Consider the following 88,276-nt stretch of genomic DNA (forward strand, 5'->3'; position numbering starts at 1 on the left):
AAAAATACAAAGCAAGATATGCTTACTGGAAAAAATTATATTGGGAACAAATTGTCCGCTGAAGGAAAACAGAGTTTTAAGACTTTCAACCCCCAAAAGAATATCGCTAACAATTGTGAATTCAAGGAGGCTTCCAATGAAGAGATAGATGCTGCGGTTCGTTTGGCGACCCATGCATTTAAGGAGTACAAAAATGTTTCAGCCCTAAAAAAAGCACAGTTCTTAAATACGATAGCGGACGAGATTGAAGCCGTAGGACAATTACTTATAGATACCTATGTCTCTGAATCTGGATTGCCCGAAGGGCGTGCTGTTGGTGAGCAGGGGAGGACTATGGGACAATTAAGGGCCTTTGCGATTCTTTTGGAGGAAGGATCATGGGTTGATGCCAGCATAGATACGGCACAGCCAGACCGGTCACCATTGCCAAAAGCCGATATCAGAAAGATGTTACTTCCTTTAGGGCCCATAGCTGTTTTTGGATCCAGTAATTTTCCCTTGGCATTTTCAACCGCAGGAGGTGATACAGCTAGCGCCCTGGCAGCTGGGTGCCCGGTTATTGTAAAGAGCCATCCCATGCATGCCGGTACCGGAGAATTGGTAGCCTCCGCAATTCTGAAAGCCGCGGAGAAGACGGGTATGCCCAATGGGATATTTTCCAATTTAAACAGTTCGGGAATAGAGGTAGGTCAAGCTTTGGTGATGCATTCTGGAATAAAGGCAGTGGGCTTTACAGGGAGTATAAAAGGGGGGATGGCACTCTATAAATTGGCAGCCGAACGCAAAGAACCTATACCTGTGTTCGCAGAAATGGGGAGTATTAATCCCGTGATTGTCCTACCTAGTGCCCTAAAAGAGAAAGGGGATTACTGGGCAAAACAATATGCAGGGTCCATTACCTTGGGAGCCGGTCAGTTCTGCACTAATCCAGGATTAATTTTAGGGTTGGAGGGGGATGCCTTTAATTCATTTGTAGGTAATCTAGGCCAAGAATTGGAGAAAATAGAGCCAAGCTGTATGTTGCACCCGAATATTCATAAAGGATATAACGAATCCAAGCAGAGACTCTCAGACCAGGAAGGGACGGCTGTAGTTGGGTCTTACGATAATACACTGCCTCCAAACTATGCACAGCAAAAAGTGGTAACTGTAAGAGGGGACCAATTCTTGGCTAACCCCACCCTCCATCAAGAAGTATTTGGACCCTTTTCTGTGGTAGTAAAATGCAGGGACAAGTCAGAATTAAAAAACATTCTGGAGCACTTGGAAGGCCAGTTAACGGGAACCATTTTAGGAAACAAGGCAGAATTGGAGAGTTACCATGACATCGTGGAAGCCTTGACCAATAGGGTGGGAAGAATTATTTTTAACGGTGTTCCAACAGGCGTGGAAGTTTGTCCATCCATGCAACACGGGGGGCCATTTCCCGCGTCAACGGATAGCAGATTTACTTCTGTTGGGGTCTCCGCCATAAAAAGATGGTCCAGACCAGTTGCTTTTCAAGATTGGCCAAATGAATTGTTGCCCAAAGCTTTGCAAAACAATAACCCATTGAACCTAATGAGGCTTGTCAATGGAACGTATACCAACGATAAAATCTAACTGGTGCTATGAAATATTCTGGGGTCTTATTTGTCTGTCTTATCTTCTTACAACAGGGATTTGCACAAAATAAAAAGATTGATGCAACAACTTCCCTGCACCAAATTATAGATAACTATGAGAAACACGAAGGCTATGACAAAAAAGCCTACCCATTAGGCCTCTTTAACAAGGATTATTACAAGGCCGAGGCAGATTTTTCCAATAACCTCCTCTCTGGGTTATCGTCCCTTGCACTTGAGGACCTTAGCGATACTGATCAGATATCGTATAAACTGCTTGCTTTCGTATTGCAAGATCAAATCGACTTTTATAAATATGAAGGGTATTTAAACCCGCTGCTCTCGGATTCTGGGTTTCATAACAACTTAACCTATATGGTGAGACCTTTGACCAGTTATGAACAGGTAAGGGCATATCTTAGAAAGTTAAATGCGGTGCCCAATTATGTCGACCAGCATCTTGTAAATTTGCGGGAGGGCTTAAAAAGAGGAATTTCTCAACCAAAGATCATTTTTGAGGGGTACGAATCAACATACAACGATCACATTGTACAGAACTTTGAGGACAGTTACTATTATTCCCCATTCAAAAGCCTGCCTAAAGAGCTAACCCAAATACAAGTCGATTCTGTCTTAAAAGCAGCAAAAGAGGCGATTACAACCAATGTAACGCCCCAATTTTTGCGTATAAAAACGTTTTTCGAAAATGAATACCTGCCGAACACTAGAGAGGCCATAGGTGTTTCCGAAACCCCAAATGGCAAGGGGTATTATCAAAACAGAATTAACTATTATACCACGGATACGATATATTCAGCTGATGCTATTCACGAAATTGGATTAAGTGAAGTGGCGAGGATCAAGGCTCAAATGGAACAGATTATTGAGGAGCTGGATTTTAAAGGAAGCTTTGAGGATTTTTTCCAATTTCTAAGGACCGATCCCCAATTTTATGCAAAAACCCCCAAGGAGTTGTTGATGATTGCTAGGGATATTGCCAAAAGGGCCGATGCACAGCTCCCCAGATTTTTTAAAACCCTACCTCGTAAACCGTATGGTGTGGCCCCTGTACCCGATGCCATAGCCCCCAAATACACAGGCGGGCGTTATGTAGGAACATCCAAAAATAGCACCGATCCTGGTTACTATTGGGTAAACACCTACGATTTGCCCAGTAGAACCCTTTATACGTTGCCTTCTTTAACGGTACATGAAGCGGTTCCAGGGCACCACCTTCAAGGTGCTTTGAACTTGGAGTTGGGGGATAGTATTCCAAAATTCAGAAAAAATCTATACCTCTCTGCCTACGGGGAAGGCTGGGGCCTTTACAGTGAGTTTTTAGCGGAAGAAATGGGAATGTATACAACGCCCTATGAACATTTTGGAAAACTTACCTATGAAATGTGGCGCGCCTGCCGTTTGGTGGTCGATACCGGAATTCATGCGAAGGGATGGACCAGGGAACAAGTGGTAGATTTTATGTCATCGAATACAGCACTCTCCCTACACGAAATAAATACGGAAACCGATCGCTATATCTCATGGCCCGGACAGGCATTGTCCTACAAAATTGGGGAACTAAAAATTAGGGAGCTTCGTAAAAAAGCAGAAACTGCCTTGGGTTCTAAATTTGATATTAGGGATTTCCATGAGGTAGTACTAGGGCAAGGCACGGTAACCCTGTCTATTTTGGAACAACGAATAAATGAATATATAAAGAAACGAACCAATGAGTAGAAAGACCTTCTTTTGTATTGATGCCCATACGTGTGGTAATCCAGTACGTGTGGTTGCCGGGGGTGGTCCTAATTTGATCGGGAATAACATGAGCGAGAAAAGGCAACATTTCCTCAAGGAGTACGATTGGATTCGTCGAGGGTTGATGTTTGAGCCGAGGGGCCATGATATGATGAGCGGAAGCATTCTTTTTCCGCCCCATGATCCCAATAATGATTTCGCCATCCTGTTCATAGAAACATCCGGTTGTCTGCCCATGTGCGGTCATGGGACCATTGGAACCATTACCATAGCCATAGAAGAAGGGCTCGTGACCCCAAAAAATCCCGGGAAGGTCTTAATGGAAGCTCCTGCTGGGTTGGTGGAAATAGAATATCAACAAACAGGCAAAAAAGTAGATTGGGTAAAACTGGTCAATGTAAAGAGTTATTTGGCCGCTGAAAATTTGAACATAGCTTGTCCGGAATTGGGAGAACTTACCTTCGATGTCGCCTATGGCGGTAACTTTTATGCCATTGTGGATCCGCAAAAAAACTTTTCGGGAATTCATGATTTCACTGCCAATGAAATAATCCAATATTCACAGGTGATACGGGACGATATCAATAAGAAATATCCCGATAGATTTATACATCCAGAGAATGATACGATAAGGGATGTTTCCCATATACTCTGGACTGGGAATCCTTTAGACCCAACTTCTTCTGGCCGCAATGCTGTTTTTTATGGAGAAAAGGCCATTGATAGATCCCCATGTGGTACAGGAACCTCGGCCCGGATGGCCCAGTTGTTCGCAAAAGGAAAACTACAGGTGGGAGAACAATATATTCATGAGAGCTTCATTGGTTCAAAATTCATTGGCAAGGTGGAGTCGGTCACCACCTTGGATGGAAAAACAGCCATTGTTCCAAGTGTCCAAGGTTGGGCCTTTGTGTATGGTTACAACAATATTATCATTGATGGTGATGATCCCTATGCCCACGGATTTCAAGTCATTTGATCTTTAGGGGCACTAAGACTCACTACTTTTTGTTCGAAGAATTAAGAACTGATATTTGTCATAATTATTTTGGTCCTACCGTTATAGATTTGAATGAATGCCCAAAATTTGTTGGGGTATTGGTTCTGAATTAAAAGCTTCGGCACATTAACACATATGGATTTCATAGATTATTATAAGGTTTTGGGGTTGACCAAGGGGGCATCTGAGAAAGAGATCAAAAAAGCCTACAGAAAAATGGCCCGTAAGTACCACCCCGATCTTAATCCCAACGACAAGGAAGCGGAAAAAAAATTCAAACAGATCAATGAAGCCAATGAAGTACTTGGTGATGCAGAAAAGCGTAAGAAGTACGACCAATACGGCAAGGATTGGGAGCATGCCGATGCTTTTGAAAAGGCCAAAAAAGAGCGTTCCCGATCTTCTGCTTTTGGTGGGGGAGGCTATGAGGGCTATAGTTATAGTGGTGATCAATCCACCGATGATTTCTCAGACTTTTTTAATACCATGTTTGGTGGACGTAGCCAAAGATCACAGCGAAGGCAAGTGAAATTTAGGGGGCAAGACTACAATGCGGAGCTACAGCTTGGGCTAATGGATGCATATATAACCCATAAGCAAACGCTAACGATAAACAATAAGAACATCAGAATTACGATCCCGGCCGGGGTAGAGGATGGTCAGACCATTAAGATACAGGGACATGGGGGTCCAGGGGTACATGGCGGACCGAATGGAGATCTTTATATTACGTTTTCCATCGTGAACAATACAGCCTTTAAAAGAGAAGGCGAGAATTTATACAAGACAGAAGAAATTTCCTTGATAAAAGCTGTTTTAGGTGGTGAAATCACCATTAGCACTTTAACTGGTGTTGTGAAATTGAATGTAAAACCGAATACTCAAAACGGCACTAAGGTAAAATTGAAGGGCCAGGGATTTCCAAAGTATAAAAAGGATGGACAGTTTGGAGATCTATTCATTACCTATACCGTGAAAATACCAACATACTTAACACCTAGACAAAAAGAGTTGTTTGAGGAACTTGCGAAAACAAACCTATAACCTGTAAACGAAGATGATGAATACGTACTATATAACGATAAAGGATTTTTGTAGTAGTCATGAGATTGAGGAGTCTTTTGTTTTTACACTTAGTGAGTATGACTTGGTGACAGTGGAGATCCAGGAACAAGAACACTATATCCATCAGGAAGAACTGCCAAAACTTGAGAAAATGGTGAGGCTACATCAGGATCTCGGTATTAATCTGGAAGGTTTGGAGGCCATTCATCACCTTTTGGAAAAGGTAGAGCAGATGCAGTCGGAAGTCAACCTGCTAAAAAATAAACTAAGAAAATGGGAAGAATGAACAATCCATTAAATACCAGCATTATTGTCTAATGACCCTTCCGTCTTCCATTTCTAGGATCCGATCCGTTCTTTGCGCAAAATCAATATCGTGGGTAACAATTAATAACGACAATCCTTCATTTTCCTTTAATTCCTTTAAGATTTGAAATACATTTTCAGAATTGTGGCTATCCAGGTTTCCGGTGGGTTCGTCACCCATCAATATTGTGGGGTTGTTGATCAAAGCCCTTGCAATGGCCACACGTTGCTTTTCACCTCCTGATATCCGTGAAGCTTTATTGTTGGCCAAATGTTCAATGTGCAACATTTTTAGTTTTTCCATTGCATTGTGCTCTATTTCCTGAAATGATTTTTCTGCCAATTTTTTTGCTGGGAGCATCACATTTTCCAATACCGAAAATTCAGAAAGAAGGTAATGGAACTGAAAAACGAATCCTATATTTTTATTTCTAATTCTTGAAAGTTCGTCATTCTTTTTGCCTGTAATAAGTTCATTTTTGAAATATAGTTCTCCCTCATAATCGGTGTCCATGGTAGAAAGAATATACAGAAGAGTGGATTTTCCAGAACCAGATTTCCCCATAATGGAAACGAACTCTCCATTTTTTATCTGGAAAGAAATATCCTTTAAGACATGAAAAGGCACTGGTTTTTTGAAATGTTTGTTGATATGTTTAGCTTCTAAAACGAAATTCATATTTGGGTTTTAAGATCCTCTAATAATTCGTACCGGGTCTATCCTTTTTGCCTTATTTGCTGGTAAATACCCAGCAATAAATGTGGATATTAGGGCGAATACGATACCGATGACATAGTACCAAGCATTGAAATTAACAGGATATGTAGTAATGGTGGGCAAAGCCTCCGTTTCAAAAGGGACCTTATCTATTATGTTTGAAAGGATATACCCTACGATGAGACCACTAATACCACCTAGTATACCAATGATCATGGCCTGACTCATAAAGATGAGTTTTACGTCCCGCCCAGAAAATCCAGTGGCTTTTAATATTGCGATATCTTTCATTTTCTCGTAAATGAGCATGTTGAGAATATTATAGATTCCAAAACCGGCCACTATTAAAAGGGTAATGGAAACCGCATAGGTTATTAGGTTTCGGATGTTTGACCCAGTTTCGAACTGTGCATTGGCCTCGTTAATGTCCGTTGCCTTCACCTTAAATTGGCGTTCCATTGTAATTGCCATCGACTCCGCCTTTGAGATGTCATTAAGTTTTACATTGATATCGGTAATATAGTTTTCTGCTTCACCTAGTATGCGTTGTACCGTTTTTAAGTTGGCATAACTTTGCACGTTGTCCAGGTCGGCGATACCACTTTGATACAATCCCACAATTTTTAGCGGAAAGACATCGCCCGTAACAGTACTGATCTGCACCCTGTCCCCTGGGGAGAGAGACATTTTTTTTGCCAATCCAGCGCCTAAAAGAATACCGTTGTCATTGTTTTTTAACGCAATTGGCGTGCCTTGGATGATGTAATCCTGAATATTTGATAGTCGGACTTCTTCCATAATATCAATTCCAGTCAATTTCCCGCCCAATTCTATAGATCCTGATAAATAGAAAATTTGTGCCCCCAATTGAGGGGTGGCGCCCAGAACGTTTTTGTCCGCTTTTAAATACTGGATTATTGGCACGGCATTGTGGATCTTTTTTTGGGCTTGTTTGGGCTTGATGGAATGCACTACATTAAAAGTGTTGGCATAATCTTCATAAAGACCTATGGGTTGTTTTTCACTTGGTTCTATTTCATTGTAAATATGGATATGTGGGGTTTGATTGAGAATCAGATCGTCCAGCATACTATTTAGTCCCGTCATAAAACTTACCAATGTAATGTAGGCGCCTATTCCAAAAGTAACGCCAAGAGAAGCGGTAATGGTAGATTTCATCTTAGTGGTAAGATGTGTCTTTGCAATTCCTAAAATGACTTTCCAATTGGTCATTTTTCCGGTTTTAGTAATTCAGTGTCCTTGGTTATTCCCGATAAGATTTCCACCCGGTCCAAATTTTGTAAGCCAATGGAGACCGAAACATATCCTTCCGAGGTCCTTACTTTGTTTCCTTCAATAAGATACTCTTTGGGGATGGTAAGCGAATTTTCTTTTTCCGCAACAACAATATTTCCCTCCCCCGAAAGTCCTGGATACAACACCTTGGGAGGAGAAACAAATTCGGCTTCAATTTTAAAGGTTTGGGAGCGCTCCTCTTTCCTAGGGTAGATTTTACTGATTTTAGCTTCAAAAACATCGGATCCGTAGGCATCAAGAGTGATGAGGGCTCTTAATCCCAAGGCTATTTTAACAATATCCACTTCATCCACCAACATTTCAATTATAAAGACATCATCCTTGCCTATGGCGGCAATCGGTTCCATTGTACTGACCAGCTCCCCAGGATTTTTAAAGAGGGCATATACCTTCCCGTCGATTTTGCTGTCCACCGTAAAATCTTCCGTGTTTATCAAGGAAGTTCTATAGCTATTCTTAGCTTGTTCCAATTGGGTCTTCAGCTCATTTTTGGTTCGGTTGTATTTCGTCTGTAGCAGTTGTAATTGATTGGTTGAAAGTTCAAAATTTAATTTTTTGGTATCGTATTCCAATTTCGATCCTATCTTTTGTTTCCAAAGGTTTTCTTGTCTGAAAAAATTTATGGAATCGTTCCGGTAGCGCAAGCGTGCTGCATTCATTTCGTCCTGAATGTCCCTTAAAATTGCATAATTGCCCTGATATTTTTCCTGTGCCAATTTTACATTGAGACGGGCATTTTCTGTATTTAATTTCGGAGATGTATTGATAATCTGTAAAATGGGCGCTCCTTTTTTTACCAGATCCCCCTCTTCCACCAAGTTGATATCCAAGATGCCGTTAACCGCCGAATATACTTTGTAGAGACTATCGGGTTGTATGGTAACGGATGAATATACAGATTCTGTCATTTTGGTTTCCACAGGATGTACTATTTCTTGGTTTTTACCACAAGAGACCAAAAGCAGTAGACAGGGTATGGCTTTTTTGAATAGCATGGCAGGTTATTGATTTGGATTGGATTTAAGGACAATGAATTCGCTGATATTGGTCATATCAATGGCTCCAACCAATTCATTATTACGTGTGACGGGATAAAAAGTGCTTTTTTCATTCCTTATTTTTTCTAAAACAGTGGTGATTGCTTGTGTTATATCCACAGTTTTAATATCCTTATGCATAACATCCTTGATCAATATAGATGGATTATTGGCGTTTTTAATAATATCCTTATTGTGTAATACTCCGGCAATTTTATTGTTATCCATGACCACAAAGTCCTTTTCTGTGCTGGCCAATACCGCATTTATCGCTTCTTGGATGGTATCTTGAGGATGAAGCAGGGTAAGTTTCGTAAGCATGGCCTCCTCAACAATATGGCCTTCCAAAATAGATTGGTTTTTTACCATTTGGTTCTCTCCATAGGCCCCTACAAAAATGAACAAGGCTATCAATATTAAAAATGGATTGAAGAAAATCCCGAGCATGAAAAATAAAACAGCCAATACCTGTCCCAAGCCCGAGGCAATCTCCGTGGCCTTCACCCGGCCCAATTTAAACGCCAAGAGGGCTCGTAATACCCTTCCGCCATCCATGGGAAAGGCAGGGATCATATTAAAGAACACCAGCATAAGATTGGCTAAAAATAGAAATAAGAGTAGGCTTTGAAAACCGGAAGTATCTAAAAATTCCTCCAACCCGGAAGGGTCCATTCCAAGATAGTTTTCAAAGGGAATAAAGAACGATAATAGTATGGCAATCACCACATTTACTGCTGGACCGGCTAGTGCTACCAACAACTCCTGTCCAGGTTTTTCTGGTATTTTTTCTAAAAGAGCTACCCCTCCAATGGGCAATAACGTTATTTTTTTTGTACCCACCCCAAATCTTTTGGCTGTAAGCGCATGACCCAATTCATGGAGTACCACACATAAAAATAGAATTAGTATAATTAGTATATTCAATAGTGATGAATTCAGGTTTCCCCCTTTTTGGATGTCGAGGAATACTACCCAAATCAATAAAAAGGAAAAGGTCCAGTGTATCTCTATTTTTATTCCGGCAATTTTGCCAAGTTGCAGCACTCCTTTCATTTAATTTCTTTTTTGTGAAAGTAGAGACAACCTAATATTTTAGAAATGACAACCGTCATGTATATCTTCGATGGTTGGGGATACTTTTGCCCTAGCGATAGATTTATATTCCAAAAACAACATCTTACTATTTAGAATCATATGAAAAGAATATTCACCCTTACTATTAACCCCGCATTGGACAAGAGTACTTCGGTAGCAGGGGTGCTGCCCTTTAAAAAGCTGCGCTGCCAGGTCCCAAAATATGAGCCGGGAGGCGGAGGTATTAATGTATCCAGGGCAATTAAAAAATTAGGAGGATCTTCAGTGGCTATTTATCTTTCTGGCGGACCAACGGGGGAACATATGAAGGAGCTATTGACCAAAGAAGGGATAGCCCAAAAAACCCTGGTGATAGAAGAATGGACAAGAGAAAATTTGGCAGTGACGGATACAACAAACGAACAACAGTTTCGCTTTGGTATGCCCGGGCCGAAAGTGCAGGATACCGAATGGCAACAGGTCCTGAAAGATTTGCCCTTGCTTTTAAATGAAGGAGATTACCTAGTGGCTAGCGGCAGTCTCTCACCAAACATCCCGGTTGATTTTTATGCACGGGTGGCCAAAATTGCGCTTGAAAAGAAAGCTAAGATGATTTTGGATACTTCTGGTGAAGCTCTGGAGATAGGGGCCAAAGCTGGGGTCTTTTTGTTAAAGCCCAATTTAGGGGAACTCAGTTCCCTTTGTGGCGTATCACGTATTACCACACAGAACCTGGAAACCTTAGCCCTAAAATTCATAAAGGAGCACAACTGCACAGTACTGGTGGTCTCCATGGGGCCCAAAGGTGCCATGTTGGTGACATCCAAAGGGAGCGAACATATCCCAGCCCCAACCGTTCAACATGTCAGTAGTATTGGAGCAGGGGACAGCATGGTCGGTGGAATGGTACTGCGCTTGGCATCCGGTGATTCTCTTGGTGACATGGTCAGATATGGCGTGGCCTGTGGAACAGCAGCTACCATGACACCGGGTACACAATTGTGTCAAAAAGAAGATGTAGATAAGTTGTACCAGTGGTTGACACAACAAAAGACCTTTAATTAATCCCATATTTTCTAATAATCTATAAACTTGGAGCATAGAATTTTAGTATCTTTTATGCTGTTGGTGAAAATAAAAACCTAAATAATTTCAAACAGTTGATTACTAATGAGTAAAGCAATTTATATAGCCACTACTGGTCCCAATAGTGGTAAATCCATCATTTCCTTGGGCCTCATGCAAATGTTATTGGGCAAGGCTGCTAAAGTGGGCTATTTTAGGCCTATTATCGATGACTTTCTACCAGGACAAATGGATAATCATATAAAAACAATGATTACCTATTTTGATTTGGAATTAGAGTTCGAGGATGCATATGCCTATACCAGAAGTCAGATTATCCAGAAAAAAAATAAGGGGAAAGAAGATGAGATCATCAGTAAGATAATAGGAAAATATAAAGCTATTGAGGACAGGTTCGATTTTATGTTGGTTGAGGGGACTGATTTCTCTGGGGAAGACAATATCATAGAATGGGATATTAATGTATTAATGGCCAAAAACCTTGGGATTCCCACCATACTTCTTTCTAGCGGTGTAGGGAAAACACTTGAAGATTTAATTGGGAACATACAGATCGCCTATGATTCCTTTAAGGAAAAGGGAGTGGAGGTATTGTCCGTAGTGGCAAATAAGGTGGATCCGGACTATTTGGATGCGGTAAAAGAGGGCCTGATAGCAAATCTGCCTTCTGAGGTCTTGGTGAATGTAATACCATTAAATCCAGTCTTGGCTAATCCTACGATCAAAGAAATTGTGGAAGAATTGGATGGCAAGGTACTTTTTGGGGAAGCTTATTTAAACAACCAGGCAGGGTACTTCAGCGTTGGGGCCATGCAATTACGGAATTATTTGACTCATTTAAAAAACAATAGTTTGGTGATAACCCCTGGAGATAGGGCAGATATCATTCTTGGGGCCCTACAAGCTAACCTTTCCGCCAATTACCCCATGATATCGGGAATAGTGCTCACGGGCGGACTATTACCTGAAGAATCCATTATTAAACTGATCGAAGGGCTTTCCGAAATTGTCCCCATCATTTCCGTACAAGGAGGCACCTATTCCATTACCAATCGAATAGGGGACATTAGGCCGCGAATGTATGCCGAGAACTTACAGAAGATCACCACGTCCATTCACGCTTTTCAGAACTATGTTGAGGTAAATTCCCTGGAAGAAAGGTTAATTACCTTTAAGGCCTCGGGGATCACCCCTAGGATGTTCCAGTACAATCTGGTCAAAAGAGCCCAATCCATCAAAAAACATATCGTTTTGCCGGAAGGCATGGATGATCGCATTTTGATGGCAACAAAGGAATTGGTGGACACCAATACGGTGGACATTACTTTGTTGGGCGATCCGAAAGAAATAATAGATAAAATCGCAAGAATGGATTTGGGATTGGACCTAGAAAAAATTTCTATTGTCTTGCCAACCGAGTCCCCATATTTTGAGGATTATGCCAAAACGTTGTACGAATTGCGCAAACATAAGAACCTTAACTTGGCCATGGCCCGTGACCTGATGGAGGATCCTTCTTATTTTGGAACCATGATGGTCTATAAGGGACATGCAGACGGGATGGTTTCGGGAGCGGTGAATACCACCCAACATACCATTAGACCGGCATTGCAGTTTATCAAGACCAAACCGGGGATTTCTGTGGTATCCTCCGTCTTTTTTATGTGCTTGGAGGATAGGGTCACTGTTTTTGGCGATTGCGCCATCAACCCTAACCCAACGGCTGAAGAATTGGCCCAGATTACAATTTTATCTGCTGAGACAAGTTTGGCATTTGGGATAGAACCAAAAGTTGCCATGCTTTCTTATTCCTCCGGTGCCTCTGGAATAGGGGAGGATGTGGATAAGGTAAGGAAGGCTACAGATCTGGTAAAAAAAATGAACCCAGATTTAAAAATAGAGGGTCCCATACAGTACGATGCCGCCGTGGACAGTAAAGTTGGTAAGACCAAACTACCCGATTCTGAGGTTGCGGGCCAAGCAAGCGTGTTTATTTTCCCCGATTTAAATACTGGGAACAATACGTATAAGGCCGTGCAAAGAGAAACAGGAGCCTTGGCCATTGGCCCAGTTTTACAAGGGTTGAACAAGCCGGTAAATGATTTGAGCCGTGGTTGTACCGTTAATGATATTTTTAACACCGTAGTGATCACTGCCATCCAAGCGCAGGGCCTATAAGAAATTTAGTATATGAAAATATTGATATTGAATTCCGGAAGCTCTTCTATCAAATATCAATTGATAGATATGCCTTCAGAGGAAGTTTTATGTAAGGGGTTAGTAGAGAGGATAGGATCCGAAGAAGCTTTGTTTCAATATAAAACAGCAAAGGTAACCGTTGAGGAAACCTTACAAATAAAAACGCACAAACAAGGATTGCAACTTATAGCTGAATTGTTGGTTGATTCAAAAAAAGGCATTGTGGGTCAAGCCAACGAAATACAGGTTATTGGGCATAGGGTGGTCCACGGAGGCACCACATTTTCGGCCCCAACAATGGTGACCCCCTTTGTAAAAGATAAAATAAAAGATCTTTTTGCACTGGCACCATTGCACAATCCCCATAATTGGGAAGGATTGGATCTTGCCGAAGAAATTTTTCCACAAGCAAAACAAGTTGCCGTCTTTGACACGGCCTTTCATCAAACCTTACCATTAAAGGCCAAGAAGTATGCCATTCCCAATCATTTATTTGACGAGCATAAAATACAAGTGTATGGTTTTCATGGAATAAGTCATCAATATGTCTCCAGAACTACCATTAACCATCTGAATAAACCAAAATCCAAAATCATATGCATACACCTCGGAAATGGCTGTAGTATCACCGCTGTGGTAGATGGGGTAAGTGTGGATCATAGTTTGGGTTTTACTCCTGCAAACGGACTCATTATGGGATCCAGAAGTGGGGACATAGACCATTCCATTATATTTTATTTAGTGGAAACGCTAGGTTATGATCTAAAAGAGGTGAACCGTATGTTGCTCAAGGATAGCGGAATGAAGGGCCTTACCGGTTTCAACGATTTAAGGGACGTGCAGGCAGCCGCAGAAAAAGGTGATATTGCTTCCGATCTCGCCCTTGAAATGAACGCCTATAGGATCAAAAAATATATAGGGGCATATGCCACGGCAATGAACGGCTTGGATGCCATAGTTTTTACAGCAGGCGTTGGTGAAAATTCAAGTGAACTTAGAAAACGGGTATGTACAGGAATGGATTTCTTGGGCATTCTCATGGATGATGGGGCAAATGAAAAAAGAGAAGCAGGAATCCTTGAATTGCATACATCTGATTCCCCAGTAAAAATTTTGGTAGTGCCCACTAATGAGGAGCTCGAAATAGCCAAGCAATCCTTTAAATTGGTTTCCCTGATTACATAATAGGCCTTAATTCAGTAGTCTGTTATGCCTCTGACTTTAAGTAAATCCAACGATTTGATATGATTTTTATCATTTTAAAGACCTTCACTTTAAAATAGCTTTGGTTTTATAGGCAATGGTATGAAATTTTTTGTGCTACAGGTTTTTCAAATCGGAAAGACCTAGCCTTTTTATTGTCTTAATAATGGCAGTAAATAACATAGTATAAACTCAATTTTAACTTTTAGAACGTATGATGGATGGTTATATCGTGCAAAATGAACTTCTGAAGCTCACCGAGATGGAGTTTTTGTATAGAATGTTGGTAGCCGCAGGAATTGGTTTTGTTTTGGGATTGGAACGGGAGTTCTCCAAACATTCTGAAAAGGAAGAGATTTTTGCCGGTGTCCGAACGTTTACCATTGTTTCTCTTTTTGGTTTTATAGCTGCACTATTGAGTTTTGTGTTAAATGAATGGGTATTCGCCATAGGGTTCTTAGGTGTTGTGTTTCTGGTAGGGCTGGCCTATTGGATAGATGCCAATAAGGGGAAGACTGGGGGTACCACTGAATTTGCTACTATTTTCACCTATTTGCTGGGTGGGCTCACCCTATTGGGATTCTTAACGGAAAGCCTTGCATTTATGGTGATTGTTGTTGTCATTTTGTCCCTCAAGATTAAACTAAAAAACATTATTGGCCAGTTGACTCAAGAAGAGATATATGCCTTTGTCAGATTCGTCGTAATTGGTTTGTTGATTTTACCATTTTTACCCGATAAGGACTATGGGTTGTTCAATGTGATCAATCCCAGAGAAATAGGATGGGTTGTAGTATTGACCTCTGGTATTGGTTTTGTGGGTTATATCCTTATGAAATTTTTAGGGGCCGATAGGGGAATATTGTTTACAGGTATATTTGGTGGCATGGTATCCAGTACTGTGGTAACATGGACGTTTTCAAAGAAAAGTAAAGAAGCACCTTCCCTATCCAGTAACTATGCCATGGGTATTTTCGCAGCTGCTACGATAATGATCGTTCGGGTTGCTGTTCTTGTTTTTATTTTTAACAAAGGCTTATTGGAAGGATTGATGGTACCTTTATTGGTTTTATTGTTCACAGGACTTGGGGTTACTTTCTACTTTTACAATAAAAAAAAATCAAAAGAGCGCTTAACTGAATCTCTGCCTCTAGGTCAGCCTCTTAATATTAGGGATGCCCTTTTTTTTGGGGCTTTATATACAGGAATTTTAATTTTAGTAAGTTACGCCAGTAGTGAATATGGGGATAAGGGAATCTACATTTCAAGTGCTATAAGTGCCTTGACAGATATTGATGCGATTACTATTTCCGTATCTAAGTTGGGGGGTGAAACCCTTGCTATATTATCAGCGCAGATAGCCATTATTTTGGCTACATTATCCAATACCGTAGTAAAAATAGGCCTGGCCTTATGGAATGGTAGCCCTTTATTAAAAAAGTACATACTCCTTGGCTATGGTCTCATATTCATATCCGGCTTGGTAGGCTTCTTTATCTTGAACAGTTAATATAGTAACGACTAAATTATAAATAGTTTTAATTATGAATATAGGTCTAGTACTGTCCGGTGGCGGGGTTCGTGGAATTGCACATATAGGGGCTATCAAGGCTTTAGAAGAGATGGGAATACAACCGACCCACATAGCTGGTACAAGTGCCGGTGCCGTTGTAGGAGCGCTCTATGCCGAAGGCCACTCCTGCGAAGAAATCTTGAAATTTTTTAAAACTGTGGATCTTTTCTCTTTTAATACCTATGCTTTTAGAAAACCTGGTTTTGTAGACTCCGATAAATTGTTCGAAGTCTTTAAAAAATACATTCCGCATGATACTTTTGAAGGCCTTAAAAAAAGATTGTTTATTACTGGCACGGATATTTTGGAAGGAACAGCCAAAGTATTCCATGAGGGTCAACTAATCAAGGCAATTTTGGCTTCAGCTGCTTATCCTGGTGTTTTTACACCGGTAAATATCAGTGGCAGGTATTATGTAGATGGGGGTATTTTGAACAATTTCCCAATAGATGCAATTCAACAATATTGTGATTTGATCATTGGGGTATATGTGAACCCTTTTGAAAAATTGGAAATAGCTGATCTCAAACATTCTTATAATGTGATAGATAGGGCCCTTCATATTAAAATGAAGGAAGGACTACTATCAAAATTAGACGCTTGTGATTTGCTGATCAGTCCCAATACCCTGGTAAATTATGGAACATTTGCTTTCAAAAACGCGGATGTCATTTATGAGATGGGTTATACAGCCGCTAAGGAGGCTATACAATCAGAAAAAGGAATTCTACTCTTAAATAAGGACTAAGACTTTTCTTTTTGGTAATTATGTTATTGGAGCGTTTGGCTACAGTTTTATCCCAAATGAAAGGTCACCGGCATCACCCAATCCGGGAACAATATAGCCATAGTCATTTAGTTCATCATCAATGGTAGCGATCCATAAATGCGTATTTTCAGGAAAGATGTTTTTGGTAAAATCAACCCCTTGTTTGGAGCCAATTACCGATACAATATGTATTTCTTTTGGCTTGCCATGACCTTCCATGGCCTTGTACGTGTTTTCCAAGGTTTTGCCTGTGGCTAGCATGGGATCTATAATGACCAAGGTCTTGTCGGTTAGGGTAGGTGAGGCCAAATATTTTACAACCACCTCAAATACTTCGCCCCCGTTCAAATGTTTTCTATAGGCTGAGATAAATGCATTTTCAGCGGTATCAAAATAATTTTGTACACCTTGGTGCAAAGGGAGTCCGGCCCTTAAAACAGCACAAAGAACTAGATCATTGGTGGGCAGGGCCATCACTTTGGAACCTAAAGGGGTATTGATGGTTTTGTCGGAATAGACTAAGGTCTTGCTCATTTCGTATCCCAATATTTCCCCTATCCGCTCTATGTTCTTTCTAAACCTCATGGAATCCTTTTGTATTTCCTTATCCCTCAACTCTGCTATGAATTGATTTAGAATGGTATTGTTTTCCCCCAAGTTATGAATGGTCATGCTGTAAATTATTTAATTTAAAAGTATAATTTTTCAATCAAGTTTAAGAAAGGTAATGGTATTACATATTTTGGCTATCATTCTATCAATTTTATATAGTTCCTAAAAAGTTCTACCTGCCCCATATTTTCCAACTTTTTTAATAAACGGGAAATAACAACCCTAGAGGTATGGAGTTCATAGGCAATTTGCTGATGGGTGCTATTTATTGTGTTATCGTTGGTGACACGCGCCTTATCCTTTAGGTATTTTAAGAGCCTCTCGTCCATTTTTAGAAAAGCTATACTGTCTACCGTCTGGAACAAATCATTGAGCCTCTCATGATAGCTATGTAAGATAAATTTTCGCCAACTATGGTACTTGGCCATCCATTCTTCCATTTTATGCACAGGGACCATGATCAACTTGGTTTCTGTTTCTGAAATTGCCCTGATTTCACTTTTGGTCTGCCCCATGCAACAGGTCAAGGTCATGGCACATGTATCTCCTTGTTCCAAAAAATAGAGTAGAAGTTCATCTCCATTTTCATCCTCACGAAGTATTTTTACCACCCCGGAAACAAGGAGGGGCATGGATTTGATATAGTTGCCTATTTCCATTAGTTTGAATCCTTCCGGAATTTCCTTGTAAGTCCCCACTTGGTTGATTTCTTCCAGTAGGGCTTCCTCAAAAATATGTTGGTAGTTATCCTTAAGTTCTTTGATCATTTAAACTTCTAAATTAATTTCTTTAAAGGTGCAAAGATTTGGTTGATTATAAAACCCCTAAGGCAATTTCTATCATTTGTCGAAAAGAACTTTCCCTTTCCAAAGAAGATGTTCTTTCTCCTGTAACCAAGGAATCGGAAATGGTTAGGATGGCCAAGGCTTTTACATTGTATCTGGCGGCAACGGTATAAAGGCCTGAAGCTTCCATTTCGACACAAAGTACTCCAAATTCGGCCCATTGTTTGTAGGCATTGGGGTCATCTTCGTAGAATTCATCTGAAGAGAGTACATTTCCAGCCTTAATCGGTATATTGTTCTCTTTGGCGAAAGTGGCTGCTTTCATGAAAAGTTCAAAGTTTGCTGTAGGGGAATAATCGGCATTGATGAACCTGGAATTATTTATTCCTGAGGTTGTAGATGCTGCCATGGCCAGAACAATGTCCCTTATTTTCACATCTATCTGATAGGAACCTGCAGAGCCTACTCGGATCATATTCTTAACACCATAATCATTGATCAGTTCGTGGTAATAAATCATAGCCGAAGGAATTCCCATCCCACTGCCCTGCACCGATACCCTTTTGCCCTTATAAGTGCCGGTATATCCATACATACCCCTCACTTCATTATAGCAGAATGGATTTTCCAAAAAAGTTTCTGCAATCCATTTCGCCCTTAAAGGGTCCCCGGGGAGAAGAACTGTTTCTGCAATTTCTCCTATTTCGGCATCAATGTGTGTGCTCATACAACTTGTTTTAAACGCCTTTTGAGATATTTATACCCGAAGAGGTGCCAATTCTGGAGGCCCCTAGATCAATATATTTCAAGGCCATTTCTGTGTTCTTAATTCCTCCGGAGGCCTTAATTTTAATGCGATTGCCAACCTTCTTTTTCAATAGGGCAACATCGTCGTAGGTGGCCCCACCTGTTCCAAACCCGGTTGATGTCTTAACATAATCTGCCTTGCCCTGAATTATCAATTCACAGGCTTTCAATTTTTCTTCCTCGGTCAGATAACAGGTTTCAATGATCACCTTTAATATGGAGGAACCAATGGCCTCCTTAATTTTTGAGATCTCCTTTAATACCAATTCATATTTCTTGGATTTCAGCCATCCAATATTTAAGACCATATCAATTTCATTGGCTCCGTTGCTAATACAATCCTGGGCTTCACATATTTTGGCGGTGGTGCTCATGGCACCTAAAGGGAAACCAATAACGGCTGCAATGCTGATTGAAGCTTCCTGTAGTTCTTTTTTCACCAAGGGGACATGGCAGCCATTGACGCATACTCCAAAAAAATTAAATTGTTTGGCCTCTGCGCATAGATTAATGATATCCTGGTCCGTTGCTGTTGGTTTTAATAGGGTGTGGTCTATATAATTTTCGAGGCCCATGAATTATTGGATACTTTTTAAAAACAATTTTAGCTTGGCCAAGATAATTAATTCCGATTTGTTTTTTCCTGCAAAAGATGCTGCGATGGCTTCTGCTGTTTGCCAAATAAGGGTGATCATTTTTGGAGAGATACGTTCTTTATGCTCTTCAAAGAATTCTTTGAACTCATCAAAATAAATTTGACCGTCCCTTTCTTCATCCTGCAACCAATCAAATACTATTTCAATTTGATAGGCAGCATCTACTCCAAATTCATCTTCCACCTCATCTACATCAAGCCATTTATCATTTATTGCCTCTTTTAGTCTTTGTACTTCTACAGGTCTAATAGCATTATCAGCCATGGCAACTGCATAAAAAAGCTTTCCTAAATTTTGATACAGCTCGTTCCCTATTTTTTGCGAATTTAACATAATGGATAAAATTAAGATGTCTATAAAATTAAGGCTCCTATCTTCCTTTTTTTATGACAAATATCATTAGTGTCACTTGTAATGCGCGCATGTTGTTGTGCTCTAGATAATATTCCACCAAAGGATTTTCCTCCAGATATTATGGTAATAAGTGAGAATTTATAAGGTAAATACTGTCATTGGAGGTATGACGGTGGTCATTTTTAACAAAATTGAACCATGCTATATTTATAAATATCATAAAACAATTTTGCGGCAATATGAAATTGACCACTCAAATACAAAGCGGTATTTTAAAGTTCTTTGACCAAATCGGGGACCTTTCTTTTTTTTTGGGTCGATTTTTCAAAGAGTTTTTAAAACCCCCTTATGAATTCTCAGAATTGTTGCACCAATGTTACAATGTGGGGAATAGGTCTTTGCCTTTGGTTAGTATTACCGGATTCATCATTGGGCTGGTACTAACTTTACAGACCAGGCCTACCCTTGAGGAGTTCGGGGCCGTTTCCTGGATGCCCAATATGGTCGGTATTTCTATAGTTAGGGAAATTGGACCAGTGATCGTAGCTCTAATTTGTGCAGGTCGTGTTGCATCTGGGATGGGGGCGGAACTAGGGTCAATGAGGGTTACGGAACAAATAGATGCCATGGAGGTATCGGGCACAAATCCATTTAAATTTTTGGTGGTGACAAGGATCTTGGCCACCATGCTGATGCTCCCCCTTTTGGTCATCCTGGGAGATGCATTTGCCCTGTACGGATCCTTTCTAGTAGAAAACATTAAGGGGGAAGTTTCCTTTGCCCTATACTTTAACAAGGTATTTGAATCCTTGGGGTTCAGTGATCTTATACCTGCAGTGACCAAATCCTTTTTCTTCGGTTTGGCCATAGGTTTGGTAGGTTGTTACAAGGGGTATAATTGCAAGAAAGGAACGGTAGGCGTGGGAGTGGCGGCAAACACAGCGGTGGTCATGGCGTCTATGTTGATATTTATCATCGACTTCGTTGCCGTTTTCATTTCGGATATATTTTATGAACTCTAATGCCTATGGAGGATACTACTAATAGTTCAGATTTAAGGGATTTTAAAGAGAAGGTAATTGACATAAGGGACCTGAGGAAAAGTTTTGGGGACAATCATGTACTCAACGGATTTAATATGCGCCTCTTCAAGGGTGAAAACCTGGTTATTATGGGAAAATCTGGTTCTGGAAAATCGGTCTTGATCAAATGTTTGGTAGGGTTAGAGACGGCAGATAGCGGATCCATAAATATTATGGGGCACGAAGTGACAGAACTGAATAGGTTGTTGTTGGACAAGTTAAGGGCCGAAATAGGGTTTTTGTTTCAGGGGAGTGCCCTATACGATTCGATGACCGTTCGTGAGAATTTGGAATTCCCCCTGAGGCGACATAAAAAGAGGTTCGAGAAATCAATGGACACAAATGCCATTGTTATGGAAGCACTTGAGAATGTGGGATTGGCACATACATTAGAAATGATGCCCAGCGAACTTTCAGGTGGGATGAAACGAAGAATAGCCCTTGCAAGAACTTTGATCATTCGCCCCAAGATCATTTTGTATGATGAACCCACAAGTGGTTTGGACCCCATTACCTCAAAAGAAATTATTGAATTGATGCTTCGGATCCAAAAGAAATACGAAACCTCCTCCCTGATCATAACCCATGATGTGGATTGTGCTAGGGTGATTTCAGATCGAATGATCCTCTTAGTAGACGGCATAAATTATGCGGAAGGAAAATATAACGAACTATCGAAGGCACAAGATCCAAAAATAAAGGCCTTCTTTAAATAACTAAATCATGGTAAAATCAGCAGCACGGAATAATATTCGATTGGGCTTGTTTGTAATTGTTGGGACCATTCTATTGGTAGTGGCGTCCTATTTAATTGGGAACAATAAAAGTATGTTTAGTAAGACATTTTCCATTAGTGCAAAATTTAATAATGTAAACGGCTTGATTTTAGGAAATAATGTTCGGTTTTCGGGGATAGTTGTGGGAACGGTAAAGGATATTGAAATGGAAAGTGATACCCTAATTAGGGTCCGCATGGCCATTGAGGAGAAAATGCAGCAATATATCAAGAAGGATGCCATTGCCACCATAGGCTCAGACGGACTTGTGGGAAGTATGATCATCAATATTATTCCGGGCAAGAATAATGCGCCTTTGGTACAGGATAACGATGAAATATCTTCTTATAGTAGGATAGCAACTGAGGATATGTTGAGTACGTTGAATGTGACCAATGAAAATGCCGCTATGTTGACAGCAGATTTATTGAAAGTGTCACAATCCTTGACCAAAGGTAAAGGTACCATGGGACGCTTACTGAACGATACCGTAATGGCTTCAAATCTGGAAAAGATTATAATTAATCTAAAGTTGACCAGCGAGCAGGCCAATGTAGCCTTTGCCAAGCTTAATAAAATGGTGAATACGATCGACTTGGAGCGAAGTACTGCCGGAATATTACTCAGTGATACCATCTCCGGAAACCAGATGAGGCAGGTCATAGCCAATTTGCAATCAACTAGTTTAAAGATGGAGGAGATTACCAAAGAGGTTCAGGTCTTGGTCAAAAATGTAAAAGAAGGGGAGGGGGCCCTGGACTATCTGACCAAAGATACTTTATTGGTCCAAAAACTCGATGCTACACTGAACAACATAGAATCGGGTACAGAAAAGTTCGATAAAAACATGGAAGCCCTAAAGCACAACTTTTTGTTTAGAGGCTATTTTAAGAAATTGGAGAAGAAACAGCTCAAGGAAGAAAAAAGAGGTGGTGCTGAAAATTAAATAAGCTTAAATTTTAATAATATCAGTAGGGGTTTCCACCAAGATGGTCAATTTTCCACGGATTGCAATTGGTTGTTTCATGATATCGGGATTATGCCGAATCATTTTTATCCAATCGTCCTCAGAAAAATCATGATGTTCTTTAAAACGTGCCTTGTATATGGGATGGTCCTGGTTGACCATATCCTTAATCTCTAATTTTAAGCGGTCCGCAATCTCTGCGATCTGCGTTCCAGTTAGGGGTGTTTTTAAAATATCTATTTCATGAATTGGCAGCCCTTCTGCTTTAGCATAGGCCAATGTCTGTTTCGCCCTTGTAGATTTGGAACTGTAGTACAGGGTAATCTGTCGTTCTGAAGTGGCTATTTCTCCCATGATTATAGTATTAGGTGATCTTGATTCGTGTTTTATGTGTTTCCAAATGGTGCTTAAGCAGTTGTTTTAAACTTTCAAAATAGGCCAAGAGGGAGGCCTGATCTATTGTGGGTTGACTCACGCTAGGGATGGTCAATGGGTTTTCGTCTAAAAATCTGTACAATTCTGGGTAATTGGTTTCAATATTTGAAGTCAATTGGGTTATTTTAGTTAATAGGGACATAGAATTGGTCATAATCTTTGATTTTAAGGTTGCTGAGGTTCCATAATGGAATAAAATGCTTCGCTATCCATGATATACTCGGTTATGGTAAAGACTTCCTTTCTATTCTTTCTGAACCTTTTTACAAAATCTGTTATTTCTTGCTCCAAATGTTGGTGTTCCAGGGCAAACACCCTTGTGTCTTGTCGCTTGGGAGTTTCTATTAGATAACCTATTTGAATGATATGCTTTCCTACCTTCTCCAAAAGATCGTTGCAAGATTGCCCTAAGTTTAATAAATCGGCTTTAATCTCCTTTACCATGATCAAGTTCTCTGCCTTAGTGATCCAAATAAAGTATTTGTCTATAAGATGATGCAGAAAACGTAAGTCATCCTTATAAAAAAGCAGATCGGATTTCCAATGTTCAGATAAAACGTAAAGTTCTTCCCAATTTGTTCTGGTAGTCATGACCTTGTTTATTTTTTACATTGTTATTTTTCTTATTTCCAAGCTATTGTCCTCATTTCGAACGGCTATCAAGTTATCATTCAGCAATTTGGTCCTCAACCAAGGTGTTTTATATCTTTTGGAGGTCATTTGGATATTGGTGGGTTTGGCTAAATATTCTATAATTTTTCCAGAAGTATCCATTAAGACTTCATGGAATTTATAATCATAGATTTTTAGTTTGAATTCGTTTTCGCCCTTTAACACTTTTTCAAAAATGATTCCTGTTACGTGGCCACTATCATATTGTGCCACATTCAAGAATTGATAGTCAATCACCAGTTTCCCCGATGTATCTATAAAGCCGTAATAAGGAATTCCTTCTTCTACTTTTTTAACAAGACACCTTCCTTGATTGAACCTTGGGTATTTTACACCCATTATTCCAAATGTGGAGGGGTCTGCAGTACCGTCCCAAACCAGATCATTTCTAAAGTCAATGATAAGATCTCCTTTGGTATTGATAAATCCCCATTGTTCCCCTTTTTTAATGGCCGCCAGTCCCTCACTAAAAGGGGCTATGACTTCTATGCCTTTCATTACTTGGGCCATAGTAAAAAGCGGGATCAGGAATAGTATTACGAATAGAGATATTTTACTTTTCATGGCGTATTTATTTTAATTATACTACCAAAGTATTATATGTAAGGTTCTTATGAAATGATAATTGTCAGGTGCTTACCCTAGGTGGCGACTTACGTTTTTGAATCATATGACAATAATCATAGTAACCGAATCCCACAAAAATTAATTTTATAATAAGGTTGATTCTTGAGGTGCTATTGTATTGGTTTTTGTAAAATTAATAAGTCCTCTCATTAAAAAATCAATCTTAAGTATAGAATTTAACTAAACAGAGGTACCAAAAAATAATTCAATTATGACCATAAATGTGCAGTATGTAAAAATGCCGACCAGCGAGGCAACCACAGAATTTGTAACCAAAAAATTGGACAAGTTGGGAGATCGATATAATTGGGTAATCTCTGCCAAGGTCCATTTTAAATTGGAAAACGACCCATCGGAAAAAGGTAAAATTTGCGAAATTGAGTTGAGTGCCCCCGGTCCAAGATTATTTGCAAAATCGAATGAGGAGCATTTTGAAAAGGCGGCTGTTGCCACCATAAACGATTTAGAGCGACAACTGAAGAAGACTAATGAAAAGCGAAATAAAAAATTTTAAGAGTTAAAAATAAAACGTAATCCATGGAGGTTAGAACTAAAAAATAAGGTTTTTAATTCTAAGTCCTCACAATTATAAACAAGACCATGAAAAGAATATTGGTACCTGTCGATTTTTCCGTTTTTTCCGAATATGCCTTAGAGGTGGCCGCAAGACTAGCTAAGAGGCAAAAAGCGGAATTAGTGGTTTTTCATATGTTAGGAATTTCAGAATCCGTTTTTGTGGCCAATGAGGCTGCAGAAAAGGCAGAGGCCAAGTATTATTTGTCGATGGCCAAGGAACGGTTCGCCACATTTCTGGATAAGGAATATTTAAAGGGAGTTAAAATCACAGAAATTATACAAAATTATAAGGTCTTTAGTGAAATTAATGAGCTGTCCAAAGAAATTGAAATTGATCTGATTGTTATGGGATCACATGGTACCAAGGGCTTAAGTGATTTTTTTGTGGGATCCAATACTGAAAAAGTGGTACGAACCTCCACAGTCCCCGTTCTTGTCATTAAACAAAGAAGGCCCCAATTTAAGATTGAAAATGTTGTTTTTGCATGTGATTTCAAAATAGAAAATTTGTATGCCTTTATCAATGCGGTGAAGTTATTTACAGAATATGAGGCAAAAATAAACTTGGTTTATGTCAATAGACCAAATGAATACTTTATCACCAAGACGGAGCTGGATAAGAGGATATCCTACTTTATGTCGAAGGTGAGAGACCAAAATCTAGAAAACATAGAGGTCGCTTACGTCACGGATTATTCCATTGAACATGGCATTCTGGAGTATTGTAAAAAAATCCAGGCAGATCTTGTGGCTATCCCAACCCACGGCAGAAAGGGCTGGGCGCACTTTTTTGTTGGCAGCTTGGGAGAAAAAATGGCAAATCATGCCCACCTGCCGGTAATGACTTTTAAGATTTAATTTTTTTTAGGAGTAATTCTAGACCATATTCCGTTTAAAAATTCTTTAACACCTTCTCCAAACGTGGTCTTTTATGTCTGCTTATGGGTAATTCCCTGCCGTGAACTTCCACCATCTTACTATTGAAACGTTCAATTTTTTCTAAGTTGACGATATATGATTTGTGTATGCGAAGAAATTTACCATCGGGCAATTTATTTTCAAAAGCCTTCATTGTTGATAGTACAATGATATTGCCATGTTTGGTAATCAATTTTATATAATCTCCCAAGGCCTCTATCCACTCGATATCATCGATGAATACTTTTCTCTTTTTGAGATTGCTTTTTACAAAGAAGAATTCCTTGTCCTCTTCATCTCCGTGAATTAGTTTATAATTGGTTATAGCCCTTTCAACGGAAGTATTAAAACGATTACTGCTGATGGGTTTTTGTAAGTAGTCAGTTACGCCATACTCAAAGGCTTTAAAAGCGTACTCTATTTTCCCTGTGATAAGAATGATCTGGGGCTTTTTCTTTAAGGATTCCAAAAGATCAAACCCATTGATGATAGGCATTTCGATATCTAAGAAAATCAGATCGATTTCTAGTTCTTTAATCCCTTTGTTGGCTTCCATTGCATTGGCATATTCAGCTAAAAGGGTAAGGTGAGGGTGGTTTTTTATAAGCTTTGCCACTGCCAAACGTTGCATAGTGGAATCGTCGATGATGATACATTTTAATTGCATAGCATTGGATTTTAAAAGTATTTCCAATACTTACCCAAAATTGCAACAGTAGGTCTTAATTGGGGTACTTTATAAGAGAATATTGCTGTCGTTCACAAAAGACCTATGTAAGGGGAATTTTAATTTGTTGTTCATAGTTTAGGTAAATTTTGGTCGGATACCTTGCGTTGTTAATTAATTTTCAACTAAAATATACGAAATAAATGGCAGGTATAATGATACAGATCAGTTTAATACGAATAGTGGTATAAAAATAAATTTCGATGATATTATTGAACACAAAAGGCCATGAAGTAAGAAATCCTGGTCCTTTTTATTACCCTTTTACCACAGCCACAGGCCTTAGTTTGGCCACCTTTTTTGCAATTCCGGCATCAGATACCGTTTCAACAACGAGATTGACATCCTTGTATGCTATGGGCGCTTCCTCGGCAATTCCTTTGAAGGAACCGGCCTGCACGTAGATGCCCCTTTCTTTCAATTGCTCCTTCAATTGGGGTGCATTTACTTGTTTTTTTGACGCAGTCCTGGACAAGCGTCGCCCGGCACCGTGACAACAGGAACCAAACGTTAGGTCATGGCTTTTGGAGGTGCCTATTAGGATATAGGAACTTGTGCCCATACTGCCTGGAATAATGACCGGTTGTCCCAAGAGGTTATAGGATTCCGGTAGTTCGCTGAACCCTGGTCCAAAAGCCCTAGTGGCCCCTTTTCTATGTACAATTAAAGCATGAGGTTTGCCATCTACATTGTGCGTTTCTAATTTTGCCATATTGTGGGCTACATCATACATGAGTTTAAGTTGGCCATGGTCCTTTCCGAAAATGTTGGCCCATGCTTTTCTGGCCTCCCAAGTAATTACCTGTCTGTTGGCCCACGCATAATTGGCCGCGGCACACATGGCCTTATAGTAATTTTGACCTTCAAGAGAACTAAATGGGACACAGGTGAGCTCACGATCTGGAACACGTATACCATATTTCTCCATAGCGGTCATCATTATCTTTATATGGTCTGTGGCTATTTGGTGTCCAAGTCCTCTGGAGCCTGTATGGATCAGCACCACCAATTGCCCTTTTTTTAATCCAAAAGCTTCGGCCACTTCCGGTTCATATATTTCATCCACATAATCCACTTCCACAAAATGGTTACCTGATCCTATGGTGCCAAGCTGGTCCAAGCCCCTACTTTTTGCCCTTTCAGAAACTTTTGAGGGGTCCGCATCGGGTAGGTGTCCGTTGTTCTCAATAAATGCGAGATCTTTTATATTGCCATAGCCTTTATCAATAGCCCATTTGGCCCCTAGGGACAACACATCTTCCATCTCTTTATGGGTAAGATGAAGAAACCCTCCTTTACCCATTCCAGAAGGAATTTGGGCATACATTTCCTTGGATAGCGCTTCTATTTTGTCCTTCACTTCCTCTAACATTATGGTTGAGGTTAGTAAGCGAACCCCACAATTGATGTCATATCCTATTCCCCCTGGAGAAATGGCGCCGTCTGGATGTGAAGTCGCAGCAACCCCCCCAATAGGGAACCCATAACCTTCATGAACGTCTGGCATTACCCAAGAGGCTCCCTGAATGCCAGGTAAACTTGCTACATTGACCAATTGGACCAATGATCTGTCCCCTATGATGTCGTCCAATATGGGCTCATGGGCCAATACCCTTGCAGGAACCAACATATTTTTATGGAACGATTTAGGGATTTCCCACAGATAGTCCTCAATTTTACTCAGATGGTGTTTGCCGATTTTCATATGTCAAATATTATGAAGGTTTCCCATTTATTTTGTTGGTTCTTTATAAGATTCGCCTCGTGATAGGTAACTGCTTTTATTTCCTCGTCCAATTTATTTATGGCTTCTCCATAAATGGAGGCTTCTAAAAGGTTGGTTTCCATTTTTTTTATCTCTAATTGACAAAAAACCGCTTTTTCGTCATAGGAAACCGACAAGGCCTCAGAAAGGAAATCAATCAATAGGCAGGTACGATCTTTGGACTCAATTCTTATATCTACTTTCAAAGATCCATTGAACGGTTGGTTACAAAATCCCTCCTTCATTATTTCACTCATTCCAAGTAGCGCGGTTTCGAATACTTCCGTGAGGGTGTTGGCCTCCACTTTCATTCTGATATCCGCTGTATGCGGATGAAATTCGTATTTCATTTTTTGTCGGCCTTAATGACCACGAAAGATCCTTCTCCATATCCAGGTTTAGGCATTTGCACGGTTTCAATCTCTTCCAGGTCTCCAAAAAGGGTTTGGTTGTATTCCAAATTTTTAAAACGTCTGTCTTTTAATATTTTGGTTATCTGATCCACTGTGTAATACGTGGCATGTTTAAAAAAGGTACTGCGCTGCCTTTTTTGCTCATATTGTTGGGCTATACTTTGTTCCTTATCCAGAAAACCTATAATAATAGATCCTTTAGGTTTTAAAACCCTATAGGCCTCTTCCACGGCATCTTTAAAGTCTTCTAAATGACATATTGTGACAAAAAGGACAAAATCGAATTGCAAATCGCCGTAGGGTAATTTTTCTGCTAATCCGGGAATGATCTCAATGCCTTTTTTAATGGCTTTTTTTGCCATTTCCAATGAAGGTTCTATTCCTTCTTTTATGCCTAAGGGTTGGGCAAATCTCCCCGTTCCAACACCAACTTCTATCCCGCGTATGTTTTCGGGCAACTTGGCCATTTGTTCCTTTATAGCTTCCAATTCGGACAAGTATGCCTTTTCGTGTAAGGTATACCAGTTGTCGTAGGCTTCCACGTTATTGTCAAATACTGTAACATTTTTCATAACCATAAAATTTTATAATGAATAGATTGGGGCCATTTTTTAAGTTTCAATACCTGAACAACGCATTGAATGGTGCACCCTTAATTGGCATATCATCTGGGGCCATTAAAAACACGTTCCCTTTCTGTTTCAGGGTCTTCAATGCGGCCATATGGGATAAGGAGACATTCTGAGGCTCTTTGGTACTGTTGATATTGACGTGTTCACTGTCCTTGCTATACGTACCGTAAACGTCCATATCTTTCGGTAAGAACAGGGTATCAATTTTGCCGTTAACCGCGGCTGGGATGATATCCTCAGTAACATAGGATGTTTTAGAGGTATTGTAGAGTTCATTGAATTGTTTTAGTTTGGATTTTCTTTTGGTCTCAAAATAATCTGCAATCAACGCCCAAGAAGCCTGGTGCAATTCTTTTTTGTCCGTGAATTGGGAATCCCCTGGAATGTGTTTGTCATAAAGATTCTTATAGGAATTGGCTTCTTTGTACAATGGGAACAAGGAATCTACACAAGCAAGTACCAATGGACTGTTTTGACCATTGATCACCTTGTTGACACCCTTGTCCAATGCCCTGAAAAATGTAATGAGTTCCTTCTTTTCATCGTCCTTACCATCACCATGTCCATGAAATATACCTGCCCCATGTGGTGCCTGCCCACTTCTGAACTGCACAAGCTTTGGCCTAAAATCAAAGCCAACTGCCTTTTCCAACTGGTCAGGTGCAAAATCATCGATGTAAAGGTCTTTTAGGCCGTATTTGGAAGCTTCATATAGTTTAACGTAATCCTGACTTAATTCCAATAAATAGTAGAGCCCTTGGTCGGTGTATAATGGTAATAAGGGACTGAGATAAAAATGGTTCGCCACATGGATCTTTGTGTCAAAGGAAATGGGAAAGGTGTAATATTGAAGTCCATCCTCATTTAGAAATATGGCCAAACCATCTGACGGATTTCTCCAAAGTTCCAAGTTCGTTAAAAGGCTTTCCAAGGGAAGTAGGTATTCTTTAATTTCTTGGGGACTTAAAGTATAGGTTTCAAGTGTTTTATGAACCTGCTTAATGGCACTTTTTAATCTGGCCTGGGCAAGATGCTCATTTTGTTCCTTTCCTTTTTTATCCATGGGCAAATAGATAGATACGGAGTGTAAACCCCTTTTGTCCGATAAGATTTCAAATTCCTTATATAGAAGAGGATGATTGATTTGTGTACTCATAATTTCCAGTTTTAGCCTTAAAGTATGGATACCTATATTAAAATACTATGATGTATATCAGTCACTTATCTGAAATGGTAATAGTCACTTTTTGGATATGATGGAATGGGATGTTCCATGTGAACTTACCCAATTAAAGACAACTGATATTTGTCATTGTTTCCCCTTCCTTGTCAGAGTACTTTTAAAGGAAAGGTTTAAACAATTACTATGAAAATAATATTAATACCCACCGACTTTTCGTCTAATGCCATGAACGCCATCAATTATGCCGTAAAATTCTTCAAGTATCAACGCTGTGAAATGTATTTTATGCACGCCTATGCGGATGAGGTTTATGGTGAATCCAGTGATATGAATACCGCTGATTTTGGTGTTTATAAAGATAAAGTTGAGAAAAAGGTGGATGGGGCCTTAGAGAAATTATTGGAAGAGTTAAAGATCCTTTCGCCAAATCCAAGACACCAATATAAAACTTTGTCCGTATTCGGATCCCTTATTGATTCTGCCAATGATTTTGTGGAGGAAAAGAATATTGATATTGTGGTAATGGGTACCAAAGGGGAAACCAATGATCAGAAGCTCACTTTTGGATCACACACCTTACAAGTATTAAAATATGTGCAATGTCCGGTCTTGGCCATTCCCGCAAATTTTGAATACGTAAAACCTAAAAAAATACTGTTTCCAACGGATTATATGGTCCCCTATAAAAGGCGGGAATTAAAACTCTTATGTGACTTGGCTTGTTCCTACAGATCGGAGATTCATTTTCTATACCTATCAAAATTTGCAAAACTGGCACGTAGGCAGGAGGACAACAAAATGTTTTTGGAAGGATCCCTACAAGATCTGACCCTCATCTTTGAAATTGTGGATAGTGAAGACCGAACTGATACCATAAAGAAGTATATAGAAATAAATGATATTCAATTATTGGTCATGGTAAATTCCCGGCATTCTTTTTTGGAAAGTATGTTGTACCAATCTACCATTGATCAATTGGGATTGGCCATTCAAGTACCGTTTCTGGTCATGCAGAATTTGGTAAGATAATTCTAAAGTAAACTTATGAAACGTATCCTATTGCCTACAGATTTCTCAAAGAATGCATGGAACGCCATTTCCTATGCCTTATCCTTTTTTAAAAATGAGGAATGCACCTTTTACATTTTGCATACATACACCCCTTCCTTTTTCAGAGTAGATTATATGTTGGGAGGACCCTCATTCAGTGCCATACCCGATGCAGGGGTGGAGGCCTCAATAAAAGGATTGGAAAAAACACTTAAGGACATAAAAAAACAACATCCCAACCCCAAACACACCTTTGAGACCTTATCAGCCTTTAATATTTTAACGGATGAGATCAATGAGGCAGTGGAAAATAAGGGCATAGATTTAATCGTAATGGGCACCCAAGGTGCCACAGGAGCCAAGGATTTATTCATTGGCACAAATACCATACATGTACTGCGGAAGGTAAAAATACCAGTATTGGCCGTACCGGCAGCGTGTACATACAAAGAGATCCAAAAATTGGTTTTTGCTACAGATTATTGGACCGAGTATAAGAAAGAGGAATTGGACCCACTAACGCGTCTCGTTAAAATGCACAAGGCCAAACTTATAGTTTTACATGTATTGGAGGAAATGGGAATCTGGGAAAAACAGGAAGAGAACAAAAAAAATCTAATTAAATATTTAGGGGACACTCCACATTCTTTTGACCAAATTAAAAGCAAGCATGTGGCGGATGCCATCCAGGAATATGTAAAAAGCAACCAATTGGATCTTTTGGCCATGCAAAATAGGAAGCACTTTTTTTGGGAGCGTTTATTAACACGTCAAAATGTGGAGGCCATAGGTTTTCATATTAAAGTGCCATTTTTGGTACTTAGGGATACCGGTAAGTCAATTAAACAGTAACTCAGATGAAAAATATTCTAATTCCCACCGACTTTTCAGATAATGCATGGAATGCTATTTTCTTTGTCCTGAAGCTTTATAGGGATGTTGAATGTTCCTTTTATATACTTCATGTTTATGAAGTAAGTGCCTCCCAGATAAAGGGTGCCAGAGATTCCCGGAAAGCGGGTAAATTATATGAAACCATGGCACTGGAATCGGAAAACGGACTTACGGGCGTCATGGATTATCTGAACAAAAACCATAAAAACCCTAATCATATTCTTTATAGTATATCCAAGTCAGACTATCTTGTGGGAGCCATAGAGGAACTACTTTTTGAAAGGCCTTTTAAACTGATAGTCATGGGGACCAAAGGTGCCACAGGAGCCAAGGAGGTATTTATGGGCAGTAATACGGTACGTGTAATTAAATCGATAAGAAACTGTTCCATTTTAGCCGTTCCAGAAGAATTTAATTTTCAGCAATTGGACCATGTGGTGTTCCCAACGGATTTTACAAGATTCTTTTATAGATTCGAGTTATTGCCCTTATTGGAATTGGGAACTATATGGAATACCACCATAAATGTTTTTCATGTAGCCCAACAAGTGGTACTTACTGAGGAACAAAAATCGAATCAGAGAATTTTAAAGGAGCGACTGAAAGAACTGAAAGTGGAATTCTGTGAAAAAAACATCCAAACTACCGTTGCAGATACCATTGTACAGTTCTCTTTGGAAATAAAAGCAGACATGATAGTGCTCATTCATTACCAACATACTTTTTTGGAAAAAATGACACAAGAACCGGTGGTAAAAAAAGTAGGGTTTCATTCCAAAGTACCCTTATTGGTCTTGCCGGAACTGGCATAAAAAAATTGCAGGAAAATTGACAAAAAAAAACGAACCATGAAAAAGATATTGTTGCCCACCGACTTTTCAACAAATGCATTGAATGCTATAAATTATGCCCTTTATTTATTTGAAAATGAGGAATGTACTTTCTATATCCTTCATACTGTACAAATAGGACCATCTGGATATAGCAGCTCGTTCAATAAAGGACGGGATACCAGATTACAGAATATAACCATGGAAGAAGCAGAGCGTAACGCAACATCTTTAAAGGCTTCCTTGGAGGCAAAAAAGAAGAATCCCAAACATACAATTGAAACAATAATCAATACGGATACCTTATTGAATGCAATAGGTAAAAATGTTATCAATAAGGACATTGACTATATTTTTATGGGAACCAAAGGTGCTTCAGGCGTTAAATCGATATTTATGGGAAGCAACACGGTAAGTGTTATTAAAAACATAGATTTTTGTCCATTAATTGCTGTACCAGAGGAGTATTCTTTTAGTGTCCCTACGGAAATATTATTTTCAACAGATTTCAAGCATGAGTACAGTGAAATTGAATTGGAGCCATTAATCACCCTTGCAAAATTATGGAACTCTAAAATAGTGGTAGTACATTTTGGACTTACAGATGATTTGGGCGAGCCACAACTAAAGGCCAAGGAAATATTGAAGAATCGACTTGTTGATTTATCACATAGCATGGCCCAAGGCTATGCCGACATTTCTGTTGCTGATGCCATAAATGAATATATAGCCAAACACAGGGCAATTGGGATGGTTGCCATGATGAATAGGAAGCATGGTTTTTTTGAAAAGTTAACTCGTGAACCTATTATTAAAAGAGTAGCTTTTAGATCGGAGATACCCCTGTTTATTTATCCAAAATTGGAATAGCAAATAAACAGATGACCGAATTATGCAACCTCATAATTATCAGTTACATGATGATGAACATAAGGGTTTTGAGCGGTAGGATATTTACAGAACTTAATTGGGTATCCAATTCTCCATAATTCCTGTTTTACCTGTTGAAAAGTCAAAGGGTTTGCGTAAAGGAAGAATATAATTTGATTTTCCAAATCTATATCCAAGATCCTCACATTTAGGATTCTACTAAGATTCCGGGTAATAATTCTTTTATCCTCATCGCTTTTAAGATGATCCAATTGGGCAATCGCTTTCATAGTACTTGATTTAGGGTTAATCTCAAATTTATTCCATTATAATCTGGTATAAAATGATTTATATCATGTCAAGTAATTTTATGATCATTTAAGTTTAATTATATAATTAATCTGTTGGTAAGTTTAGAGAAAAAAATGGGAGCATTGTCGAAAAAAATAGAGGTTGTGCTTGCAATGGATATTGGAGGTACCTATACCAAAATTGGTTTAGTGGAGAAGGATGGCACCATTAGGGGCAAGCGTGTATTTAGTACTGGATCCAAACACTCCTTTCCAGGGTTTGTTCTGAACTTGGAAGAGGAGGTAGCCTTACTCTGTGCAAAAATGAAAGATAAGATCAAAATAGTCGCAATTGGTATTGGTGCGCCCAACGCCAATTGTTTTACTGGTCAGATGGAACATCCACCAAATTTTAAATGGGGAGATGTCGTTCCAATTTCAGAAACTATTTCCTCATTGTACAAATTACCAGTCGTCATTGCCAATGATGCCAATGCAGCCGCAGTAGGGGAACTTGTATATGGTATGGCAAAAGACATGAAGCATTTTGTAGTGCTGACGCTTGGTACAGGCCTTGGGAGCGGAATAGTGGTAGATGGTAAATTGGTAACCGGCGCCAATGGCATGGCAGGAGAGCTTGGCCATGTAAGCGTGGATCCAGAAGGCAGGAAATGTAATTGCGGACTGAAAGGGTGTTTGGAAACCTATGCTTCTGTCACAGGAATTAAAAGAACAGTATTTGAGCTATTGGCAGAGCTAAACGAGGAATCTACTTTAAGAAGCATTAGCTATGAATCCTTGACCGGAGAAATCATTTCCGAGCAGGCACTAAAGGGCGATGTAATTGCTTTAAAGGCCTTTGAAATTACAGGGAAACTACTTGGAAGCAAATTGGCAGACACAGTTGCACATCTAGATCCGGAAGCATTTATCTTATCGGGCGGATTGAGTAAAGCAGGTGATATATTATTGGGACCGGTGGTGAGAAATTTGGAAAAAAATCTATTTGCGGCCTATAGAGGGAAGGTCAAGGTATATCTATCCCCAACAGAGAGTTCCGATGCCATTCTTGGCCCTGCTGCCCTTGTATGGCAGGAAAGGAAGTAATGATTACTACACCAAAGGGCCTTGAACATTCTTCTGAAGATGATAATAATCATTTCTTGCGGGCATTTTTGCGTCTACTTTTAAGTCGACCATTAACATAAATGACCATGAAGAAGATTTTGATTCCCACCGATTTTTCTGAGAATGCCTGGAATGCTTTAACATTTGCGCTTGCCTTGTTCGCGAAAGAGAAATGTCATTTTCTTTTGCTCCATATAAATCCAATTGTGTATACCGGTGCTGAAAACGCCGTTATAATGCCCCACCACCTATTAAAAGAAACGGTATTAGAGAAAAGTAGGGAAAAGCTAAAATCTTGGACACAAAAAATTGAAAAGGCATCGACAAATAAAAACCATATTTTCGAAAGCTTGGCGGTCTATGATTTTTTTGTGGACGCCATTAAATTACAGTTGGAGGAATCAGAGGTCGACTTAATCGTTATGGGTACAAAAGGAGCCACTGGTTTAAAGAAAGTCACTATTGGCAGTAATACCGGCCATGTGATCACAAAAATTAAATGTCCTTTATTGGCGGTCCCAGAAAATGCGAAATTTAATGGCTTAAAAGAGATTATGTTTCCCACAGATTATCATACCGGGATTGATATTAATGTACTGGATGATCTGAAAGCGATAATGGCCCTCCACAATTCAAGTTTAAAAATCGTTCATATGGTATCCAAAGAAGAAGAAAAGCTGACCAAGGAACAAGATAGGAACAAAGATTTTTTGAAGGATTATTTTTCAAATTCAGACCAAAGTTTCCAAAAGATACTCGGGACTAGATTGGAAGAGGCCATTCAATCTCTTACCGAAAGTCAACAAATAGACATGATAGTGATGGTGGCTAAAAACCAAAATTTTATCCAACGCTTATTGTTCAGACCTACAGTGGAACAAATTAGCTATCACATCAGCACCCCTTTTCTTGTTCTTCATGAATAATTAAAGCCTTGCCCGATTTTAGGTGATGGCCACCTTTTAATAGAACTGATAAATATCATGGTTTTAAGAGCATATCACTGGTATTTTTAATACATCAAAATAAACCTGACATGAAAAAAGTACTGATCCCAACCGATTTTTCTGCTAATGCATATAACGCAATCAGTTATGCATTGAAACTATACAAAAATGAAGAAACTACCTTTTATTTGATGAACACCTATACGCCTGCGGTGTACCAATCTGAATATTTGCTTTTTAGTCCAGGTCAGATAGGTTTGGGAGATATTTATCAAGAGAATTCAGAAAAAAAATTAAATGAAGTTAAACGGTGTATCCTGGAGGAATTTAACAACCCCAAGCATACATTTATAATTCATTCCGCCTTCAACACTTTGGTATATGAGGTTGTGGAGACCGTGGAGAATGAAAAGATCGATGTAGTGGTAATGGGGACCCAAGGGGCTACTGGAGCCAAAGAAATTTTGTTGGGAACCAATACGGTACATGTAATTAAACAAGCTAAATGTCCAGTATTGGTAGTGCCTCCGAAGTATTCTTTTGTTGCTCCCAAAGAAATTCTTTTCCCAACGGATTATGAGATCGACTATAAGAAAACACCACTAGATCAACTTACCAACATTGCTAAGATCCATGAATCTAACATTGACATCTTACATGTGTCCTCCGGAAATGAATTAACGAACGATCAATTGGAAAACAAATCTAAATTGGGAGAGCTACTAGGGGAGATTCCACATCGTTTCCACGATGTAACCGATCAGGAAATCATCACAGCCATTAATAATTTCCAAACAGATCAGAAGATAAATTTACTGACCATGGTTCGAAATAAACATACTTTTTTGGAACGCTTGTTTATAGAACCCATCATAAAAAAAATAAGTTTTCATGTAACCATCCCATTTTTGGTGCTCCCGCATAATTCAAAAGTGTAAGCCCATGAAAAATATTCTAGTTCCAACAGACTTTTCCAATGACGCTTATAATGCTTTGTTTTATATCACACAACTTTTAAAAGATACCCACTGTACTTTTCATATTCTTAATTGTTATGATGAAAAATCAAAGGTCCTGACCAAAAAAGGGGGGGAGCTCAATGAAAAGGAATTACCCTATGCACTTAGGGTAGATTCAAAAGAAGGCCTCCTAAAAACCAAGCATAGGATTGTATTGGATACAGGGCATGAAAAACACTCTTTTGAATCCATTTCAAAAAAGGGTGATCTTATAAAAACAGTGGCCAAACTGGTAAAGGACCTTCAAATTGATTTGGTGGTCATGGGAAACAAGGGGATTACAGGTGCCAAGGATATCTTTATGGGCAGCAATACCACGAGGGTCATACATTCTGGATTAGCATGTCCGGTATTGACCATTCCCAAGGAAATCGATTTTAAAATCCCAAAGAATCTTGCCTTGGTAACGGATTATAAAAATTGCATAAGCGCTGAACAAATGGCCGCGATTATGGAAATAACTGGAATTTCAGGTGCTACAATTCGCGTTATGCATATTAATGAAAAAGAAAGCTTGGACAAATTTGAAACGTCCAATATGAATACGTTGACCAAATATTTGGAAAAAGTTGATCACAGCTTTCATTGGATGCCAAAATTTTCATCAAAAACAGAGGCCATACAGTTGTTTTTGGAGGAACTTGAAATAGATATGTTGGTTATGTTCCATTCTGAGCATAGCCTTATGGACAAAATATTTAGGGAACCAGTTATTAAAAAGATAACATTTGATATAGAACTCCCGTTCTTAGTGATCAACCTATCCAAGTGATATTCCATTTTGAAAAATAAGATAGACTGTACTATTTTGAGTTGAATTGCTTCTTGAAAATCTGCTTCAACTGACTTAAATCATTTGAGGATTTCGGCCGATTCCATAATTTACTTTTCTGCTATTGGGATGATAAATCCTCTGGAGCTTTATAATTATATAGATACTAATTATGAACACAAAAGAACGCAAAATAAACTATGTGGAATGGTTGAGTCCTGAAGAAATGCACGACATGTCCATTCAATGGTTTTCCGAATTGATGTTTATTAAAGATGAGCAATTGTTCCTAAATAATTTGATTAAATCCTATACCATTCAATTAACGGATAAAGGTGTTTTTGAGAAGAGCAAGGAGTTGGTGACTGCATTGCTTAACGCCGAAAAAGAAGTGGTTGGCCTATTGAAAAAAGTACAACAGCACAACAACCAGTTAGAGATTATGGTAGATGATGTGGATCAGTTAAAAATGGAAAAAGCATATAAAGCAACGCATAATGATTTATTGTTGGAGGTGAATGAATATGGCAATACCTATAGAAACATAAAGGAAAGATTGTTCAAACTTGTCTCCAAGGTTATGAAATTGGATAAGCAAAAAAGATTGCTGAATTAGTCTGATTATAGTAAATCGGAATCTTGAACCGATTTGCAAAGTAATGGGCACCCAAATGGGTTGCCCATTTTTTTTTGATTACGGAAAGAGGTACAACTTATAAACAATGGTCATATGTGTTAGTATTTATTTCGATTGAGACCAACTAAAATTATGAATATGAACATCTTGGGGGAGGTATAGAACTATCCAAGAAAAAAGGAGATATCGGGTTTGTAGAAATTTGGGGATAGGCGAAAAAGGGCAGTAACTCTTAAATTCCATTATAATGAATGCAACCTATGAAGAATGTATCAAAGCGTGTCAGCAATGTCTAATTGATTGTCAAAATTGTCTTACGGTCATGGCGGGCAGGGAAAGTATGAACGACTGTCCTTATTGTTGTATGCTTTGTATAGATGCGTGTTTATCTTGTTTAAAGTTCATGGTTGCTGATAGTAGTTTTGCAAAACAGTATTGCCAATTATGTGCAGAAGTATGCGAATGGTGTGCATCCCAGTGTGAAGAACATAAAAATAAGCACTGTAAACTATGTGCCGAAAGCTGCAGAAGATGTATGGAAGAATGTAAAAAAATAGCAGCTGCCTAAGGTGAAATTAATAAAGTTGCTTAGTTAAAGGTGGAGAAAAGATTATATGGCGGTTATTGGAAATATTATCAAAGGATTTATTGAGGTAAAAGATGCTCTGACACCAGAAGCAAACCCTGTCGAAGAACAACAACAGGTCTTGCGACAATTATTGGACAAGGCGAAAGATACAGAATTTGGTGCGTATTATGGATTTAAGGAACTTCTAGATTCGGACGATATAGAACATTCTTTTGCCAAAAGGGTTCCTTACTTTGATTATGATAGTATTCAAAATAATTGGTGGCATAAATTACATCAACAGAAAGAAAATATTACTTGGCCAGGTAACCCAACTTATTTTGCTCTCAGTTCTGGGACCACAGGCAAAGAAAGCAAACGCATTCCCGTTACAGATGAAATGGTAGACGCTATAAGGCAGGCGGGCATAAAACAAGTATTTGCGCTAAGCAATTTTGATCTTCCCCCAGATTTTTTCGAGAAGGAAATAATGATGTTGGGAAGTTCTACAGATCTTACAGAAAAAAATGATCATTTGGAGGGAGAAATTAGTGGCATAAGTGCCAGTAATATTCCTTCTTGGTTTCGTGGATATTACAAACCAGGGCAAGAAATTTCCAAAATGGAGGATTGGGATGAACGCGTACAAAAAATCGCGGAAAATGCCCCTAAATGGGATATAGGATCAATCAGCGGTATTCCTTCATGGATAGAGCTTATGTTACAGAAGGTCATAGAGTATCACGATTTAAAACATATTCACGAAATATGGCCCAATCTTCAGGTATACACCTCAGGGGGTGTTGCCTTTGGTCCTTATGAGAAAAGTTTTAATGCCCTGATGGGAAAACAGATTACCGTCATAGACACCTATTTGGCCTCAGAAGGGTTTATAGCCTTTCAGGCAAGGCCGGAAACTACTTCTATGAAATTGATTACCGATAACGGTATTTATTTTGAGTTTGTTCCCTTTCATCCAGAGTATATCAATCCCGATGGTTCCCTGACGTCAAATGCGCCTGTCTTAACCCTTTCAGAAGTAGAAGATGGCAAAGAGTATGTATTGCTCATAAGTACCGTTTCAGGGACTTGGAGGTATGTGATTGGGGATACCATAGAATTTACGGATATTGACAGGGCAGAAATAAAAATTACAGGAAGGACCAAATTTTTTTTAAATACGGTGGGGTCCCAATTATCCGTTAATAAAATGGACGATGCCATTAAAAATTTGGAAGATGAGTTCGGGATCAAGATTCCTGAATATACGCTTTGTGCCAAAAGAATTGAGGGAGAATTTTATCATTGTTGGTATTTGGGAACAGAAGACCAGGCGAATGGCCAAGACCTGGCAGACCGTTTAGATTCTTATTTAATGGAAGCCAACAAAAATTACAAGGTGGCCAGATCCAAGGCTTTGGGAGGTGTTAAAGTGACGGTGGTGCAGCCAAATGTATTTTATGAGTGGAACGCCCGAAACAAGAAAAAGGGTGGACAAGTAAAAATGGAAAGGGTCATGGGGGAGGAGAAGTTTAAGGATTGGGAAGCTTTTATCGAAGAAATAAGTACTACATAAAATCTATTAATTATAGATCCCTTTGTTCCACCATCAACATAATCTCCTCAGGGGACAAATAATATCTTTTTATTCTATTTCTGTAATTTTCTGTAATTTCTGCGTTATTGAGAATATAATTTTTGGTCTCCAAAATATATTCTTCCATTCCGTGGGCTACGGCAAAACAATCGGCTGCCCGCTCTGCCTCAATGATATAATTGGGAGAAAGAAGGTATTGGATCCCAAATGCCAACAAATTTAAGTTGCTCCTATTTCTATAATCAATAATATGGCCCAGTTCGTGCCCAAACCAGCCTATCAATATATTTGAGGGCATATCCTTGGTACTGTATTGCCTATCCGCAATTTTAAAATATTCACTGATAAGAATAACATACTCCCTGTTCTTTTTAGAGCGGAAAAAACTCCAAAAGGTGGGTCTTGCCTGCATAGTCGATTTCTTAATATTCTTTTTGAACTGAAAGGTGATCTTGGTATTGCTCAATTTAGGATAATGGGAGAGGGCTATGGTCGCCTCTTTCTCGATCGACTTTGGGATGATGTGCTGTGCGTTCAAATTATAGATGATCATGAATGTAATAATTAGTAAATAGCGCATTATTAGAATTGAAAAAAGGTGCTCAAAACAGACAATAAAGAATTTATGACACCTTGATTATAGATTACTTAATGAATATTAATTTAGTGATTTTCAGTATGATATCCATGTCCAATTATGGTTTAGGGCAAAGAAAACATCATTAGGGGCATTTTTTGGGACAAGGAAGAAAATGTTCCTTAGAACGCCTTGTCTTTTGAGAATTTGCACGATTCTATTGATGTGGATCGTGTCAATCTGATTATTATTCGAGCACGATTTAGGAACGTTAATTGACTAAATTACATACTATGTATAATAAAATGAATACCATCATGGGAACAATCGCCAAAGATGATCAACAGTTGACAATATACTTCAATTCGGAAAGTACAATAGGCAAACAAACACATGCCTATATCACCGCTTCTTCAAAAGAAATTAGAGCCATTGATATTTCCAAGGAAAACCTTACTGGCACGCAATGGGCAGAACTGGCCGATAAGTTGGGAGTAGACCTTTCGGATCTTATAAATACTGAACACCCAAAGTTTACGGATACCTACGGGGAGGAAGATGTAAAATTGGAGGAGCACGATTGGATAAAAATTCTACAAGGAGAACCGGCAGTGATTACCTGGCCCATTGTGATCAATGGAAACCAATTTTTGCTTATAAAAAATCCTTCAGACGTTGTGAAACATATTAATGATTAATTTAAGCGCAAAAAAAAACCAACCTTATCGGTTGGTTTTTTTTCTTGAAGATGAATTAACCTGTTATTGCCAAAGTATTTTGGTGGTCTTGATATTGTTTTGGGCTACAATTATATTTTTCTTTAAAAATCTTAGAAAAATAACTTCTACTGGTAAGTCCAACTGTATATACCACCTCAGAAATATTTAAATCTGTAGTTTTGATCAAGTGTTCTGCCGCTTCTACACGTACATTTCTGATAAAATCAGTCACGGTTCTTTCGTGCATTAATTTAAATCCTTCTTGTAATTTAGCCGGAGAAAGACCAGACTTATTACTTAAGTACTTTAAGGTATATTGAATTTCTGGATAGTTTTTTATAAACTCAGAAATTTCACGCACGTCTTCCATTTCTCTCTTGGTAAGTGTTCCACGGTTGCTTTCAAGGCTTTCCAAGTCATCGGAATGCTGTTGAATCTCCATTGCGAGTATCATGTGAACTATTCCTTCGATCAACAAGCTCCTTACAATACCTTTTTGTGTGATTGCTGAAAGTTGTTGAATTTTATCGGCTATCCTTAGGTTATATGATCCTGTATAAAGGAAATTGCCGTTTTCTTTTTTCGGGAAAAATGTTTCCGTCAAAGTAGCATTTAGTTTATGGTAAGAAAGAGATTTATCATCTGTACTTACAACTATGGTAGAAATTTTATAATGTATGTCCTTATTAAAATGAAATACATTATTCATTTTAGAATTGGTCGTTACAATCCCAGTTTGAAATTTCTCCAACTTGGTTTTTTCCCCTTCAACACCAAAACTATGCACCAAATGTCCTTTAGAACAGTAAGCGAAATAGATTGGACTTGAATTTAGGGTGCTGTTCACCAAAAGGATATCATTTTTAAAGACAATATCAAATTCAATATAAGAGATGCTCCCTTTAAAGGTAATACCACGAATTAAACCTTCTGCCTTTTCATTGTTCACCGTTAATATTTCCTCATCAGAATTGCGGGTGATGTCTCCTCCAAAATGATTTTGAAGGTCTAGGAACATATTATTAAGATTTGTTGTTTTTAAATTTATGACTTTCATGATAAAGTTTTTAAAGTTGACATTATACCCGACTAATCGGTTCAATTTCCTTATATCTGTTAAGGTGTTCAGGATGGACCTTTGTGTAGTTTTTTGCCTCATTGGTATAATTAAATACCAGGCAAGACTACCCTATTTGTCCAAATTAGAGTCAATAATGGAATGTTGATTTGTCATTCCCATAATAAAATTGTCTGGCATACCTTTAGAACCGACCTCTTTTTTGCGTACTTGGCCTACTCTGGCAAACTGTTGAAGATTATCTAGATACTTTTCCATAATTAGGTTATTTATTGTGTTAGAGACTATAATTTATTTGATAATGTCAAAATTGCGAAAAAAGGAGGCCTTGTCTCTTACACAATTTTTTATTTGTGTTACATAATTCTATTAGTAGATGGGGCAATACGGGAGGTAATATTAGGATAGAAAGCTAATGAAGTAGGACTTTATTCAATGTAAGTAACTGAAAATAAGATAATTAGAAATTTATGGGTGCTATTGCAAAAGAGGGGTAAGTTAGGATATCAACTAAATTGTGTAAAATTAATATTACACAATTTAATGCCCATAGGTGTTCCCTGGTCGTGAAAAAGGAAACAAAAAAAGAATTTAGAATATGTTTGGATTGTTTTACAATCTCAATAAAAAGTTTTCCTTATTAAGGTTGGAAGTGTTGTATTGCCAATTTATTTGAAGGACCCTTTCTATGGCATCTTTCAATTTTGTAAAACTATTGGGTTTATTAATATAAATATTGGCTCCCAAGACGAAGGTATCCTCAATATCTTTCTCAGTAGATGAAGTGGAGTAGATGGCGATGGACATGGAATCAAGAGCGCTGTTTTCCCTAATTTCCTTTAAACACTGTATCCCATTTTTCACAGGCATGTTTAAATCGAGAAAGACTACCTGGGGCAGAATTATATTTGGGAGGTTCAAATAATCCATTAGTTCCTGTCCATTGGTGAACAATGACAGTTTGGTTTGGATCTTTATTTCGTCGATGGCTTCTTTAAATAAGAATCTGTCATCTTCATCATCATCCGCTAAAGCAACATTAAGGGTTTGAAGGTTCATGGATGTTTAATTATAAATTGGGTTTTTGAATACTGTTAGTTCGGCGTTTTTGTATTATTTTCTGAAAAGTAGAAGGGGTGAGTCCCGTGGTTTTCTTAAACTGATAGGATAAATGTGCCACACTACTATAATTCAGTTGGTATGCTATTTCTGTTAATGTATAGTCCTTGTTTATGATTAAGCTCTTTGCGTGGTCTATTTTTTTCAAGATCACAAAATTCTCTATTGATGAATGGGTGACCTCAGAAAAAACATTCGACAAATAAACATACGAATAATTTAGTTTATCTGACAAATAGCTTGAAACTTTATAGTTTTTGGCTTCATCGTCATGAAGAATCATATTGGTGATGGTTTCCTTAATACGCTGTACCAAGGCACTCTTTTGATCATCAATAATTTCAATGCCGTAGGCGGCCAAGGAAGTAGATAATTTATTTATTTGTTGAGGATCTAGGGGGCGTTCAAATTCAATTTCACCCAGTCCATGTAAACGATAAGGTATGGATAGTTCTGCTAACTGTTCTTGTAGAACTATCTTACACATGGTATTAAAATCGTATTTTACATTTAATTTCATTGGCCTACCCTATGTTTACCCCGACTAAGAGATGGACCACTATAAAGAGCACATCTGTCTAAGTATTCAACATTTTCGCAAAGATGGTTCTTTTTTTCATAATTATTGCGATTCTGTGGAATTTTCAAACCCAAATAGTCAATGCTCTATAGGTTATTGAGAAATAAGGAAAGTAGATGTGCTGTGCTCTGCAATCTATTGATATGGAAAACAGGGTAAAATTACATTCTAAGGGTAAGAAACAATTGGAATGTATAATTAATTGTTTAATTGAGTCCAATCCCCTGGTTATACTATAAAGGTAAGAGGGGAGTTTATATAAAATAAAATCTGAGGTGGGACAAATATGTAAAAAGTGGCAATTAAGTTTTGTCGTTTTTTCTAGGGATTTCTTTGAAGAATTCTGCAGCTTCCAGATTAGCCGTTGGTCCGTATCCCATTAGAAAGGTTCCTTTATTACCTTCCTTGGTTTCTAGTACAAATAAAATAGATAGATCAGATGGATTGCTCATCCCTTCATACCGATGTTCTGCTACAATAAAGATGTCCTCTGGCGCATAACCAATTTTAGAATCTACATCTACTAATTGCCCATCATGGAACCTATAGCTGTGTGTATATCCTTTTTCTTGGTATTCTTCGATATAATTTTTCTCGTTTTTTGCAAATTCCGTCATCATCTGTTCTAAATTTTATAATTAAAAAATTGAAAAAGCGGACAACTCATTTTGCATGGAGTTGCCCGTTTTCTAGTTTTGGGGGGAACTTTGGCTTCGGGGGAATATTATGTTTTAATTATCGTCCGTGGCGTCATCTATTTCGTCTTCCACTTCTTCGGCACCCTCTTCGATTCCATCACCGACTTCTTCAATACCGTCTTCTATTTTTTCTCCTGCCGACTTGTCTTCTCTACAACTAGTAAATGAAAGAGAAGTAACTAAAAGAAACATGAGCATTAAAATTGATTTTTTCATATGTGTTGATTTAAGTGGTTAGATTTTTTTTCTACCTGTAATCAAGGAGATTACAAATAGTATAATAAAAATAAAAAATAGGATTTTTGCAATACCGGCTGCTCCCGCAGCTATACCTCCAAATCCGAAAACTGCTGCTATAATAGCAAGAATTACGAATGTTACTGTCCAACGTAGCATAATATTTGTTTTTAGTGATTAGTAAAATATTTTCTTGGGAAAATCTTTCTATCTCCCCGTTATTCAAAGATCAAAAACTCTGGGCGATAGTCCTGATCCTATCCGATTAAATTTTAGCTCATTAACCCTTTGTGATAGGCGAAGATTAAATTTATGAAGAGAAGCAGGGGTAGGGGGTACGACAATAAAATGAAGTGAAACTTTTGGAGTGATGGAACTTTTATGGATTGGGTATTCCATAAAAGTTTTGTTGGGGTAATACTAATAAGGAACTGGTAGCGTTGCATAAAAGACCGGATCCAGCATGCTCTTGAAATTAATGTTCCTATAATAAAACTCTTTGGCAATTGGGAATGCGGTAAAAGTGGATCTATTGTTCCTTTCTATTAAGGTATCCAAGTCAGAATTCGTGAGTTTATGATCTAACCAATCTGCCTTATGCTCCATGGGAATAATCAAAGGGGCGTTTGGACTTAAATTATGAATATCTTGGGAGATCCCATTTATTCCTTTCCCAACCAAAATGCTAGTGGTTAAAAATCCATCATATAACGAAGTATATAAACCACCAATCATAAAAGGTTTGTTTTTTGGAAGATGAACATAATAAGGATATAGTTCGCCCTTGTGTAAATGTGTGACAAAATACCCAGTCACAACAATTAAGCATCTTTTGTGGCCATTTCCATTCAGCGGTAAAGTGGTGTTGCTTAATTTATCTATTGGGGTGTTAAGTGTATTTTCAATTTGTTGAAAGGTTTCCCAATCGCCGGTATAATTATTTGGCAACATACCCCAAATAGCGAAATTTACCTGGTTCTGATTATCTTCAGTGATAACCGATAAAAGTTCCTCATCCAATCCGTTAATAACGGGACTAGGTAAATGAAGTCTTGGATATTTTAGGGTAACGCCAAATTCATTTTCTATATCATTTCGTGTTGCAGTATTTGATACCTTATAATACATAGAGAATAAATTAGTTAGAAATAGAATTCATTGTGTTGGTTTAACAACCTTATTCACCAGTGGGATTTAATCCACATCTGCCAAAACCTTGGCTGTTTCTAAATTGGAAAGTATGATATTTTTTTGTTTGGTAAGAATGCTTGAGGTGGTGGGGGGCAGGTCTTTATCACCAAAAACTTCCTCGTATTCATTTAACGCAGATTTTTCGATTTTTAGGGCCTCTTCCAACATGGCCTCATCATTATCAATGGATATTGTCGACTTAACATCCATCCAAGCTCGGTGTACAGTGGCAGCGGTGCTTCCACCTTTTTCAACCGATTGCCCAAACCTTCTGAGCTCTTCTTTTAATTCGTATCCGAAGTCATATCGTTCTTTTGATTTTTTAGCAAAATAAGTTTTCAAGTTGGGATGTTTTGAATTTCCTGCAGCTTTCAAAAATCCTTTTTCAGCATCAAAGGTCTTTTCTAAAAGGGTGTTCAATTTTCTTGCTACGTCCTCTGTATATGTACCCATGTGTGAATTGTTTAAAGCAAACATCAATTAATGTTTTTAGTCCCTAATGATTGTGTATTGAGATACTAAAAATTCATTAGAAGGCAACTTTGTTCCTATTCCTAAGTTCAATTACTTTTGACTTTAAATTAGTAGTCGAGGTTTTCTCATTATTGTAGCTGTTGCTATAGCTAAATCCCAAGGAATCGCCAATAAAGTTTTGCTTAGCAGAAATTCTTGAATCGTGTATCCTTGTTTTCTCTGATCTGGACTTCTGATCCTGTACCATATACATATCATCCAACTCATCAAAATCAACCTCAGGCTCAAAGAATTTCTCTAAGAGAATAAATAAGATGAGGCCAAGTGCAAAACCGCAAATAAAAATGGAAAGTATTTGAATAGTGTTCATGATCTGTTTATTTAATTGATAATTGCTTTTTTAAAACTACTACAGTTAACTTGTTTCTAATTTTGAATGATATATAGGTTAGACCCTAATGCTTTTTCGTAATGGAACAATAAGTTCTCCACTTCCTCCTTTAATCGGAATATCTGATTACTCCAAGTTGAATTATCATTTGCCATTGGATCCAATTCTCCAACACTGCGCATAATACTTTCTCCGTTTAAATCCATTATATCCGGTTGGTCCGTGTACTTTTTGTTGTTCGGATTCAAAAAGAATGAAGCGCTTACGAAACAGTACACTTCGATCTCATTTTTAAATTCTTCTACCAGTCTATTTTTTTTTAAAACATCCCCAGATTCATCCGACAATTCTTCCAAGAGAAATCTAAATCTGTGGTGGCAGGCTGATAGGGTCTCTATGTAATCCATACGCATTCCAATTTTAAGAACAGTTACTACCGGCTAACCAATTGATTTTTTAGGTATTTGTCTTAGGACAAAGTTAATTGAGGGAAATGGGCAGAAGGTGCTCATTTAGATTTAAGATTGACGCAATCATCTTGAGAAGGGAAGTGTTTAAAAGAATTAAATTTTGAATGATTTGCATTAATATAAACCTTGAAATCGCCTTATTTTTGATCATATAATCGATATAATCAGGGATAGGCCGGATTTAGCAGAATTGTAAAAACAATGGGTTTGGCTTAAATTTTAATAATTTTTTAATCAAAATATATGCAAGAGAAAGAAAATGACACTGAAACCGAATTTATTAAAGAGGAAGATAATAATACCCAGCAATTCATTCTTCAAAAGAATTCAAAAACAAAAATAGCGGCCATTATAATTACTGTTTTTCTTGTAGTACTAGTTATAGGAATTATAGCATCAGGCTTGTTTATTGGATAGGGGTCTTAATAATAAATGATCCTAAGTGAAGCACTTGGCGTTTCGTACTAATTAAAGTTACGGGCGCCTTTTTTTTTGAAGAAGAAATGCGAACGCTCGTTCCGCTTAGGACACCCATTTTTTGTGAAAGGCAAAATTTTCCTGAGGCATTCTAACTCTGTCTCTAGTCTCATCCTCTTGTAAATCCGGTGATAAACTTTCCATATCACCACCGTAATATCCTAAAGCAACTGCTGTACTTATATGAAACCCCTTAGGAACATCAAACTCCGTTTCAGCTTTTTTCCAATCAACTCCTGCCATTTGATGCAGGGCGATTCCTAAATATTGAGCTTGTACAGTCATGTTTCCCAGGCTCAGGCCCAGGTCTTGTAAGGCATGAAAATTTTCATTTTCGTTCTGATCTTTTTCTTTGAAGGCAGTCAACAGTAAGGTAGGTGCATTTGACGCCCATTGCTTATTAAATTCACTTAAACAGTCAAAAATTTTATCGTAAGCCTCTGTACCCTTATTGGCATATATGAATCGCCAAGGCTGTTCATTATTGCTACTTGCAGCCCATCTAGCGGCTTCAAATATTTTTTTTAAACTTCCATCGGAAATATATTCATCCCTAAATGCTCTCGGACTCCATCGCTGTTTTAAGAGTGCAAATATTTCATGTTCTGTATCGGCAATATTGTGTAATCGAACTTGTTCTTCCTCCGTCATTTTAGAATTTCTTTTAGGGTTTCTAATTCAATTCATTCCTTTTAACTACTTATTGTCCGTTTATTGCGGTTGTACTAATAATAAAGACCAAAGGTCCCTTATTGAGAGGGACATGAAGCCAATTTTCATATTGTTTATTATTGGCAAATTTATAAAGGTTTTCTTCCAAGTATTGATCCTAAAACTAAAATTATTGATTCTTTCATTACTAATATTACTAACGACGTCAGTTGGTTTAGGAATTTTGATTCGTGTTAAGGAAAAGATCTTTTGAGATAATCCAAGCTCTGGGCTTGGCTTATACTTGCATGTACAGATTTGTGGCTTATCGCAGATTGCCAATAATTGAAAAACAAACAACTAATTCTATACTTTATTTTATGAAATACGTATTCCGAAATCAAATGGTACGCTTCTTCCTTTTTACCTTCCTAACCTGTTTCCTAATTGGTTGTGCGACCTACAGGGAACAAAAAAGCTTAGACCTTACAATAGGTGGTGATACCGAAGAAAAGGCAATGCATACGTTTTACATCGCTGGAGGCCTGGGGAATCTAAAAGAGGGAAAGAAGGAATTGGTTCTGAACCTTTTGAAGGATCAATTGGAAAAAGCTCCGGAAAATAGCACTATGATTTTTACCGGGGACAATCTTTCACCCAAGGAAGATCAGTGGGAATTTGATAAAAAAAGAATAGAGCAGCAAATAGGAATTACGGACAATTTCAAAGGAAAGACCATATTTATGCCGGGGGACTTTGAGTGGAAAAGTTTCGATGCTGATAAAATGGAAAAGGTAGAAGACCTGATCAAAGATAAAGATATAGAGAGGCTTAATGTCTTTCCGGAGAATGCATGTCCGCTGGAAAGGATTGTGCTCAATGATCAATTAGATATGATCCTGATCGATTCCTATTGGTTTGTAAGCAATTGGGATCGGGTAAAAGGTATTAATAGGAAATGTACGGATATTGTTACCCGCAGAAGGTTTGTAGAGGAATTGGAAGGAATGATCAACGATGGGCAGGATAAAAATATTGTAATTGCCATGCACCACCCGATCTTCAGTAATGGGATTTTTGCAGGCAAAGAAACATTTTCAGACCAATTGACACCACTTCCGGTATTGGGAACTGTATTTAATAGAATAGAGGATTGGGCCGGTTTTTCAAATAAAGAACTCAATTCCAGAAGGTACAATTACTTGCGCATAATGGTCTCTGCCTTGGCACAAGATTCGGATAGGATTACGTTGGTTTCGGGGCATGAAGAAAGTTTGCAATATCTTACTGGGGGTGGCATACATCAGATTGTCAGTGGGTCCCTTGGAGGAAAAACAGCTACTAGACGCTCGGAAGATGAAATAATAACCATTGGTGGGTCCTTGGACTATAAAGGACTCTACACCTACGGGGAACCAGGTTTTGCAAAGTTGGAATATTTTAAAGATGGTTCTTCCAAGGTAACCTTTATCACCCAAGATTCAGATTCAGCTTCAAGATCATTTGCAGTTCTACCTAAATTTGAGGAGAAACCAAAGATTGATATCCCTGAAGGCACCACAAAAAAATATGTTCAAGCCTCGGTTTTGGACGGAGAGCAAAAAAAGAATCTGGAAAAAACTGGGTTTTATGAATTTATTTGGGGTGATCGTTACAGGGAGTATTTTGGGAAGGAGGTCACTGCTAAAGTAGTTAGTCTGGACACCTTATATGGGGGGCTCAAAGTTACTCAGGAAGGTGGTGGTCATCAATCTTTTTCCTTGCGCTTGGAGGATAAGAACGGGAAGGAATACGCAATGAGATCCTTAAGAAAAAATGCCTTAAAGTTTTTAAAGTTTAAAGTAAAGGGCATTGCTTATGAGGCAGAGGATTATAAGGGCACATTGACCGAAGAGGTGATTTCCGATTTTTTCACAACAGCCCATCCTTACATTCAATTGGCCATCAGCCCTATGGCCAGAAAAGTAGATGTAAACCATGCAAGCCCAGAGTTATTCTACGTACCGAAACAAAAAAGTTTGGGAGATCTGAATGCTACCTATGGGGATGAGCTTTATTATATAGAGGAACGTCCTTCGGACATGCATAAAAATTATGTGGGCTATAACCAGGCCAATCCGGAAAAATCTGGACGTATTCCAGATTTTGAAAGTACCACTGATGTCCTGGAAAAATTAAAAAGGGACGAATCCTATGATGTTGAGCAACGAAGCTTCGTTCGTGCACGCATATTTGACATGTTGATAGGGGATTGGGATCGACACCAAGACCAATGGCGATGGGCCGAATATGAGCTGGAATCGGGAGACAAACGATTTTTGCCTATTCCCCGAGATAGGGATGGTGCGTTTACAAAATTTGATGGGGTTGCTTTTCCGATTATCAAATGGTTCGTTCCAAAGGCCAGATTTTGGCAATCCTATGGTGAAGATTTAAACGATGTGCCTTGGTTTATGGCGCAAGGAAATAGCTTGGATAGGGCTTTTGTCACAAAATTTGGCGCCGATGTATGGACGGAGGAAGCAGAATTTATTCAGCAACAATTGACCAAGGAGGTTATCGATGCTGCCTTTTTAAGGTTGCCTAAGGAAGTACAGGATAGTACCTCCCAAGGCATTAAAAATAGTTTGATAGGCCGTTTGGCCAATTTAAAGGAGATGGCCACGGAATACGGGCAATATCTCAATAAAGTTGTTGCGCTGCACGGTACGGAAAAAGATGATCAAATAACAGTTACTAGATTGCCAGAAGGTAAGACAAAAGTGGTGATTAGAAGGTTACTGAGCGATGAACCAAATGAAGTGATGTTCGATCGAACTTTTGATAGGGCTGAAACCAAGGAATTGTGGATATACGGCTTGGGAGATAAGGATGAATTTATTGTTGAAGGTGATGGTGATGGAGGCGTATTTGTCCGCTTGGTCGGGGGGTATGGAAAGGATACCTATAAGATAAGCAACAAGAAAGCACTAAAGGTTTACGACTGGAAATCTGAAGAATCCGAATTTGAGGACAAAGTGCCATCAAAACAATTGACAAACTCTTATGAAACCAATACCTTCCATTGGCGTCAGTTTACGGAGAACACAAATATGCTTTTGCCAAATGTTGGGTTTAGAACAGACGATGGTCTGTATCTTGGTGCAACCAATGTGTATACGAATAATGGCTTCAATGGCAATCCATTTCGTCAGAAACATACCATTGCAGCCAACTATTACTTTAAGTTTGAGGGGGTAGAACTAAGTTATCAAGGGATCTTTGCCAATATAATTCCAAAGTGGAACTTCGAGGTAGATGGGTATTTCACCAATGATCGGTTTTCCAATAACTATTTCGGAATGGGAAATGAAACTTTTAATCCGGATGATCAGTTGGACAATGATTACAACAGGGCCCGTATGAGGCAAGTTCAATTGAATGCGGGTATAGCGTACAGAACCCTTAAAATAAAAGGACTTTACGAATCCTTTAAGGTGAGTGAAAATGAGAATCGATTTTTCACCCCTGATAATGTAGATCCCAATGTGTTTGACTCACAGGATTATGTTGGGGCAGAGGTATCCGTCGCCTACGACCATGACGATGCGGACGACTTTCCTACGAAAGCTATTTATATGGGGCTTACAGGTGGATATAAAACCAATCTTAATTTAGAGGATAATTCATTTGCCTACGCTGGTATAAAATTTGGGTTTAGTCAGAAAGTAATTCCATCGGGCAATTTGGTCCTTGGTACAATGGCGGAATATAAGACCAATTTTGGAGATGATTTTTTCTTTTATCATGCCCCATCCATAGGAGGCAACAATGGCCTTAGAGGCTTTAGGAATGAGAGGTTCACAGGGAAGTCATACTTTTACCAAAGCTCCGATTTACGCCTGCGTTTAAAAAGGATCGTAACAGCAGTGGCACCTATTACCATAGGAATGTACGGTGGTTTCGATTACGGAAGGGTGTGGATGGATAATGACACCTCCAACCAATGGCATACGTCCCAAGGGGGAGGTTTATGGATCAGTGGTTACCGGTTTCTGGCCTTTAATCTAGGGTTTTTCAATTCCGTGGAAGGAAATATGGTCCAGGTGGGCTTTGGCTTTGGTTTCTAGCCATTTTAAAAAAGAATAGTAATAATAATTTAGATCCCTGTAACCAATACATTTTTGTAAAGGTTACAGGGATTTATGTTTTTATAATATCCTTATAGATGGGTTTTGTCTTCTTTGGATTGTCCGTATTCTATTTTGTAGATTCTCAGTACCACAAGAAATAAACTGATCATTAAAGGCCCGAAAATTAAGCCGATGAATCCAAATAAGGGCACTCCCACGATGACCCCGATCAAGGTAATGAGCGGATGTACATCATCCAACTTACGGAGAACATAAAGCCTAACAATATTATCTGAGGATCCTACTACGATGATGCCATAGAGAAGTATTCCCCAGGCCTGGAAAGGGGTGCCAGTGGATAAGGTCAATAGAAAAACGGGCAAAATCCCAATTAAAGTCCCTACAAAAGGAATAATAGATCCAACGGCAACAATGGTGAACCAGAAAAAGGGGTCTTCTATTTGAAATATAAAAAATCCTATTAAGGCCACAATACCCTGAACAACGGCCACTAAGGGAATCCCCAAAGCATTGCTTTTCACCATCTTCTCACATTCTGTGCTAATAATTTTTAGATTGTCATTGTTGATAGGGATATACTCGAATAACGACTGACGCAACATTCTTCTGTTTGTGAGCATATAAAAAAGCAACAGGTACATGATACCAAGGGAAAGGATTATATTGAAGGTTCCGCCTGCAAAACTGAATAAATTATCCGAGAGCCAAGAAGAGATTTCTGAAGTATCTATGCTTGAGGTGAATTCAAATCCTATTTGAGATTCCCATTTGCTTAAAAGGCCTTCGGTTTTTTTGACAAATTCTTGTGGTTTATTGGTAATTGTACCTACTTTATTACCTAGCATTAGAGCAATTCCTGCAACCGGGACTAAAATACAAAAGAAAGAAAGGAAAAGTAAAAGGGCTGCGGCCCAATCAGCGTTCCAACCTTTTTTAATGAGCGTACCCATAAAGTTCCTTAAAATAAAAAATAGGGTGATGGCACCCAAAACCCCCGATAAGTAAGGGAGCATTTCCCTGAAAATCAAAGTGCCCATGAGCACAATCAAGATAAGGACAAAAATTTGTCTAATTACTTTTGGGTGTATGGAATTCATCCTTGTTTTGGATTAACTTTAATTAGTTGTTGCTTTTATTGAAAACCTCTTCAATCTCATAGTTTTTTATTGTTCCACAGGAATAAAAATATCAAAGGTAACGCCCTTATTTGGCTTTCCTACAGCGCTGATAAAACCATCATGGTTCATAACAATTTTCTTAACGATGGCCAATCCTATTCCTGTTCCCTCATATTCGTTCTTGCCATGCAGTCTCTGGAATACCTCAAAAATTTTATCCTTGTATTCAGAATCGAACCCTATCCCATTATCAGAATAGGAGATATGGCAATACCTTACCTGAGGTATCAGATCAAAATCCTCCATCTCTTCCCCGTTTACTTCCAAACTTGTGATTTTTATGTGGGGGGGAATCCCTGGGATGGAAAATTTAATGGAATTACTTATTAAATTGCTCATGAGCTGTACAAATTGGAAGGGTATGATGGTTACCTCGCACATATCACCAATTTGCATGCTGCCATTCTTTGCATCCAATTTCTCCTTTAAATCTAACTGGGCTTCCTCTATGATATCATTTAAGTTGACCTTCTTGAATTCATTGCCGGTGATATTGGTCCTCGAATAGGATAGGAGATCTTTTATCAAATTCTGCATTCTGTTGGCAGAATCCTGTATGCGTCCGAAATAATTTTTTCCTGAATCGGAAAGGGTATCACGGTCCTTTTCTAGGATTCGGGAAATAAAGGTTTGTATTTTACGGAGGGGTTCTTGGAGGTCATGACTGGAGACATAGGCAAAGGATTGGAGCTCCACGTTCATTTTTTGAAGTTCTTCTATGGAATCTTCCAATTTGTTATTGGACTCCTTTAACATTCGAGTACGTTCCTTTACTTTTTTCTCCAATTCCTTGGAGAACATTTTTTGTTCTTGGATATCTGTACTTGCTCCCACCCAGCGTTGAATTGTACCATATTCATCTTTTTGGGGGCTAGCCTTGCTTAAAATCCAGTGGTAGGATCCATCATATCTCCTAAACCGATGTTCCAAAATAAAATCTTTACCAGTTTTTACGGATTCTAACCATAATCTTAAATTTTCATCCCTATCCTCCGGATGTATGATATCTAACCATCCCAAATCCAATATCTCATCCTGGTTTAAGCCAGTATATTCAAAAACAGCTTTGTTAAAGTAATTTAGGTTGCCATTTGCATCTGAAGTCCAAATTTGCTGTGGCATCGAATCTGCCAATAATCGAAATTTTTGTTCACTTTCCAATAAGGTCTGTTGGCTTATCTTATCCTCGGTGATATCCCTGAGTACCCCTATTAATTTTGTTGGTTTACCTTCATCATCATAATAAATTTTCCCATGGGTCCTAATCCATTTAATTTCTTTGGAAGGAGTGATCAAACGGGCCTCATAAAAATATATGCCTGTATTGAAAGCTTTCTCAAAAGCCTTAAGGACAATAGAATCTATATCATCAGGATGAATTTGTTCCCTCATTTCCTCATGGGATAGATTGGCGGTTCTATCATGACCAAAAATCTCGGCCAATTTGGGGGAGTAAATAATATTTCTTTTGTTCAGGTCCAACTCAAACGTGGCCATCTCAGCAGCTTCAGTGGCAAGCCTTAAACGAGTTTCTGCCTCCTCTATTTTTTTGCGGCTCGTTACTTTTTCAGTGACGTCTATGGTCGTGACGATCAAACCTTCTACAGTATTGTCGGTACTTATTAAGGGAGAATAGTCAATATCCACATAAAGTTTTCGCATCCCATCATTGCCCATAACAAGAGCGAGAGCCTCCTTTTCTTTATAAGGTTTTCCTGTTTCAAGCACCGCGTCCAATAATGCAAGAAATTTTTGATCTATTAATTCTGGGAAAATATCCAAAATTTCCCTTCCCAAAACTTCATCTTCGTTTTTGCGCCAAATGTTATTGATCATGGCTTCATTGGCAAGTTCAACGGTATGCTTTTTTCCTTTAAAAACAGTCATGGGTATGGGCGATTGCATGACCAGATTCCTAAACTTTCTTTCGCTCTCTAAAAGTGAGTGTTTAGCCTTTACCAATTCTGTGACCTCTACGGCAACTCCTATGGTGCCAAAAATTTCACCATCTTCCTTTTTAAGGGCCTGACACATAAGATTGAAGTATCCAATATCGGTATTGCCATATCTGTTGATACTAATTGGAAATTCTGTTCCCTTATAAATTTCCCCAGTGTCGTATACATGTTTTAAAATATCTTCAGTCCCCTTTCTAGCTTCTGGAATGGAATCGAATAAAGGCTTTTCCAATAAATCCTGTTCCTCCATATCTGCCAATTCCAAATAGGCATCGTTGACCATTTCCACAATAAAATCTGGGCCCTTATACACCCCTATACTCACAGGAGCTTGTTTTACAGCAGACCTAAACCGCTCATCAACTTCTTCGGCAATGACTTTTTCCATTATCATAGAGGTAGCTTCATTTGAGGTCACAAAAACTCCTTCCGTATTGCCTTTGGCGCTAATGATCGGACTATAATTTACGGTCCAATAAGCATCCTCCATTTTGCCATTTCTTAAAATTGGAATCAACTGATTTTCTAGATAGATCCCTTTTTGTGTCTCATATACCTCCTTGAATAAGGGCTTTATGAAATCCCAGGCTTCCGGAAAAGTTTCTGATGTAGGTTCGCCTAGAACGGAAAGGTATTTATTGTCCAATCCAAGACTGGGTTTATGGGCGTCGTTAAAAAAACAAAGATATTCTTGCCCCCAAAATATTAACATGGGTTGGTTGGTATGTAAAATGATACTCAAGGATGTACATAGACTTTGTGGCCATGTTTCAATAGGTCCAAGAGGGCTTTTCGTCCAGTCCTTTTCCTTGATCAACCTGCCCATCTCACCACCTTCATTCAAGAAGGATAATTTATTATGATGCGTCATAAACTACAATAATGATACTAGAAGTTTTATACTAAATTCAAAGAAGGGAAATTAGGGAATTAAAGGCAATAGATCATTATAGATGCATGGACAACGAAGAGGTTTTAACATGAATTTAAGATAAAATGACCTTGTGGTATGGTGGTCCTAAAATAGACAGTAATCGTCGAAATTGTTAGGGTTATTATTTTAATCAAATGAGTTAAAATTAATGATTCTCAGCAACTGGTAAAATTTTGAAATCTTAGTTTTAACGATTGCCTAGTCCTAAGAAAATAAAATCGGTCAGCTGCTTTTCAATTTCTATTCTATTGGCTTTTGAATGCTCATCACTTTTGTCTGTAAATTTATCATACAGCCATCTCAACGTAGATAAAAAGGATAATGTAGCTATGTCTGGATCCATGGTTCTGAACTTTCCTTGTTCCATCCCAGCTATAATAATTTCCCTCACTTTCTTATTATATTTCATTTTGAGGTAAATTAATTCGCCGCGTTTTGGTTCATCTAAATTTCTCCATTCATTGACCAATAGGGACAATTCGTATGGTTTTTTTGAAATCATTTGAACATGCACGGAAATGATCAAACGCAATTTCTCTTCTGGAGCATAGGAAGATTCCATAATGAGCTCTATAGACTCCAAAAACTCATTGGAAATATCAAAGAGATAGGTTTCTAACAATGCTTGTTTTGAATCTATGTAATTATAAACATTGGCCACCTTGAAATTTAGTTTTTCAGCGATATCGCGCATTGTTGTTGCTTTATACCCCTTTTCATGAATCAACTTAAGTGACTCTTCAAAAAACTTTTCTTTTTTGGTGCTTCTGCTCATATGATAAAACTCTATTAGTACTATATGCCCTGCTCCTGATAATAACTGTAAAAAACCTCCAAATATTACATGAACATGTGTTCATAAAACGATTAATATGTAAAGGTAGTATGCCAATTGCCAATTATTGTAGTATTTTAAAGCTGGGACATTAAGTATAGGTAAAATACAAAGGGAGGATTTTGATTAAAATCAAGATGGAATGTAACGTAAGAAGATTGTCTTAAAACAAAAAAAATATGACTACAGAAGATGTATATACTACGGTGAGGACCTTAGCCGAATTTAGAGAGTTGTTTGAAGAATCTTTTAAAAAGGCCCAATTGCCCCATGATAAACAGATGTACAATGAGCTGCACAAATATTCTGCTTTGTTGGGTAGCTATATGGAGGGGTTACTGGAAGAAGGAATGTTTCCAACAGATCGTGATCATGGATAGAAGCTAGGAATATATTATTGTCTCATTTTGTGACATTAAATTGTAACTAGTATGGCTTTATTTCTTTTCTTTGGGAAAAAAGAGTAGATTGGCGTTTAAAGAAAACAAGAAACTTCCGCACTTTGAGGAGTATATACCTCATTTGGCTTATGATTCGGTAATCTTCGGATTTAATGGCCGGCAAATTAAAATCTTGTTGTTGGAATACCACAATACCGGTCTTTTTGCCTTACCTGGTGGGTTCGTTAAAAGAAATGAGCATTTGGATGATGCGGTTAAAAGAGGTTTAAAGGGGCGTACGGGTTTAGACAATATTTATTTGGAACAATTCCACACCTTTGGCGATACCACCCGAGCTGCTCCAGAAGTTATGCGAACCATTATTGAGGCCAACAAGATGGAAATAGAAGAAGGCAATTGGCTTTTGGATCGGTTTATTTCCGTCGCATACTACGCCTTGATAAATTATGATGATGTTCATCCCATACCAGATGAGCTTTCAGATTCCATTAATTGGTATGCCATTGACGAACTACCTTCCTTAATGATGGATCACGAAAAAATTGTTGAGAAGGCTCTCAAAACGTTACGGGAAAATCTAGACAAAAAACTGACAGGCACCAATCTTTTACCTCCAAAATTTACCATGAAAGACCTGCAACACCTGTATGAGGCTATTTTAGGCGAAGAATTAAGACGTACCACATTTCAACGTAAAATGTTGGGAACCAATATACTTATGAGGCACGAAAAATTGTTTGGGGGCGGGGCACATAAAGCACCCTATCTATATAGTTTTAAGACAATCGGTGATGGTTAACAAATTACATTCAAAAAACATAAATCCCAGAAATAATTTTAATAATTAGAAACATTTAAACCATGAAAAAAACAGTTAGAATTCTCTCATTAATTGCCCTTTTTATAGCAAATAGCTTTATTGGTAGCGCCCAAGAAAAATTTGGGGGCTTAGCACTTTATACGGTTAGGGACGATATGGGCAAGAATGCCAAAGCTACCCTACAGGCAGTAGCCGATGCTGGATATAAGAATATTGAATCGGCCGGATATGCCGAGGGGAAATTTTACAATCTGACCCCGGCAGATTTCAAGGCGTTACTGAATGAGATTGGTCTGACCCCAATAAGTACGCATCAGGGATCCGTGACCCTAGAGAATGCAGATAGTATGATAGCCGATGTGAAAGCGGCCGGATTTGAATATTTTGTGATACCAGTACCTCCAATGGGCCTCTTTACATTTAATCAGGAGGACAGATCTATGGGTATGACAGGAGGGGCTTCCAATCTTGCCGAAATATTGACTACCCTTGGTAAGAAATGTAGCGAAGCGGGATTGAAGTTATTGTACCATAACCATGATTTTGAATTTGTAAAGGATAAGGATGGCATCGTAACCATTGATTATCTTTTGGAAAACACCGACCCCAAGTTTGTGAACTTTCAAATGGATCTTTTCTGGGTGACCAAAGCAGGTGCCGACCCAATCGCCTATTTTAAGAAATATCCAGGCAGGTTTATTATCTGGCATGTAAAGGATATGGACGAACAGGGCAGGTTTTCTCCCGTTGGCAATGGCACTATTGATTTTGAAAGAATTTTGGCCGAAAAGGAACTCTCGGGAATGAAATATTACATGGTAGAGCAAGATATGACCTTTGACGGATTGAAGCCGTTAGAGGCCATTAAAATAAGTCATAAAGGAATAAAGAAAATAGGGTTTAACTAGCCGTTAATACCATTTGTTCTTCATTTGCAATTAAATGGAATTAACCAATAAAAGCTGCTTGGGTATTTGAATTCAAATAGCTTTAAGAAATTGAGCACTCTAATTTATATAATCAAATACCCCACAACTTCGGTTGTGGGATATTTTTATTTCCATAATGCTGGACAAACGTTTCGGTATTGGGTATTTTCTTTTCGGTTGCCTTAATAGCGGTGCATTTAACCTTTAAAATTAAAGGGAAAGGCCATAATAGAAAAAAAAAGATTCAATAAAGTTTCCTAAAATCTAAAATGTAATATTCACAAAGGGGAGTACAGGGCTGGTGTACACGCTTTCATCTTCCTTATACAATAAATTGTACTTGGCACCAACCGATATTTTTTCGGTAATATTTAATCCCGCCCCTATAAATAATGCCGAGTCCCAATATGTTTCTTTTACTTCACCAGTGGGAGTTTCTGTTTTGGTAGATACATTCAACTCCACAAATTCGATTAAGGTGGTCAATTTCTTGATAGGAGTGTACTGGGTTATGATATTGCCCCCAAAGGTAGTAGTGTTCTGTAAATCTTTGATCGCGGCATAACTCCCTTGAAGTCCAGCTCCAAAAGCGACTTTATTGCTTACGTTATATATTAAATTGGGTGATAAACTAATATTGGTGCCACCTACAAAGTTGAGGCCAAAGCCCATCCCAAATTTCAATTTATTTGGCTCTTTTGCAGTACTATCAATTACTTCAATGTTAGTGACCTGTGAGAACGTACTTTCACTCATTAGCAATATTCCTATGATTACTAAAGATTTTAGTATAGATTCTACTATTTTCATGTGTATTGGTTTAAAGTTTAGTCACTTGTAAAATACGTATTTTTTTGGTTTTATTTAACATTATGGCAACTATCAATTGTCACATTTAAGTCTGTATGCTCTTTTACCTAATTAATACGTTGTCGTTTACTTTATCTTTTTGCAAATGGGTCAATAGAAATCCCAATCTTGAAATAGCCAGTAGGATCCTGACTATTTTTATAAATAAAGTTATTACTAGGTTTCCCTTTTTCTGTCAATCGATTACTGATGAAATTTTGAATTCCACCTTGGAATGTAGTTATCAAATAATCACTTAATCTATGTTCGTAGATTATCCCGGATTTTATTTCCAGTTGGCTGTATTCAAAGGTATTAATGAAATTAGAGTTTTCAACATTTATATAAAAACCAGATGAACCAAAACTACTGCCAATTGAAAAACGACCATTTTCTTTAAAGCCTCACTACAGCAACTAATTATAAGTCGCCTCACTTTTTAATCGTGGACAGGAGGGAGGTTATAATCAATCCCATTCCCAAACCTAGAAGCATACATCCTACGAAGGCTAGTGGAGATTGCTGAAGAAAGAAAAATCCTGCACCTATTCCAATTAGAAGTCCTCCTCCCGTAGCATAGGAATTTTTATCATTATTTAGTTTGTCACCCATAATTAGTGAGTTGTTTGAACTTTCATTGTAGCAATTTTCTTAGCTTGTTCTTTCGCTACTGTTCGCTTGATATCGCCTTTCCAAATGTCCATTACAACATACATCACGGGTACAATGATTACTGTAAATATCAAGGAACTGCTCAAGCCTCCAATCAGTACCATGGCCAAACCATTTTTCCATTCGGCCCCAGCCCCAGAAGCAAATGCAATTGGAAACATTGCAATTACCATGGCAATGGTGGTCATAAGGATAGGGCGTAATCTTGATAGTCCTGCGTTTACTACAGCTTCTAAACTGTTCATACCATCTTTTTTGAATTGGTTTGCGGCATCAACAATTAAAATAGCATTCTTGATTACAAGTCCCACCAGCATGATCAACCCTAAGAAGGTGAATACCCCTAAACTCTCTTGGAACAAGGCAAGGATCAAAAATGCTCCAATCATAGCTGTGGGCACAGAAAACATGACCACTAAAGGATAGGCATAGGATTCGTATAATGCCACCATAATCAAATACACCAAGACTATGGACATTAATAAGGCCAGTCCCAAACTTGCAAAAGCTTCTGTCTGACTTTCTAAATCTCCGCCCATTTCAAAATTTACGCCTTCGGGCAATTCCATATTCTCCAAGGCTACCTGTACTTCTTGGGAAACTGTACCTACAGGCCTCCCTACTACTTGTGCTCCAACACTTACACTATTACGCTTATTGTCTCGTTGCAGCTTAGATGGGCCTGTAGATTGATCTACACTGGCGAATTGCTGAAGTTCAATGAGCTCCCCAGTTGTATTTAAAAAAGTCACCTTTTTAATATCATCTATATTTTGGCGATCAAATTGGTCCAACTTTACATTGATGTCGTATTCATTCTCACCGTCGCGAAATTTATATTGTGTATTTCCAGCAAATGCATTTTGCATTGTATTACCCACAGTACTCATAGTAAGATTAAGTGCGGCCATCTTATCACGGTCTACCGTAATGGCAACTTCCGGATTTCCACCTTTAGCAGAAAGCTCTACTTCACGTGTACTATTTACACCTTCTATGGTCATCTTTACATTTTGAGCTACATCCATCAATTGATCAATATTGCTTCCGGTCAAAAGAACCTGAATAGGCCCTGCTGTACTACCACCTACCATTCCAACGGCAGCCGTCTTGAATTTTACTCCAGGAATATTTTTGGTCAATTTTGCTTTTATGTCTCTGGCAAATTGTTCTGATGTTATCGAACGTGCTTCGGGACTAATCATTTTAGCATTGATTTGAGCTAGGTTTGATGAATTACCACCACCACCAGAACCTGTTCCTACGGTAGAGAAAACGGATGACACAATGTTATCTTTAAGCAAAATGTCCTCTACGGCTAGAGTGGCCAAATTGGTTTCTTCTATGGTAGATTCCTTTGTAAGTTCAAGTTCCACGATAAATTCGCCGTTGTCACCGTTTTTTACAAATTCACTTCCTATGAAGCCGAATGCCAGTAACGATAAGGAGGATATAACCAAGGCCAATAGGGTATAGGCAGTTACGCGCTTGTGTGATAGGGTCCATTGTAATATTTCCCTGTATATATTATTTACACCGGTCAAAAACTTTTCAAAAGCAATTAAAGGTCGGTGTATAAACTTCTCTTTTCTTAGTGTTATCACCTCTGAAAAATTGGCAGATAATAATGGCGTCAAAGTAAATGAAACTACTAATGAAATAGCTGTTGCAAAGGCAACAACCACAGCAAACTGCTTTAATAGATCCGCGATCAATCCGGTTACGAAGGTGATGGGTAGAAATACGGCAATTAAAACAAGGGTTATTGACATTACCGAAAGCCCGATTTTCTTCCAACTTTCCATGGCCGCTTCCATTCTGGTTTTTCCCTTTTCCATTTCGGCATGTATTTGTTCCAGGACTACGATACTATCATCAACAAGAATACCAACTACCAAGGACAGTCCCAATAAGGTCATTAAATTAAGGGTGTAGCCCAATTGGTTCATGGCGATGAAGGTTGCTACAATAGAAACAGGAATGGAGACCATGACAATGATGGAGTCTTTCCAACTTCTTAAAAAGAACAGCATGATAATGGCAACCAAACCTACTGCAAGCATAAGATCAAATATTACAGCATCTGCAGCTTCCAGGGTAAAGACCGAACTATCTTGAGCAACGGCAATTTTTAAATTCTTGTCCGCATATTCGGATTCTATTTTGGAAATTTCCTTTTTAATATCTTCTGCTACTTGTACGGTGTTGCCATCGCTTTGTTTGGAAATGGTCAACCCAATAGAGCTAATTCCGTCTATTCTCGAAATTGTTGTTACGTCTTTGGTCGTATCATATACTTCTGCGATGTCTTCAATCTTTACGCTGGAACCCATTCCTGTACTGATGTCCAACCCTTTGATATCCTCAACATTTCTAAATTTTCCAGAAAGACGTACTGTTACTTGTTGCTTGTCATTCTTAATATTTCCGGTTGGGAAGTCCAGGTTCGCAGCAGATATAGCTTGGGTCACCTGTAAAATACTCAGTCCATAAGCTTTCAATTTATCCCTGTCGACATTCACTCGAATTTCACGTTCATTACCTCCAATTACTTGAACCCGAGCTACACCTTCAATACGTGAAAGAGTTTCCTTAATATCGTTCTCAACCAAATCGTTAAACTCAGTGATATCCATTTCCGAAGAAACCCCTAAACGCATAATTGGTAAATCGTCAAAGGAGAACTGGTCAACACTGGGCTGATTTACTTGGTCTGGCAGTTGCCCAACTATATTGTTAACTTTACGTTGCGCATCCTGTAAGGCTTTATCAACATCGGCATTGTAGGTAAGCTCTACATTTACAATGGATATCCCTTCTTGGGAAGTAGACGTTATACTTTTTACACCTTCAATGGCACTAACTGCGTCCTCAATATTTGTGGTTACCGAGTTTTCAACTTCGGAAGGCGAAGCACCAGGATATACAGTACTGATCGATATTTGTGGAGATGTAATTTTAGGCAATAATTCATAGCCTAAACTCGTATAGCTTATGATGCCCAAAAGAGCAATAATGGTGAAGATGACAACGGCTAGCGTTGGTCTTTTTACGGAAAGTTCAGTGATTGTCATAGCCTAGTTGTTTGTGATTTTTACCTTGGTTCCATTGGTTAAGTTGATAATGCCCCTGGTTACAACCTGCTGTCCTTTTTGCAGACCTTCCAGTACAGTAACATCCCCATTTATAACCGCTCCAATTTTAATTTTCTGAAGGGTAACGGTACTATCGTTCACAACAAATACTGATGGATTTTGAAGACTTCCAACAATAGCTTCACGAGGGAAAACCATTGCGTTTTGTTCGTTGCTCTTAAGAGCATCAAAGTTTACCTCTGCAAACAATCCGGCACGTAATTGGTTGTCGTTTTTATTTTCAACTTCTATGGTAATCTGAAATTTTCTGGAGGCATCTGCTTTTACGCTAATGTTGCTCACTTTACCTTTAAAAGTATCCAAGGGGTAAACATCGGTTTTAATAGATACCTGTTGACCTTCTTTGATTTTGGATAAGTTATCCTCCGCAAGGTTCACAATGATCTTTAAGCGATCTACCTGCACGATTTCCGCAATCTGGTTTCCGGGCATTACGAAACTCGTTTCTTCCACCATTAGCTTGTTAACTACCCCATCGATAGGCGATTTTATAACGGTAAAGCTCAATTGTTGATTAATGTTGGCAATTGAGGATTTTGCATTTTCACGCTGTATACGAACATCTTCAAGCGCACTTTGAGAAACGGCGCCCACTTCCAAGAGTCGTTCGTAACGCGCTACATCTTTTTCCGCTTTCGCCAATGTGGAATTTGCACTGCTCAACTGAGAACTTAGGGATACGGCATCAACCTTTGCGATTACTTGCCCTTTTCGGATCTTCTGCCCTTCTTTAACCTTTAAATATTGCACGCTTCCCTGTGATTCAGCTACCAAGGTCACTTCTTCCCATCCTTTAAATTCACCGGTTGCGGTAAGCCCATTTGAAATCGTTTTTTCCCCTACAGTAGCAATTTGTACAGGAATGGCAAACTCTTCAGGTACTACAGAAGCAAGTTTATTCATTTCCTTTTTGTTGTTGAATAAAGTGTAGCCGATAATGCCTATAAGGACTATGATTACAACAATGATGATGTTTTTAGTTTTCATTATAATTATTTATATCGTTAATGATTAGTTATTTATGATAGGATTTGAAATTAATTGGGAAAGCCTACCGCTGGATTTGAGTAAGGATACTTCAGCTACCTTGGACTGTAAAAGCGCGTTAAGAAAGTTAGATTGGGCTTGTCTCAGTGCAAATTCAGAGTCCAATAATTCTGTTAGGTTGGCAACCCCTTCATTATAGGAATTTTTAATGCCGTCATAATTTTCCTGTGCAAGGGTCATATTGGATTCTTGGCTCTCAATTTGAGAATTGCTCAGAACTAACTGCTCTCTGGCATCTCCAAAATCTTTTTCTATATTTAGTTTTAGCGTTTCTCTGTCCAACTCTAATTGTTCCGTAGCAAATTCTTTTTGTTTTAAGCGATTGCGGCGTTGAAACCCATCAAATATGGGGATGCTTGCAGAAAGCCCCCAAGTACCGCTCCATTGTCCTTGATAAACGCTGGTATCGAAGTCTGCAAACGAATTGGATTGTCCCAAATAGTTATAGCCGAAGTTTGCGCCGAGGGTTGGCAAATATTCAGCCTTTATTAGCTTTTGATCTATTAGGGATAATTGAAGTGATTGTTCTAACTGTTGATATTCGAGATTGGCATCTATAAGTAATTCCGCACTTAAAGGGTAAGGATCGCGATCTTCCAATTTCTCAACCAAAACAACATTGGTTGTCATTGGAATATTCAGCAGAACTTTAAATAATCGTATTTGTTGGTTTTTACCAAATTCGGCATCCTCAATTTGTGTTTTGAGGTTAGAGCGGTTTACCATTAACTGATTGAGGTCCAATTTTTTGATGATCCCCTCGCTATATTTTAATTCCGAAATTTCAATGAGGCTATTGGTGCGCCCGTAATTTTCTTGGAGTAAACTTACCTGTTTGTCAAATACTTGAATCTGCACGTAGGTCTGAATAATATTGACAATCAAATCCTGGGTGGTAACCAGTGTTTGCAGCTCTCTAAGTTCAGCCAATGCTGTAGTACTTTTTATGGAGTTGAACAGTTGAAAGTCGAGCAACTTTTGTTGTACGTTGACACCGGCAGCGTATTGGTATCTATTACCAAAGGCAACTCCGATAGTTGTGCCAGGCTCTCCGCCAAAAATTTCGGCCGGTAATTGTTGCTCTTGAATGGAGAAATTATCCGTAAATCCGGCACTTCCTTTTATTTGAGGGAGTGCCTGTCCTTTAACCCCGGCAATTTGAGCTTGAATTATTTCTTGTTCAATCTGAGATTTTTCAAGGTTATTATTGTTCTGTATAGCATAATCAATTGTTTCCTCCAAGGTATTGAAAACTATAGGCTCTTGTGCCGATAGTGTATTTAGGGCCATACTTACAGACCATACGATAAAGGTGAAAAGTATTTTATTCATTTCTTTTAGTTTATAAAATTTAGTTAGTTCGGAAATAAAAGAACCAAATGGGTTAAAAAAATAGAAGTTTATTTCTTCCAGTTTTTTATAATCTTTATGCTTTCTTTTTGATAGTAATCTATGAATTCGGTAAGCTCTTTTAACTGAATGTTGAATTCCTTGTTCTCTTTTGTACGATGGCTTAAAATTGTTTTCAATAATTTATTATAATCCGTAAGCCCATTCATGCTATCCATGAATGCCTGTTGCCACTGGCCAATTTTAGAATAGAAATAACGTTTTCTATCACCAGGTTTTGTTTTATACCCTATTCTATTCAACATCAGTAGATTATTGATAGCATTACTGGTAGCACTTTTACTCAATTCTAGAGATTCCCTAATTTCGTCAAAGGTGAGCTCTACATTATCTGCTATAGTAAGCAACGCATTGACTCGCGCCGAAGCAGGGGAAAGACCCATTCCTTCTTGGGCTACCCCAAAACTTTCAATAAGTTCTTTTTGTATGTTGGTCAGTTTGTTTTCCATAACGGTACAAATGTAATGGTTTTTTTGGTTCTCTAATTAAAGAACTAAAAGAATTATGTAAATTTTAACATTTATAACAAGAAGTGGGTTTCTGTTTATATAATAGCTTTTTTGGCATATTGGGTGGTATTATCGAACTAAAGTTCTTAACGTCGTTTAATCTTTCGCGATATAGAAGTAGATCTAAATGGCTATAGAAAACAAAATCCCAAACTTGATGTCTGGGATTTTTGATTGAATGGGGGAGTACTTATTATACTTGTTCAATGAGCTGTCCCAAAAGAAAAACCCACAACTTTCGTTATGGGTTTTTCTTTTGGGGAAAAAGGGTTACTATGAGCGGGGTTGAACAACTATAAGGGTCTAATACCTTGTTGAATTAAAATCCTTCCTCTCTTGGGATTTCTGCTTCCTGTGAAGCATTGGCCAAATCCCGATCCATTTCGTATAGATTCGTGTTTCCTTTGATTGCATTGGAGGCCAAATTGTACTTGTCGATGATGCTGTTTATCAAGGTTTCTTCCTCAATTTGCTCTTGAACGAACCACTGTGCAAAGTTGAAGGTTGCCCAATCTTTTTCTTCATGGGCAAGATTTACGATTTTATCAATTTCTTTGGAATTGTCCATTTCGTGCTGTAGGATCTTCTTTAGGCAATCGCCGATATCCTTTGGGTTTGCTGGAGCCGCATCAATTGCTTCAATTTTGGCGTTACCGCCCCGATCATTGATATATTTTAAAATTTTAAACATATGCTCCCTTTCTTCATTCATATGGCCATAGAGAAAAGTTGAAATTCCGGCAAAACTGTTTACCTCGGCCCACGAGGCATAGGACAAATATACCTGTGCCTGATAAGCCTCCCTTGTCATTTGAGTGTTCAACAACTTTTCCATTTTATCTGAAATACGTTTTGTTTCCATGGTGATTTGTTTAAAGAATTCTACTATTAAAATAAAAAATGTTTTAGATAAAGAAAAACAATGCTTTGGATTTCTGATATCGGTAATGCTTAAATTTTTAGCGCTGCTGTTGGCAAGCCACGAAACTGGACCAGTTCCGTATTCTGGTTACTAATATTGATATGGATGTATTAATGGTTGGGATATTACCCTTTTGATAATCCCTAAGGTCTTTCCTCTAAAATATTCAATAAAAAGATGACCCCTACTGTATGGCAGGGGTCATCATTAAATCAATCCATATATAGGATCTGTTCCTACATATTATCGATTTCGTCTTTTAATTCCTCTTTTCTTTTTCCAGTTTTCTCCTGGATTTTACCCAACATTTCATCGAACTTGCCCTCAGAATAAGTTAGGTCGTTATCGGTAAGATCTCCATACTTTTGTTTGAACTTACCTTTTACTTGTTTCCATTTTCCTTCTAATTGATCATTGTTCATAACGTTTCTATTTTATGTACTGCATGGTTTGCAGACTGGGTTAACAAGCGTAAATTTATTTGTAAACAATAGTTCATATTAATCCAAAAAAATAGATTATTGACGCAATAAATTTGGTTGTAAAAAGAGGGATATATTTGGTTGCGGTATCCTTAAATTTTGTGATCGTTCTATTTTAAAACGGATAGCCTATAGCAAAGTTAAAGATAAGATTATCGCTGCCTCCATCTAAGAATGGAGTTCTAATTCTTTCTCCTTCAGGAAGATAGGGCACTTGTAAAGGGGACGCAAGATCCAATCTAATTACAAAACTTTGGATATCAACCCTAAGGCCAAATCCCAATCCTATCCCCAGTTCTTTGGCCCAATTGGAGCCAAACTTACCTTTGGCAATCAATTCTTCATTAAACTCTTTATTTTCGATGGGTTCATCTTCTGAAATTTCAATTTCATTGGTCAACCAGACGTTTCCTGCATCTGCAAACAGGGCACCCTTAAGGTAATTCCATATGGGGAATCTGTATTCCAAATTGCCCTCCAATTTAAGATTACCCGACTGGTCGAAAAACGAATTTGTACCGTTCTCGTCAGATGAGAAGGTGCCAGGCCCTAGGGATCTAATATTAAATGCCCTAACACTATAGGGCCCACCAGAAAAAAATTGTTTTACAAAGGGCAGGGTAGAGGAGTTTCCAAAAGGAATACCCCATCCGCCGTACAGGCGGGTAACAAGAGCTTGTTCATTGCCCCACTTTATATAATACCTAAAATCAACATCGGCTTTGGCATATTGGGCATATTCTAGGCCAAAAATGGTAGTCTTTGAACCACTCAATAGGTTTAAGGCATTCCCCGCAATATCCAAACTTGTTGAGACATAAAAGGGATGGCTCTTATTGGAATCAACCAACTCGTTGTAGGTAAAGGAATAGGTAAGTCCAGCAATAAACTGCTGTTCAAAACTTTGCCTTAAAAACGGATTCTTATCCAAAATGGCTGTGAATTCGTCGGTGGTATTGGAAAGATTTACATAGTTGATGTTAATGGGGTCTAATTCGTGGTATACATATTTGTTCGCATTCCACGTATATCCGAACGAGCCATTAAAGGAGGTTAGTGTATATAATTTACTTCGCTTTAAGATATCGGTTCCCAAACTAATTTTTGTTTTGGGAACAGCGTATTTAAAACTTTTCGGTGAAAAAGGTACAAGGGTTGGGATAATCAAATCGGCCCTCAATCCACCGGCAATACTGCTAAGACCTGTATCATTACCTCCGGAAAGCTGTGTTTCATAGGCAAAGTTCCCGCTTATTCCCAAAGTTTCCCCTCCTCTAAAGAGGTTTCTGTTGTTATAGGTAACAGACACGCCGGGACCGGCAAAACCATTCGATTTGGTAACTGCCTGCAGTTCTGCACGGACCGACCTTTTGGTCAATGGAGAAAGATAGATGTCGGCGGACAAAGATCCTACGCTATCGGTATCGGTGGTATCCCTTTCTTTAAATCTAATGTTCACGTATTTATAATTGCCTAGGGAGGATAGCCTATTGCTGGTCAGCCGAGAATTTTCCGAGTTATATTTCTGACCTACCCCGAACAAAATGTAGGACTCCAATTTTTTTGGTTTAAAGAATTCCTCTTTTTGATAAAAATCTATCCCGTTGACCACAGAAGATCGGGACGATACTGTGGTATCTGTTTCAATTGAAAAGTTGGGATATACCGAAATGGAGTCAATTATGTATGGGATTAGGGATTTTTTCGGAACGTTTTTCTTCAGCCTTAGAAATAGGTCGAACTTTTTGGTGTCATAGCGATTGGTATCGACCTCAAATATTAAAAAATCAGGATTGAAATTGTAGTATCCCTTTTGTTTAAGTTCATGATCTATACGTTCCCGCTCATATTTCATCAGTTCCAGATCAAAGCGTTGCCCTGGCCTTATTTGGGTTTTGGTCAATGCCGAGGATATATCAGCATAAATGGGCAATGAATCTTTATCCAACTTAAATTGTTCTAGGGTGTAGGGCGTTTGGAGCTCCGCCTTGAATTTTATAGCAGCATGTTTTTGGGTGCTGTCTATTTCTGATGACACCATGCTGTAAAAGAATCCTCTATTGTCCAAACGGTTCAACATAAGTTCCTCGATGCGCTGCGGATTTACATCGGAAAGATACACTGGTTCTTCCCCAAACTTTTTATTGAACCAACGGTTTAAAAAGCCTGGATTTGCCTTTTGCGCCTTGTAATGGAAATACAAGCCTGGTCTTATTCCTAAAAATTGGGAATTAGGTTCAGGTTCCAAAAGAGTATGCAGTTCTTTTGAGACCTTTTTAGTGTTCTTTATTTCTTGTTCAGATTTGATATCAATCTTCGCACCCGTATATAAAGATTCCCCTTCGGGGATGAATTTACTAACACCGCATGCATATAAACATGCTACTATCAGCAATATTAAAACATAGTTATATAGGATGTTCGTTTTCAAATTTCTATTCTTTTTTATTTTCTTCTTTCTCTTTATCGTCGGTCTTACTGTTCTCCTTTAGGGGATTGAATAACTGACTGAATTTATTGAATTCCCTGTTGAAGATAAGCGCTATTCCCGTAACGATCAATTGGCCGTCTATTATATTAGTATATTGATTTTTTCTAAATCCCCTTAAGCGATAGCGCCCATCCTTAGTTAATAAATATTCAAGACTTACATTCCCTATAATCGGGGTTTCCTCTTGGCCCGGTTGTGCACTTCCTTCCACATCTACTGCACTTCCTGCCGTTACCACCAATCGTTCATCAAACAGTTTTTTCTTGGCGTTAATATCCAATTGGGTTCGCTCTTGTGGACTATCGCCTTGATAGTCCGTAAAACTGTCAAGGTCAAAATCTACCTCAAACCCTGAGGAACCAAAAATCTTATCGGAAAAAGCGTTAAGCTGCCCCGATAGCACTTTGTTGACATTATCTTGAGCAATGGCCGCTGTACCACCAATACTTCCATCACTCCCCGAACTGGGATAAAAACGATTAAGGGCCAATAACGAAAACACCTGTTTGTTGAGCTCTGCCTCTTGTTGATTCAATTGTTGAACCCTTCCGTATACCGCTCCACCCAGGGACCCTTGTTCGTCCTCCGGCATGTCTAGTCCAAAAGATAATTTTGGTTGCAACAATTTCCCATCAACATTGAGATAAACCAAGAAGGGTAGTACTTGGCGGTATCTACTTGTTACGCTAATGTCCTCCCCGGAAGTTACGGTTGACATCAGTGGTGCGGCAGAGGTTTCTACCTTATAGACCGCCTTCACCTCTAATTTGGCGTCCGTAGGATCGCCCTCCCAGGTAATGGTACTTCCAGGGTTTATTTCAAATCTTCGCTTAACCAAGTTGTATAAGGAAGTTTCATAATATCCTGATTGAAGTTCATACCTACCGGTAAGATTTGTTCTCCCGTTGGGCTCAATACTAAGGTTTAAGGAACCATTTCCCGATACCTCAAGGTTATCGCCCATGCGTTCGTCAATGATGATATGAAAATCAGAATCATCGGCGATTTCTAAAATAACATTGGCGTCTATCCCAGAAAAGAAATCAACATTTTCTTCATCTTCATTCCTAGTAAGGATCGCATCAGGATTTTCCCGATTTACAAAAAGAACCACGCCCTCACGTTCTTGTACATCCAATTGTTCTTTTGGGACTACAAAGGTGATATCCGTTACTTTGCGCACACGGATTTTTCCTTGTATTTTCGGGAGTTTTAAATTGCCTTTAACGCCTAGATCCAAATCAAAACTTGCTTTTCCGTAGAACAGTTCATTGTCTTCTTTCGTGGAGTTCAAGGCCTGAAATTGTTCAGCATTGAGCTTAAGGTCAAATTTGGGGTTCATTAATTCCTCGGTGCCAATGGAACCGTTCATTATAAAATCACTTCCATTGGCATCTGAAATCTTAAAATTGTTCAAATAAAGTCCCTGATTGTCAACTTTAAGGGTTTCATCAGAAATCTTAAACACTGAATTTAAGGTGGCCACATTAAAATCGGTATCGTGAAAATTAAAGGTGCCAGAATATTCTGGAGTTACCGTTGTTCCGGAGATATCTATGTTTCCGGTAATGGTGCCATGGGAATCCTTCATAGCTCCATTCGAAAATTGTTCAATGAACTCAAGGTCCAACCTATTGATATCCATGTCGAGATTTAATAGGGCTCCTGTTTTAGCCGCGGCATAATCGCCCTTTACATCTACATCCGCGCCACCATCTTTTAGCGAAAGATCAAAGTCATATCTTCCATTTGTTTTGGAATTGGCGTTTAAAGTAAGGTTCCCTATGGGATGCTCCAAAATTTCCAGTTGGTCAAGGTTAAAATCTGCCACAATTCCTGTAGCACCGTATGGGTTTTCAATGGTAAAATCTCCATTTAGTACTCCAGCTACCAAAGCCTGATCAGGATTCAACATGCTAAGAAAAGTCTGCAATTTAAATTGATCAAAGGTTAGCGTGAGCTGCTCTCCGCTTGATTCTGTAAATGAACTGGCTACGGTGAGCTGTTGGGAGTTTCTATTTAACCTTATATTCTTGAATTCCAAAAATTTCTCGGCAAGGGATATCCGATTGTCTTCTGGAATGGTCCATTCCTCTTTGTTGAATAGGAGTCCTGAGGGATTGATATGGATAAGGGTAGTATCATTGACCAATGTCATTTCAGAAGCTATATGCGCTACCTTTTCTTTGCCGTTATAGGAACTGAAATCCAGTACCAATTCCTTATTTTCCAACTTCCCTTCAAGATAGGTTCTTCCAATCTGTACTGGATCGGCCAAAAGGTTTGCCAAACCGGCCTTAAAATTCAGATTAGTGGCATTTCCTTTAATGGCAAAATTTAAACTATCCAGGGTAATGCCGTTATATCTGACATAGGGCACATGTAATTCTGAAACCAATTCTTTGGTGGCTGCATCAAAATTGACACGTGCATTTATGGAATCCAATTGTTCTATGTCCCTAAAAAATACCTTGGTCAGGATTGGATGTGGGGCCATTTTCAATTCCATCTTAAGTTTTAAGGAATCGGTCCGGCTATCAGTTGCAGCTGTATGCTGTAGATGATTTTTAAAGTATTGTGTTAATGAGGTATTTATGCCTTGGGGGGTGGCGTTGGACAACAGGCTCGCATTTAAAAAATCGCTGTTTATCGAAACCTCTGTTTTAAGGGTGTCGATTTTAGATTTGATTTTGAAATCGCCCATCTGGTATTGATGGCTATCGTATACCGCAACACCATTCTTTACGAATGCATCCAGGGAATAGTTTTTTGGATTACCCATAAAATCAGCTTCCATCACGAGCCCGGCCTTAATATTCTCAGTGGTTAGGCCAAGAGCCTGGAGATCGGCACCGATCACATTGAGATGCAGACTAAAATTTGAATTTAAAGTGTCTAAAACGACGGCTGTATTGGATGTGAAATTTAGGTTGTAATCCTTAAAATTTAAGGTTATATCGCCTTTTCCATTCGTGATTTTCCCCCTGAGATCCAAGTTAGAAAAATCGTAATCCAGCAAGTTTAATTGTGTGAAATTAGATTCAATTTCAGCGTTTAGGGTATTTAGGGTTTTACCGTTACCAGATGCCTTAACATTAAATGACATGGTGCCGAGTCGGTTATTTTTCAGCAACTTTCCTACTTGAAGGTCATCTACCTTAAGATTGCCGTTGAAGTTGATTGTATTGGTACTTGAATAGTTTCCAGTGATCTGGGCAGTTCCTTCAGGTATTTTTAAGTGCGCTTCCCCAGCAATACTTTTTAAGTTGCCTTTGGCATGACCAGCTACTACAACAGTTTCAGGTAGTGAGATACTCAGATTCTCTTCTGGTACAAATAATTGTAGGTCAGCTTTAGTAGAGGAGGCCTTGAACGTTGCTATATCAAAAGAAAGGGAATCGGTTTCTGTGACACGGAACAGGTGTCCTTCTCCTATCAAGGAAATGTTGTGCCAATTCAAATTCAATTGGTGAATATGTAAATTCCCCAAGGTGCCGGTTATATTTATATTGCCAGAAAAGGGATGTTGTTGACCTTTGGTAAAATATTCATTTTTAGCAAGTTTGGGTTCAAAGACAAGCGCTTCTTGCAATGCTAAATTCAGGTGTTGAACTTCAAGATCTACCTTTGTGCTCTCGGGAAAATTGATGAATTGATTCAGCGAAGGATATTCCAATTTTAAACTTCCCATTAGGGAGCTGGAGGCGGTTTTGATTTCTATTCCCCTAATGGAGGCCGAGGTATCATCCAAACTAGCGTCCATGGCAAGCTGCTTTAACATAAAACCGCTTTTTTCCATGAAGGAAAATTGCTTTAGGGTGATCCTGGCATTTTTAGGTTGGTAGTTGAGATCCTTTGCCCTTAATGTGAGCTCAGTCAGATTAATATGGTTGGGATCAAAAGGTTTTTCTTGGGGTGAATTGTTATTTGAATGGTATTGAATTGAATTATTTACTAGGTTGATTTCATCTGCTTTTATTAAAAACTCAGGCCATGAAAAGTCAGCATTTTGGGATGGGGCAGAGGAAGCACCCACAGAGGTAAGATCCTCTTTTTGGAGTTGTACTAAGATGTCGGAGTCTTTAAGGGATAACAAATCTATGTCCACCTCATTTGTCGCAAGATCAGCTTTTGGAAGTTCCAATTTAAATTCTCCAAATAGCACATCCGCCACAAGCCCATCAGGAAGTGAGTTGTAATCTATATGAACATTATTGATTTGCAGTTGCTTGACCACCACGAAAGGCAATGGGATTTCTGTATTGTCTTTAGAGACAAATGGTTTGGTTTGTTGGTAGTCGATTTTGGAGTTCGATAAATTCAATTCGTCAATCTCGTAACGCATGGTCTTAAAGTCGGCCTTGTCTACGTTCAACACTAGGTTACCAACATTTAACTTCCCATATAACCCTAAAAAAGCATCATTATATAGTAATCTAATATCAGATAGATCAAAGGTGCCTAAGCTCACCTTCAAAGGTGCTGCTGTTGGCTGTTGGGCAGTAGTATCCTTTGATATCAAGGCGTCCATAAGAAATTCGTAATTGAATTTCTCCGAATCTGAAGCTCTTACAATATTAGCTGTTACGCCATTCCATTCAAGAGATTTTAGATTCAGTTCATTTTGGAATAATAGGGATGTGAGTGGCACGTTGGCTTCCAACGTTTTGGAATACAGGAGGGTATCGCCTTTCTTGTCCTCTAGGTATAACCCCTCTAAAAAAGCATTGCCTGTAAAGGTTATGAAAAGGCGGTCTATTTCAACTTTGGTGTTGGTCTTATCGGAAATGTAATTGGTGGCCTTGTTTACTATAAAATTTTGACCCCATGGACTTCGGATAAAAAGGAGCAAAAGGAAAATAAATAATAAAAACACCAATAAAGATTTGGCAAAACGCCTTAAGAATCGATATTTTATTGTTTTGTTTTTCATTTGTGAAATGTCAAAGATCATCAATAAAGCAATGATACAGGTGCTTTTCTCAAACTTATTGTAACGTATTAAATAAATTTAAGAGATTTACTGAGGATTGAAATAAGGTTAAGATTAAATGCTTCTGGGTTAGGCACAATACAGGAATTTGGCTATTCTTGTTATTGGAAAGAGGAACAAGTTAATTGGGTATATTTTTAAAAGGAGCTCAATGCCTTACGATGGAATTGGGGATTAAAATTTTGTATAAAACTGTAATAGGTAAAGATATATGGCATCAGGATTTTTTGCATTGTTGGATGATATAGCAAGTTTAATGGACGACGTTGGGGCTATGAGTAAAATAGCCGGCAAAAAAACGGCGGGTATTTTGGGCGATGATTTGGCGGTAAATGCTGAAAAGGCCTCAGGTTTTGTCTCATCCCGTGAGATTCCGGTACTGTGGGCCATTAGTAAAGGATCTTTGATCAACAAAGTAATTATTCTGCCCTTTGCCTTTCTGCTCAGTGCCTTCCTACCAGTTGCCGTAACGATCATTTTAGTATTGGGTGGTCTATATTTAGCATATGAAGGCGTAGAAAAAATCTATGAGTATTTGGTGCCTCACGAAGAATCCAAGGTGACATTGGCTGAAATAAAATTGAGTAAAGCGGAAATTCTGGAATTGGAAAAGGAAAAAATAAAATCTGCCATTGTTACTGACTTTATTCTGTCCGTCGAAATTGTGATAATTGCCTTAGGAACCGTAGTGAATGAACCTATTTGGACGCAGATTCTTGTGGTATCCATCATAGCTTTGGTTGCAACGGTGGGAGTTTATGGTATTGTTGCAATGATAGTTCGCATGGACGATTTAGGTTTAAAATTCATACAACTAAATGGAAATAAAAGCAGTGTAACGTATGCCATTGGGAAATTTCTTGTGGCAGCATTACCAGTAGTTATTAAAAGCTTATCTGTGATCGGTACCATCGCCCTCGTATTGGTAGCCGGAGGTATATTTGTACATAACCTAGAGTTTCTCCATGATTGGCTTCATGGGATTCCGGCCATTTTAGGGGAATTTATTGCCGGTTTGGTCATAGGTTTCCTATGTTTATTGGTCGTTTTAGCATTCAAGCGGATTTGGAAAGCTTTTAAGCCAGAGGTGAAAGAGTCCCATTCCACAAAATGATTTATTTGGAATATTTTACTTTGAAGAGGATATAATCCATTCAGGAATAGTGTGAAAATATATCACGCAAAAATATTAAACCCATGACTGTTATTGTGGGTTTTTTTATGCTCTAAAAGGAATAGCAATGATCATTTACCAGATAACACCGCTCCCAAAAAAAAGTTGCATTCGGGTTAATCATTCAATTTTTTAGGCTATTTAAACTAACTACTTCCGTCTAGCTTTATCAAAGATTGCAAACTAGTTATGCGCAATATAAAATCATGGCAAAGATGAAAGACAAAAAAACAACTACAGAAAAAGATAAGCAACTTGAACAGTATGAGGTTGATTATAAAGATAAGGCGTTGACTACAAGACAAGGCTTAAAAGTTAACGACACGAATAATTCTTTAAAAGCAGGCGTTAGGGGAGCTACGCTTTTGGAAGATTTTTTATTGCGTGAAAAAATTCACAATTTTGATCACGAACGTATTCCGGAAAGAATTGTACATGCAAGGGGTAGTGCGGCCCATGGTTATTTTGAATTGTATGAAAGTATTGAGGAGTATTCAAAGGCAGGCATATTTACCGACACTGCCAGAAAAACACCTGTTTTTGTACGTTTCTCCACAGTAGCTGGGTCCAAAGGCTCCACAGATTTGGCCAGGGACGTTAGGGGTTTTGCCGTTAAGTTTTATACAGAGGAAGGCACTTGGGATTTAGTGGGCAATAACATGCCTGTCTTTTTTATTCAGGACGCTATGAAATTTCCAGATTTGGTGCACTCTGTTAAGCCAGAACCTAATAATGAAATTCCACAAGCAGCATCGGCACATGACACATTTTACGATTTTGTTTCGCTAACCACAGAAACACTGCACAACCATATTTGGGTAATGAGTGATCGAGGCATTCCACGAAGTTTACGTATGATGGAAGGTTTTGGAATTCACACCTTTAGATTGATCAATAAAAAAGGGAAGGCACATTTTGTAAAATTTCATTGGAAACCAAAATTGGGAGTACACTCTGTTACGTGGGATGAGGCAGTAAAAATTAGTGGGGCAGACTCAGATTTTCATAGAAGGGATTTATGGGATGCTATTGAAGCTGGTCAATATCCCGAGTGGGAATTAGGACTGCAAATTATTCCTGAAGAAGATGAGCATAAGTTCGATTTTGATCTTCTCGATCCAACAAAATTAATTCCAGAAGAAATGGTGCCTGTAAAAATTATAGGTAAAATGGTATTGAATAGAAATCCTGAAAATTTCTTTGCGGAAACCGAACAGGTTGCTTTTTTGCCAGGAAATATTGTTCCCGGTATCGATTTTACCAATGATCCTCTACTACAAGGCAGGTTATTTTCCTACCGAGATACACAGTTATCGCGCTTGGGAAGTCATAACTTTCATCAAATCCCAATCAATAGACCTGTAGCGGCAGTTCACACTAACCAGAGGGATGGACATATGCAGATGGAAATCCCAAAAGGTCAAACCGCCTATTTTCCAAACTCTCTCAGTGGAGGTTGTCCCTACTTATCAACGTTTGAAGAAGGTGGTTTTGAATCCTACCAAGAGCGCATTGATGCGAATAAAATACGTTCGCGCAGTGAAAGTTTCAGCGATCATTTTTCCCAGCCTGCACTATTTTACCGAAGCTTGGCACCTTGGGAAAAGAAACACGTTATGAACGCATATTCTTTTGAGTTGGGTAAATGCAACCATGAACATATTAAGTCGCGTATGTTATGGCTTATTGCCCAGATAGATGATTCTCTTGCTAAGGAAGTGGCGGATAATCTTGGCATGAAGGTTCCAGATGATATCGAGAGACCTATCAACCAGGCCATTGGTGCGAATGCCAATGTTGAGGATCATCAGCCTAAAGAGAAAAAAATATATTTGGAAGAATCACCGGAATTAAGTCAGGCAAATACAAAATTCGATACCATCGCTACAAGGCAAATTGCATTTTTGGTAGCTAATGGTTTTAATTTGAAAGCTTTCAATACTATGAAAAAAGCCTTGGAAGCAGAAAATGCCATGGTAAAACTTATAGCACCATTTGGTGGTACTGTGGTATGTGATGAAAAAAAGGAACATAAAGTAAATGCTTCAATAATGACAACAGAAAGTGTTTTATTCGATGCTATTTACGTGCCAGGAGGTAAAAAATCTGTTGATGCTTTGTTGTCCAAATCAAAATTTATAAAATTTATCAATGAAGCCTTTAAACATTGCAAGGCGATCGCTGTTGATGATGAAGGGGAAGATGTATTGGATGCCAGTGCCGTCGGCGAACATAAGGATGATAAAGCAATTTTTATAAATAAAAACCCAAAAGACTTCATAAAGGCAATTGCCCAACACCGAAATTGGGACCGAATGGAAATTGCAGAAGACGTGGCTGTTTAATTTAAATGTACAACCTAGAAAAACAGTAGTAAATGCTTTTCTAGGTTGTTTTTTGTTCAATAATTCATTGGAGAAACTACTGGTATTGATGCTCTGGCATCTGCTAGTTGTCCTGCCCTGCTAATAGGAAGGAGTTATCCTTTGAGCCCAGAATTAAAATGTCACTTGTTCCATAAAGTGCTTCGTAAGGCAAAGGTTGTAACTGTCGTTTGTACTTCCCGGTTGAATCTAATCTTCATACCAAGCCCTTGAGACCAATATATTTCTAGGGGTAAACATCTTTATTATTGTATAATTCACTGAGAATTAGAGGATTGTAAGATATGGGATATATAGGGCTTTACAACACATAGTTTAAGAAAAACATTACAGAATTATTTCTAAATGCGCTATTTTTAATATCGTTTGTACTAATCCTCGTTGTTGTTTGGAATTAATTTTAGCTTCTCTAAACTACCATATAAACAAAATTTTAAACACTATAAACTAGGTATAAAAATCCGTTAAGTCCTACTTAAAGGATATTTAAATCCTGCCCTTTCATCGCATTTAACAACATTAAATAAGAAATCTATGGATACTATGGATAACGATAGAACCTCAAATATAAATAGGCAATTAAAACAGCATATATATTCACCCCAACTGAATCATCGAACTACAAACATCCCATCGGGAGCACCAAAAAAGAAATTGACAGAAATTGTTTGTATAACATCTTATCCACCACGGGAATGCGGTATTGCCACTTATTCCATGGATTTGGTTAATACGCTGAAGCAGAAGTTCGGCGAGTCATTTAATATATCGATATATCCTTTGGAATCCAACTCCTCCAAACATGAGTATAAGGATTCAATTGAAGGAGTCCTGAATACTGATTTACAGTTAGATTTCCTTCAAGCTGCATATTATATAAATTCCAATCCCCAAGTGGGTCTGGTCCTCATTCAACATGAATTTGGACTTTTTAATAATAATGAAAATTCATTTTACGAGTTCTTGGAATATTTGGACAAACCAATCGTCCTTACATTTCACACCGTACTGCCTCAACCTACGGAAGAATTAAAGAAAAAAGTAGCTCTGATGTGCGCACAGGCTGATCAGATTATTGTCATGACCCATACCTCTTCTAGAATACTGCAGAATGAGTATAAAGTCCCTTCAAGTAAGGTAACTGTAATTGCGCATGGCACACATTTAATTGAATTTGAAAATAAAAACGATTTAAAAACGAAACATGATCTTGAGGGTAGAACAGTACTTTCCACCTTTGGATTATTAGGCCCGGGAAAAAGCATTGAAACAACGTTGGAAGCTTTACCTGGGATCATCGAACACTATCCTGACGTAATCTTTTTAATTATAGGTAGAACCCATCCAAATTTGGTGAAGGAGCAAGGAGAAGTCTACCGAGAGTTTTTGGAAACAAAAGTTAAATCCTTGGGTATCAATAATCATGTACGTTTCATTGACCGGTTTGTCCCGCTAGAGGAATTACTGATTTATTTAAAATTGACAGACATCTATCTTTTTACTTCCAAAGATCCTAATCAGGCCGTCAGTGGCACGTTCGCCTACGCTTTAAGCAGTGGCTGTCCGATTATTTCTACGCCTATTCCCCATGCGCTCGAAGTATTAAAGAATGGGGCGGGCGTATTGTTTGATTTTCAGAATGCCGGGCAATTACAGGAAGCGGTAGTGGATTTGCTTGGAAATGAGGAGAAAAAATATCAGATGAGTCTAAATGGAATGCATACTTCGTCTGTCTCTGCTTGGCAAAACGCGGGCATCGCACATGTTAGGGTATTTGAAAAAGTATTACAAAGTTCCCTCAATCTAAAATACAAGAAGCCTCCAATAGATTTAAGACATCTAAAAAAGATGACTACCGATGTTGGAGTCATTCAATTTTCTCAGATCAATCAACCGGATTTGGATAGTGGATATACCCTGGACGACAATGCCCGTGCTTTGCTTGCTATGTGCAAACATTATGAATTAACTGGTGATCCTGACGATTTAAAATATATAAGAACGTATTTCAATTTTGTTTTCAGTTGCTTCAGACATGATTGCAAATTCTTAAATTACGTCAACAAAGACTACGAGTTTACCGATCAAAACGAGACCGTAAATTTAGAAGATGCGTGTGGTCGTGCCATATGGGCACTTGGCTACTTGCTTTCCATGTCCTGGTCTTTTCCAGAAGATTTCGAGCCATTAAAGGATAAAGCGATGTTTGTTTTTAAACATGCCGTTAAAGCGATGGAAACCACCCGATCGCCTCGTGCCATTGCCTTTATCTTGAAAGGACTTCACTTCTATAATCGAATCAACGAAGGGGATTGTGTTAACGCTAAAGTTACTGAATTGGCGGATAGGTTGGTCTCTTTATATAAAAAGGAAGCTGATGATAATTGGCAGTGGTTCGAAAGCTATCTTACCTATGGCAATAGCGTTCTTCCAGAGTCTTTGTTAATGGCTTATTCAATGACATTAAAACCTGAATATCGCACTATCGCGAAGTCATCCTTTGATTTTTTATTATCTAAAATTTTTAATAATGGAACAATCGCTGTCATCTCCAATCAAAATTGGCATTGGAAGGGGGAAACGTTAAGTACCGAATTTAAAGGGGGGGAGCAACCTATTGACGTTGCTTATACCATTTTGGCCTTGCGATATTTCCATAAGATTTTTCCGCATCAAGGGTATAATTTAAAATCGGAGGAAGCCTTTGATTGGTTTATGGGGAAAAATCCACTCGATCAAATCATCTATAATCCTTGTACGGGAGGCTGCCATGACGGACTGGAAATGACTAACGTGAATCTGAATCAAGGAGCGGAATCTACCATCAGTTATCTGTTGGCACGGATGGCTTTCGAAAATTTTAATAGATAATGCGAATCGCAATTTTATCCCCGATTGCATGGCGAACCCCTCCACGTCATTATGGGCCGTGGGAACTGGTGGCGTCCACGATTGCCGAAGGGCTCATCAATAAAGGCCATGATGTGACGTTATTTGCTACAGGTGATTCTATGACCAAAGGTAAGTTAGATGCGGTTTGCCCAAAGCCATATGAAGAGGTAGGGGATATGGACGTAAAGGTATGGGAGAGCCTTCATATAAGTAATCTTATGGAAAAGGCTGGTTCCTTTGACCTTATCCACAATCATTATGACTTTCTACCCTTGACCTATTCCAAGCTCATAAAAACACCAATGATTACAACAATACACGGTTTTTCTTCTGAACAGATAATCCCTGTATATAAAAAGTATAATGCCACTTCCACCTATATTTCGATTTCCGATGCAGATCGGCATCCCCAACTGGAATATGACCGTACAATCTATCACGGTATAGATGAAACAAAGTTTAAATTTTGTGAAAATAAGGAGGATTACCTTTTGTTTTATGGTCGTATCCATCCCAATAAGGGAACGAGCGAAGCGATTGAAATTGCACGTTTATCTGGCTACCCATTAATCATTGCGGGATTGATTCAGGACCAAGACTACTTTAACCGTAATATAGCTCCACGAATTGACGATAAAAATGTCATTTATTTAGGAAATGTCAGTCAGGCAGAAGGAGATAAATTATTGGGAAATGCCAAGGTATTACTACATCCTATATCTTTTGATGAACCGTTCGGATTAAGTGTGGCCGAAGCAATGATGTGTGGTACTCCAGTTATAGCCTTCTCCCGAGGCAGCATGCCCGAACTAATAGAGCCTGGTAAAACGGGATATTTGGTTCATCAAGTGTCAGATGCCGTGGATGCGGTTAATTCATTAAACGATATAGATCCTTTCTATTGTAGGGCCCATGCCTTGGAGAAATTTAGTTTAGACCGAATGATCACCGAGTATATAAAGGCCTATGAATCTTTGTTATTTCATTCCTGCAAAAATTACTGATGATATATTTACTTTCGAAGGGCGTGTAACAATTCATCCATTGCAACAGTTGCATAGGAGGAGGAATAGTCCGAAACCGCATAAGGAAGTACCAGACTCCCATTATTGATCATTGAGCCGCAGGAATAGACTACGTTGGGTACATAACCTTCTCGCTCTTCCTCTAATGGAGAAAGTAAAGGTTGGGACAACCTTCCTATTTCTTTGGTGGGATCATCTAAATCAAACAGGGAAGCCCCTATACAATAACGTCGCATCGGACCCACTCCATGTGTGATGACAAGCCAGCCCTCCTCGGTCCAAAGAGGCGCGCCACAGTTTCCAATTTGTGTGAACTCCCAAGGATATTTGGGTTCCTGGATTTTAATGGGATTATTCCATAAGGTGTTCCTATCGGAAAACATTATGTAATTGTTGACCCCATCTACTCTGGCCAACACAGCATACTTTCCTTTAATTTTTTGAGGGAACAAAGCAAAATTCTTGTTTTGCGCCGCTTTCCCGTGCATGGGCATAATTCTAAAATTGGTAAAATCTTCTGTGGACAATAATTTTGGCAAAATGGTATGACCATCATAGGCGGTATATGTTGCGTACACCTTAATGGACCCGTCGTCTTCCGTAAATCTTACAAAACGCGCATCTTCGATACCATTGCTTTCGGAAGGGGAAATAGGAAAAATAACCCTTTCCGAAATATCAGAATCCAAACTGAATTCCACATCGTAGTAAGAATCTACCAACCATGTCATCTCTTCTAAGGCCAAACGTTTATCTGTACTAATTCCATTGGATAAAACCCTGGCGACAGAAGTTTTCAGATCATGGTACTCAAAATGTTCGGGCAGGTTGTTCATAATAGCCGAAGAATGCTGTTCGGATATTTTCATTTCATGAAGCTTTTGTACAAAACGTTGTTTATCATATGATTTCTTCTGTACAATCTTTGCCAGGTCAATATGATTCCTCACCCTGTTGGGATGAAAATCATTATTTGCATCCAGGATCCCACGTCTAAAAACTATGGATGATAAATGGCCCTCTCCTGTAGCACGAAACGAAATAATGACTCTTTTCTCTCCTTTGGATAAAAACGATTGATCAAAATCCTCAATAATTGATGGATTGAACATTGCAGCCGATTCTATGGAATATTCCATAGTAGCATAGGAACCGATAAGTAGTTTTTCCTCCATCGAAAAATTATCCGGGTCCATTTCCATGAGTTCAATAAGATCCTTATGGTTCTCAAAATGGCGAAGAAAAATCTGGGAAATGTTCCGGTGCCTTCCGGCGAACTCGCGTAAAGTATGGTCTAATTCCCTATTAAGAGACATTCCATCAAGGGAAACCACTCTTTTTATCAATTCACTGGTTCGCTTTTCGCCATTGTTAAAAAAACGTGCTGCTACTCGGCTATTATCTGGTAAAAACTTAACATTTTTTCGTTGAACGGAAACAGGCATTCTCTATGTGATTAAGAAGGTTAGGTAAAATGGAAATATCTTATAAAGAGTAACTAAAATACAAAACTTAGTGCGTAATATTTCGAATTAAAGTAAATCAAAAGTCGAAGAATATTTTAACTGTAATCATCTTTAAAATAGTTTAATTACACACCATTTAAATCTTAGGTTTTTAAGGGTATTGGCTCAAAACCGGGGAAGTACGTTTTATGTTGAACTTATGTTAGCCTCCAATAATTTCACCACCGTTAATATGTATCACTTGTCCTGTCATATAACTACTATCCTCGCTGGCAAGAAATACATAGGCAGGTCCAACTTCCGATGGTTGTCCAGGCCGCCCCATAGGAACATCTTTACCGAAATCTTTCAGACGTTCCTTTTCAAATGTAGCGGGTATAAGTGGGGTCCATATTGGTCCGGGTGCCACAGCATTGACTCGAATACTTTTTTTAGCTAGGAGCCCTGAAAGACTTCTGGTAAATGTCACAATAGCCCCTTTAGTGCTGGAATAATCAATCAGGTGCTCAGATCCCCGGTAAGCAGTAACAGAGGTGGTGTTAATGATTGCATCCCCCTTATTCAAATATTCCATTGCAGCTTGGGTAATATAGAAGTAGGAGTAGATATTGGTTTCGAAAGTGGTATGTAGATTGTTGATGCTAATATCCTCTAAGTTTTCAACTGAAAATTGAACTGCAGCGTTGTTGACTACAATGTTCAGTTTCCCGTATTTATCAACGGTCTGTTGAACAGCTTCCTTACAAAACTTGGCATCCTTCACATCACCTTTGATCAATAGACATTCTTTTCCTTCTGCCTTAATTGCTTGTTGGGTATCCTTCGCATCAGTGTCTTCGTCCAAATAAACAATGGCTATATCTGCCCCTTCTCTTGCGAAATGGACAGCGGCACTTTTCCCGATACCACTATCACCGCCCGTGATAAGGGCTACTTTCCCCTTTAATTTATCACTTCCTTTGTAATTGTCTCTTATGGTCACTGGGGTACTTTCCATTACATACTGCCTCCCAGGTTGGGTTGACTGTTTTTCTTCTTTATTCATGGCCGATATTTTTTATGGTTACGACTTACTTCTAACAAAGAGAAAAAGAAATTGGGTTATGCTTTAATGCGATAGACAAATATTTTGGCTTAAAAAGAATTTTTAATAATGGAAATGTATAATCGCATATGGTGTGCTCTGGGAAGATTCTAATAAGAAGTGTGAGAGTGATAAAAAACACAAAGGGAACAATTAACGATGTTATACGTTACGAGTTCCCTTTGCTATCATATTATCCTTAACCAGAATTACCTGATTAGTCCAAAGGGTATAATCTCAGCCATAAAATATTAAACAGCACCCCGAAATATGATATCATGAAATTAGCAAAAATTGATCAATAAAAAAAGATCAGTTAAGCAAATATTTGGTAAATAATGGATAGGGTTATCTTATTTTGTGATTGAGATCATTTTGATGTGATTATAACCCAAATCTCAGGGAAGAATTATGGTCAATCAAAAAATTTCTACCCCGCTTCGCGTGTTGGTTTTTTGTTTTCGTTGGATGAAGGATTCACTGCTCCCGAAGTTTCGGGATTGTACATCCCCAAAGGCAATCCTGGGCAAGCATGGAAACCATAACCCGCTTCGCGTGTTGGTTTTTTGTTTC

The 88,276-nt window shown here is 38.5% G+C and carries 83 protein-coding genes; 36 read left to right on the forward strand and 47 right to left on the reverse strand.

The genetic code is table 11. The annotated features are described in order from the left end of the window. Window positions 1–18: 18 nt before the first annotated feature. The 5 genes from ABXZ32_RS13275 (at window position 19) to ABXZ32_RS13295 (ending at window position 5,713) form a co-directional block, all read left to right on the forward strand. A complete protein-coding gene (locus ABXZ32_RS13275) occupies window positions 19–1,602 on the forward strand; it encodes an aldehyde dehydrogenase (NADP(+)) (protein WP_354619170.1) in 1,584 nt (527 codons plus the stop codon). Between the two features lie 8 nt (window positions 1,603–1,610). Then, window positions 1,611–3,341 carry a DUF885 domain-containing protein gene (locus ABXZ32_RS13280; RefSeq protein ID WP_354619171.1) on the forward strand — a complete coding sequence of 577 codons (1,731 nt, stop codon included), beginning with the start codon at window positions 1,611–1,613 and terminating at the stop codon, window positions 3,339–3,341. Continuing rightward, on the forward strand, window positions 3,334–4,341 hold the full coding sequence (locus ABXZ32_RS13285) for a 4-hydroxyproline epimerase (protein ID WP_354619172.1): 1,008 nt from the start codon (window positions 3,334–3,336) through the stop codon (window positions 4,339–4,341). The genes ABXZ32_RS13280 and ABXZ32_RS13285 overlap by 8 nt, the downstream gene beginning before the upstream one ends. 156 nt (window positions 4,342–4,497) lie before the next feature. Continuing rightward, window positions 4,498–5,406, forward strand: coding sequence for a J domain-containing protein (locus ABXZ32_RS13290; RefSeq protein WP_354619173.1), 909 nt, complete (start codon window positions 4,498–4,500; stop codon window positions 5,404–5,406). Between the two features lie 13 nt (window positions 5,407–5,419). Beyond that, window positions 5,420–5,713, forward strand: a complete 294-nt coding sequence (locus ABXZ32_RS13295; RefSeq protein ID WP_354619174.1) for a chaperone modulator CbpM — start codon at window positions 5,420–5,422, stop codon at window positions 5,711–5,713. A gap of 21 nt (window positions 5,714–5,734) precedes the next feature. On the opposite strand, the gene ABXZ32_RS13300 is transcribed toward ABXZ32_RS13295, so the two are convergent. From ABXZ32_RS13300 to ABXZ32_RS13315, 4 genes are read right to left on the reverse strand one after another with little or no spacing between them, the layout of a single operon-like run. Next, window positions 5,735–6,412 carry an ABC transporter ATP-binding protein gene (locus ABXZ32_RS13300; protein WP_354619175.1) on the reverse strand — a complete coding sequence of 226 codons (678 nt, stop codon included), beginning with the start codon at window positions 6,410–6,412 and terminating at the stop codon, window positions 5,735–5,737. A gap of 9 nt (window positions 6,413–6,421) precedes the next feature. Then, window positions 6,422–7,684: an ABC transporter permease gene (locus ABXZ32_RS13305; protein WP_354619176.1), complete on the reverse strand. Its 1,263-nt coding sequence runs from the start codon at window positions 7,682–7,684 to the stop codon at window positions 6,422–6,424. Beyond that, window positions 7,681–8,763 (reverse strand): efflux RND transporter periplasmic adaptor subunit, encoded by a 1,083-nt coding sequence (locus tag ABXZ32_RS13310; protein ID WP_354619177.1) that lies wholly within the window; start codon window positions 8,761–8,763, stop codon window positions 7,681–7,683. The genes ABXZ32_RS13305 and ABXZ32_RS13310 overlap by 4 nt, the downstream gene beginning before the upstream one ends. Window positions 8,764–8,769: 6 nt before the next feature. Next, entirely contained in the window at window positions 8,770–9,858 is a 1,089-nt protein-coding gene (locus tag ABXZ32_RS13315; RefSeq protein WP_354619178.1) for a site-2 protease family protein, read from the reverse strand. Window positions 9,859–9,999: 141 nt separating this feature from the next. Here ABXZ32_RS13315 and ABXZ32_RS13320 point away from each other — a divergent pair, with 141 nt between their 5' ends. The 5 genes from ABXZ32_RS13320 (at window position 10,000) to ABXZ32_RS13340 (ending at window position 16,688) form a co-directional block, all read left to right on the forward strand. Further along, entirely contained in the window at window positions 10,000–10,944 is a 945-nt protein-coding gene (locus tag ABXZ32_RS13320; RefSeq protein ID WP_354619179.1) for a 1-phosphofructokinase family hexose kinase, read from the forward strand. A gap of 105 nt (window positions 10,945–11,049) precedes the next feature. Then, a complete protein-coding gene (gene pta, locus ABXZ32_RS13325; RefSeq protein ID WP_354619180.1) occupies window positions 11,050–13,143 on the forward strand; it encodes a phosphate acetyltransferase in 2,094 nt (697 codons plus the stop codon). A 12-nt stretch (window positions 13,144–13,155) separates the two neighbouring features. After that, a complete protein-coding gene (locus tag ABXZ32_RS13330; RefSeq protein ID WP_354619181.1) occupies window positions 13,156–14,349 on the forward strand; it encodes an acetate/propionate family kinase in 1,194 nt (397 codons plus the stop codon). Window positions 14,350–14,581: 232 nt separating this feature from the next. After that, complete coding sequence (locus tag ABXZ32_RS13335; protein ID WP_354619182.1) at window positions 14,582–15,877, forward strand: MgtC/SapB family protein; 1,296 nt, start codon at window positions 14,582–14,584, stop codon at window positions 15,875–15,877. Window positions 15,878–15,911: 34 nt separating this feature from the next. Next, window positions 15,912–16,688, forward strand: a complete 777-nt coding sequence (locus ABXZ32_RS13340) for a patatin-like phospholipase family protein (protein ID WP_354619183.1) — start codon at window positions 15,912–15,914, stop codon at window positions 16,686–16,688. Between the two features lie 39 nt (window positions 16,689–16,727). Here the strand turns inward: ABXZ32_RS13340 and upp are convergent, their stop codons facing one another. The 5 genes from upp to ABXZ32_RS13365 all read right to left on the reverse strand — a co-directional run bounded on the left by upp (window position 16,728) and on the right by ABXZ32_RS13365 (window position 19,902). Then, window positions 16,728–17,381, reverse strand: coding sequence for a uracil phosphoribosyltransferase (gene upp, locus ABXZ32_RS13345; RefSeq protein WP_354619184.1), 654 nt, complete (start codon window positions 17,379–17,381; stop codon window positions 16,728–16,730). 77 nt (window positions 17,382–17,458) lie between these two features. Beyond that, on the reverse strand, window positions 17,459–18,088 hold the full coding sequence (locus tag ABXZ32_RS13350; protein WP_354619185.1) for a Crp/Fnr family transcriptional regulator: 630 nt from the start codon (window positions 18,086–18,088) through the stop codon (window positions 17,459–17,461). 46 nt (window positions 18,089–18,134) lie between these two features. Beyond that, complete coding sequence (gene deoD, locus ABXZ32_RS13355) at window positions 18,135–18,833, reverse strand: purine-nucleoside phosphorylase (RefSeq protein ID WP_354619186.1); 699 nt, start codon at window positions 18,831–18,833, stop codon at window positions 18,135–18,137. Between the two features lie 10 nt (window positions 18,834–18,843). Then, complete coding sequence (deoC, locus tag ABXZ32_RS13360) at window positions 18,844–19,488, reverse strand: deoxyribose-phosphate aldolase (protein WP_354619187.1); 645 nt, start codon at window positions 19,486–19,488, stop codon at window positions 18,844–18,846. A 3-nt stretch (window positions 19,489–19,491) separates the two neighbouring features. Then, entirely contained in the window at window positions 19,492–19,902 is a 411-nt protein-coding gene (locus ABXZ32_RS13365; RefSeq protein ID WP_354619188.1) for a hypothetical protein, read from the reverse strand. A 260-nt stretch (window positions 19,903–20,162) separates the two neighbouring features. On the opposite strand from ABXZ32_RS13365, the gene ABXZ32_RS13370 reads away from it, so the two are divergent. From ABXZ32_RS13370 to ABXZ32_RS13380, 3 genes are read left to right on the forward strand one after another with little or no spacing between them, the layout of a single operon-like run. After that, window positions 20,163–20,945: an MlaE family ABC transporter permease gene (locus ABXZ32_RS13370; protein WP_354619189.1), complete on the forward strand. Its 783-nt coding sequence runs from the start codon at window positions 20,163–20,165 to the stop codon at window positions 20,943–20,945. Between the two features lie 5 nt (window positions 20,946–20,950). Next, window positions 20,951–21,721 (forward strand): ABC transporter ATP-binding protein, encoded by a 771-nt coding sequence (locus tag ABXZ32_RS13375; RefSeq protein WP_354619190.1) that lies wholly within the window; start codon window positions 20,951–20,953, stop codon window positions 21,719–21,721. Window positions 21,722–21,728: 7 nt separating this feature from the next. Next, the gene (locus ABXZ32_RS13380) at window positions 21,729–22,727 is read left to right on the forward strand and encodes an MlaD family protein (RefSeq protein ID WP_354619191.1); all 999 of its coding nucleotides are present in this window, start codon (window positions 21,729–21,731) and stop codon (window positions 22,725–22,727) included. A 6-nt stretch (window positions 22,728–22,733) separates the two neighbouring features. Here ABXZ32_RS13380 and ABXZ32_RS13385 read toward each other — a convergent pair whose 3' ends face one another. From ABXZ32_RS13385 to ABXZ32_RS13400, 4 genes are read right to left on the reverse strand one after another with little or no spacing between them, the layout of a single operon-like run. After that, a complete protein-coding gene (locus tag ABXZ32_RS13385; protein ID WP_354619192.1) occupies window positions 22,734–23,102 on the reverse strand; it encodes an arsenate reductase family protein in 369 nt (122 codons plus the stop codon). Between the two features lie 10 nt (window positions 23,103–23,112). Next, the gene (locus ABXZ32_RS13390; RefSeq protein ID WP_354619193.1) at window positions 23,113–23,337 is read right to left on the reverse strand and encodes a hypothetical protein; all 225 of its coding nucleotides are present in this window, start codon (window positions 23,335–23,337) and stop codon (window positions 23,113–23,115) included. A gap of 11 nt (window positions 23,338–23,348) precedes the next feature. Further along, the gene (locus ABXZ32_RS13395) at window positions 23,349–23,774 is read right to left on the reverse strand and encodes a hypothetical protein (RefSeq protein ID WP_354619194.1); all 426 of its coding nucleotides are present in this window, start codon (window positions 23,772–23,774) and stop codon (window positions 23,349–23,351) included. Window positions 23,775–23,789: 15 nt separating this feature from the next. Beyond that, window positions 23,790–24,419, reverse strand: coding sequence for a WG repeat-containing protein (locus ABXZ32_RS13400; RefSeq protein ID WP_354619195.1), 630 nt, complete (start codon window positions 24,417–24,419; stop codon window positions 23,790–23,792). Window positions 24,420–24,693: 274 nt separating this feature from the next. Here ABXZ32_RS13400 and hpf point away from each other — a divergent pair, with 274 nt between their 5' ends. Together hpf and ABXZ32_RS13410 are read left to right on the forward strand one after the other, a co-directional pair. Further along, entirely contained in the window at window positions 24,694–24,996 is a 303-nt protein-coding gene (hpf, locus tag ABXZ32_RS13405; protein WP_354619196.1) for a ribosome hibernation-promoting factor, HPF/YfiA family, read from the forward strand. Between the two features lie 86 nt (window positions 24,997–25,082). Next, window positions 25,083–25,916 carry a universal stress protein gene (locus tag ABXZ32_RS13410; protein ID WP_354619197.1) on the forward strand — a complete coding sequence of 278 codons (834 nt, stop codon included), beginning with the start codon at window positions 25,083–25,085 and terminating at the stop codon, window positions 25,914–25,916. A 34-nt stretch (window positions 25,917–25,950) separates the two neighbouring features. Here ABXZ32_RS13410 and ABXZ32_RS13415 read toward each other — a convergent pair whose 3' ends face one another. From ABXZ32_RS13415 to ABXZ32_RS13435, 5 genes are all read right to left on the reverse strand, one after another. Continuing rightward, window positions 25,951–26,643 (reverse strand): LytR/AlgR family response regulator transcription factor, encoded by a 693-nt coding sequence (locus ABXZ32_RS13415; RefSeq protein ID WP_354619198.1) that lies wholly within the window; start codon window positions 26,641–26,643, stop codon window positions 25,951–25,953. Between the two features lie 316 nt (window positions 26,644–26,959). Then, the gene (locus tag ABXZ32_RS13420; protein ID WP_354619199.1) at window positions 26,960–28,408 is read right to left on the reverse strand and encodes an RtcB family protein; all 1,449 of its coding nucleotides are present in this window, start codon (window positions 28,406–28,408) and stop codon (window positions 26,960–26,962) included. Beyond that, window positions 28,405–28,818 (reverse strand): archease, encoded by a 414-nt coding sequence (locus ABXZ32_RS13425; protein WP_354619200.1) that lies wholly within the window; start codon window positions 28,816–28,818, stop codon window positions 28,405–28,407. The genes ABXZ32_RS13420 and ABXZ32_RS13425 overlap by 4 nt, the downstream gene beginning before the upstream one ends. Next, window positions 28,815–29,453 (reverse strand): class I SAM-dependent methyltransferase, encoded by a 639-nt coding sequence (locus ABXZ32_RS13430; RefSeq protein WP_354619201.1) that lies wholly within the window; start codon window positions 29,451–29,453, stop codon window positions 28,815–28,817. The genes ABXZ32_RS13425 and ABXZ32_RS13430 overlap by 4 nt, the downstream gene beginning before the upstream one ends. 46 nt (window positions 29,454–29,499) lie before the next feature. After that, entirely contained in the window at window positions 29,500–30,669 is a 1,170-nt protein-coding gene (locus ABXZ32_RS13435; RefSeq protein ID WP_354619202.1) for a baeRF7 domain-containing protein, read from the reverse strand. Between the two features lie 210 nt (window positions 30,670–30,879). On the opposite strand from ABXZ32_RS13435, the gene ABXZ32_RS13440 reads away from it, so the two are divergent. The 4 genes from ABXZ32_RS13440 to ABXZ32_RS13455 are packed head-to-tail and all read left to right on the forward strand — an operon-like array spanning window position 30,880 to window position 34,340. Beyond that, entirely contained in the window at window positions 30,880–31,725 is an 846-nt protein-coding gene (locus ABXZ32_RS13440) for a universal stress protein (RefSeq protein ID WP_354619203.1), read from the forward strand. Between the two features lie 15 nt (window positions 31,726–31,740). Then, complete coding sequence (locus ABXZ32_RS13445; RefSeq protein ID WP_354619204.1) at window positions 31,741–32,598, forward strand: universal stress protein; 858 nt, start codon at window positions 31,741–31,743, stop codon at window positions 32,596–32,598. A gap of 5 nt (window positions 32,599–32,603) precedes the next feature. After that, window positions 32,604–33,452 (forward strand): universal stress protein, encoded by an 849-nt coding sequence (locus ABXZ32_RS13450; RefSeq protein ID WP_354619205.1) that lies wholly within the window; start codon window positions 32,604–32,606, stop codon window positions 33,450–33,452. Window positions 33,453–33,488: 36 nt separating this feature from the next. Further along, window positions 33,489–34,340 carry a universal stress protein gene (locus ABXZ32_RS13455; RefSeq protein WP_354619206.1) on the forward strand — a complete coding sequence of 284 codons (852 nt, stop codon included), beginning with the start codon at window positions 33,489–33,491 and terminating at the stop codon, window positions 34,338–34,340. 20 nt (window positions 34,341–34,360) lie between these two features. Here ABXZ32_RS13455 and ABXZ32_RS13460 read toward each other — a convergent pair whose 3' ends face one another. Next, window positions 34,361–34,630, reverse strand: coding sequence for a hypothetical protein (locus tag ABXZ32_RS13460; RefSeq protein ID WP_062053745.1), 270 nt, complete (start codon window positions 34,628–34,630; stop codon window positions 34,361–34,363). A gap of 135 nt (window positions 34,631–34,765) precedes the next feature. Here ABXZ32_RS13460 and ABXZ32_RS13465 point away from each other — a divergent pair, with 135 nt between their 5' ends. The 7 genes from ABXZ32_RS13465 to ABXZ32_RS13495 all read left to right on the forward strand — a co-directional run bounded on the left by ABXZ32_RS13465 (window position 34,766) and on the right by ABXZ32_RS13495 (window position 41,277). Beyond that, the gene (locus ABXZ32_RS13465) at window positions 34,766–35,737 is read left to right on the forward strand and encodes an ROK family protein (protein ID WP_354619207.1); all 972 of its coding nucleotides are present in this window, start codon (window positions 34,766–34,768) and stop codon (window positions 35,735–35,737) included. A gap of 107 nt (window positions 35,738–35,844) precedes the next feature. Further along, entirely contained in the window at window positions 35,845–36,684 is an 840-nt protein-coding gene (locus ABXZ32_RS13470) for a universal stress protein (protein WP_354619208.1), read from the forward strand. Window positions 36,685–36,794: 110 nt separating this feature from the next. Next, window positions 36,795–37,643, forward strand: a complete 849-nt coding sequence (locus tag ABXZ32_RS13475; protein WP_354619209.1) for a universal stress protein — start codon at window positions 36,795–36,797, stop codon at window positions 37,641–37,643. Window positions 37,644–37,647: 4 nt separating this feature from the next. Beyond that, the gene (locus tag ABXZ32_RS13480; RefSeq protein WP_354619210.1) at window positions 37,648–38,496 is read left to right on the forward strand and encodes a universal stress protein; all 849 of its coding nucleotides are present in this window, start codon (window positions 37,648–37,650) and stop codon (window positions 38,494–38,496) included. A 172-nt stretch (window positions 38,497–38,668) separates the two neighbouring features. Continuing rightward, a complete protein-coding gene (locus ABXZ32_RS13485; RefSeq protein WP_354619211.1) occupies window positions 38,669–39,112 on the forward strand; it encodes a hypothetical protein in 444 nt (147 codons plus the stop codon). Window positions 39,113–39,536: 424 nt separating this feature from the next. After that, entirely contained in the window at window positions 39,537–39,701 is a 165-nt protein-coding gene (locus ABXZ32_RS13490; RefSeq protein ID WP_354619212.1) for a four-helix bundle copper-binding protein, read from the forward strand. A 46-nt stretch (window positions 39,702–39,747) separates the two neighbouring features. Next, the gene (locus ABXZ32_RS13495) at window positions 39,748–41,277 is read left to right on the forward strand and encodes a GH3 family domain-containing protein (RefSeq protein ID WP_354619213.1); all 1,530 of its coding nucleotides are present in this window, start codon (window positions 39,748–39,750) and stop codon (window positions 41,275–41,277) included. Window positions 41,278–41,287: 10 nt separating this feature from the next. On the opposite strand, the gene ABXZ32_RS13500 is transcribed toward ABXZ32_RS13495, so the two are convergent. After that, window positions 41,288–41,851: a hypothetical protein gene (locus ABXZ32_RS13500; RefSeq protein WP_354619214.1), complete on the reverse strand. Its 564-nt coding sequence runs from the start codon at window positions 41,849–41,851 to the stop codon at window positions 41,288–41,290. Between the two features lie 317 nt (window positions 41,852–42,168). Here ABXZ32_RS13500 and ABXZ32_RS13505 point away from each other — a divergent pair, with 317 nt between their 5' ends. After that, complete coding sequence (locus tag ABXZ32_RS13505; protein ID WP_354619215.1) at window positions 42,169–42,573, forward strand: arsenate reductase family protein; 405 nt, start codon at window positions 42,169–42,171, stop codon at window positions 42,571–42,573. A 55-nt stretch (window positions 42,574–42,628) separates the two neighbouring features. Here the strand turns inward: ABXZ32_RS13505 and ABXZ32_RS13510 are convergent, their stop codons facing one another. The 11 genes from ABXZ32_RS13510 to ABXZ32_RS13560 form a co-directional block, all read right to left on the reverse strand. Then, entirely contained in the window at window positions 42,629–43,651 is a 1,023-nt protein-coding gene (locus ABXZ32_RS13510) for a helix-turn-helix domain-containing protein (protein ID WP_354619216.1), read from the reverse strand. A 132-nt stretch (window positions 43,652–43,783) separates the two neighbouring features. Next, window positions 43,784–43,930, reverse strand: coding sequence for a hypothetical protein (locus tag ABXZ32_RS13515; RefSeq protein ID WP_354619217.1), 147 nt, complete (start codon window positions 43,928–43,930; stop codon window positions 43,784–43,786). Between the two features lie 354 nt (window positions 43,931–44,284). Then, window positions 44,285–44,731 carry a response regulator gene (locus ABXZ32_RS13520; RefSeq protein ID WP_354619218.1) on the reverse strand — a complete coding sequence of 149 codons (447 nt, stop codon included), beginning with the start codon at window positions 44,729–44,731 and terminating at the stop codon, window positions 44,285–44,287. 10 nt (window positions 44,732–44,741) lie between these two features. Next, window positions 44,742–45,311, reverse strand: a complete 570-nt coding sequence (locus tag ABXZ32_RS13525; RefSeq protein ID WP_354619219.1) for a helix-turn-helix domain-containing protein — start codon at window positions 45,309–45,311, stop codon at window positions 44,742–44,744. Window positions 45,312–45,673: 362 nt separating this feature from the next. After that, window positions 45,674–45,991, reverse strand: coding sequence for a hypothetical protein (locus tag ABXZ32_RS13530; protein WP_354619220.1), 318 nt, complete (start codon window positions 45,989–45,991; stop codon window positions 45,674–45,676). Between the two features lie 111 nt (window positions 45,992–46,102). Beyond that, on the reverse strand, window positions 46,103–46,285 hold the full coding sequence (locus tag ABXZ32_RS13535; RefSeq protein WP_354619221.1) for a hypothetical protein: 183 nt from the start codon (window positions 46,283–46,285) through the stop codon (window positions 46,103–46,105). Between the two features lie 18 nt (window positions 46,286–46,303). After that, window positions 46,304–46,465, reverse strand: coding sequence for a DUF1328 family protein (locus ABXZ32_RS13540; protein ID WP_354619222.1), 162 nt, complete (start codon window positions 46,463–46,465; stop codon window positions 46,304–46,306). A gap of 261 nt (window positions 46,466–46,726) precedes the next feature. Then, window positions 46,727–47,434: an SOS response-associated peptidase gene (locus ABXZ32_RS13545; protein ID WP_354619223.1), complete on the reverse strand. Its 708-nt coding sequence runs from the start codon at window positions 47,432–47,434 to the stop codon at window positions 46,727–46,729. Window positions 47,435–47,500: 66 nt separating this feature from the next. Beyond that, the gene (locus ABXZ32_RS13550; protein ID WP_354619224.1) at window positions 47,501–47,950 is read right to left on the reverse strand and encodes a ferritin-like domain-containing protein; all 450 of its coding nucleotides are present in this window, start codon (window positions 47,948–47,950) and stop codon (window positions 47,501–47,503) included. A 76-nt stretch (window positions 47,951–48,026) separates the two neighbouring features. After that, window positions 48,027–48,341, reverse strand: a complete 315-nt coding sequence (locus ABXZ32_RS13555; protein ID WP_354619225.1) for a hypothetical protein — start codon at window positions 48,339–48,341, stop codon at window positions 48,027–48,029. A gap of 56 nt (window positions 48,342–48,397) precedes the next feature. After that, window positions 48,398–48,769: a hypothetical protein gene (locus tag ABXZ32_RS13560; RefSeq protein ID WP_354619226.1), complete on the reverse strand. Its 372-nt coding sequence runs from the start codon at window positions 48,767–48,769 to the stop codon at window positions 48,398–48,400. 306 nt (window positions 48,770–49,075) lie between these two features. On the opposite strand from ABXZ32_RS13560, the gene ABXZ32_RS13565 reads away from it, so the two are divergent. After that, complete coding sequence (locus tag ABXZ32_RS13565) at window positions 49,076–49,249, forward strand: hypothetical protein (RefSeq protein WP_354619227.1); 174 nt, start codon at window positions 49,076–49,078, stop codon at window positions 49,247–49,249. A 105-nt stretch (window positions 49,250–49,354) separates the two neighbouring features. Here ABXZ32_RS13565 and ABXZ32_RS13570 read toward each other — a convergent pair whose 3' ends face one another. Beyond that, window positions 49,355–49,960 carry a nitroreductase family protein gene (locus ABXZ32_RS13570; RefSeq protein ID WP_354619228.1) on the reverse strand — a complete coding sequence of 202 codons (606 nt, stop codon included), beginning with the start codon at window positions 49,958–49,960 and terminating at the stop codon, window positions 49,355–49,357. Window positions 49,961–50,340: 380 nt separating this feature from the next. Between ABXZ32_RS13570 and ABXZ32_RS13575 the strand changes: the two genes are divergently transcribed. Next, a complete protein-coding gene (locus ABXZ32_RS13575; protein WP_354619229.1) occupies window positions 50,341–54,069 on the forward strand; it encodes a ShlB/FhaC/HecB family hemolysin secretion/activation protein in 3,729 nt (1,242 codons plus the stop codon). A gap of 92 nt (window positions 54,070–54,161) precedes the next feature. On the opposite strand, the gene ABXZ32_RS13580 is transcribed toward ABXZ32_RS13575, so the two are convergent. From ABXZ32_RS13580 to ABXZ32_RS13590, 3 genes are all read right to left on the reverse strand, one after another. Then, complete coding sequence (locus ABXZ32_RS13580; protein ID WP_354619230.1) at window positions 54,162–55,190, reverse strand: AI-2E family transporter; 1,029 nt, start codon at window positions 55,188–55,190, stop codon at window positions 54,162–54,164. A 66-nt stretch (window positions 55,191–55,256) separates the two neighbouring features. Continuing rightward, window positions 55,257–58,100, reverse strand: a complete 2,844-nt coding sequence (locus ABXZ32_RS13585; protein ID WP_354619231.1) for a PAS domain S-box protein — start codon at window positions 58,098–58,100, stop codon at window positions 55,257–55,259. Between the two features lie 250 nt (window positions 58,101–58,350). Then, window positions 58,351–58,938: a TetR family transcriptional regulator gene (locus ABXZ32_RS13590; protein WP_354619232.1), complete on the reverse strand. Its 588-nt coding sequence runs from the start codon at window positions 58,936–58,938 to the stop codon at window positions 58,351–58,353. A 239-nt stretch (window positions 58,939–59,177) separates the two neighbouring features. Between ABXZ32_RS13590 and ABXZ32_RS13595 the strand changes: the two genes are divergently transcribed. The 3 genes from ABXZ32_RS13595 to ABXZ32_RS13605 all read left to right on the forward strand — a co-directional run bounded on the left by ABXZ32_RS13595 (window position 59,178) and on the right by ABXZ32_RS13605 (window position 61,127). Then, complete coding sequence (locus ABXZ32_RS13595) at window positions 59,178–59,378, forward strand: hypothetical protein (protein ID WP_354619233.1); 201 nt, start codon at window positions 59,178–59,180, stop codon at window positions 59,376–59,378. Window positions 59,379–59,466: 88 nt separating this feature from the next. Beyond that, on the forward strand, window positions 59,467–60,198 hold the full coding sequence (locus ABXZ32_RS13600) for an NUDIX hydrolase (protein ID WP_354619234.1): 732 nt from the start codon (window positions 59,467–59,469) through the stop codon (window positions 60,196–60,198). A gap of 62 nt (window positions 60,199–60,260) precedes the next feature. Continuing rightward, entirely contained in the window at window positions 60,261–61,127 is an 867-nt protein-coding gene (locus tag ABXZ32_RS13605) for a sugar phosphate isomerase/epimerase family protein (RefSeq protein ID WP_354619235.1), read from the forward strand. A 285-nt stretch (window positions 61,128–61,412) separates the two neighbouring features. Here ABXZ32_RS13605 and ABXZ32_RS13610 read toward each other — a convergent pair whose 3' ends face one another. The 10 genes from ABXZ32_RS13610 to ABXZ32_RS13655 all read right to left on the reverse strand — a co-directional run bounded on the left by ABXZ32_RS13610 (window position 61,413) and on the right by ABXZ32_RS13655 (window position 77,618). Then, window positions 61,413–61,958 (reverse strand): hypothetical protein, encoded by a 546-nt coding sequence (locus ABXZ32_RS13610; RefSeq protein WP_354619236.1) that lies wholly within the window; start codon window positions 61,956–61,958, stop codon window positions 61,413–61,415. A gap of 471 nt (window positions 61,959–62,429) precedes the next feature. Further along, on the reverse strand, window positions 62,430–62,609 hold the full coding sequence (locus ABXZ32_RS13615; RefSeq protein ID WP_354619237.1) for a hypothetical protein: 180 nt from the start codon (window positions 62,607–62,609) through the stop codon (window positions 62,430–62,432). A 2-nt stretch (window positions 62,610–62,611) separates the two neighbouring features. Then, entirely contained in the window at window positions 62,612–65,743 is a 3,132-nt protein-coding gene (locus ABXZ32_RS13620) for an efflux RND transporter permease subunit (protein WP_354619238.1), read from the reverse strand. Window positions 65,744–65,746: 3 nt separating this feature from the next. Continuing rightward, window positions 65,747–66,811 (reverse strand): efflux RND transporter periplasmic adaptor subunit, encoded by a 1,065-nt coding sequence (locus ABXZ32_RS13625; protein WP_354619239.1) that lies wholly within the window; start codon window positions 66,809–66,811, stop codon window positions 65,747–65,749. Between the two features lie 24 nt (window positions 66,812–66,835). Beyond that, window positions 66,836–68,203 (reverse strand): TolC family protein, encoded by a 1,368-nt coding sequence (locus tag ABXZ32_RS13630; RefSeq protein WP_354619240.1) that lies wholly within the window; start codon window positions 68,201–68,203, stop codon window positions 66,836–66,838. Between the two features lie 68 nt (window positions 68,204–68,271). Then, a complete protein-coding gene (locus ABXZ32_RS13635) occupies window positions 68,272–68,730 on the reverse strand; it encodes a GbsR/MarR family transcriptional regulator (RefSeq protein ID WP_354619241.1) in 459 nt (152 codons plus the stop codon). A gap of 379 nt (window positions 68,731–69,109) precedes the next feature. After that, on the reverse strand, window positions 69,110–69,652 hold the full coding sequence (locus ABXZ32_RS13640) for a ferritin (protein ID WP_354619242.1): 543 nt from the start codon (window positions 69,650–69,652) through the stop codon (window positions 69,110–69,112). Window positions 69,653–69,948: 296 nt separating this feature from the next. Further along, on the reverse strand, window positions 69,949–70,134 hold the full coding sequence (locus tag ABXZ32_RS13645; RefSeq protein WP_354619244.1) for a CsbD family protein: 186 nt from the start codon (window positions 70,132–70,134) through the stop codon (window positions 69,949–69,951). 175 nt (window positions 70,135–70,309) lie between these two features. Next, window positions 70,310–72,625, reverse strand: a complete 2,316-nt coding sequence (gene tamL / locus ABXZ32_RS13650) for a translocation and assembly module lipoprotein TamL (protein WP_354619245.1) — start codon at window positions 72,623–72,625, stop codon at window positions 70,310–70,312. 4 nt (window positions 72,626–72,629) lie between these two features. Continuing rightward, complete coding sequence (locus ABXZ32_RS13655) at window positions 72,630–77,618, reverse strand: translocation/assembly module TamB domain-containing protein (protein ID WP_354619246.1); 4,989 nt, start codon at window positions 77,616–77,618, stop codon at window positions 72,630–72,632. Window positions 77,619–77,889: 271 nt separating this feature from the next. Here ABXZ32_RS13655 and ABXZ32_RS13660 point away from each other — a divergent pair, with 271 nt between their 5' ends. The 4 genes from ABXZ32_RS13660 (at window position 77,890) to ABXZ32_RS13675 (ending at window position 85,132) form a co-directional block, all read left to right on the forward strand. Further along, window positions 77,890–78,792, forward strand: a complete 903-nt coding sequence (locus ABXZ32_RS13660) for a DUF808 domain-containing protein (RefSeq protein ID WP_354619247.1) — start codon at window positions 77,890–77,892, stop codon at window positions 78,790–78,792. A 275-nt stretch (window positions 78,793–79,067) separates the two neighbouring features. Beyond that, on the forward strand, window positions 79,068–81,197 hold the full coding sequence (locus tag ABXZ32_RS13665; RefSeq protein ID WP_354619248.1) for a catalase: 2,130 nt from the start codon (window positions 79,068–79,070) through the stop codon (window positions 81,195–81,197). A gap of 573 nt (window positions 81,198–81,770) precedes the next feature. Then, entirely contained in the window at window positions 81,771–84,107 is a 2,337-nt protein-coding gene (locus tag ABXZ32_RS13670) for a glycosyltransferase (RefSeq protein ID WP_354619249.1), read from the forward strand. Further along, window positions 84,107–85,132 carry a glycosyltransferase family 4 protein gene (locus ABXZ32_RS13675; RefSeq protein ID WP_354619250.1) on the forward strand — a complete coding sequence of 342 codons (1,026 nt, stop codon included), beginning with the start codon at window positions 84,107–84,109 and terminating at the stop codon, window positions 85,130–85,132. The genes ABXZ32_RS13670 and ABXZ32_RS13675 overlap by 1 nt, the downstream gene beginning before the upstream one ends. Before the next feature lie 8 nt (window positions 85,133–85,140). Here ABXZ32_RS13675 and ABXZ32_RS13680 read toward each other — a convergent pair whose 3' ends face one another. Both ABXZ32_RS13680 and ABXZ32_RS13685 read right to left on the reverse strand, forming a co-directional pair. Next, window positions 85,141–86,598, reverse strand: coding sequence for a glycoside hydrolase family 130 protein (locus ABXZ32_RS13680; RefSeq protein ID WP_354619251.1), 1,458 nt, complete (start codon window positions 86,596–86,598; stop codon window positions 85,141–85,143). Window positions 86,599–86,821: 223 nt separating this feature from the next. After that, on the reverse strand, window positions 86,822–87,664 hold the full coding sequence (locus ABXZ32_RS13685; protein ID WP_354619252.1) for an SDR family oxidoreductase: 843 nt from the start codon (window positions 87,662–87,664) through the stop codon (window positions 86,822–86,824). Between the last annotated feature and the right edge of the window lie 612 nt (window positions 87,665–88,276).

Source organism: Sediminicola luteus, assembly GCF_040566555.1.
Lineage (GTDB): Bacteria > Bacteroidota > Bacteroidia > Flavobacteriales > Flavobacteriaceae > Sediminicola.

Bases quoted from the DNA above. Each gene is read 5' to 3' on its own strand.
- ABXZ32_RS13275 (WP_354619170.1), top strand. From the start codon at position 19: ATGCTTACTGGAAAAAATTATATTGGGAACAAATTGTCCGCTGAAGGA.
- ABXZ32_RS13280 (WP_354619171.1), top strand. From the start codon at position 1,611: ATGAAATATTCTGGGGTCTTATTTGTCTGTCTTATCTTCTTACAACAG.
- ABXZ32_RS13285 (WP_354619172.1), top strand. From the start codon at position 3,334: ATGAGTAGAAAGACCTTCTTTTGTATTGATGCCCATACGTGTGGTAAT.
- ABXZ32_RS13290 (WP_354619173.1), top strand. From the start codon at position 4,498: ATGGATTTCATAGATTATTATAAGGTTTTGGGGTTGACCAAGGGGGCA.
- ABXZ32_RS13295 (WP_354619174.1), top strand. From the start codon at position 5,420: ATGATGAATACGTACTATATAACGATAAAGGATTTTTGTAGTAGTCAT.
- ABXZ32_RS13300 (WP_354619175.1), bottom strand. From the start codon at position 6,412: ATGAATTTCGTTTTAGAAGCTAAACATATCAACAAACATTTCAAAAAA.
- ABXZ32_RS13305 (WP_354619176.1), bottom strand. From the start codon at position 7,684: ATGACCAATTGGAAAGTCATTTTAGGAATTGCAAAGACACATCTTACC.
- ABXZ32_RS13310 (WP_354619177.1), bottom strand. From the start codon at position 8,763: ATGCTATTCAAAAAAGCCATACCCTGTCTACTGCTTTTGGTCTCTTGT.
- ABXZ32_RS13315 (WP_354619178.1), bottom strand. From the start codon at position 9,858: ATGAAAGGAGTGCTGCAACTTGGCAAAATTGCCGGAATAAAAATAGAG.
- ABXZ32_RS13320 (WP_354619179.1), top strand. From the start codon at position 10,000: ATGAAAAGAATATTCACCCTTACTATTAACCCCGCATTGGACAAGAGT.
- pta (WP_354619180.1), top strand. From the start codon at position 11,050: ATGAGTAAAGCAATTTATATAGCCACTACTGGTCCCAATAGTGGTAAA.
- ABXZ32_RS13330 (WP_354619181.1), top strand. From the start codon at position 13,156: ATGAAAATATTGATATTGAATTCCGGAAGCTCTTCTATCAAATATCAA.
- ABXZ32_RS13335 (WP_354619182.1), top strand. From the start codon at position 14,582: ATGATGGATGGTTATATCGTGCAAAATGAACTTCTGAAGCTCACCGAG.
- ABXZ32_RS13340 (WP_354619183.1), top strand. From the start codon at position 15,912: ATGAATATAGGTCTAGTACTGTCCGGTGGCGGGGTTCGTGGAATTGCA.
- upp (WP_354619184.1), bottom strand. From the start codon at position 17,381: ATGACCATTCATAACTTGGGGGAAAACAATACCATTCTAAATCAATTC.
- ABXZ32_RS13350 (WP_354619185.1), bottom strand. From the start codon at position 18,088: ATGATCAAAGAACTTAAGGATAACTACCAACATATTTTTGAGGAAGCC.
- deoD (WP_354619186.1), bottom strand. From the start codon at position 18,833: ATGAGCACACACATTGATGCCGAAATAGGAGAAATTGCAGAAACAGTT.
- deoC (WP_354619187.1), bottom strand. From the start codon at position 19,488: ATGGGCCTCGAAAATTATATAGACCACACCCTATTAAAACCAACAGCA.
- ABXZ32_RS13365 (WP_354619188.1), bottom strand. From the start codon at position 19,902: ATGTTAAATTCGCAAAAAATAGGGAACGAGCTGTATCAAAATTTAGGA.
- ABXZ32_RS13370 (WP_354619189.1), top strand. From the start codon at position 20,163: ATGAAATTGACCACTCAAATACAAAGCGGTATTTTAAAGTTCTTTGAC.
- ABXZ32_RS13375 (WP_354619190.1), top strand. From the start codon at position 20,951: ATGGAGGATACTACTAATAGTTCAGATTTAAGGGATTTTAAAGAGAAG.
- ABXZ32_RS13380 (WP_354619191.1), top strand. From the start codon at position 21,729: ATGGTAAAATCAGCAGCACGGAATAATATTCGATTGGGCTTGTTTGTA.
- ABXZ32_RS13385 (WP_354619192.1), bottom strand. From the start codon at position 23,102: ATGGGAGAAATAGCCACTTCAGAACGACAGATTACCCTGTACTACAGT.
- ABXZ32_RS13390 (WP_354619193.1), bottom strand. From the start codon at position 23,337: ATGACCAATTCTATGTCCCTATTAACTAAAATAACCCAATTGACTTCA.
- ABXZ32_RS13395 (WP_354619194.1), bottom strand. From the start codon at position 23,774: ATGACTACCAGAACAAATTGGGAAGAACTTTACGTTTTATCTGAACAT.
- ABXZ32_RS13400 (WP_354619195.1), bottom strand. From the start codon at position 24,419: ATGAAAAGTAAAATATCTCTATTCGTAATACTATTCCTGATCCCGCTT.
- hpf (WP_354619196.1), top strand. From the start codon at position 24,694: ATGACCATAAATGTGCAGTATGTAAAAATGCCGACCAGCGAGGCAACC.
- ABXZ32_RS13410 (WP_354619197.1), top strand. From the start codon at position 25,083: ATGAAAAGAATATTGGTACCTGTCGATTTTTCCGTTTTTTCCGAATAT.
- ABXZ32_RS13415 (WP_354619198.1), bottom strand. From the start codon at position 26,643: ATGCAATTAAAATGTATCATCATCGACGATTCCACTATGCAACGTTTG.
- ABXZ32_RS13420 (WP_354619199.1), bottom strand. From the start codon at position 28,408: ATGAAAATCGGCAAACACCATCTGAGTAAAATTGAGGACTATCTGTGG.
- ABXZ32_RS13425 (WP_354619200.1), bottom strand. From the start codon at position 28,818: ATGAAATACGAATTTCATCCGCATACAGCGGATATCAGAATGAAAGTG.
- ABXZ32_RS13430 (WP_354619201.1), bottom strand. From the start codon at position 29,453: ATGAAAAATGTTACAGTATTTGACAATAACGTGGAAGCCTACGACAAC.
- ABXZ32_RS13435 (WP_354619202.1), bottom strand. From the start codon at position 30,669: ATGAGTACACAAATCAATCATCCTCTTCTATATAAGGAATTTGAAATC.
- ABXZ32_RS13440 (WP_354619203.1), top strand. From the start codon at position 30,880: ATGAAAATAATATTAATACCCACCGACTTTTCGTCTAATGCCATGAAC.
- ABXZ32_RS13445 (WP_354619204.1), top strand. From the start codon at position 31,741: ATGAAACGTATCCTATTGCCTACAGATTTCTCAAAGAATGCATGGAAC.
- ABXZ32_RS13450 (WP_354619205.1), top strand. From the start codon at position 32,604: ATGAAAAATATTCTAATTCCCACCGACTTTTCAGATAATGCATGGAAT.
- ABXZ32_RS13455 (WP_354619206.1), top strand. From the start codon at position 33,489: ATGAAAAAGATATTGTTGCCCACCGACTTTTCAACAAATGCATTGAAT.
- ABXZ32_RS13460 (WP_062053745.1), bottom strand. From the start codon at position 34,630: ATGAAAGCGATTGCCCAATTGGATCATCTTAAAAGCGATGAGGATAAA.
- ABXZ32_RS13465 (WP_354619207.1), top strand. From the start codon at position 34,766: ATGGGAGCATTGTCGAAAAAAATAGAGGTTGTGCTTGCAATGGATATT.
- ABXZ32_RS13470 (WP_354619208.1), top strand. From the start codon at position 35,845: ATGAAGAAGATTTTGATTCCCACCGATTTTTCTGAGAATGCCTGGAAT.
- ABXZ32_RS13475 (WP_354619209.1), top strand. From the start codon at position 36,795: ATGAAAAAAGTACTGATCCCAACCGATTTTTCTGCTAATGCATATAAC.
- ABXZ32_RS13480 (WP_354619210.1), top strand. From the start codon at position 37,648: ATGAAAAATATTCTAGTTCCAACAGACTTTTCCAATGACGCTTATAAT.
- ABXZ32_RS13485 (WP_354619211.1), top strand. From the start codon at position 38,669: ATGAACACAAAAGAACGCAAAATAAACTATGTGGAATGGTTGAGTCCT.
- ABXZ32_RS13490 (WP_354619212.1), top strand. From the start codon at position 39,537: ATGGTTGCTGATAGTAGTTTTGCAAAACAGTATTGCCAATTATGTGCA.
- ABXZ32_RS13495 (WP_354619213.1), top strand. From the start codon at position 39,748: ATGGCGGTTATTGGAAATATTATCAAAGGATTTATTGAGGTAAAAGAT.
- ABXZ32_RS13500 (WP_354619214.1), bottom strand. From the start codon at position 41,851: ATGATCATCTATAATTTGAACGCACAGCACATCATCCCAAAGTCGATC.
- ABXZ32_RS13505 (WP_354619215.1), top strand. From the start codon at position 42,169: ATGTATAATAAAATGAATACCATCATGGGAACAATCGCCAAAGATGAT.
- ABXZ32_RS13510 (WP_354619216.1), bottom strand. From the start codon at position 43,651: ATGAAAGTCATAAATTTAAAAACAACAAATCTTAATAATATGTTCCTA.
- ABXZ32_RS13515 (WP_354619217.1), bottom strand. From the start codon at position 43,930: ATGGAAAAGTATCTAGATAATCTTCAACAGTTTGCCAGAGTAGGCCAA.
- ABXZ32_RS13520 (WP_354619218.1), bottom strand. From the start codon at position 44,731: ATGAACCTTCAAACCCTTAATGTTGCTTTAGCGGATGATGATGAAGAT.
- ABXZ32_RS13525 (WP_354619219.1), bottom strand. From the start codon at position 45,311: ATGAAATTAAATGTAAAATACGATTTTAATACCATGTGTAAGATAGTT.
- ABXZ32_RS13530 (WP_354619220.1), bottom strand. From the start codon at position 45,991: ATGATGACGGAATTTGCAAAAAACGAGAAAAATTATATCGAAGAATAC.
- ABXZ32_RS13535 (WP_354619221.1), bottom strand. From the start codon at position 46,285: ATGAAAAAATCAATTTTAATGCTCATGTTTCTTTTAGTTACTTCTCTT.
- ABXZ32_RS13540 (WP_354619222.1), bottom strand. From the start codon at position 46,465: ATGCTACGTTGGACAGTAACATTCGTAATTCTTGCTATTATAGCAGCA.
- ABXZ32_RS13545 (WP_354619223.1), bottom strand. From the start codon at position 47,434: ATGTATTATAAGGTATCAAATACTGCAACACGAAATGATATAGAAAAT.
- ABXZ32_RS13550 (WP_354619224.1), bottom strand. From the start codon at position 47,950: ATGGGTACATATACAGAGGACGTAGCAAGAAAATTGAACACCCTTTTA.
- ABXZ32_RS13555 (WP_354619225.1), bottom strand. From the start codon at position 48,341: ATGAACACTATTCAAATACTTTCCATTTTTATTTGCGGTTTTGCACTT.
- ABXZ32_RS13560 (WP_354619226.1), bottom strand. From the start codon at position 48,769: ATGGATTACATAGAGACCCTATCAGCCTGCCACCACAGATTTAGATTT.
- ABXZ32_RS13565 (WP_354619227.1), top strand. From the start codon at position 49,076: ATGCAAGAGAAAGAAAATGACACTGAAACCGAATTTATTAAAGAGGAA.
- ABXZ32_RS13570 (WP_354619228.1), bottom strand. From the start codon at position 49,960: ATGACGGAGGAAGAACAAGTTCGATTACACAATATTGCCGATACAGAA.
- ABXZ32_RS13575 (WP_354619229.1), top strand. From the start codon at position 50,341: ATGAAATACGTATTCCGAAATCAAATGGTACGCTTCTTCCTTTTTACC.
- ABXZ32_RS13580 (WP_354619230.1), bottom strand. From the start codon at position 55,190: ATGAATTCCATACACCCAAAAGTAATTAGACAAATTTTTGTCCTTATC.
- ABXZ32_RS13585 (WP_354619231.1), bottom strand. From the start codon at position 58,100: ATGACGCATCATAATAAATTATCCTTCTTGAATGAAGGTGGTGAGATG.
- ABXZ32_RS13590 (WP_354619232.1), bottom strand. From the start codon at position 58,938: ATGAGCAGAAGCACCAAAAAAGAAAAGTTTTTTGAAGAGTCACTTAAG.
- ABXZ32_RS13595 (WP_354619233.1), top strand. From the start codon at position 59,178: ATGACTACAGAAGATGTATATACTACGGTGAGGACCTTAGCCGAATTT.
- ABXZ32_RS13605 (WP_354619235.1), top strand. From the start codon at position 60,261: ATGAAAAAAACAGTTAGAATTCTCTCATTAATTGCCCTTTTTATAGCA.
- ABXZ32_RS13610 (WP_354619236.1), bottom strand. From the start codon at position 61,958: ATGAAAATAGTAGAATCTATACTAAAATCTTTAGTAATCATAGGAATA.
- ABXZ32_RS13615 (WP_354619237.1), bottom strand. From the start codon at position 62,609: ATGGGTGACAAACTAAATAATGATAAAAATTCCTATGCTACGGGAGGA.
- ABXZ32_RS13620 (WP_354619238.1), bottom strand. From the start codon at position 65,743: ATGACAATCACTGAACTTTCCGTAAAAAGACCAACGCTAGCCGTTGTC.
- ABXZ32_RS13625 (WP_354619239.1), bottom strand. From the start codon at position 66,811: ATGAAAACTAAAAACATCATCATTGTTGTAATCATAGTCCTTATAGGC.
- ABXZ32_RS13630 (WP_354619240.1), bottom strand. From the start codon at position 68,203: ATGAATAAAATACTTTTCACCTTTATCGTATGGTCTGTAAGTATGGCC.
- ABXZ32_RS13635 (WP_354619241.1), bottom strand. From the start codon at position 68,730: ATGGAAAACAAACTGACCAACATACAAAAAGAACTTATTGAAAGTTTT.
- ABXZ32_RS13640 (WP_354619242.1), bottom strand. From the start codon at position 69,652: ATGGAAACAAAACGTATTTCAGATAAAATGGAAAAGTTGTTGAACACT.
- ABXZ32_RS13645 (WP_354619244.1), bottom strand. From the start codon at position 70,134: ATGAACAATGATCAATTAGAAGGAAAATGGAAACAAGTAAAAGGTAAG.
- ABXZ32_RS13655 (WP_354619246.1), bottom strand. From the start codon at position 77,618: ATGAAAAACAAAACAATAAAATATCGATTCTTAAGGCGTTTTGCCAAA.
- ABXZ32_RS13660 (WP_354619247.1), top strand. From the start codon at position 77,890: ATGGCATCAGGATTTTTTGCATTGTTGGATGATATAGCAAGTTTAATG.
- ABXZ32_RS13665 (WP_354619248.1), top strand. From the start codon at position 79,068: ATGAAAGACAAAAAAACAACTACAGAAAAAGATAAGCAACTTGAACAG.
- ABXZ32_RS13670 (WP_354619249.1), top strand. From the start codon at position 81,771: ATGGATACTATGGATAACGATAGAACCTCAAATATAAATAGGCAATTA.
- ABXZ32_RS13675 (WP_354619250.1), top strand. From the start codon at position 84,107: ATGCGAATCGCAATTTTATCCCCGATTGCATGGCGAACCCCTCCACGT.
- ABXZ32_RS13680 (WP_354619251.1), bottom strand. From the start codon at position 86,598: ATGCCTGTTTCCGTTCAACGAAAAAATGTTAAGTTTTTACCAGATAAT.
- ABXZ32_RS13685 (WP_354619252.1), bottom strand. From the start codon at position 87,664: ATGAATAAAGAAGAAAAACAGTCAACCCAACCTGGGAGGCAGTATGTA.